The organism is Pseudomonas sp. Marseille-Q5117 (assembly GCF_946901175.1).
Taxonomy (GTDB): Bacteria; Pseudomonadota; Gammaproteobacteria; order Pseudomonadales; family Pseudomonadaceae; genus Aquipseudomonas; species Aquipseudomonas iranensis.
The window spans coordinates 115,344-199,036 of record NZ_CAMPPP010000012.1; the positions used below are offsets into that span (position 1 = coordinate 115,344).

Below are 83,693 nucleotides of genomic sequence, written 5' to 3' on the forward strand. Positions count from 1 at the left end.
TTTCAGGTGCCGCAATACAATGCGCACGGCCAGCATGTCAGCAACACCAGCAAGAGCCTGAACGTGAAGATTCCGGCCGGCGTCACCGACGGCGAGCGGATTCGCCTGAAGGGCCAGGGCGCACCGGGTATCGGTGGCGGGGCGAATGGCGACCTGTACCTGACCATCCGGTTTGCGCCGCACCCGAAATTCGATGTCGAAGGCGAAAACCTGATCATCACCTTGCCCCTGGCTCCGTGGGAATTGGCATTGGGCACTGAAGTGGCCGTGCCGACCCTGACCGGCAAGATCAACCTCAAGGTCCCGGCCGGCAGCCAGAATGGCCAGCGCATGCGCGCCAAGGGCCATGGCCTGCTGAACAAGGCCGGCGAGCGCGGTTACCTGTTCGTGCAGCTCAAGGCCGTGATGCCGAAAGCCTCCGACGAGGAGGTCAAGGCGCTGTGGCAGGAGCTGGCGAAGAAAGCCGCGTTCAACCCGCGAGAGAACTTCTGAACCCGACGACGGAGTAGCCCATCATGAGCAGCCCCCTGATCGTTCAACTGGACCTGGCAGAATTCTGTGAGGCGGCCGATTTGTCGGACGTCTACGTGATCGAAATCGTCGAGCACGGCATCCTCGAACCTGAGGGCGCGCAGCCGCGGGAATGGCGCTTCACCGATTACGAATTGGCCTTGGCCAAGCGCGCGGCGAAGCTGCGCCGTGATCTGGAACTGGAGTGGGAAGGCGTGGCGCTGGCGCTGGATCTGCTGGATGAGGTTAAGCAGTTGCGCGCCGAGAATCGCATGTTGCGCCAGCGGTTGGGGCGGTTGGTGGTCGAATAAATTGTTTGAGGCGATGAGGTCTGATCCGGCCCCATCGCGAGTCGGCCCGCTTGTGCCGGGTTAGTGTTTGCGAGTGTTTCACCCGGTATGAACCGGCAGGATGGTCTGATAGTTTTCCGGGCACATGTTGGCAATGGATGCCGACGGTCGCAGCGCCAGCCAGACTGGCCAGCGCTGCGCAATCTTTGCAAGGAAGCCTGTCAATGCCAGTCAGACCCAAGCCGCCCAAACCGGGCGCAGTCGATATCACCATCCCTGGGCGCACATCCCGGGATTCCGCCACGCACGGTATCGAGTCGCCGCACCTGACCCCCGGTCCGTTCATTCGCAAGACCCCGCCCGATACCAGCGACCCCGGCAGTAGCACGCAGCAAATGGAAACTGCGGCCGCGCCGCACAGAGTGCAAGTCCACCCGACGCCGTCTACGTCGGGTTCCGTCCCAACGGTTGCAGCCTCCGCGCTGGAGCGTTACCTGATTGCCTCGACAGCCCCTCTACCGCAAGCGAACGTTGAAGGGTTTCGCCTATTCAAGGGTCGCCAGTACGCGGACTTGCAGGGCGGCGGTACGGTGCTGATCGGCGTCGATGCCGAGACCGGTCTGCATCGGGCCCGGTTGTCCAGCGAGCTGCAGCCGTCCGGCCCTGTGCTTGCCTACGACGGGTTGAACAAGCACTGGTACGCACTTGAAGAGTCCAGCGCATCGCCGGGCGCCGCCGCTGTCCCGGGTAAAAGCCGCAGGGTGGCGCGCCAGAGCGATGACGACTATGAGTCTGCCGTTGAGGATCTGCCCGACGATGGCGGTGCAACGCAGGAACATTTTTATCTGGCGTCCGAGTCGATGCCCGTCAAACCCTTCACCGCTGACGAATTGCGTGCAATGCGCAGCGAAACGCGCTTTTCGTTTCTCACCAATCGGCCCGGGGTCTACGACCGTGCCAATAACGGCAAATACCCATTCCGTGACATGGCCGGCCGGCCTGTCAGGATAAAGAAGCTCCAGAGCCTGGTGCGTTTTGAAGACGGCGGCCGATACACCTCCGAGCAGATCAAGCCATACATCAAGTTTGGCGCCTACGAGCATGTCGCGCGGTTGTATGAAGAAAAGCTGCAATGGCGACTGTTCACCGAGGCCGACATGACGGTGCCTGGAGAGCGTGCCCTGGTCGGCCAGTCAATGGTGGTCGCCAACCGGCGCATCAACCGAGGCGAGGTGGTCGGCGTCTATGCTGGCGCGATCATGCCCGGACGTCTCGTGCCGCTCCCCCAGCAGTCATACACCATGAAGGTCGGCGTCCGTTATCAACCAGGGCCTGGATATTTGATCCCCGACGAATTCGCGCTGGTCGGTGACACGATTATCTCGCGGATCAACACGCGCTTTTGGTATGACGCGGCGGGCAAGCCGGTTCGTCAGGCTACGGATGGTTATAACGTCGAATTCGTACCGTTCGATGTCGAAGCGCAACAGTGGATAGGCAAGGAACTGGTCACCCGGGACTTCATTCTCAACGCCATCTTCGCTACCGAAGACATTCCGGCAGGAACCGAGCTACGCATCGATTACAACTACAGCGATGCGGACATCGCGAAGTTGTTCCCGTGACTGCCTGAGCGGTCGCGACTGAATACGGACCTGCGCGTCCGTATTCAGCGCACGCCTTCATCAAAACAGAAAATAGCGCTGCGCCATCGGCAGCGTTTCCGCCGGTTCGCACCACAGCAACACGCCATCGGCCTTGACCTGATAGGTCTGCGGATCGACGTCGATGTTCGGCAGATAGTCATTGTGGATCAGGTCGGTTTTCTGCACGTCGCGGCAGCCCTTCACCACAGCGATCTGCTTCTTCAATCCCAAGGCTTCTGGCAATCCGGCCTCCTGCGCCGCCTGGCTGATAAAGGTCAGGCTGGTGGCGTGCAGCGAGCCGCCGTAGCTGGCAAACATCGGGCGGTAATGCACCGGTTGCGGTGTTGGAATCGAGGCGTTGGCATCGCCCATCAGGCTGGCGGCAATCGCGCCACCCTTGAGGATCAGCGTCGGTTTCACACCGAAAAACGCCGGGCGCCACAGCACCAGATCGGCCCACTTGCCGACTTCGATCGAGCCGACTTCATGGCTGATGCCGTGGGTAATCGCCGGGTTGATCGTGTACTTGGCGATGTAACGCTTGGCGCGGAAGTTGTCGTTGCCCTCACCGTCCTGCGGCAGTGGGCCGCGCTGTTTTTTCATCTTGTCGGCGGTCTGCCAGGTGCGCGTGATGACTTCACCGACGCGGCCCATGGCCTGACTGTCGGAGCTGATCATTGAGAACGCGCCGAGGTCGTGGAGGATGTCTTCAGCGGCAATGGTTTCGCGGCGGATACGGCTTTCGGCGAAGGCGACGTCTTCGGCAATGCTCGGGTCGAGGTGATGGCAGACCATCAGCATGTCGAGGTGTTCGTCGATGGTGTTGCGGGTGAACGGCCGGGTCGGATTGGTCGAGCTCGGCAGCACGTTGGGGAAGCCGCAGGCCTTGATGATGTCCGGCGCGTGGCCGCCACCGGCACCTTCGGTGTGATAGGTGTGGATGGTGCGGCCCTTGAATGCGCCAAGGGTGGTTTCGACGAAGCCGGATTCGTTGAGGGTGTCGGTGTGGATCGCCACCTGCACGTCGTACTGGTCGGCGACGTTGAGGCAGTTGTCGATGCTCGCCGGGGTGGTGCCCCAGTCTTCGTGCAGCTTGAGGCCGATAGCGCCGGCCTTGACCTGTTCGATCAACGGCTCCGGCAGGCTGGCGTTGCCTTTGCCGGTGAGGCCGATGTTCATCGGGAAGGCATCGGCAGCCTGGAGCATGCGCGCCAGATGCCACGGGCCGGAGGTGCAGGTGGTGGCGTTGGTGCCGGTGGCCGGCCCGGTGCCGCCGCCGATCATGGTGGTGACGCCGCTCATCAGCGCTTCTTCGATCTGCTGCGGGCAGATGAAGTGGATATGCGTGTCGATGCCGCCAGCGGTGAGGATCATGCCTTCGCCGGCGATCACTTCGGTGCCGGCGCCGATGGCGATGGTCACGTTGGGCTGCACATCGGGGTTGCCGGCCTTGCCGATTGCGGCGATGCGCCCGTCCTTGAGGCCGACGTCGGCCTTGACGATGCCCCAGTGGTCGATGATCAGCGCGTTGGTGATCAGCGTGTCGACCACTTCGGCGGCGAGCAACTGGCTCTGGCCCTGGCCGTCGCGGATGACTTTGCCACCACCGAACTTCACTTCCTCGCCGTAGGTGGTGAAGTCCTTTTCGACTTCGATCCACAGCTCGGTATCGGCCAGGCGCACCTTGTCGCCGACGGTGGGGCCGAACATGTCGGCGTAGGCGCTTCTAGAAATCTTCATGTGCTTGCCTTGGGATTCAATTGTTTTTGAGATCGCTCGCATAGCTCGCTATCGCAGCCTCGCTGCGCTCGACAGCTCCTACAGTCAGTGATCGGCTTGAGATCGAGTGACATTTGTAGGAGCTGCCGAAGGCTGCGATCTTTTCGGGGCGCCCCGGATCAGTCCAGTTCGCCCATGATGCGGCCGGCAAAGCCGAACACCCGGCGATGCCCGGCGTAATCGACCAGCTCGACTTCACGGCTCTGGCCTGGCTCGAAGCGCACGGCGGTGCCGGCGGGGATGTTCAGGCGCATGCCGCGACTGGCGGCACGGTCGAAGGTCAGCGCGTCGTTGGTTTCGAAAAAGTGAAAGTGCGAACCGACCTGGATCGGCCGGTCACCACTGTTGGCGACTTTCAGGCTCACTGTGCGGCGGCCGACGTTGAGTTCGATGTCGCCGGGCTGGATCTGGTATTGGCCAGGAATCATCGCTGGGCTCCTTGCAGGACTTTGTAATAGAGAGCGGTCGGGCGATAGGTGCCGTTGGGGTCGCAGGCGTAATCGGGTATTTCGCCGGCGCGCACGTAGCCCAGCGCCTTGTAGAAATCTTCTGCCGGCGAGCCGGCCTCGGTGTCGAGATAGAGCATGCCGCGCTTGTGCTTGGGCGCTTCGAGTTCCAGCGCCTGCATCAGTTGCTGGCCGAGACCACGGCGGCGCGCGTGTTCGCGCACCAGCAGTTTCTGCACTTCGGCGCGGTTCAGACCATTGGCCTTCTGGCACAGGCCCAGTTGCACGCTGGCCAGTACCTGCTCGTCCTTCACCACCACCCAGAGCAGCGTGCTGCCCTTGTTGATGTTGTCCTGCACCTCATCGAAATACGCGCGCGCCTGGGCGGCATCGAGGTCGGCCATGAAGCCGACGCTGGCGCCGTAACCGACGGCGTCGAGCAGCAGATCGATCAGGCCCTGGCGATAGTGGGCAAAGCTCTCAGCATTGACGCGGCGCAACTGGGCGGCGTTCATCGACATCACTCCTTGTGGGCATCCGGTGGCTGTGCGCCGGGATTGAGGGTCAACTGCATGAAGGTCAGATCGAGCCAGCGGCCGAACTTGGTGCCCACTTGCGGCATCTGCCCGGTGATGCTGAAACCGGCACGCTCGTGCAGGCGGATCGAGGCAGCGTTGCCGCTTTCGATAGCGGCGACCATGACGTGTTTGCCGCAAGCGCGGGCGCGTTCGATCAACGCGGTCATCAGTTGCGGGCCGAGGCCGTTGCCGCGTTGATCGCTGCGCACGTACACCGAGTGCTCGACGGTGTGGCGGAAACCGTCGAACGGCCGCCAGTCGCCGAACGAGGCATAACCCAGCACCGCGTTGTGGCTGTCGACGATCACCAGAATCGGGTACGCCTGCAACTGACGCGCGTCGAACCATGCCTGGCGATTGCCGAGGTCGACCGCTTGTTCGTTCCAGATCGCCGTGGTGTTGAGCACGGCGTCGTTGTAGATGTCGCGGATCGCCGGCAGGTCGGCCCGGCTCGCATCGCGAATGCTGTAAGTCATGGCGCGGCCTCAGACGATCGGCTGGTGAACGGTGACCAGTTTGGTGCCGTCGGGGAACGTCGCCTCGACCTGGATCTCCGGGATCATTTCCGGGATGCCTTCCATCACTTGTTCGCGGCTGAGCAGGGTGGTGCCGTAATGCATCAGCTCGGCCACGGTCTGGCCGTCGCGGGCGCCTTCGAGCAGCGCGGCGGAGATGTAGGCCATGGCTTCCGGGTAGTTGAGTTTCACGCCACGGGCCAGCCGCCGCTCGGCGACGAGGCCGGCGGTGAAGATCAGCAGCTTGTCTTTTTCGCGTGGGGTCAGGTCCATGGTTCGGGTTCCATCAGGGCAGATTCGGGTGGCTCTCGAGAAGTGTGGGGTGCCAGTTGGAGCAGCCCCTCACCCTAGCCCTCTCCCGAGGGAGAGGGGACTGATCTTGGTTGTTTTCAATGGCCAATTCAGTCAGCAATATTCGTTCAGGCAGATAAATTCATTTCAGACGACTCGGTCAGGCTCCCTCTCCCTCCGGGAGAGGGCGGGGTGAGGGTCGGGGTTTCAGGTGCTCCATATTCTTGGCGCGATAGCTTCGCGGCCCAGCAGCGCAGGCCTTAGCAGTCGCCATAAATCAATCAGCCAGGCGCGGGCGAGTAACGCCTCACTGGCCAGACACCGCGCCACCAGCAACCCTGGCAACTGCGTCAAGTCTCCACGCACTTCGTGCCCCAGCGAGCGGCAGCGCTCCAGCAACTCGGCGTCTATCTCACCGGTCACCAGCATCGTTGCGAACACCGGATTGCCATCCAGGCCGATCGGCGAGTCGAGTAAACCGTCCGCACCGACAATGCGCTGCCGTTCGTGCCAGAGCAACCGACCGTCGTGGCGGATGTCCAGGTGCGCCTGAAAATGCCCGAGGTCAAAACGCTCGCCGCTGGCCGGCCGACCGAGCGCCACCACGTCCCAATAGAACAGCCGCGCATCGCCTTCAAGCTCGATCGTTGTGGCCAACTCGGCCTGCGCGGCGCTGTAGACGATGGTTTCCTGCGGCAGCCATTCCAGGGTCGCGCCGGCAGCGACTTGCAAGTCGAGCTGCTGATAAGCCGGCCCGCCCGCGCGATACCACTTGGCGGCGCCGGGGCTGGTGATCTGTGCCCAGGCGTTGTGTTCGACACGCGCGCTGATGTCCAGTCGATCGCCGCCGGCAATTCCGCCCGGTGGATGGACGATGATGTGCTGGCAGACCTCGGGGCCTTCGGCGTACAGATGCTTTTGCACGCGCAGCGGGCCGAGGTGACGGCGCATGACCGGGCGCGTGCAATCGCCGAAGCGCGCGTAAGCCAGTTCCAGCTCGGCGTGCCAGCTCGGGGTAAACAGGGCAGGTGCAACAATCGAATTCATGGTTTTGTGATTATCGTTAGGAAGCTACAGATTAGACCGGCGCGTTAGATCGTGACCAGCCCGCGTACACCTTCGGCCTCCATATTTTCACCGCGACCCTGCTGGACGATCTCGCCCCGCGACATCACCAGGTATTGATCGGCCAGTTCTGCAGCAAAGTCGTAGAACTGCTCGACCAGCAGAATCGCCATGTCACCGCGCGCCGCGAGCTGCTTGATCACCGCGCCGATTTCCTTGATCACCGACGGTTGAATGCCTTCGGTCGGCTCATCAAGAATCAGCAGGCGCGGGCGGCTGGCCAATGCGCGGCCGATCGCCAGTTGCTGTTGCTGACCACCGGACAGATCGCCGCCACGGCGCTGCTTCATTTGTAGCAGCACCGGGAACAGTTCGTAGATGAAACCTGGAACTTCTTTGGCTTCTGAGCCTGGAAAGCGCGACAGGCCCATCAGCAGATTTTCTTCTACCGTCAGGCGCCCGAAGATCTCACGGCCCTGCGGCACGTAGGCGATACCGGCATGCACACGCTGGTGCGGTTTGAACGTGGTGATCGGTTTGCCTTCCCAGTTCACCACGCCTTCCTTGGCCGGCAGCAGGCCCATCAGGCATTTGAGCAGGGTGGTCTTGCCCACGCCGTTACGGCCGAGCAGGCAGGTCACTTCGCCGACCTTCACGTCAAAGCTCAGGCCGCGCAGGATGTGGCTACCGCCGTAGTACTGATGAAGTTGTTGGACTTGTAGCATCGGAACTCCGTTAGTTGGGCTTCAAGCCGCAAGCTGCAAGCAAGAGCAGTGCTGTTTATGACTTTGCTTTTACTTGCTGCTTGAAGCTTGTCGCTTGCAGCTGGCCGATTCATCGGCCGAGGTAGACCTCGATCACCCGCTCGTTTTCCTGCACCTGTTCCAGCGAGCCCTCGGCCAGCACGCTGCCCTGATGCAGCACCGTGACGTGGTCGGCAATCGAGCCGACAAAGCCCATGTCGTGCTCGACCACCATCAGCGAATGCTTGCCCGCCAGCGATTTGAACAGCTCGGCGGTGAACTCGGTTTCGGCGTCGGTCATGCCCGCCACCGGTTCGTCGAGCAGGAGCAGTTGTGGGTCCTGCATCAGCAACATGCCGATCTCGAGAAACTGCTTCTGGCCGTGGGACAACAGCCCGGCCTGGCGATTGACCGAGGTAGTCAGTCGAATCGTCTCGAGCACTTCGCTGATGCGATCCTTCTGCTCGCCACTCAAGCGCGCACGCAAACTGGCCCACACCGACTTGTCGGTCTTCTGCGCCAGCTCCAGGTTTTCAAACACGCTCAAGGCTTCGAATACCGTCGGTTTCTGGAATTTGCGGCCGATGCCGGACTGGGCAATCTGCACTTCGCTCATCTGCGTCAGATCCAGGGTTTCGCCGAACCAGGCCTTGCCGTGGCTGGGCCGGGTCTTGCCGGTGATCACGTCCATCAGCGTGGTCTTGCCCGCGCCGTTGGGGCCGATGATGCAGCGCAGTTCGCCGACGCCGATGTACAGGTTGAGATTGTTCAGCGCACGGAAGCCGTCGAAGCTGACGCTGATGTCTTCCAAAGTCAGGATCGTGCCGTGACGCGTATCGAGGCCGGGGCCGACGCGCTGGCCGAGGCCGATCGAGTCGCGGCTGGTGCCTTCGTCCTTGTTCGGTTCCACGGGGAAAAACGCCGGCTCCAGCATGAATTCAGCACTCGCTGTGACTCTCATTGTTCACCTCGTTTCTTCAGCAAACCGATCACGCCCTTGGGCAGGTACAACGTCACGACGATGAACAGCGCACCGAGGAAGAACAGCCAGTATTCCGGGAAGGCCACGGTGAACCAGCTCTTCATGCCGTTGACCACGCCGGCGCCGAGCAGCGGCCCGATCAGCGTGCCGCGCCCGCCAAGGGCGACCCACACCGCCGCTTCGATCGAGTTGGTCGGCGACATTTCGCTGGGGTTGATGATGCCGACCTGCGGGACATAAAGCGCTCCGGCGAGACCGCACAACACCGCACTCAGCACCCAGACGAACAGCTTGAAACCGCGCGGGTCGTAGCCGCAGAACATCAAACGGTTTTCCGCATCACGCAACGCCGTCAGCACCCGACCGAACTTGCTCTGCGCCAGGCGCCAGCCGATGAACAGGCTCGCCACCAGCAGCAACACCGTGGCCAGAAACAGCACCGCGCGGGTGCCCGGTTCGGTAATGCCGAAGCCGAGGATCGTGCGGAAATTGGTGAAGCCGTTGTTGCCACCGAAACCGGTCTCGTTGCGGAAAAACAGGAGCATGCCGGCGAAGGTCAGGGCCTGAGTCATGATCGAGAAATACACGCCCTTGATCCGCGAACGGAAGGCGAAAAAGCCGAACACCAGCGCCAGCAGACCCGGCGCCAGCACCACCAGACACATGGCCCAGATAAAGCTGCTGGTGCCGGTCCAGTACCAGGGCAATTCGCTCCACGACAGGAAAGTCATGAACGCTGGCAAGCCATCGCCGGCCGCCTGCCGCATCAGGTACATGCCCATCGCGTACCCGCCGAGGGCGAAGAACAGACCGTGGCCCAGCGACAGCAGGCCGGCATAGCCCCAGACCAGATCCAGCGCCAGGGCGACGATGGCGTAGCAGAGGATTTTGCCGACCAGGGTCAGCGTGTAGGCCGAGACGTGCAGGGCATTGTCTGGCGCGAGCAGTGACAGCAACGGCAGAACGATCAGCAGCGCGAGAATCACTCCGCCGACGACGAGCGTGACTTTCGGCCCGGCCTTTTGTGTGGCCGTGACTAACAGAGGCTGGTTCATCAGTCGATCACCCGTCCTTTCAGTGCGAAGAGGCCTTGCGGACGTTTCTGAATGAACAGAATGATCAGCGCGAGGATCAGGATCTTGCCGAGCACCGCACCGATCTGCGGTTCGAGAATCTTGTTGGCGATGCCCAGGCCAAATGCCGCCAGCACGCTACCGGCCAGTTGGCCGACGCCGCCGAGCACCACCACCAGGAACGAGTCGATGATGTAGCTCTGGCCAAGGTCGGGACCGACGTTGCCGATCTGGCTCAGCGCCACGCCGCCCAATCCGGCGATGCCCGAGCCGAGGCCGAAGGCGAGCATGTCGACGCGCCCGGTCGGCACGCCGCAGCAGGCGGCCATGTTGCGGTTCTGAGTGACGGCGCGGACGTTGAGGCCGAGCCGGGTTTTATTCAGCAGCAGCCAGGTCAGCACCACCACGAACAATGCGAAAGCGATGATGACGATGCGGTTGTACGGCAGCACTAGATTGGGCAGCACTTGGATGCCGCCGGACAGCCACGCCGGGTTGGCCACTTCAACGTTCTGCGCACCGAACACCAGCCGCACCAGTTGGATCAGCATCAGGCTGATGCCCCAGGTCGCGAGCAGCGTTTCCAGTGGTCGACCGTAAAGGTGGCGGATGACCGTGCGCTCCAGCGCCATGCCAATGGCGGCGGTGACGAAAAACGCCACCGGTAGCGCGATCAGCGGATAGAACTCGATTGCCTGCGGCGCGTAACGCTGGAACATCAACTGCACGACATAGGTCGAGTAGGCGCCGAGCATCAGCATCTCGCCGTGGGCCATGTTGATCACCCCGAGCAGTCCGAAGGTGATCGCCAGACCGAGGGCGGCGAGCAGCAGAATCGAGCCCAGCGACATGCCGCTGAAGGCCTGGCCGAGCACTTCGCCGATCAGCAGTTTGCGCTTGACCTGAGCGAGGCTGGTTTCAGCGGCGGTGCGCACGCCGGCATCGCTTTCCACGCCCGGTTCGAGCAGGCCTTCAAGGCGCGTGCGTGCCAACGGGTCGCCGGTTTCACCGAGCAACCGCACCGCTGCAAGGCGCACCGCCGGGTCGCTGTCGACCAGTTGCAGATTGGCCAGCGCCAGGCTCAGGGCCGCGTGGACGCTTGGGTCTTTTTCCCCGGCGAGTTGCCGGTCGAGAAATTTCAGCTGCGCGGGTTTCGCGCTTTTCTGCAATTGCTGCGCGGCGCTCAGACGGATTTTGCCGTCAGCGGCGAGCAATTGGTGGCTGGCCATCGCGGTGTCGATCAGACCCCGCAGGCGATTGTTCAAGCGCAGGGTTTTCGCTTGGCCGTCGATCGAAAGCTCGCCTTGTTGCAGGGCGTTGAGCAATTCGATACGCGCCGGATCGGGCTGCGCGGCCCAGGCTTCCAGCAGTTTGGCCTGTTGCATCGGATTGGCCGCGACAAAGTCTTCGGCATCGCCGGCGTGGGCCAGGAGTGGCAGCAACAGTGCGATGGCGAGAAGTACGCGGTGTATGGCAGTGGGCATTAGTGGTGTCCTGTTCAACCGCCCCCTCACCCTAACCCTCTCCCGGAGGGAGAGGGGACTGACCGAGGTGTCTGGACGATGTGCTGCAACCTGCGAACTTGAGTCGAACTCAGGGTTTGAAGAGCATGAAGATCGGCTCCCTTTCCCCCTCTCCCGGAGGGAGAGGGCTGGGGTGAGGGGGAAGTCTCATGCTCGCCTCAAAAACTGAATTCGCCTCAGTTGCTCTTCACCGCATAATCCGGCTTCTTGTCGTTGCCCTGAATGAACGGGCTCCACGGTTGCGCGCGGATCGGGCCTTCGGTCTGCCACACGACGTTGAACTGACCGTCGCTCTGGATTTCGCCGATCATCACTGGCTTGTGCAGGTGGTGATTGGTCTTGTCCATGGTCAGGGTGTACCCCGATGGCGCAGCAAACGTCTGCCCGGCCAGCGCTTCGCGAACCTTGTCGACGTCTGTGGATTTGGCTTTCTCGACCGCTTGCGCCCACATGTGGATGCCGACGTAGGTGGCTTCCATCGGGTCGTTGGTCACCGCTTTGTCCGCGCCTGGCAGATTGTGTTTCTTCGCATAGGCTTTCCAGTCCGCGACGAATTTCTTGTTCGCAGGATTCTCCACCGACTCGAAGTAGTTCCACGCCGCGAGGTTGCCCACCAGCGGTTTGGTGTCGATGCCGCGCAGTTCTTCTTCGCCGACCGAGAACGCCACCACCGGCACGTCGGTGGCTTTCAGGCCCTGGTTGGCCAGCTCTTTATAGAACGGCACGTTGGAGTCGCCATTGACAGTCGAGATGACGGCAGTCTTGCCACCGGCGGAGAACTTTTTGATGTTGGCAACGATGGTCTGGTAATCGCTGTGACCGAACGGCGTGTAGACCTCTTCGATGTCCTTGTCGGCCACGCCTTTGGAGTGCAGGAACGCACGCAGGATCTTGTTGGTGGTGCGCGGGTAGACGTAGTCGGTGCCGAGCAGGAAGTAGCGCTTGGCGCTGCCGCCTTCTTCGCTCATCAGGTATTCAACGGCGGGGATCGCTTGCTGGTTCGGCGCGGCGCCGGTGTAGAAGACGTTCGGCGACATCTCTTCGCCTTCGTACTGCACCGGGTAGAACAGCAGACCGTTGAGTTCTTCGAACACCGGCAATACCGATTTACGCGATACCGAGGTCCAGCAGCCGAACACCACCGCGACCTTGTCCTGGGTCAGCAACTGCCGGCCCTTTTCGGCGAACAGCGGCCAGTTGGAAGCGGGATCGACCACCACCGGCTCGAGCATCTTGCCGTTCACGCCGCCCTTGGCATTGATCTCGTCGATGGTCATCAGCGCCATGTCCTTGAGCGACGTTTCGGAGATCGCCATGGTCCCGGACAACGAATGCAGAATCCCGACCTTGATGGTCTCGGCGGCCTGGACAGTCCAGGTCATGCCCATCGCGGCAATGGATGCCGTGAGTGTGAAAGCCTTGATCAAACTGCGACGCTTCATTGTGCGATCTCCATGAACATTCTGATTTTTCTGGTTGGCAGATGCGGACGACTGAAGGTGTGTTTTGCAAAGGCTGTGCCCGGTCGCGTTCAGGCAAGGAAATGTCGTGTTAGAGGGGTTATACGCAGTGATGGCGCACCAGGAAGGAACGCGCAGTGGGGCGTGGTGCGATCAGGTGCTTCATTGTGGTGCTACCGCAACGCGGCAGCGGCTTTAAGCAGGACTCAGTCCACGCCGGGGAAGGAGTCGACATACTTGATAGTGAAATCGGGGAAGGAGTCAACGATCTGGATTTTGTAATCCGGGAAGCTGTCGACGGTTTTCCACTTGCCTGCGGAATCCGGGAATGAGTCGACTTTCTTCACCTTCAGGTCGGGAAACGAATCCACCACTTTCACTTTGTAATCAGGAAAGCTGTCGACGAACTTGATCTTGCCGTAAATCCGCGAGACATCGACCGTCGTATCGGCTTGCACTGAACCACAAGCCAACACCAACAACGACAGGGCAACTGTTTTGCGCATGACACTTATCCCGAGACTTGAAAAGGCACGTAGTCTAGATCAGCACTCGGGACGGGATACATCAACTTCTGCAGGAGCTGCCGCAGGCTGCCCCTGCAGAAGTTGATTCATGATGAAGCCGAGGCGGATTCGGTTTGCTTACGCAGCCGCGACAGCAGCAGTCGATCCAGTAACCACACCATCACCAGCGAAGACCCCACCAGTGGAAACACCACCGCCAGCACCAGCATGATCGCCACGCCGGTTTTCCACTTCGGCAGGTCATGGCGCAGCGGCGGCACACCGAATTTGCCTTCAGGCCGACGCTTCCACCAGATCACCACGCCGCTGACGGCGCTGAGCAGAATCATCAGGCAGATCAGCAGCACGACGATCTGGTTGAAGGTGCCGAACATCTTGCCTTCGTGCAGCATCACGCCGATTTCGGTAGCGCGAGCAACGGTGCCGTAGTGCTCGAAACGCACATCGGCGAGAACCTTGCCGGTGTACTGATCGACGTGCAGGGTGGCGTCGTTGCGCGGGTCATCGGCGAATACGGCAATGGTGAACACGCCGGTGGCGGTGGTCGGCAGGGTGATGCTGTAGCCGGGCTCGACCTTGCGCTCACTGGCGATGTCCTGCACATCCTGCAGGCTGACTTCGGGTGCAGCGGGGCCGGCATGGGCATTGCCGTGATTCATGTGTTCGGCGTGGTCGCCGGACATCGGCATCGGTGTGTTCTCCATCGCCCATGGCACGGTCTGGCGGGTCGCGCTGTTGAGGCTGCGTGCCTCGATGTCGGAGGTCGGCACGTTGTCCCACATTGCGGCTGGAAACACGTTCCACACTTGCGCGTATTGCTTGCCCCAGAAACCGGTCCAGGTCATGCCGCTGAGCAACATCACCAACAGCAATGTCGCGCCCCAGAAACCGGTGACCGCATGCAGATCGCGCCACAACACTCGACCGCGGCTGTTCAAACGCGGCCACAGGATGCCCGCCGCCTGACCGCGCGGCCACCACAGAAACAGCCCCGAGACCACCAGCACCACGCCCCAGCCAGCGGCCATTTCGATCAGGCGATCGCCGACCGTGCCGATCATCAATTCACCGTGGATCGCGCGGGCGATGGCTTGCAGGTTCTGCTTGGCATCCTGCTCGCCGAGGATGTCGCCGTGATACGGATCGACGAATACGTTGAGTTCGTGACCAGCGTTTTTCACCACGAATTGTGCGCTGCGCTCGGCATTCACCGGCGGCAGGTACTGAGTGACCTGGCCTTGCGGATAGGCAGCTTTCACCCGTTGCAGCAAGTCATCGGCCGGTACCGTGTGGTGCCCGACCGGTACTTCGAGCAGGCTGCTGTACATCAGCGAATCGAGCTGCGGTTTGAACAGATAAATGATCCCGGTCAGGGCCAGCATCACCATGAACGGCGCGACGAACAGCCCGGCATAGAAATGCCAGCGCCAGGCCAGGTTGTAGAAATTGGGTTGAGGCTTTTGCATCACGTGTGCTCCGCTTGGCTTGGTTCTTTTCGTTGTCTGTTTACCCGTGGGAGCGAGCCTGCTCGCGAAGGCGTCATGCCAGACGACATCAATGTTGAATGCGCCGGCCTCTTCGCGAGCAGGCTCGCTCCCACATGGGTAGGTGTTGGTGTCAGAAACTCATATCCACTTTGGTCCAGAGCGTGCGCCCCGGTTCATTAATTGCCTGTGGGTCATTGGCCGGGTAACCGAACCCGGCGTTGCCAGCCAGATTCAAATGCTCGGCGTAGGCTTTGCCGAACAGGTTGTCGACGCCGCTGCTGACCTTCCAGTGCTGGTTGATGCGGTACGCGCCGTTGAGCGAGAACACGCCGAAGCCCGAGCTCTGGGCGTAATCCTTGCCGACCACGTTGCCCTTGTTCGCGTCGATGCGGTGCTGCGCGGCGACCACTCGCCAGAGTGCGCCGGCGCTCCAGTTGTCTTGGCTGTAGGTCAGTCCGAAACGCGCATCCAGCGGCGGCATCTGCGGTAATGCCGAGCCGTCACTGCTGTTCTTGCCCCAGGCATAGGCCAGGGTCGCATCGGCTTTCCAGTTGTCGGTGAGGTTGTAGGCAGCACCGAGTTCGCCCCCCATGATCCGCGCGTCGATGTTTTCGGCGCGCGAAGTGCTCATGCCCATCATTCCCGGCGGGTAGTCGAACAGGATGTAATCGCGTACCACGCCGATGTAACCCGAGGCCCAGGCTTCGAGGTCGGCGCTCCTGTAGTTCACGCCAAAGTCGAACTGCGTGGTCTTTTCCGGTTTGATCGAGTCGAACGCATTGACCGATCCTGCCGGGCCGGACTTGGGTGAAAACAACTCCCAGTAATCCGGAAAGCGTTGCGCGTGGCCGAGGCCTGCATAGAGCGTGGTCGGGCTGTCGGCGAGGTCATGCTCGTAACGGATGAAGCCGCTGGGCAGGGTGTCGGCGCGGGTGTCGTCGGCGGTCGGGTTGGGGCGGGACATCATCCCCGACCCGGTGGTCTGCCGGTAATCCTTGGCCGAGGCGCGATCCACCCGTGCGCCAGTGATCAAGCGATCACGCTCGGCGGCGTACCAGGTCATTTCGCTGAACACGCCGTAGTTGTGGAAATCGGCGTCCTTGCTGTACGGCAGGTCCTTGTAGGTATCGATGCCCATTGAGCTGCGCTGACGGTGCTCGTTGGTCTGTGCGTCGAGGCCGGTGATCAGCTGAACATCAGCCCAACGCCAGGTCGCCTTGAGCCGCGCGCCGAGGGTCCGACGGTCGACGTTGGACGCCATGGGCCCTGCCATCATCCCGGTGCCGGACGGGGTGCGCAGGGTGTAGTTATCCATCACATGGTCGGCGTAGTTGTAGTAGACCTGCGCCTCGAGTTTTTCCAGCACCTCGCTGATGTTGGATTTTTCCAGGCGCAGGCCAAGGCTTTCGCGCAGGAATTGCGAACCGTCCATGCCGCGCCCGGCATACCGCGCCTCGCCGTCGCCCTTGCCGGCGGTGAGTTCGATCAGGGTGTCGGCATCCGGCGTCCAGCCCAGTGCGACATCGCCGTTCCACTTGTCGTAGCGCGAGGCGACGATGTCGTTGTTGCCGTCGCGATAGTCATCGGAATGCGCGGTGTTGCCGATCACCCGCATGTAACCCTGAGGGCCGCCGGCAGCGGCATCGATGACCTTGTCGAAACGGCCGTGCGAGCCAGCCAGGATGCTGGCGTTGACGCGAGTGCCGAGTTCGCCGAAGTTCTCCGGCTCACGGTCGAACAGCACCGTACCGGCCGATGCGCCCGGACCCCAGAGGACGGTCTGCGGGCCTTTGATCACCGTGAGTTTGTCGTAGGTTTCCGGCGAGATGTACGAGGTCGGCGCGTCCATCCGGCCAGGGCAGGCGCCGAGCATCATGCTGCCGTTGGTGAGGATATTCAGGCGCGAGCCGAACATGCCGCGCAGCACCGGATCGCCGTTGGTGCCGCCATTGCGCACCAGAGCGAAGCCGGGAATGGTCTTCAGGTAATCGCCACCGTCACTGGCCGGCACCGGTTGGCGCGGATCCTTGGGGTTGGTGACGATCGTCAGTGGTGAGCTCGGGGCGATGGCAGTGATCACCGTCGGGCTCAATTCACTTTCGTGGCTCGCGTGATCATCAGCCAACGCCAGCGGTGTCAGCAGCAGGCCGCAAAGGACGGCAATAGCGTGCCTGCAACGAATCCGCGATTCATTCAGGGCAAAGTGCGCGCGGGCAGATTCCGCGCAGGGGACAGCAGTAAACCTGGACATGACAATTTCCATCGAACAGTCGTAAACACCACGGCCGGCAGCCTGGAGCTGTCTTCTCAACCGTGTGCAATCAGAGGTGCGTGTTTACGTGGCGATGGGCGGGGCGCGGGTGCGGGCGCCGGGGAAGAAGGGGTGGCGGGCATGGCCCAGACGCGGGGAGGGTGGGGTGAAGGTGTTCGGTGGCGGGATGTTGAAAGCGACGAAATCGCCGCCGCCGGCCAGTGCCGGGCAATTGAACAGCAGGCTGCAATAGCCGCATTTTTCCCACAGCACGTGGTGCGAAGATTGCGGCGGGCAATGCTCGGCCGCAGGCTGGGCTGCATGGCCGCTGTGATCCATGCCGGGCATGTCCATCGACATGTCCATGCTCATTGGCATCGACGTCGAGGCGTGTTGATCCATCGGCATCGACTGAGAAATCAGTGGACCGATGAAAATCATCAGCATGGCGAACAGGGCGATCCAGCTGCCACGCGTCAGCGCTTGAGTCTGACGGTGATGCGGGACGGGCCTGGCGCGCAACGAGCGCATGGGCGAAGTCAGCCGGGGCGGTTACTGAGCGTGGACGTGGCCCTGGGCGGATTCCGGCGCTTTCTTCTGCACGGCAACTTCAACGCTGACGTCACCGGCCTTTTCGAAATGCAGGGTCATCGGGAAACGCTTGCCGTCGCTGAGCAGGCTGCGATCGCTCGGGTTGAGCAGCATCACGTGGTAAGCCATCGGCGCGAAGGTCACGGTGCCGCCGGCGGGGATTTCCACGCTTGGCACTTGCTGCATCTTCATCAGATCGCCCTGCATCACGTGCTCGTGCAACTGCGCTTGTGCAGCGATGGGCGAGTCGACGCTGAGCAGGCGATCGGCGCTTTTGCCGGTGTTGTGGATGATGAAGTAGGCGGCGACGGTCGGCGCATTCGGCGGCAGTTCCTGCGACCACGGGTGGGCGATTTCCAGCGCACCCGCCTTGTATTCATGGGCATGGGCGAAGCACGCCGGCAACAACAGCGCAGCGAGGACGAAGAGTTTCTTCAACATGGCAGTTCTCCAGAACGATTTGAAACGCGGATTCAGGGCGCGAACCAATCAGACCAGAGGGGATGCACGGGGATTGAGACTCGGCCATTGCTGGCGCGGCGTCGGGGCTTGCAAGGACACGGGCGCAACGCTGCGGTTGCTTTCAAATTGCGCGAAATACAGTTGCGGCGAATGCCCCGGCAGCGCCAGCAATGGCGCCCCACCTGAGCAACACCAGCAGTGCTGCATGTTTGAATGGCTGTCGTTCTGCGGGGCCTGCTGATCCGTGGCACCGATGTTGATCGCCACCATCTTCATGCCGCTGCCGGTGCAGAAACTGCTCCAGAGTATCTGTTCGCCCGATGAACTGGCCGCCTGCGCCATCGCACCGCTCAGCGGCATGGCGAGCATGTTGAACAGCACTGCAAAGCAGGCGATCCAGGCAAATGCTAACCGGCGTCGGTTCATGGGGCAGGTCCGTTGGGTGGGCGATCAGGCGCGGCCCATTTAGCCTGATCAGGGCCGATAAGTAAAAAAGCGTCGTGCGGTTTGGTGTCGCAGTTCATTCACAGCGTTACGGCATGCAATCTCAAACCCAGAGCCTTCATGACTTTCATGATAGTTGCGAATTCGGGATTGCCAGTGCTACTCAGGGCTTTATAAAGACTTTCGCGGCCCAAACCTGCATCCCGCGCCACTTGTGTCATGCCTTGAGCCCGGGCGATGTCATTGAGCGCTGCACGGATAAGGACGCCGTCGCCTTCGTCATCGTCAAAACAGGCATCTAGATATGCCGCCATGTCCTCGGGAGTTTTGAGGTACTCGGCGGCGTCAAAACGGGCGAATTCTTCGGTCATGATTTACTCCTCATTTCCGATGCTATGAGCCATCTGCACGGCGCGTTTGATATCTCTTTTTTGTGTCGATTTATCGCCCCCGATCAGCAGCAGATAAATCACTTCGCCTTTGCGTGTGAAGTACATCCTGTAACCAGGGCCGTAATGAACACGCATTTCATAAACAGTGTCACCGACGAACCCGCAATCGCCGAAGTTGCCATTTTCGGCTGTTTTAATTCTGGAGATGATTCGGCCTTTCCCTTTGATGTCTTTCAAGGAGTCGAGCCATTCGGAAAATATGCGGGATCGTTCAAAAGCGATCATGTTGGGATCGTATTCCTTGGGATACAAGCTGGCAAGCCGCTTTTCTGGCTGTCTACTTGTTTTGATTAAAGGAACCGAAGTATTGGATTCAGGAGGTAGGGAGGAACAGTCGGCTGCGTCTGTAAAATATGCAGGCCAATTCGCACATAAATTCAATTTTAGGAAATGTCTGACGTCGTCAGGGCTTCAAGGACTTCAGACGCTGATCCAAACTCCCGATCAACCCCCGGCAAACCAGGTCGCTTCAACACCAGCACCGGCACGCCACGCTCACGCGCCGCTTCGAGCTTCGGCTCAGTCGCGCTGCTGCCGCTGTTCTTACTGATCAGCACATCGATCTGCCGGCGCTCGAACAGCGCTCGCTCGTCTTCCAGCAGAAACGGCCCACGGGCGCCGATCACTTCGCAGCGTGGGTTGCCGGGATAGACGTCGAGGGCGCGCAGGGTCCAGAACTGGTGGGCGGGGATTTTGTCGAGGTGTTGCAGCGGTTCACGGCCGAGGGTGAACAGCGGGCGGTTGAACGGTTCCAGCGCTGTGATCAGTTCGGCCCAGTCAGCCACCTCACGCCAGTCATCGGCCGCTTGCGGTTGCCACGCCGGGCGACGCAAGGCCCAGCAGGGGATGCAAGCGAGCTGTGCTGCGCGGGCGGCGTTGGCGCTGATTTGTGCGGCGTACGGGTGTGTAGCGTCGAGCAGCAGATCGACGCCTTCATCGGCTATGAACTGCGCCAGACCTTCAGCGCCGCCATAGCCGCCGACCCGAACCTGGCAGCGCAAATCGCTCGGCACCCGGCCAACGCCGGCGAGGCTGTAGATATGTTGCGGGCCGAGCGTGCGGGCAATCGCCAGCGCTTCAGTCACACCGCCGAGCAGCAGGATCCGTTTCATGCAAAACCTCCGGCGTGGCCGACAATCCCGCCTTGACGATCAATGGCAAACACCTCGACCTGGACCTGCGCCGGCACTACGCTGCGAGCGAAATTCAGCGCATGGCGACAAACCTCATCTCCCAAAGCAATGCCCGCCGCACTGGCCATGGCCAAGGCTTGCTGGCTGGTATTGGCTTCGCGAATGCCTTGCTGCAACGCCGGCTCCGCGCCAATCGCCGCCGCCCATTCGGCCAGTTGCGGCAAATCGATGCTCGAATGCCGCGAATGCAGATCCATATGCCCGGCGGCGAGTTTGCTGATCTTGCCGAAGCCGCCGCACAGGCTGAGTTTATCCACAGGCACTTTGCGCAGATGCTTGAGCACCGCACCGACGAAATCACCCATCTCGATCAGGGCGATTTCCGGCAGGTCATAGACCCGGCGCATGGTGTCTTCGCTGGCGTTGCCGGTGCACGCGGCGATGTGCAGATAACCATTGGTTTTCGCTACGTCGATGCCCTGATGAATCGAGGCGATGTAAGCGGCGCAGGAAAATGGCCGGACGATGCCGCTGGTGCCGAGGATCGACAGGCCGCCAAGAATGCCCAGCCGTGGGTTCATGGTTTTCAGCGCCAGTTCTGCGCCGCCCTCGACATTGACTGTGACTTCGAAGCCGCCGTCGTAACCGGTTTCGGCGGCGAGCAAGGCCAGGTGATCGCTGATCATTTTGCGCGGCACCGGATTGATCGCCGGTTCGCCGACGGCCAATACCAGACCGGGTCGGGTCACCGTGCCGACGCCGACACCGGCGTTGAAGCGAATTCCCGGTTCGGCGCACAGTCGCACCTGTGAATAGAGCAGGGCGCCGTGGGTGACATCAGGGTCATCGCCGGCATCCTTGATCGTACCGGCTTCGGCGCCGTCCTCGCTCAGTCGGCAGAACTCCAGGCGCATCTGCACCTGTTTGCCCTTGGGCAAAGTGATGTGCACTGCGTCGGCAGCGATGTCGGTGAGCAACAGGCGCGCGGCGGCGAGGCTGGTGGCGGTGGCGCAGCTGCCGGTGGTGAGGCCGCTGCGCAGGGGCGCGGGTTGTTCGGCGGTTTCGTCACGCATCGAGGGGCTTGACCAGTTCCAGCAGGGTGATCGGCAATGCCTGACGCCACGTGTCGAACTCGCCGAGCGGTTGCGCCTGGGCGACATGAATGCGCGTCAGTTCGCCGCCGTATTGTTCGCGCCAATGCATCAGGGTGACTTCGCTTTGCAGGGTCACGGCGTTGGCCACCAGACGGCCGCCGGGCTTGAGCCGGTCCCAGCAGGTTTCGAATACACCCTCACGGGTGACGCCGCCGCCGATGAAAACAGCGTCGGGCCGTTCAAGGTCATTGAGCGCTTGCGGCGCCTTGCCGCGAATCAGCTGCAAGCCGGGTACGCCCAGCGCATCGCGGTTGTGTTCGATCAATTGCTGACGACCCTCGTCGGCCTCTATCGCGATGGCGCGGCAACTCGGATGGGTGCGCATCCACTCGATGCCGATCGAGCCGCTGCCGGCGCCGACATCCCAGAGCAGTTCACCGGGCGTCGGTGCCAGGCGGGCGAGGGTGATGGCGCGCACGTCGCGTTTGGTCAACTGGCCGTCGTGACGGAACGCCGAATCGGGTAAACCGGCGAGGCGTGACAGGCCGGCAACACCGGGGTCGGCCAGACACTCGACAGCGATTACATTGAGGTCGGCAACGGGAGCGTCGTGCCATTCACTGGCGCGGCAGTCGATACGTCGCTCGGCGTCGCCGCCCAAGTGCTCTAGAACACTCATGCGACTGGCGCCGAAACCACGCTCGCGCAGCAATTGCGCAACGGCCGCCGGGCTGGTGCCGTCATTGCTCAGCAGCAACAGACGCACACCGCTGAACACATGCACATTGAGCGCCGCCAGCGGACGCGCCACCAGCGACACAATCATCACCTCCTGCAACGGCCAGCCCAGGCGCGCCGCCGCGAGTGCGCAGGACGAAGGCGCGGGAATGATCGACATTTCGGCGCTCGGCACCTGACGCGCCAGACTGGCACCGACGCCGTAAAACATCGGATCACCACTGGCCAGCACGCAGACCGGCGCGCCACGCGACTCGAGCACTGGCGCGAGGGAAAACGGACTCGGCCACAATTGCCGCTCGCCGCCAATGCACGGCGGCAGCAGATCCAGCTGACGCTGGCCGCCGACGATCCGCGAAGCGCCCAGCAGAGCACGCCGGGCGTTCTTGCCCAGGCCCTTGAAGCCGTCTTCACCGATTCCCACGATCGTCAGCCAGGGTGACATCTATATTCCTCAAAACGTGGCGTTCCGACGGGCAGACTTTTCATGCCGCCGGACAAAGCAGGCATAATACCGCGCCTTCGCCCGCGAAGCGCCTCTGCAACGCAACCGGTCAGCCCCTTGAACGAACGCCCGATGTCCACCGCTTTACGCCCCTCGGCCTGCCCGGGGTTGCTGCGTATCGTCCAGGCACTGGACGGCGGTATCTGTCGGATCAAGCTCGATGGCGGTTCGATCAGCGCTGATCAGGCCGATGCGGTGGCCGCTGCCGCCGAAGCGTTTGCGAGCGGTGCGATCGAAGCGACCAATCGCGGCAACCTGCAGATTCGTGGTATCGGTGCGCAATCGGCGGCGCTGATCGATCGCTTGCTGGCCGCTGGCCTCGGGCCAAAGAACGCTGCCGGCGACGATGTGCGCAATCTGATGCTCAGCCCGGCCGCCGGCATTGATCGGCAGATGCTGATCGACACGCGCCCGCTCGCAGGGCAAATCCTCGACACCTTGCAAAGCCATCCGCGTTTCCATGAGTTGAGCGCCAAGTTCGCCGTGCAGCTCGACGGCGGCGAAGCGCTGGCGATGCTCGAGCATCCGCATGATCTGTGGTTGTCGGCAGTCGAGCGTGACGGCGAAATCCTCTGGGCATTCGGTCTGGCCGGTTGCCCGACCGATCGCCCTCTCGGCGCTGTGACTCAGGACAACGCTCACGCGCTGGTGGTCGCCGTGCTGGAACTGTTCCTCGACCTGGCCCGGCCAGAGCAAACACGGATGCGCCATCTGCTCGATGAGTTGCCCAGGCTCGCGTTTCTGGAATCGTTGCGCGAGCGCGTATCGCTCAAGGCAATCAGCAATTGGCAGCGCCCGGCGTCGGCAGACGCGCTGCACATCGGCGCTCATCAGCAGAACACGCAAGGCCGCTGCTACGTCGTCGCGGTGCCGCCACTGGGCCGTCTCGATCCGGCGATGCTGCGTGGCGCGGCGCAACTGGCCCGACAGTCTGGCGATGGCAGTCTGCGCTTCACGCCGTGGCAGAGCCTGCTGCTGCCGAACGTGAAAGCCACGGATACCGACAACGTGCTTGAGCAGTTGCGGGCGTTGGGCCTGCTGACGACCGACGCCGAACCGCTGACAAGGCTGATCGCCTGCACCGGCGCCGATGGCTGCGGCAAAGGCCTTGCCGACACCAAGCAGGATGCCCGGCAACTGGCACCTTTGCTGCCCGCAGGGCTCAGCGTGCACCTGTCGGGCTGCTCGCGCTCCTGCGCCGCCGCCCATTGCGCGCCAGCCACGCTGCTGGCCGTCGCCCCCGGTCATTACGACCTCTATTTTCGCGATGCAGCACAGCCCGGATTCGGCACGCTGCACGCCTGCAACCTTACTATTGAAGCGGCCGCGACCCTGCTCGACGCCCGCTCCCGGAGCCCCCTTGATGCTTGATTACATCCGCGACGGTCAGGAGATCTATCGCAACTCCTTCGCGATCATTCGCCGCGAGGCCAATCTGGCGCGCATTCCCGCCGATCTGGAGAAACTCGCGGTGCGGGTGATCCACGCCTGCGGCATGGTCGAGGCCGTTGACGGTCTGCAATTTTCCGCGGGCGCGGGCAAGGCCGGGCGCGATGCACTGGCGGCCGGTGCGCCGATTCTCTGCGACGCGCGGATGGTCTCCGAAGGCGTGACCCGCACGCGCCTGCCGGCCAATAACCAAGTGATCTGCACTTTGCGCGACGACAGCGTGCCGGAACTCGCCCGCGAGTTGGGCAACACCCGCTCGGCCGCCGCGCTGGAGCTGTGGCGCCCGCACCTCGAAGGCAGTGTGGTGGTGATCGGCAACGCACCGACCGCGCTGTTCTACTTGCTGGAAATGCTCGACGCCGGCGCGCCAAAACCGGCACTGATCCTCGGCTTCCCGGTCGGCTTCGTCGGCGCTGCCGAGTCGAAAGCGGCACTGGCCGCCGACAGTCGCGGCGTGCCGTTCGTGATCATGCAAGGCCGCTTGGGCGGCAGCGCCATGGCCGCCGCCGCCGTCAATGCCCTCGCCACGGAGATCGAATGATGCAGGCCAAAGGACGTCTGATCGGCCTCGGTGTCGGCCCCGGTGATCCGGAACTGATCACCGTCAAAGCCTTGCGCCTGCTGCGCGAATCGCCGGTGGTCGCGTATTTCGTGGCCAAGGGCAAGAAGGGCAATGCGTTCGGCATCATTGAGGCGCATCTGGTCGAGGCGCAGAATCTGCTGCCGCTGGTCTATCCGGTGACCACCGAGGCGTTGCCGGCACCGTTGTCGTACGAGCAGGTCATCAGCGATTTCTACGACGAAGCTGCTGTGGCGGTCGCCGAACATCTGGATGCCGGCCGCGACGTGGCGGTGATCTGCGAAGGCGACCCGTTCTTCTACGGTTCCTACATGTACCTGCACGACCGCCTCGCCAGCCGTTATGAGGCCGAAGTCGTGCCGGGCGTGTGCTCGATGCTCGGCGGCGCTTCGGTGCTCGGCGCGCCGCTGGTGTATCGCAATCAGAGCCTGTCGGTGCTTTCCGGCGTGCTGCCCCAGGAAGAATTGAAGCGGCGTCTGGCCGATGCCGATGCGGCGGTGATCATGAAACTGGGGCGCAACTTTCCCAAGGTGCGTCAGGTGCTGGAAGAACTCGGTCTCGCCGAGCGCGCGCTGTATGTCGAGCGCGCGACTATGGCCAACCAGAAAATCGTGCCAATGGATCAGGTCGAGCCGATGTCCTCGCCGTACTTCTCGCTGATCATCGTCCCGGGCGAACGGTGGCAAGGTTGATGAGCCAAGCGACTCCCGCCATCGTCATTCTCGGCCAGGGCAGCCTCGCAACGGCGCGGCGCATTCAGCAGGTCTATCCGGCGGCGCAGATCCACGGCCTCGCCGGACGGGTTGAAGGCGCCGACAGCCGCTATGAGGAATTCGGCGCGACCCTGCGCGCGTTGTATCAACAGGACACGCCGATCATTGCCCTGTGCGCAGCGGGCATTGTCATTCGCACGCTGGCGCCGCTGTTGCTGGAGAAAGGCGCCGAACCCGCCGTGCTGGCGGTGGCCGAAGACGGCAGCGCGGTGGTGCCGTTGCTCGGTGGCCTCGGCGGGGTCAACGTCATGGCCCGGGAGATTGCGGCGGCGCTGCAAGTGGCGCCGGCGATCACCACCAGCGGCGAATTGCGCTTTGGCACCTGCCTGCTCAATCCGCCGAGCGGCTATGCACTGGCGGATCTGGAATCGGGCAAACGCTTCGTTTCCGATCTCCTCGCCGGGCACAGCGTGCGCATCGAAGGCGCGGCGCCATGGCTGGATCAGGCGCAGTTGCCGCAGGATCCGCAGGCGCAGCGTTCGATTCATGTGAGCAGTGCGCAGCGAGAAGTGCGCGCTGATGAGTTGCTGATTTATCCGTGCAGTGTGGCGGTGGCGGTCAGTACCGAAGTGGCCGACCTGCCGGACGCCGTTCGCGCGGCGTTGCAGCAGGCGAATGTTGCCGTGCAAGCGTTGGCTTGTCTGATGGCAGCCGACTCTGAAATGGCCTCTGCGAATCTGCGCGAGGCCGCACTTGAATTAGGCGTGCCGCTGCGCTTCGTCGCAGCGCAAAGCGATCTTCAGGCGCTTGCTCGCGTCGCATTGCCTGAGGCGAACGTGATCAGCGCTGAAAAACTTGCGGTGGCGATTGCCGAGCAACCGCTGGATATTGAAAACATCGGCCGTCCACGCGGTCGTCTCGCGGTCATCGGCCTAGGCCCCGGCGCCGCCGAACTGATGGTACCTGCGGTGAAAGCCGAACTGGCCCGCGCCACCGATGTACTGGGCTACGAAACCTACGTGCGCATGGCCGGCCCGTTCCGCGATGATCAGGTGCAGCACTGCACCGACAATCGCGAAGAAATGCAGCGTGCCCGCCATGCCTTCAGGCTCGCCGCCGAAGGCCGCTCGGTGATCGTGGTTTCCTCGGGCGACCCGGGGGTATTCGCCATGGCCGCTGCGGTGCTCGAAGCCCTGCACGAATCGGACGATCCGGCATGGCACAGCGTCGATCTGGAAATCCTCCCGGGCGTTTCCGCCTCGCTGGCCACTGCGGCTCAGGCCGGTGCGCCGCTGGGCCACGACTTCTGCGTGATGTCGCTGTCGGACAACCTCAAGCCGTGGTCGATCATCGAAAAGCGTCTGGATCTGGCCGCCGAAGCGGATCTGGCCCTGGCGTTCTATAACCCGATTTCCCGTGCGCGCCCGTGGCAGTTGGGCCGGGCGCTGGAGATCGTTGCGCAGCACCGCTCGCCTGAAACACCGGTGGTGCTCGGTCGAGACATTGGCCGGCCGGGGCAGACGCTGCGGACCACGACCCTGAGCGCATTGACACCGGAACAGGTGGACATGCGCACCATGGTGTTGATCGGCTCTTCGACCACCTGCACCTTCGCCCGTGCCGGGGGCGGTGAATGGGTATACACGCCGCGTTGGTATGGTGAGAAACCGCTTTCCTGACAGGAGCGCCAGGCAAGTTGTAAGCAAGTTAACGTGATGGAATATCCGGTCGAATTTTTGTTTCAACGGTTTAATTAATATCGGTGCCGCGATCCCGTCCGGGACGCGGCTTCTGCGTTTTTCCGGTAAGCCTGCCGGCGCTGATGAGTTGCAGGATCATACATAGAATCAGAGCAGTTGTTTTAACATATTTCCCGTGTAATCAAATGCGGTGTTTACTGTTTGAAGTGTCATCTTAGGCGCAATAACTTCGCCCGGATTAAGTTTTTAATCAAGGGCTAAGTTTATGCGTGTGGATAAAGTGAATATTCAAGCAGACCCGTTTATTTCGAGAAAGGATTACGCGACCCTGAAAGAAACATTCAAGGAGTTTTCCAAGACTCGTGAATACGCGGCGCTGACCGCGCTGTATGAAAGTTCGTTGGCGTCATTAACCGTGTCGGATGAACTCCAGGTGATCAGCCTGTTGCGCGAAAATATCGAGGCACTTGCAACGCGCAAAACGTCGCCGTTGCCGGCAGCAATCGAAACAGTGCGAAGCGAACTGCAGGACACCGCTGCCCGGTTGTCCGCGACGCTGGACATCCTTGGCGGCACGGCGCGGCCGGTGCCGAAAATCATGCATTTTGTTTGGGTCGGCGGCAGTCAGGTGGGGGCAAACCAGCGCGATTACATGAACATCTGGCGCCAAGTGCTTGAACCTCAGGGTTACCGGTTCAACCTCTGGTATGACAGCGATGCATTGTTGGCTTTCGAGATGAACAGGGTTATTCATGACAGCGCGCGCGCTCATGCGATGGAGTCGGGTGGCGATAAGGTCACCAAGGCCTCCCGGCTTTCGCAAATGATCGAAGACCGTGCGCGTGTACTGAAGCAGCAAATGTTCGCTTATCTGGCGCAGCCGCGTTGGCAGGGCAAAGAGGATGCCGCGCGGATTGACTTGATGGTGCGCGCGTATGGCAAAGATCGGGCGACCCTCGATGCCCTCCTCAAGCAATGCATGCTGACCCACGAGGCAATGGTCGGCAGCGACTTGCAGTTGCGCGATGTTCGCCACGAGTTTTCCGGGCACTTTTTGCGGGACGTTTATCAACGCGAAGTAGCCATGCGCGGTAACTTCGCAGCCGCAAGTGATGTCGTGCGATTACAGGCCGAGCACCTGGAGGGCGGTCGTTACAGCGACATGGACTATTTGCCGCCGCTCGCAGAGAAACCGGGCGGTGTTGATATCAGTCAATATGACGACCAACAGCGGCTGGGGTTGTTGCAGCTTTTCCTCAATCATGATGAAGCGTTGATGCCGGGTCGTGATCGTTTGCGCTATGCAGACTCCACCGAAACCTTGCCTGCTGGGGACAAAACTGCGTTGCTTGCGTTTGCAGAGAGTAGGCCAGGCATCGAACGTATATTTACCGCGCCAGTCGACTTCTTTAGTTCTGCACACGGTTTGCGCATGGGCACGCAAATTGGCAGAGAGATGAACGCTCATATGTTGGCGCAGCCACAAAGCGGTATGACGCTCGCAGTCATGCAACTGATTCGGTTCAACTATGACTTTCTCTACTCTGTGGAGAGTCGGGCTATGGCGTCAGGAATTGATTGGTCGCAGCCGAGCAGATTGCTGGATGTCATAGAGAACGCGTGGCGCGAAAAATTTGGCGACGCGCAACTTACGCATACATTTCGGGACTTCCTCGGCAAATTGAGCGAGGCGGTTAACGGATATTACAGCGACGGGATTCGTGTCGCCGCCCGCGGCACTATTAATCTAACGGGACCGGGCGCTGCGATTACCGGCGTAAAAAACTATATAGAAACCCATCTTCTACAGCGCGATCAAAACGCGATTCAAGAGCACTTGAAGCTGGCCGAGGGATATAACTTTCACACTGAAGAGGAGACGATTTCTGGCTGGACCGTCAATGACGACGAAGATCTTTGGCTGGCCCGGGAGCAGGACAAGTGGCGAACCGGCAAGCTCAAGTCGCGCTATGCCGGTGAGTTGAACGACTTGCTGAAACCACAGACCCTGACCTTCAAACAAGGCTGGCCCGTTATCGAGGGAAAACCGGTTCTGCTGACGTCGGTCCTGCAGCAGTTGATGGATGATCTGGGTGAGCCGTTCATTCAGGCCATGCGCGACAAGAGTGATGACATTGCCTTCGACAAGGCGTTTACCATCGACTTCGACAGCCGCCAGCGCATCATCGCGCAACCGGAGACCCAGTTGCCGACATCCCTCGGCGCCGACTCTACCGGGCACCTCAACGAACTGTTCAGCCGCATCGCCCACGGCTCGCTGCTGCTGGAGCAACTGAGCCCTTCGACGCGGGTCATGCTCGGTGGCATTTTCGGCGCGACGAGTCTGGACGATGCCGGGTTCGCCGATACCTGGCAGAACGTGCGCAAACTCGCCATTGAAACGGACAACGACGGCACGTTCGCCCGCTACGATGCGATCGAAAAAGCCGTGCGCCAACGTCTGTCGCTGGTATCCGAGAGCGGGCCTGCGCGCCATCTGCCGTCGTCGACGCAGGCGGCGCGCGAGCTCAAGGTTCGAGCGCTGGCCGAACCATTGACGTTGCGCCAGTGGGGTGAACGTATCGAACAGATCAACCGCACCGCGCAACTGGAATTTCGCACGCAGATTCTCCAGCGCAGCGGGCAGGTGCGTGATGCGTTCTTCAAGGCCGGTGCGGTCTCGGCCCGGCAGTTGCCGCAGGACCTGCTGATGCGCAACGCGGGCGAGCCGGGCCGGCGTTGCTATCCGCTGGCGCTCCTGATGGGCGCGGCGCTGGCTGCTGGCGAAACGGCCGAGCGAGCGTTGGTGGGACATGTCGCTACCGCCAACGCGAGTCCGGAAGACGTCAGCTCGCGGGCATTACTCAGCGCATTGGATGAACTGCGCGCCTTGCCCTCCCGCGATGTCGGCACCGCTCGAGGCGCGCACGATTTTGACGGCGCACTGCGTGTGCTCGACGCTAGCGCGGTGCCCGCGGTCCTGCTGCTCGATACCGGTGATCATGCGTTGCTGTTGGCTAAAGTGCAGGTGGCGGAACAAACCGTCTATCGCTTTTACGATCCAAACTTTGCGCTCTACGGGTTCGCCGATGGTGAGCACATGAAGCAGGGCGTGGAGCATTATCTGAGTGCGGGCGACAATGCGCTGGCCAGGCTTTACGGCTTGGGCGATATGGCCACGGCGCGATTCAATGTAGTCGAACTGGATACCGCGATGATCGCCGCACGCATGCTGTCGTCGGATTTACGCGTGGATGGTTTCTGGCACAAAGCGGCGGGGGCGGATCACCACGTTGCGGCGATCTGGGCGAAGCAAGCGGTGGCTCGCTCGCGTTCGCTGACGGAAAACGCGCGGATGGGCGCCGGCCTGGCTCAATTGGATGCGCGCTTCTGGGCCGGGGAACTCGAGCAGGCGAGCCAGCGGTTACGCAGCGAACACAAGCTCGGGCGCGAGTATTCGCCGGTACTCGATAGCCTCAGCGACAGCGCCGATGACGGCTACCGCATGACCTTGGTCGATTCGCGCCATCCGCAAAGAACCGTGGAGGTCATTACCCAGGACTCTCGTTTCGCCAAGGTTAAAAAATACGTCGATCAACTGGTCCGTGCCGGGGCCGGCAAGCCAGGCCCGGCCGCTGAATCCGATGGCGGCAGTCGTCTGAGTTTCGCCTTTGCGATCCAGACGCTCATCAGCGAAATGCGCCGGCGCGATTACCAGGCCGACGAGCAACTTCCGGGGCTGACCATCGCCCTGCAGGTGCAGGTCTATGTCAGCTATGCACAGTTGGGTTTTGGTGTTGTCAGCGATGTCGTACAGATCGCCCGTCTGGTCAGACAGGTAGCAGCGAGCGAACAGGCAATTCGTCAGGCATCGCTGTCCGGTCGCCTTGCAGGTCAAGCCGCAACCGGGCTCGGCATCGCCTTTTCCGTGGCCAATATCGGCTTTGATATCTACAACCTGTCGCTGGCGGAAAACGCTGAACAGCGTTCGCGGTTTTCCACGTCACTGGCGTTCAACGTCGCAGCGCTGGGTCTGGATCTGGTTGCCCTGACCGTGGGCGGCGGGGTCGGCGTCGTGGCAGCAGCGCTGTCTGTGCCACTGCTGGGGATCGGCATAGGTGTTACCGCAATTGCCAGCAATCTGGGGCAGATCATGGACAAGGCTGCGGCGGTCGGGATGCATCTGTCCGAGCTGCATGATGCCTATCAGAACACTTATGAGGCCAAAGCTGGAGTACTGCAGTTTCCGCCGATGGCGGTGATTACCGAAGTGAATTTGCAGAGCAGAAGGATCGGGTTCGAGGGGCAGAAATTCTACCCCTGGACGGGCAGTGATCTGGAGTTGCCGCAGTACGATGATGATCCGCGTAATCGACACAAATCGATCAACATCCCGAGAGCATTCGAGCGTCCTGCCGCCGCCAGTGTCTGGGGTTCTCTGCCCGAGACTGTCGTGTTGCCGTGTTCGCCAATCTGCCATTACGGCTACGAATATCAGTTGGGCAGTGCCGGGGCCGTGCCGTTTTCCACCACCCGCTATCCGCAGTTGCATGATCGCCTGGCGCATGGGTTGGAATATGACGCTGACGGCAATCGGACCTTCTATCTGTTCAGCACGCCTTTTCTGCCGCACATCCTGTTCAAACTTCACCCGGTCTATACCGCCACATCGGTCAAGGTGCAATTGACCGTGCAAGTGCGCCAGTTGGTCGTCCCGGATCTACCCCAGGCGTGGCAGAAGAAAATCAGTTACCGGATCACGGCGCCCCAGGGGCAGTATCAGATTCGGCTCGCGCCAGGTCTGTTGGCAGTGAACTTCGAACAAGCGAAGGGCTGGGAAAAGGTCGTCTGGACGGTGCATGCGGCGTGGGCAGATTTTGCCCAAGTGAGCTTTCGCGAAAGCATCGACAGCGCGCCTGAAATGCTCGTCGATGGCATCACCTTGAACAAGTTCGACGGTGTTATCGAGCTGGCCGAAGGGCTGTTCCGGATTGACTGGTCGAGCCGCAGTCTGCATTTGGTGGCTATCACCCTCGATTATGAAAAGGATGCCGGCGCGCAGAGCAGTGCGATCCCGTCGCGGGTTCTGAGCTACCTGCGCAAAGAGGTCAAAGACAAGCAATTAACGGCGGCCTTTGTGCCGTTGCGCAAGTTCCGTGTGCCGTTCAGCTCAGGGAGCGAGCCGGTCTTTACCACAGGCTATTACGATACCGCGCGCGATCGCGTTCTATATGCGCGCAATGTTCCGCATGAGGTCAACGACGGCCTGATACTCGGTGGCGTCAGTGCTCGCCACGCATGGTTCTACCACCCCGATCATGCAACGCTGTGGCGGGTCGATATCCTCACCGGCAGCGTTATGCATCGCTACCGTTTGAAGAATCCCCGGATCGGTTCAACCATCATCGAATGCCGGCAACAAAGCGATGGCTCTCTGCGCGTATCGCAGAGGCTGGCTGAGGAGCAGTCCTTTGGCGTGACCACCATCGAATACCGGATCACCGATCAGACCGTGGAACTGACCCGCTGCAGAATCACCTTTTCCGCTGAGGATTACCGGTTTCAGCCGGATGAAGCCTTGCGACAAATCGATATCCCTTTTCAGGACGACACGCCGGCCATGGCCGCCGGTATCAGCGAGTTCGCCTTTGCTCCGTTCATCGTCGTCGAAGGTTATGCGGGGCTGCGCTTGCAAGATCGCGCCTGGATCAACAAGAAGACGGGCAAACGCTGCCAGGCAGCGCAGAATCTGTCCTGGCCTGAGGACCTGTTGCTGCTGATGCCGCCCGCTGCTGACAACAATGCGGTGCTGTTCTACAGCCAGCAGGAGCAGACCATCAGTCGCGGCATCGAGCCGAGCATCGGTCATTTTGAAAATATAGTGATCGAGCGCGACGTGGTTGACGTTACCCAGACCGACAAGCAGTGCATTGCGACCAAAAGTGATGGTCGACTGTATGAAGTCGCGATCATCGACGTGCCTCCCCTGACTAACAGAAGCGATGAGCAATGGCGTAATCAGAAGGACAAACCCGGGATTCTCGGTTTTGCCGGCCTCGGTGAGCACTGGCTACGGCAAAACCCTGATTGGCTCAGTGCTTTGCCTGCGCTGGCGAAAGATTCCAAAGGATTGCCGTTCCCGATCATTGGTCTGCGCGGTCTGGCCGGTCATGCATTGATGGCAGCGTGGTGCGTGGATGAGAAAGTCGTGCTGACCGATATCGGTCCCGGGAAAGAGCTGGCGCTGCTCGGGCTGACCCCTGACAAGCAAGCCGTCTGGTTGCTCGATGTCGCAGCGGGGCAGCTTTATCGTCAGCCGCTCATTGAGCTCGATACGCTGCGCGGGGCCTTTGCATCGGGGCATCGGTTAATCAGCCCTGAGCCGTTGGCCAGTACCGAAAAGGTCTGGTCGCAATGGGCCTTCGCTCAAGTGCATCGGCAAGGCGAAGCGCTGGTGGGGCAAACTCGCGAAGGTGTGAATATGCTGCTGGAGGATCGCCAGCCGGCAAAGATAATGGGTGTGGAAAACCGCTGGTCTTATCTTTATGGTCAGACTGAGGAGCAACTACGGACACGCTTGAAAACGCTGTTGAGCGGGCAGGCCCATGCCCCGGTTCTGCATGTCGAAAGCCTCCCGAATCGCTACAAATATTACCTGCCGGAGCTGGATCGGCTGTTTGATCTGTCAGGGCGCAGCGATGGTCAGTGGGCGGTCTTTCTTGGCACTCGCGAGGCAAGCCAACCGCTGCTGTTCGATCCGGTTGATCAATTGATTTTCAGTGCCGGGCCGATTAACGGCGTCTGGCTGCCCGCAAGCTACGCCAGCCGCGACGAGGAAGTCATGGCGCTGGAGGTGCGCGATGACATGACTGATATCTCGGCATTGTTGCCCGATGGCGTCGCTAGGCTGCTGCTGACCTACGGGCCGCAAACCTCGGGATATCGCGTATCGCAAGAAGCCTGGCAGCGCCTGGATTGCATTGTGGTCGATGTGCGTCGCAGCTTTGATACTGAGGCAGCCGAACCCTGGCTGCTTGATCTGGACGTCGATGAATGTGGACACTGGTTGATGTCGCAGGTCGCTGCAGATGTGGTGCTGAGCGATTCGGATACAGGTCGCAGTCTGGTCGTGCGCAATTTTAACGAGCAATGTTTGCTGGAGCTGACGGTTGGCATTGCAAGTGGGAAATCCACCTTCGCACTTGCTGCCGGACTGCACGCTTTTGCCAGAGTGCGGGATGGCGAATCGATTGTCAGCCTTGCCGCCGTGATTGAAGCGCTGCGCTGAATTCTAACTTTCTGCACAACAAAACGCCGCGGACGTTGCCGTCCGCGGCGTTTTTTGCGCTGGCTTTCACTATCGTTCAGGGCACCAGGTATCCTTTCACGCCGGTAAAGATAATCTGCGCCGCGAGCGCGCAGACAAACAATCCCATCAAGCGGCTGACAATCTGCAAGCCCTGATCGCCAAGAATCCGCTCGATGCGATTCGACAGATACAACACCACGCCGACAGTGAAACTGGCGAGCGCAATACTCATGATTGCGGTGAGCTTGTCGTCCCAGTGCGGCTGGCTGACGCCCATTACCAGCAAGGCGCCGATGGTGCCGGGGCCGACCGTCAGCGGGATGGTCAGCGGCACGATGGTCACGTCCTGCTGCACGTTATCGGCCTGCACCGCCGGTTTGCCCTGAGCCATGCCCAGCGCGGAAATGAACAACACGCTGCCGGCACCGATACGGAAGGCGTCCACGGTGATGCCGAAGACATCGAAAATCACCCGCCCGAACAAATACAGCAGAACACTGGAAATCAGTGTGGCGAGGGCGACCTTCCACGCCAGACGCCGCTGTTCCTTGCGCGAATAGCCACGGGTCAGGCTGATAAAGCAGGACAACACGAAGAACGGGCTGTAGAGCACCAGCATCTTCAGATAAACGCTGAACAACACATGGAGCATGATGCAAGCTCACTGGCGATGGAGTCGGGGGGAGTCTATCAGGCACCGGACAATCTGTCGGTTTACGACGGCTGGGTCGTGGCCCGGTTCTGCTGATCGCGTTCGGCGACCCAATGCTCGATCAGTTCACGCAGTTGCGACAGCTCCACCGGTTTGGACATGTGCCCGTCCATGCCGGCCTGGCGGGCGCGTTCTTTATGTTCAGCGAGAATGTGCGCGGTGAGGGCGACGATCGGTGTGCGGATGCGCTGATTGCTGACTTCCCAGGCGCGCAGTTGCTGCGTCGCGGAGAAGCCATCGAGGATCGGCATTTCGCAGTCCATCAGCACCAGGTCGTAACGCTGGGCCTTCATCGCTTGCAGCGCTTCTTCGCCATTGCTCGCGGTGTCCGGTTGCAGATTGAGCTTGCCGAGCATGCCACGGATCACTTTGGTCGAGATGGTGTTGTCTTCGGCGACGAGGATGCGGAAGTCGCTCGGCACTTTCGCAGCAGTGGCTGCCGTAACGACTTGCGGCTGGAACACCACCTGGCCCTTGTTGCGCTGATTGAGTTCGTCCGCCAGCGTGGTCTTGAGCGTATAACCGGCCACCGGTTTGGCCAGAATCCGTTTGATCCCCGAATTGCGCGCAATGATCTTGCTCGGCGCGTTGCTGATGCCGGTGAGCATGATCAGCAGAATGTCGTGGTTCAGGCTCGGGTCTTCCTTGATCTTCGCGGCCAGTTGCATGCCGGTCATGCCGGGCATGTTCTGGTCGAGCAGAACCACGTCGAAGTAATCGCGCAGGTGCGCCTTGGTGCGCAGCAGCGCCAGCGCTTCCTTGCCCGACGGCACGGCGCTGACATTCAGGCCCCAGGCGCTGCATTGCTGTACCAGCACTTTGCGACAGGTGTCGTTATCGTCGACTACCAGTACCCGTGCGCCTTGCAGCGGACTGTCCAGATCGGAGGTCGGATGTTCGAGGCGATCCGGGTCCAGCGGCAAGGTCAGCCACAAAGTGCTGCCCTGAGTGGCACCGCTCTTGATGCCGAACTCGCCTTGCATCAGACGAATCAGTTGGCGCGCGATCACCAGGCCGAGATTGCCGCCCAGGCGATTGGCCGAGAGGAAGTGCTTGCTGTGCAATTCGGCGTGCAGCAGCGCCTCGCGTTCTTCCGGCTCCATCGGCACGCCGCTGTCCTGCACGGCAATGCGCAGGCGCGGTTTGCTGCTGCGCTCGTCCAGTGCAACGACGATCAGCACTTCGCCTTCTTCGGTTTTCTTCAGGGCATTTTCCAGCAGGCTCAGCAAGGTCTGGCGCAGGCGCGTCGGATCGCCGCTGATCACCCGTGGCACTTGCGGCTGGATGAAGCTGATCAGCTCGACGTTCTGTTGCTCGGCCTTGGCCCGGTAGATGCTCAGACAATCATCGATCAGCGCGTTGAGGTCGAACTGCACGTCATCGAGTTCGATCTGCCCGGATTCGAGCTTGGAGATGTCGAGGATCTCGTTGATCAGCGTCAGCAGTTCGTTGCCGGCGCTGTGGATGGTCTGCACGTAATCGCGTTGCTTGACCGACAGCGGCGTGCCCAGCAGCAGCTCGGTCATGCCCAGTACACCGTTCATCGGTGTGCGGATTTCGTGGCTGATCTTGGCGAGGAATTCGGCTTTGGCGTTGATTTCGGCGTTGCTTGCCGCCAGGTCGCGGCTGATGCTGAAACGGCTTTCGGTGATGCTGCGCTGTCGCTCGCCCAAGGCAATGCTCATCAGCAGGCCGCTGATGCAGATGAACACCATCAGCGTCATGATCAGGCCTTGCGGCGTGACCAGTGTCAGCCCCAGCAGCGCCGGCAGGATAACCAGCGTGCCGATGTTGAACACGACCATGGCGGCGACGAACAGACGCGCCGGGCGATAGCCCTTCTGCCAGTGATAGAAGCCCACCAGCAACATGCTCAGGCCGGCCAGTGCGACCAGTGCGTAGGTGATGATGTTCAGCGGCAAGGTGTTGACGAACAGCAGCAACAGGCTGCACGTGACGATCAACAGAATGTCGCCCCACAGCAGTTTGTTCAGCGCGTGCTGGCCCAGTGGCGCAAAGAAGCGCAGGGCGAACATCAACCCGGCTGGGGCGGTCAGCAGCAGTGCCAGATAAGCGCCCGGCGTCTGAATGGCTTGCCAGTTCGGCAGCCACGGACCGGCGAGATTGAGCAACAGGAACAGACTCAGCCCCAGCAGGCCTTCACAGATCGCCAGCCACAGACTGCTGCGCGAGCGCGAGTAAGCGTAGCGCACCAGGTTGTGCAGCAGGAGCATGGCGAGGCAGCCGAACAGCAGGCCGAAAATCAGCGTCTGCTTCTGATCGGCGGCGCCTTCGATTGCCGCTTGCAGGGTGATGTGCGGGCGCAGCTGATGGCCGGAAACCATGCGTACGTAGACGTCCAGCGGCTTGTCAGCCTGGGGCAGCGGCAGCATGAAATCGCTGCTCGGCAACGGATGTTCGGCCTGCGGCCGTTCGTTGCCGGTATTGCGTTGCTCGATCAGCCGGTCGCCGTCGAGCACGTAGAGATTGAGTTGTGACAGGTCGGGGGCAAAGATGCGCAGCACTTGTTCGTGCTTGCCCGGCGCCAGTTTGAAGCGCAGCCACAGGGCGCCTTCGGGTTCGGCCGCGGTCAGGCGGTCAAGCTCGATGGGACTGAATTGATTGGTGTAGCGAGCGGAGCGGATGTCGCTCAGTTGCAGGATGCCCTGATCGTCAAGCAATACCGACCAGCCACTGCCTTGCGCGGCCTGGGCCGGGAGCATGCAGAGCAAGGTCATCAGCGTGACGGTGAAGCTTATGGCAATCCTGAGCCAGCGCACGGCGAAATCCCTTCGTAGGTTGATGCCAGAATATAACGATGCGCGACGACCGAACAGCCCGGCGAGGAATGGCATCCCGCGCCGGGCCTGATGGATCGCTTACTCCTGGGTTTCGCCGCGTTCACGGGCAATGGCGCGGTAGCCGATGTCCTTGCGATAGAAGCGGCCTTCCCAGTCGATGGCAGCGGCCAGTTTGTAGGCTTGCTGCTGAGCTTCACCGACGGTGGCGCCCATGGCCGTTGCACACAGTACACGACCACCGGCAGTAACGACCTGTCCGTCTTTCAGCGCGGTGCCGGCGTGGAAGACTTTACCTTCCAGAGATGCCGCCGCGTCCAGACCGTTGATCGCTGCGCCTTTGGCGTAGTCGCCCGGGTAGCCGCCAGCGGCCAGCACGATGCCAACGCTCGGACGCGGATCCCATTGCGCTTCAATCTTGTCCAGCGCTTGCGCCAATGCGGCTTCAACCAGCAGCACCAGGCTCGATTGCAGACGCAGCATCACCGGTTGGGTTTCCGGATCGCCGAAGCGGCAGTTGAACTCGATGACTTTCGGGTTACCGGCCTTGTCGATCATCAGACCGGCATAGAGGAAACCAGTGTAGACGTTGCCTTCGTCGGCCATGCCGCGCACGGTTGGCCAGATCACCTGGTCCATCACGCGCTGATGCACCTCGGCGGTGACCACCGGGGCAGGGGAGTAGGCGCCCATGCCGCCGGTGTTCGGGCCACTGTCGCCGTCGCCGACGCGTTTGTGGTCCTGGCTGGTAGCCATCGGCAGCACGTTCTTGCCGTCGACCATGACGATGAACGAAGCTTCTTCGCCGTCGAGGAACTCTTCGATCACCACGCGCGAACCGGCGTCGCCAAACGAGTTGCCGGCGAGCATGTCACGCACGGCGTCTTCGGCTTCGGCCAGGGTCATGGCGACGATCACGCCTTTGCCGGCAGCGAGGCCATCGGCCTTGATCACGATCGGCGCGCCTTTTTCATGCAGATAAGCCACGGCCGGCTCGATCTCGGTGAAGTTCTGGTAATCGGCGGTCGGGATCTTGTGGCGGGCGAGGAAGTCCTTGGTGAAGGCTTTCGAGCCTTCCAGTTGCGCAGCACCGGCAGTCGGACCGAAGCAATCCAGGCCACGGGAGCGGAACAGATCGACCACGCCAGCCACCAGCGGCACTTCCGGGCCGACGATGGTCAGGGAAACGTTTTTCTCGGCGAAGTCAGCCAGTTGCTCCAGCGCCAGCACGTCGATGGCGACGTTCTCGCACTTGGCTTCAATAGCGGTGCCAGCGTTGCCCGGTGCAACGAAAACCTTCTGCACACGCGGATCCTGAGCCACTTTCCAGGCCAGAGCATGTTCACGGCCACCGCTGCCAATGATCAAAACATTCATTTCAAAAACCTCAAATTCTGTAGACGCCGCAAAAGCGTTTCATGTGGGAGCGAGCCTGCTCGCGAAGACGGTGTCTCAGTCAACATCAATGTCGCTGACAGATCGCATTCGCGAGCAGGCTCGCTCCCACATTCCGATCGGGTTGGATCAGTGACGGAAGTGGCGCATGCCGGTGAATACCATTGCGATGCCGGCTTCATCAGCAGCAGCAATCACTTCGTTGTCACGCATCGAGCCGCCCGGCTGGATCACCGCAGTGATGCCGACCTTGGCCGCATTGTCCAGACCGTCGCGGAACGGGAAGAATGCATCGGACGCCATGACCGAACCGGCCACCTGCAAACCGGCGTGCTCAGCCTTGATCGCAGCGATACGCGCCGAGTTGACTCGGCTCATCTGGCCGGCGCCGACACCGATGGTCTGGCGGTTCTTGGCGTAGACGATGGCGTTGGATTTGACGTACTTGGCGACTTTCCAGGCGAAGATCAGGTCGTGGATTTCCTGTTCGGTCGGCGCGCGTTTGGTCACCACTTTCAGGTCATCGGCGCTGATCATGCCGATATCGCGGCTCTGCACCAGCAGGCCACCGTTGACGCGTTTGTAGTCCCAGGCAGCGGCGCGCTCAGCCGACCACTCGCCGCAGGCCAGCAGGCGTACGTTGGCTTTCGCGGCAACAATGGCGCGGGCTTCTTCGCTGACCGATGGGGCAATGATCACTTCAACGAACTGGCGCTCGACGATCGCCTTGGCGGTCTCGGCATCCAGTTCACGGTTGAAGGCGATGATGCCGCCGAACGCCGATTCGGTGTCGGTGGCGTAGGCCAGTTCGTAAGCCTGACGAATGCCGCCCTCAGCGTCCGGGCTGACCGCCACGCCGCACGGGTTGGCGTGCTTGACGATCACGCAGGCTGGCTTGACGAAGCTCTTCACGCATTCCAGCGCAGCGTCGGTGTCGGCGACGTTGTTGTACGACAGTTCTTTGCCTTGCAGCTGGGTCGCGGTGGCGATGCCGACTTCGGCGGGCTTGGCTTCCACGTAGAACGCCGCGCTCTGGTGCGGGTTCTCGCCGTAGCGCATTTCCTGAGCCTTGATGAACTGGCTGTTGAAGGTGCGCGGGAAATCGCTGCGACCTTCAGTGCTCAAGGTTTCAGCGGCCTGGTTCACGGTGCCCATGTAGTTGGCGATCATGCCGTCGTAGGCGGCGGTGTGTTCGAAGGCCTTGAGCATCAGGTCGAAACGCTGAGCGGAGGTCAGGCCGCCGGCCTTGAGGTTTTCCAGGACGTTGGCGTAATCGCTGGCATTTACCACGATGGCTACGTCTTTGTGGTTTTTCGCTGCGGAACGGACCATGGTCGGCCCGCCGATATCGATGTTCTCGATGGCGGTCGGCAGGTCGCAGCCTGGCTTGTTGATGGTCGCTTCGAACGGGTACAGGTTGACCGCTACCAGATCGATCGGCTTGATGCCGTGCTCGTTCATGATCGCGTCGTCGATACCGCGACGACCGAGGATGCCGCCATGGATTTTCGGGTGCAGGGTTTTCACCCGACCGTCCATCATCTCGGCGAAACCGGTGTAATCCGCGACTTCCACTGCGGCAACGCCGTTGTCACGCAGCAGCTTGAACGTTCCGCCGGTGGAGAGGATCTCGACGCCCAGAGCTTCAAGCTCCTTGGCGAATTCGAGGATCCCGGTCTTGTCGGAAACGCTGATCAAGGCGCGGCGGATCGGCAGGCGGGTAGTCTGGTCGGTCATCTCAATTTCCATCAAAAGCAAAGGAAGTCAGCAAAAAAGGCGACCGTTTTTTACGCGGGCGCCTTTCTGGTTTGATTGAATGCTTACAGCAGATCGTACTGCTTGAGTTTCTTGCGCAGCGTGCCGCGGTTCAGTCCCAGCAGCTCACTGGCCTTGGTCTGGTTGCCCTTGACGTAGTTCATCACGCTTTCGAGCAGGGGCGCCTCGACTTCGGACAGCACCAGGTTGTACACATCCGTGACGGACGCGCCCTCAAGGTGGGCGAAATAATTGTGCAGCGCCTTCTCGACACTCCCGCGAAGGGTCTGGCCTTCTTCGCTCGGCGTGTTGAGGTGCTGTTTCAAATTCACGTTGTCGCTCACGGGTGTTGTTCCACTCACTAAAGTCTCGGTCATCATCGTCATGCGGCCACCCCTTCTTCGTCCCCTGTCAGGCTCTTGTAACGCTCGGCGAAGAACTCCCGAACGTCGGCGCATTGTGTTTCCGTACCATCCAAACGATTGAAACGGGCGCGAAACTCCCTGGCGCCCGGCAAGGTTGCGAGATACCAGCCCACATGCTTGCGGGCAATGCGCACGCCCATCACGTCGCCATAGAAGGCGTGAAGGGCAGCCAGATGCTCCAGCAGGATGCGTTCCACTTCGCTCAGTTCCGGCGCGGGCAATTTCTCGCCGGTACGCAGGAAATGATCGATCTCGCGAAAAATCCATGGCCGCCCTTGAGCGGCACGGCCTATCAGCAGGCCATCGGCACCGGTCGCATCAAGCACGTATCGGGCCTTTTCCGGCGAATCGATATCGCCATTGGCAAACACCGGGATCGACACTGCCTGCTTGATCGCGGCAATCGTGTCGTACTCGGCTTCCCCTGTGTACAGATCGGCGCGCGTACGGCCATGCACGGCCAGCGCAGTGATCCCGGCCTGTTCGGCGATCTTCGCCACGTTCAGGCCATTCTTGTTTTCGCGATCCCAGCCGGTGCGGATCTTCAGGGTGACCGGCACATCAACCGCGCCCACAACGGCCTGCAGGATCTCGGTCACCAGTGCTTCGTCTTTCAGCAACGCGGAGCCGGCGGCCTTGTTGCAGACCTTCTTGGCCGGGCAACCCATGTTGATATCGATAATCTGTGCGCCCAGTTCGACGTTGGCCCGTGCCGCATCGGCCAGCATCTGCGCATCGCCACCGGCAATCTGCACCGAGCGCGGCTCGGGATCGCCTTCGTGGATCATGCGCATGCGCGACTTGCGGGTATTCCACAGGCTCATGTCGCTGGTGACCATTTCCGAGACTACAAGCCCTGCGCCCAGACGCTTGCACAGCTGACGAAAGGGCTGGTCGGTGACGCCCGCCATCGGGGCGAGAATCAAACCGTTCTGCAATGTATATGGGCCGATGCGTACCGCCGACATAGGACTTCCCTGAAGTGGGGCCGGATCATGAGAGTTCGAAAAAGGGTGGGCATGATACCCGCTCTCGATGACTGGTTAAAGGCTGAATTGAACAAAATCTGAACAGTTATTCTGTTATCGCCAACGGTTTGGTCGGCCGTGATCAGTCAGAAAAATGCCGTCAATCGGGAAACGCTGAAGCGGTTCATTCCGGCGAGTGGAAGTTCAGGCTGTAATTCACCGCTTTCGGCCCCGGATCGAGAATATCCAGGGCGATGTGGATCGGCGTCTGCGGCGGCATTTCCGCCAGGCCCTCGAGATCGCCGCTCAGGTACTCGCCGGGTTTGAAGCGACGACTGGCGATCAGATGACCGTTGAGGTCGGCAAAACGCAGCTCGAGCAAGGGGAACGGCTGGGAAAACGTCGCCCGGTTGTAAATGATCGCATCGACCACCAGTGCCCCGCTGAAATCGGGATGGCTGCGCACCACCAGGTTGCTGCTCTTGATTTTGCCGATATCGACCTTGGACGGCACGGTGCAGCCGATCTGCGGGCAGATCTGCTGGAACCACGGTCGGTATTGATCCTGCCGCGCCAGTTCCTCGAAGTGATAGGCAACGTACTGAGCGGCAAGACCGCCGGCCGCCAACACCACCAGCGCCAGCCACAGCAGGCGCCGGCCCCAGGGCGAACGGCGTTGCTGCCAGTCCAGTTGCAGCGGGTCGTCGGTCAGATCCTGCAGGACCTCGGCGCGCACGCCGGGCTCGGCCCGTTCGCGTTTTTTGCGCGGCGAAGTGATCAATGGCAGATCGTCGTCATCGCTGTCGTCGCTGGCCGAGAAGCGTTCGCGGCGGGCGGCCGGGTCAATCGGATCGTGCAGGCGCAGTTGCGGGATCGGCGGCTCGTCATCCAGATCCACCGGTTCCAGTGATAACGAGGGTTCGGTGCGCTCGGGTTCGAGGGTTTCGACGCCCTCGATATACGGTTCGATATCTGGTTCGACATTCGGCGCTGCGCTGCGCTCATCGGCAGGTTCGCTGAACAGGCTGTCGGGCCATGTGCCTTCGTCCGGTTCCGGGCTGTCGCGCCGGGCGCTCAAGGATTCTTCGCGGGTACGGCCGAATTCGGCGGCCGGCTGGATTTCGCGCTGTTCGAGGCGGGCGAGTTCTTCGTCCAGATCGAGGCTGTCCAGATCCAGTTCCGACGCGCTCCATTGCTTCTGGCTGATGGCGCGCGGTGCGGGGATCTGTTCGACGACCGCAGAATCGCTGACAGGCGCAGGCGTCTCAGGCAGCGCTGGTGCGAGCGGCGTCACCGTGTCCTTGCCAGAATGTTGCTCGAGCAGCTGCTTGGCGGCATTGAACACTTGCAGGCAGGAGCCGCAACGAACCACGCCGCGCGCCACGCTCAACTGAGCATGGTTGACGCGGAAACTGGTCTGGCAATGCGGGCATTGGGTGACGAAACTGTCGGTCATGCGGCGATCCGGTTCAGGCAAGCGGTCATTTTAGCGCCGACGCCCGGTGATGCGCACCCAGCCGTCGCGATTGGCGATCGGGTCGAGCTCGAAGTCCTGCGCATAAGCTGCCGCTACTTCTTCGCCCTGCTCGGCGAGGATGCCCGACAGCGCCAGGCGCCCACCGCTCTTGACCAGGCTGGACAGTTGCGGTGCCAGCGACACCAGCGGGCCGGCGAGAATGTTGGCCACCAGTACGTCGGCCGGAACCTGCGGCAGATCCTCGGGCAGGTACAGCGGGAACAGCTCATCGGCAATGTTGTTGCGCCCGGCGTTGTCGCGCGAGGCTTCCAGTGCCTGTACGTCGATGTCGGTGCCCACGGCTTCCTTGGCGCCGAGCAGCAGGGCGGCAATCGCCAGAATCCCCGAGCCACAGCCGAAGTCGAGCACGTGGCAGTCTTTCAGATCCTGACCGTCGAGCCACTCCAGGCACAGTGCGGTGGTCGGGTGGGTGCCGGTGCCAAACGCCAGGCCCGGGTCCAGCAGCAGATTGACCGCCTCAGGCTCGGGTGCGGCGTGCCAGCTCGGCACGATCCACAGGCGCTGGCCGAAACGCATCGGCTCGAAACCGTCCATCCAGCTGCGTTCCCAGTCCTGGTCCTCGATCACTTCGCTGTGATGTTCGGGCAACGGGCTGCCGGTCAGCAGCTCCAGATGAGCCAGCACCGGTTCCGGTTCGGTACCGCCCTCGAACAGGGCCAGCAAATGAGTGTGCGACCACAGCGGCGTGGTGTTGAGTTCCGGTTCGAAGATCGGCTGGTCTTCGGCGTCCATGAAAGTCACCGACACGGCGCCGACTTCGAGGAATGCGTCCTCGTAGGTTTCGGCTTGTTCCGGGGTGATGGCGAGACGGACTTGCAGCCAAGGCATGGCGGGCACCTTTGAAAATCTGTGGGGCAGCCCGAAGCTGCAAAAACGCGCAGTTTACGCCAGGTCGCCGGCAAAGTGGACACGCCGCTTTGCTGTTACACATTCGAGCCCGCGATATACATATGTATGGCCTGAGCACTTTTGTCGGCAAATAGAGTGAGCGCTCATCTCTACGCAACAAAAGGCTGGACGACATGGCGGATCAACAAGGAACTGTAGAAGAAAAACCACCGATAGCCGCTGCGTCTACGGGGTCGGTGCAGGAAATCCTCCTGCGCATCACGCGCTGGCAGGTGATGATCGACAAGCGCTTGAACAGCCAGATGACGTTGCTCGAGGCGCTGGAGCACTTCGCATTGACTGAACTGCGCAGGCATTACCCGGACGGCCATTTCGCCCCGGGCTTTGTGGTTGCCCTGCTTGACGCCATTCTGCAAAAGCTTCTCGACGGCAGGCCCGTCATGTTCCTGGCGATCCAGGACGCTCCATTTCGCTGGCCTGGGGGGGCCGACCCCGGATTGCCTTCCAGCCGTCATGAGCATGTTATCCGGACGGTGGATACCGTTTCGCTGCACTTCCTTGACCAGTACCAAAAATACCTGCGAGAGCACTGGGCGACAAAAGGACAGGAGGCGTTGTTCGATCGCCTGATCAAACGCAAGCTGCGGCGCTATATCAAGGACATCGAGTTGCTGTTGCGCCGTGACCAACTGGCGGGCCTGACACTGAATCAATTGCGCAGAAAAATCGACAGAGTTCAGGCCCGAAGCACTCGTCGGTACCGGTTGACCGCATTGGCGACCGGTGCAGAGAAAAAGATTCTCGAGGCGCATTCCTTCGCGCAACTGCCGTCATGGATGAAAGCGCTGAAGGAGCCGGATCGCGCCTTGTTGCGTCATTATCAGGAGCAGACGTCACTGGCCCAGACAGCGCTCGATGATCTGCTGCAGGGCTACGGCTCATTGCGCGACTTTGCCCGCCAGCAGGCCATCGAATACATTCAGCTCAAGCTCGACATGACGGTTGAACCGGACAGGATCGACGTGCGGCTCAGATGGCGCTCGGCGGTCGGAGAGCCGACACAAAGTCGACGCCTGAGCGACCTGCTCGCATGCGGGCCGATCGGTCAGGACTTCGCAGCGGTACTGGAGATCACCAGTACGGCGCCATTGCGCAACCAGTCACTCAAGCCGACATTCGTTGCCGATATGTTGGCGGGACAGGATTATCCGGCAGATTACCTGCGAGTCCTCGCCGAGCAATACGAGCGCACAGAAGTGCAAGAGGCGCTCATCGACTGGTTCACCGCGCGGCTCAGGCAGAGTGCATTCGTCGCGCGCTGCGCAGCTCATCTGTCGGATTCCGACCATGCGCGTCTCGAGCAGACGTGGTCTGGGCAAGTCACAAAGAAACCGTTGCAAGTGGCCGCACTGACGCTGCCCAACGGCATGCAATGCGCCGATCTTCTGGTGTTCTACCATGCAGAGACTGAGCAGGCGGTGAATAACCTGGTCCTGTACGCACCGAACAAGCCGGACGGTCAGGAGTGGGTCCGGTTGACTTCGATTGCGGCGTTGACCGGCGAAGTATGGAGCTGGACGCAAAACGAATCCGGTCGCGAGTATCTGTTGCAACAGCTTTCACCCACTGCACATCACGCTGCACGTGACTATCTTTTGGCCGCGGCGGCCAGCCCCGCTCTCTGGGGCATGAAAAGCGACATTCGACGTGCGGCCCTGCCGTTCGCCGAGTGCGTCGAAGCAGCTGTGATGATGGGCCTGGCAAAAAACCTGCAGCGGGTCGAGCTGGATAACTCGCTGCGCTGGTACACGACGCTCGGTCTGGATGCCCGCCGGCGCATCAGCAGTCTGAATCAGGAACTGATGGTTCATCAGCAGGTTTTCAACGAGCAGATGGGCGGTTTCGAGGTTTTTGTCGATTTCGCCCGGCGCACGGTTGCCGCAGCGATCACGCCCTACATGCGCAGCAAGAACGTGCTGGAACCGGTCGATCCGGCCACTGTGTTGATCGATTACAACCCCGGCGTTGCCGACCGCAGGAAGCAGCAGGTAGCCACACTGCTTGACTTGGCGATTCACGGCTACGATGACAACTCCGGCATCGAGCACCCGAAAAAAGGCGTGCGCTCGTCGGTCGGGCAGGATTTGAGCCTTGTGCGCAGCGCGGATCTGGCGCTGTATCTGCGCCGGGCCTGGCTGGGTGAAAAATACGCCAGCGAGATCCGTGGCAAATATCTCGACCCGCGTGATGCTGCCTACGAACCGCGTCGCTTTGCCTACCGCAACGTGCTGCTGTCAAAGATGGACCGTGATTTACGCGTGGCCAGAATTCAGGCGCGATTGAGCGACGCGGTGTATTCAGCGCTGGTCCGTCAGGTTTCTCTGTTGAGCCAGGTGCCAGCGCCGGATACGCATTTTCCCGGCGCGAGCATGGTTGAAAGTGACGGCGTGTTCAGGTTCGCCGTGCGCCATCACGTCGTGCTCGGGGTTTATGTCCTGACCTCGTTCAACCCCGAGCCGTCCTGGTGGCTGTACACGCCTGATGCGCCCGACGGCATTGTGGTGCGTGCTTATCAGTCACTGTTCGGCGACATCGCCGGCGCTTTGCATGACTACTTGATGGCGCGTACGCCGGTCGCCGCGCGCAGCATCGTGTCGCGCACCCTGTATGCGATTGCGGCAAAAAAACAACGCGTCGATACGCTGTACGAAGCGCAGCGCCTGATTGACGCGCGCAGCGAGTTCAATGCGTACATTGAGCGCGCGGTCACGGATGTGCAGGACATCACCACCAGCCGCGCGCAAATGATCGAACGCCAAGTGGTCAAGGGGCTGATGTTTGCAGCTGCACCGTTCTGCATGGTGGTCCCTCCGTTTGCCTTGCTGCTCGATGTCGTGTTCATCGCCGTCAGCGCCGGTCAGGCGGTCGCTGCGCATCTGGAGGGTGACGTCGATGGCGCGCTCGGCCACTGGCTGGAGGCGTCGTGGGGCGCGTTGTTCGCTATGGTCGGCGCCGGCAGTGCGATCAAGTGGCTGGGCGGTGCGGCCAGAAGTCTGAAGCACACCATGCGGCCGGCCTCGTTGTTGTCAGAGCGTCTGAACACCGTGGCTCCGCTGCGCAAGGAAGCGCTGCCGGCGATCCGGGAAGTCCGCTTCCATGTCAGGCAGGCGGTCAGCAAGGCGCCCGAGCGTTTGCAAAGGGTGACCGAAGAAGGCGTCTTTTTCGGCACATGGCGCAGTCCGCCCAGCACCGCACAGCCGCAACCGGCCTATTACATTCGCGACAAGGGCAAGTATTACCTGGTCAGGGAAAATCCGCATTTCGGTGGGCTGAGCCTGGTCGATGCCCGTCGCCCGACCGCCATCTATCAGCAACCGATACGCCTTGCTCCGAACGGTAAGTGGACACACGACAGGGTCGGGCTCAGAGGTGGCAACGTGCGCAACCTTGGGCGCGTGAACAATCTGAATGATGCTTTTCCCAGAGGTGTCGAACCAGTGTTGAACCGCGGCGCGATGCAGGGCGAAGCGGTGGTGGCGGCTTTCCGTCCCGGATCGCCAGATAATTACCTGTTTTCGTTGAATGCGCAGAGTTGCGTCATCGCCTCGCTTTATAACCCGACGACGAGAATGGGGGCGGTCATTCATTTTGATCACAATATTCGCCCGTTGATCGAACGAAGTGTCACGCAGGTACTGGAGCGTCTGGGGGGAGCACCGCAGAACATTCGCGCCACGCTGGTGGGTGGCGACTGGCTGTCAGCGGGCGCTGACATCGGCGGTCCGGTCAGGCGCGTTTTGCGCGAACAGGGCCTGCAGCCGACCTGGGATTACTGGTCATTCTCGTCGTGCCTGGGCAACAGCTATGGCGTGGTGCTGAATCTGAACAATGGAGTCTCGAGAGTGTTCAAGCATTCCTCTCGTCAGCTTGGCGGGTTGTACAACCCACTTTTCGACGGATCGGGCAACGTCTCCGCCGCGCTGTTGACACGTGCCGAAACCTTCAAGAGGCGTTTCCGCAGCCCGCCGCTACATGAAAACGCAGCAGGCGTGGTGGTCAATGCTGATGGTGTGTGGGCATCTGCCGAAAAGATCGCGCAGCAGGCTCTCTCCACCATCCTGGTCTGATGTGTCTGTTGCAGACATAAAAAAACCCGATCCGCAGGGATCGGGTTTTCCATGCCGCTTCAGCCTTACGACTGTTTGGCCAGCTTGTGCTCGAGGTAGTGAATGTTCACACCGCCCTTGCAGAAGCCTTCGTCACGAACCAGGTCACGGTGCAGCGGGATGTTGGTCTTGATCCCGTCGACCACGATTTCGTCCAGGGCATTGCGCATGCGTGCCATGGCTTCGTCGCGGGTTGCGCCGTAAGTGATCAGCTTGCCGATCAGCGAGTCGTAGTTCGGTGGCACGGCATAACCGCTGTACAGGTGCGAATCGACGCGAACGCCGTTGCCGCCTGGAGCGTGGAAATGCTTGACCGTGCCCGGGCTCGGCATGAAGGTCTTCGGATCTTCAGCGTTGATCCGGCACTCCAGCGAGTGACCGCGGATGACCACGTCATCCTGAGTGAACGACAGCTTGTTGCCAGCGGCGATGCTGAGCATCTCCTTGACGATGTCGATACCGGTGACCATCTCCGAAACCGGGTGCTCCACCTGAACACGGGTGTTCATTTCGATGAAGTAGAAACGGCCGTTCTCGTAGAGGAACTCGAAAGTACCGGCGCCACGGTAGCCGATGTCGATGCATGCCTTGACGCAGCGAGCCAATACTTCCTGGCGCGCCTTCTCGTCGATGCCCGGTGCCGGTGCTTCTTCGAGAACCTTCTGGTGCCGACGCTGCAGCGAGCAGTCGCGGTCGCCCAGGTGGATGGCGTGGCCCTGGCCGTCGGACAGTACCTGCACTTCGACGTGGCGCGGGTTGGTGAGGAATTTTTCCAGATAGACCATCGGGTTGCCGAACGCCGCACCTGCTTCGGAGCGGGTCAGTTTCGCCGAGGCGATCAGGTCTTCTTCCTTGTGCACCACACGCATGCCGCGACCACCACCGCCGCCGGCGGCCTTGATGATCACCGGGTAGCCGACTTCACGACCGATGCGCAGCGCCGTTTCTTCGTCTTCCGGCAGCGGGCCGTCAGAACCTGGAACGGTCGGTACGCCTGCTTCGATCATCGCGTGCTTGGCCGATACCTTGTCGCCCATCAGGCGAATGGTGTCGGCTTTCGGGCCGATGAAGGCGAAGCCGGAGTTCTCGACCTGCTCGGCAAAATCGGCGTTTTCCGCGAGGAAACCGTAGCCTGGGTGAATGGCGGTAGCGCCGGTCACTTCTGCGGCAGCGATGATGGCCGGAATGTGCAGGTAAGACTGAGCGGCGGACGCCGGGCCGATGCAGACGGATTCGTCTGCCAGACCCAGGTGCATCAGCTCTTTGTCGGCCTTGGAGTAAACGGCGACGGTCTTGATGCCCATCTCTTTGCAGGCACGCAGAATCCGCAGGGCGATCTCACCGCGGTTAGCGATCAGAACTTTTTCCAACTTCGCAGTCATCAAAGGCTCTCCGCGGTTCAAACGATGGTGAACAGCGGTTGGTCGTACTCAACCGGCTGGCCGTCTTCGACGAGGATGGATTCGATCACACCGCTGGTTTCAGCTTCGATGTGGTTCATCATCTTCATGGCTTCGACGATGCACAGGGTGTCGCCTTTCTTCACGGTCTGGCCGACTTCAACGAAGGCTGGCGAGGTTGGCGAAGATTTACGGTAGAAGGTGCCGACCATCGGCGAACGGGCAACGGTGCCGTTCAGCGCGGGTGCAGCAGCGGCAGCCGGAGCAGCGGCAGCGACTGGCGCGGCAGCAGGGGCAGCGGCCGGAGCCTGCATCGGGGCTGGCGCGTAGTACTGCTGCGCCGGGGTCTTGCTGTGACGGCTGATGCGTACGGACTCTTCGCCTTCCTTGATCTCGAGCTCGTCGATGCCGGACTCTTCCAGCAATTCGATCAGTTTCTTAACTTTACGGATATCCATGAATCATCAACTCCCAAGGGTCGGTCAGGGGCGTATAGCTTGGTGTTCAAGCTGCTCTAGTGCGGCCTCCAGGGCCAGTCGGTAACCGCTGGCGCCAAGGCCGCAGATCACTCCTACCGCTACATCGGAGAAGTAGGAGTGATGGCGGAAAGGTTCGCGCTTGTGCACGTTGGACAAATGCACTTCGATGAATGGGATGCTCACTCCCAGCAGCGCGTCACGTAATGCGACACTTGTGTGCGTAAAAGCCGCCGGATTGATCAGAATGAAGTCCACGCCTTCACCGCGCGCAGCGTGGATGCGATCGATCAATTCGTACTCGGCGTTGCTTTGCAGATGCAGCAGATGATGGCCGGCTTCGCGGGCTCGCCGCTCCAGATCCTGATTGATCTGCGCCAGGGTCGTCGACCCGTAGGTCCCCGGTTCCCGGGTGCCGAGCAGGTTCAGGTTGGGGCCGTGCAGCACCAATAGCGTTGCCATCTGCGTTGTCCTTGTTATCAATGAGCAGTCGTCAGAACCCGGCGACTATGCCGCAAAGCCTTTGTGACTGTCCAGTTCCATGCAATAGGCGGCACGATGGGCGATGTTTGCGCGAAATTTGTGACCGAGTGAGCTGATCCGGTCATTCGCGGTGTTGGCAAGGGCCTCATCGCGAGGCTCGCTCCCACAGGGGTATGCATTCCAATGTGGTAGCGAGCCTGCTCGCGAAGGCGGTGTGTCAGACGCGAAAGGCCTGAACGGCCGTATGCAATTGGCCGCCGAGAATCAACAGGTTCTCGCCCTGTTCGCGCCCTTGGCCTATGCGCAGCAGGTTATCCCCACCCAATTGATGAATGCGCTCGCTGTGATCGCGGATCTCGCTGACCGCGCCACTTTGCTGCGCAGTGACATCGGCGATGCGCACGGCGGTGTCGGCGATGGTCTGGATCGCGCCGACGATTTTGTCCAGTGCACCGTCCGCCGCTTGCGCCTGACTGGCCGTGGCTTCGGCGTGTTCGACCTGCGCGCGCATGCCTTCGACCGATTGCCGCGCGGCGGTCTGCAGGCCGGCGATCAGCGTCTGGATTTCTGCCGTGGCCCCGGCGGTGCGTTGTGCCAGCGAGCGCACTTCCTCGGCGACCACGGCGAAACCACGGCCCATCTCCCCGGCGCGGGCCGCCTCGATCGCTGCATTCAGGGCGAGCAGATTGGTCTGATCCGCAATCGAACGAATCACCGTCAGCACGCCGCCGATGGTTGCTGATTCTTCTGCCAGATGTTCGATCATCTGCGCATTGCCTTGAACCTCACCGACCAGCGCATGCAGCCCGGTAAGGCTCTGGCCGATCACCGTCTGGCCATGTTCGACGGCCAGACCGGCATGACGGCTGGCGTCCGCAGCCTGACGGGCATCGCCGGCCACTTGCTGAATGGTTGCCTCGAGTTCACCCAGCGAGTCGCGAATCAGTGCGGTATCGCCCGCCTGATGCTCTGCGCCGCTGTGCAGGTCATTGCTCAGTTCGGCGAGGGTGCGGCTGCTGCCGGCGACTTGCTCGGCGTTGCCGCGAATCGTGCCGACCAGGTCCACCAGATAGGCGCGCAAGCGATTGAGCGACGCTTCTATGTCGCGCAGTTCACGATTGGTCTTGCCCAGTTGGATGTCGCGACTGAAATCGCCCTCGGCCCAGGTCGACAGCGCCGGGGCGAGGTTGGTCAGGGTGCGGGCGAGGCGCCGCTGCAAGGTGTCGATGAGCAGGGCGATCAGCAGAATCAAGCCGATCATCACGCCTTGCATCAGGCGCACTTCGCCCTGGATCTGCCCGTGTTGCGCGCGCACCACCGGTTCGAGGCCGGCAATGGCGAGTTGCACGCTGGTGATTTTTTCGTGGGTGGCGGCGCTGAGATCGGCGCGTTTCTGGATCTGTTCGCGGGTGCGCGCCAGTTCCGCCGGATAGCGGCCAAGCAAGCTGTTCAGTTCGCGCTTAAGGGCGATACCGGCATCTTCAGCGGCGGCTTTGTCGGTGTTTTCGATGCCCATCAACGCGGCGAAATCGTCACTGCTCGATTCGTTGCTGGCGACCACACCGAGCAAGGGCAGGGCATCAATGGCTTCGGCCTGGGCGCGCATGTTGCTCACTTCGCGCTCGACATCGGCAGCCAGTTCACTGCGCCCGCTGCTGACCAGTTTGTCCCGCGCCAGCGACAGTTTGCCCAGATGCTGCGATGCGGCAAGCAGTGGCGCGAGGTAGGCGGCGTTGCCATTGGCGTAGGTGTTGAGCTGGTCGAGGCTGGCGCTGAGTTCGCGTTCGGCCTGCACCAGCAGCGCCTGCGGATCGCCGGCCAGTTTGCCGGCGGCGAGCAGGTCGGTTTTGCTGAACTCATCAAGGCTCGACAGGCTTGGCTGCACGGCGTCGGCCAGCGTCGGGGGCAGCTCACCCAGTTGCTTGTGCACGCTGTCGATAGCCTGGGCGGCGCTGCTCAGGCGCAGCGCGTCACCGCTGGCCAGATAATCCTCGACGTTGCGCGCCACTTCATTCTGAAATTGTTGCGACAGCCCCAGGTAACGCTCCATCAACAGATAGGGGCGTTCGAGGGCTTTTTGCGACCACCACAGCGTGGCGCCAAGGGCCACGCAGACGGCGACCAGCAGCAGAGTGTTGAGATTGGTGAGCAACTTCAGGCGCATGACGGCTACCAACGGCAGGAATGGTAAGCGCCTGAATTTATTGCGGTTCCATTACAAGGTTATGACCGAATCAGTGGATTCCGATGAAAAAGTGGCACTTTGCTTTGACTGCCGCGCGGTCTGCACCCGATTGCGTCCGGCACCTTTGGCGCGGTACAGCGCTTCGTCGGCCTGGCTGGCCATCATCAGGCTGTCGGAGTCATCGCACATTTCCACCACGCCGGCGCTGAACGTGCACCAGAGATCCTGCGGCTGCGCCGGGTAATGAATCTCGGCGAAGCGCTGACGAATTTCGTCGAGGACTTTATGCGCCGCGTCGATATCGGTGTCGGGCATGACGATGGCGAACTCTTCGCCGCCGTAACGACCGATGAAGTCGGTCTTGCGCAACCGCTGCTTGAGAAACAGCGCCAGGCTCTTGATCACACGGTCGCCCATCGGGTGGCCGTGGCTGTCGTTGACCCGTTTGAAGTGATCGATGTCGAGCATGGCAAAGCTCAGCGGCTTGTTCTCGCGGCGGGCGCGGAACGAGCAGTCTTCGAGCAATTGCAGGATGTGCGTGTGGTTGTACAGGCCGGTGAGGCTGTCGCGAACCATCCGCGCCTTGAGATTGCGCGCCCGCGCGGCGCGGTTGCGCACGGTAGTGATCAGGTGTCGCGGTTTGATCGGCTTGGTCAGGAAGTCATCGCCGCCCTCGCTCATGGCGTCGAGCTGCTTGTCCAGATCATCCTCGGCCGACAGGTAAATGATCGGCACGCTGACGTAGCGGTCGTTGTGACGGATGACTTTCGCCAGCTCGGTGCCGGTGCAGGCCGGCATGTACATGTCGAGGATGATCAGGTCCGGCTGGAAATCCGCCAGTTCGGCCATTGCCTGAATCGGTTCGATCAGGGTGCGGGTGACAATCCCGGCGCTGTTGAGCAGGCGCTCGGTGTGCAGGGCCTGGGCGCGCGAGTCGTCGATGACTAGCACTTTATAAGGTTCGTACTGGGCGACGCAGGTCAGCACTTCGATTTTTTCCAGCAGGCTCGAGGCTTCAAGGGTGCCGGTGAGGAATTCCTGGCCACCGGCGCGCACGGCGGCGAGGCGGGTCGGAGTGTCGGTTTCGTGCAGGCTGAAGAACAGCAGCGGCAGCGGTTCTTCGAGGCCGACCTGAGCTTCGGCGGCGAGTTTCAGGCCGATGCCGGGGCCACTGAAATCCACGTCCATGACAATCGCCGCGGGCAAGCGCTCGACCATCGACGAGCGAAACGCCGCGACACTGTCCAGTGCCTGCGCGCTCAAGCCGAAAAACTCCAGTTGCTTTGCCAGTCGTTCAGCGCGGTCGTGATCCTGCAACATTACGTAGATCGGCTTGCGCAGCGGCGGCAGGAACGTCTGGTCGAGCTGGTCGCCATGGCGCAGGCCGGTGCGCGACAGGCGCTGCATCAAGCGATTCAGATCAGTGATCAGGCCGCTGCTGAGGCGCCCACGGTTGGCATCCACCGCTTGCAACGACTGGCTGATGTGGTGCGCCAACTGAGTGTGTTCAGGCTGTTCGAAACGCTCGGCAAAACGCAGCAGACGCAGATTCGCCTCGCTCAGTTCGGCGAGATCGACGGTGGACCACTCACTGCGTTGCAGGCGCTGCCATATCTCAAGAATCTGACGTGCCTGATGAATTACCCGCTGGGCAAAGTGGTGCTTGAGACGCTCACGGCTGGGGTCTTCTGGCTCGGTCATATCCTGACTACTAGTTAGGGTGCATGCTGAGATCGACTGGTGGCTCTATGCTAGCACCTCTTTTCCCTTAGACGAGTGTCGTACGTCAATAATCTGCTGGACGACACGATTCAGTTTCTGACCGGGTGGTTTTCTCATGCACTTGCAGGTCAGTCAGATGCCCGAAATCCGGACGCTTGCCTTGAAGGGCAGGGCAGAACAGTCGGGAATTTGTACATCGCTGCTCGGGCCGAATCCAGATCAGAGTTCACTGCGTTGCTGGCGTTGCCCTATCAGGGAATCCCTTAGTGTGTCGCGAAGCGTCATCGGGCCGCACCATTTGCGGCTTATCGTTAGCGACGGGTGCCCGGCCTTGGCACGTTGTTGTATGGTTGTGGTCGAACCGTTGAACCCAAGTGATTGAAAGGATATCGCCATGCTGGACTGGAAAAACCGCGCGGGCAGCGCGCCTGAACGTGCCGCCGAGCCCAAGTCGGCCACCCGCAGCTATGTCGGCGGGCTGCTGTTCAGCCGGGCGCTGGCCACAGTGGTCGGTCTGTATTTGCTGGTCACCATCGCGCTGGGCTGGTACTGGAGCCAGGAACCGGAGCTGTTTCCGGTGGCGCAGAACGCCCAGGTCGCTGCCGAGAAAGAGGGCAAGCAAATGGTGGTCGGCTACACCACGGTCGAGACCCTGAAGACCGTTGCCGGCACCTTGCTCAACAAGCCGGGCGGTTACATTTCCAACGATCGTTTCCCGCCGGGGCTGTGGATGGACAACACGCCGAGCTGGGAATACGGCGTGCTGGTGCAGGTGCGTGACCTGACCCGCGCCCTGCGCAAGGATTTTGCCCGTTCGCAATCACAGTCCGCCGAAGACGCCGATCTGGCCAAGGCCGAACCACGCTTCAACTTCGACAACAAGAGCTGGGTGCTGCCGTCCAGCGAGTCGGAATACCAGGAAGGCATCAACTCCCTGAGCCGCTATCAGTCGCGCTTGTCGGATCCGAATCAGAAAAACGCGCTGTTCTACGCCCGCGCGGACAACCTCAACAACTGGCTGGGCGATGTCGGTACCCGTCTCGGCTCGTTGTCGCAACGCCTGTCGGCCAGTGTCGGTCGGGTCAAGCTCAATACTGCGCTGAAGACCGAAGTTCCGGCAGTCGGCGAAGTGCCGCAGGTTGACGAAGAAGTCGTGGAAACCCCATGGATGCAGATCGACAACGTGTTCTACGAAGCACGCGGTCAGGCCTGGGCACTGTCCCATCTGCTGCGCGCCATCGAAGTCGACTTCGCCGATGTGCTGGCGAAGAAGAACGCCACCGTCAGCGTGCGCCAGATCATCCGTGAGCTGGAGGCTTCGCAAGAGCCGGTGTGGAGTCCGATGATCCTCAATGGCAGCGGTTTCGGCGTATTGGCCAACCACTCGCTGGTCATGGCCAACTACATTTCCCGGGCCAACGCTGCGGTGATCGACTTGCGTCAACTGCTCAATCAGGGCTGATAGGTGAGCCAGAGCACAAGAGAGGCGGCCCACCGCGCCGCCTCGGACGCCGAACAGATCGCCTGGGTCGACGAGCAGGACAATTTGCTCGGCGCGCTGGTGCGCTCCGATTTGCGCGAGCGCGGGCTGATTGGCCGTGGCACCTACATCATGCTGTTCAATTCCGCCGGTGAGCTGTGCGTGCACCGGCGCACGTTGAGCAAGGCGATTTACCCCGGTTACTGGGATGTTGCCGCAGGCGGCATGGTCCAGGCTGACGAAAGCTACGCCGAGTCGGCGGCGCGCGAGCTTGCGGAAGAGCTGGGCGTCAGCGGCGTCGAACTCACCGCTCACGATCACTTCTACTTCGAAGACACCGGCAACCGTCTGTGGTGTTCGGCGTTTTCCGCCGTGTGGGACGGGCCGCTGAAATTGCAGCCGGAAGAAGTCCTCGAAGCGCGATTCATCCCCATCGAACAGGTCATGCGCGAAATCAGCGAAAAGCCTTATTGCCCGGACTCTCTGGCCGCGCTGAAGCGCTATCTCAAGGCGCAGCAAAGCAACGTCGCAAAGAACACATGAATTGGCGCCGATTGGCACTTAGCAATCGCGATTTTTGCCGTTACACTGCGCGACCTTTTCAAACTGCACCGAACGCTTCCCAAAAAGCGCCGATGCAGTAGCGCTGCCCCTGCCTGAGTGGGGCTTCGCGGTCGCTGACCTTGCCCAAGGTTGCGATCAGTCTTTGTCCTCCCGAGAGGATTGCCGGTGGCCAAGAAAGCCGCATCCTTCGCCGCCCTGGGCGGCCTGGTATTTTCCACCGACGCAGGTCGTCATTGCCCGGAATGCAGCAAGCCGGTGGACGCCTGTATCTGCAAACAAACCGTGATCCCGGCCGGTGACGGCATTGCCCGCGTGCGTCGCGAAAGCAAAGGGCGTGGCGGCAAGACGGTGACCACCATCACCGGCGTGCCCCTGGCCGAAGACGCGCTCAAGGAGCTGGCGACGACGTTGAAGAAACGTTGTGGCACCGGCGGGGCGCTGAAGGACGGCATCATCGAAATCCAGGGCGATCACGTCGAGCTACTCTTGGCAGAGCTGATCAAGCACGGTTTCAAAGCGAAGAAGTCCGGCGGCTAGCAGCCTCTGTGAAACCCTCCGGCGGCTTGATCCGGCTTCGAGTGTTCTCGGATCCGGCGTCGTCGCCATGGTTTTCACAGAGCCTGTTCATGACCGGTTTCTAAACTCCACGCAGTCAGTGCGGTCTACCGCCGCACTGACGAACCGTCATTTTCATTCTTTAGACTGCGCCGGCCTGAACGTCAGGCGACGCACTCTGACTTCTTTATAGGGGACTTCGATGTCCGTACGACGCACACGTAAAGACGATGGCAGCCAATGGACAGTTGCGGACAGCCGCAGCGTTTACGGGATTCGCCATTGGGGGGCCGGGTATTTCGCGATCAATGAAGCCGGTCGCGTCGAAGTACGTCCGAACGGCCCGAGCAGCTCGCCTATCGACCTGTTCGAACAAGTCGACCAACTGCGCAAGAGCGGTTTGTCCTTGCCGCTGCTGGTGCGGTTCCCCGACATCCTGCAAGACCGTGTCCGTCAGTTGACCGGCGCTTTCGATTCGAACATCGAGCGCCTGGAATACCAGAGCAAATACACCGCGCTGTACCCGATCAAGGTCAACCAGCAGGAAGCGGTGATCGAGAACATCATCGCCACCCAGAACGTCTCCATCGGTCTGGAAGCCGGCTCCAAGCCTGAGCTGCTGGCCGTGCTGGCGCTGGCGCCGAAGGGCGGCACCATCGTCTGCAACGGTTACAAGGACCGCGAGTTCATCCGGCTGGCGCTGATGGGCCAGAAGCTCGGCCATAACGTGTTCATCGTCATCGAGAAAGAATCCGAAGTCGGCCTGGTGATCGAAGAAGCCGCCTCGCTCAAGGTCAAGCCGCAGGTGGGTCTGCGCGTGCGCCTGTCGTCGCTGGCCTCGTCGAAATGGGCGGACACCGGTGGCGAGAAATCCAAATTCGGTCTGTCGGCGGCACAGCTGCTGTCGGTGGTCGAGCGTTTCCGTGGCGCCGGCCTGGATCAGGGCATCCGCCTGCTGCACTTCCACATGGGTTCGCAGATCGCCAACCTCGCTGACTACCAGCACGGCTTCAAGGAAGCGATCCGTTACTACGGCGAATTGCGCAACCTCGGTCTGCCGGTCGATCACATCGACGTCGGCGGCGGCCTCGGTGTCGACTACGACGGTACCCACTCGCGCAACGCCAGTTCGATCAACTACGACATGGACGACTACGCCGGTGTCGTGGTCGGCATGCTCAAGGAATTCTGCGACGCGCAGAGCCTGCCGCATCCGCACATTTTCTCCGAGAGTGGTCGTTCGCTGACGGCGCACCACGCAATGCTGGTGGTGCAGGTCACCGACGTCGAGAAACACAACGACGAAATCCCGCTGATCGAGAACAAGGAAAGCCTGCCGGAAACCGTGCAGTGGCTGGTCGATCTGCTCGGCCCGACCGACATCGAAATGGTCACCGAAACCTACTGGCGCGCCACCCACTACATGAGCGACGTCGCCGCGCAGTACGCCGACGGCAAGCTGACCCTGGCGGAAAAGGCCCTGGCCGAGCAATGCTACTTCGCTGTTTGCCGGCGCCTGCACAACTCGTTGAAGGCGCGTCAGCGTTCGCACCGCCAGGTGCTCGACGAACTCAACGACAAGCTGGCCGACAAGTACATCTGCAACTTCTCGGTGTTCCAGAGCCTGCCGGACACCTGGGCGATCGATCAGGTGTTGCCGATCATCCCGCTGCATCGCCTCGACGAAGAGCCGCTGCGCCGCGCGGTGCTGCAGGATCTGACCTGCGACTCCGATGGCAAGATCAACCAGTACGTCGACGAGCAGAGCATCGAAACCAGCCTGCCGGTGCACGCGTTGAATGAAGGCGAAGATTACCTGCTGGGCGTGTTCCTGGTCGGCGCCTACCAGGAAATCCTCGGCGACATGCACAACCTGTTCGGTGACACCGATTCGGTGAACATCTACCAGAACGCCGACGGCAGCGTGTACCACGCCGGTATCGAGACCCACGACACCATCGAAGACATGCTGCGTTACGTGCACTTGTCGCCGGAAGAACTGATGACCCATTACCGCGACAAGTGCGCCAGTGCCCGCATCAGTGCCAGCGAGCGCACGCAGTTCCTCGATGCCTTGCGTCTGGGCCTGACCCGCTCCTCCTATCTGTCTTCCTGAGACCCGATAGCGTTCCGCCCGGGTTGTCCGATTTTTTTCCGCAAGCTGTGGAAAAGTCGGACAACCCGGTGGGACATCTCCTGATTTTTTCTCGAAAACCTGTGCTATCACGGTCAGCAAACTCATCTGGTCTGCTTTTCGCGTAGGTCATTTCCTAAGTTGTACTTCGCCTCTCTACTCGGCCATGCCTCTCGGCGAGAATCCCCGGCCGCCCCTCCTGTAGAGATCCGCCCATGTTCGATCCAGTCAACGAGCCGTCGTTTCGTCTCGATGTAGCGGGCCTGTCCGACCCCTTCGAAGTTCTCGCCTTTACCGGAAGGGAAGCGCTCAGCGAACCCTTCGCCTTCGAGATCGATGTGGTGATCGACGATCCGCATCTGGATCTCGCCGGCCTGCTGCACCGTTCCGCGTTCCTGTGTTTCGGCGCGCCCGACCAGGGTGTGCACGGGCAATTGCACAGCCTTGTCCAGCACGAGCACGGCCATGGCTTGCGTTTGTGCCGAGTACGTCTCGGGCCGAGGCTCGACTGCCTCGACCTGCGTTTGAGCCAGCGCATCTTCAGCGGCCGCTGCGTGCCGCAGATCATCGAACAGGTGCTGCGCGAACATGGCATCGTCGGCCTGCAACGACGTTACGAGTTGCACCGCGACTACCCGGCCCGCACCTTCTGCACGCAATACCGCGAATCCGATCTGCAACTGCTTCAGCGTCTGTGCGCAGAGGCGCGCATTCACTACTACTTCGAACATCACCGCGACAGGCACTGCCTGGTGTTCGGCGATGATCCGACGCGGATGCCCCATGCAGACGTCGCGCACTATCAGGGCGAGCATGACCAGCATGGCGTCGCTCCAGCCGTCCGCCAATGGCGACTGCGGGAAGACTCGCAGGCCAGCCAGCGAGGCCCCGATGCCGAAGGCCACAGTGATCTGCCAGCCTTGCGCAGTGGTCAGTGGTTGCCGCTGGACGGCCATCCTTTCCTCGAATGCAACCGCCCATGGTTGCTGACCCGCATCGAGCATCGGGCCGATCAGTCTCTCGAATCGCCCTATTGCAATCGCCTGTTCGCGGCCGCGCGGGTACCCGTCTGTGTGCCCGCCGCTGCGCAGTCCAAGCAGCGCATGCACAGCTTGCAGCGAGCCTGGGTGGTCAGCGTCGATGAGCCGCAGCCGGATCGCGCGCGGCCGGTGGCGGTGCAATTCGACTGGCTCTACCAGGGCGAAGGCGCAGCGCCGAGCCATTGCTGGCTGCCCCTCGCGCCTGACCTGAACGAGCTGCCCTCGGCGGCACTCGCCGATGGCGTGGAAGTGGTGGTGAGTTTTCTTGAGGGCGATCCCGATCAGCCGGTGGTCAGTGGCGTGCTCCAGCCCTCGGTGTTGCCAGAGGCTGCGGTCGAGGACGATGAACCGGTATCGCTCCCAGAACTGCTGGTGAGCGATGGGTTGCAGCAATCGTTGCAGTCTGGCGAGCCGTTGCTGTTGCTGTGCCTGATGCCGGGCGGTGGCAGCTTCAACCACTGCGCCGAGTCCGTGTGCAGTTGCCGGCTGCTCACCGCGCTCGATCAGAGCAGCGCACGATGAGCGGCGCGGCGCTTGAGCCGATGGCGCAATGGCTGTTGCTCGATACCCCGGACGCGGCACGCGCCCTGCTGACCTTGCGCCAGGGCTTCGCCGATGTGCAGCGTCACCGGTTGTTCGACGGCACCGAATTTCAACCGGTCAGTGAGCACGGACCGGTTCTCGTCGATTTGCGCGAGAGCCCGGCATTGACCGCCCTGTGTCTGCGCGATCCGGACACCTGGCGCGGCCTGTTGCTGAGCTGCGAGATACCGGCGCAGCAGCTGCTCAGCCACTTGCAGCGCATGCTTACCGTCTCGTTCGGTTTGAATCACCGGGCCTTGCTCAGCTATTACAACCGCCAGACCGCCAGCTACTTCTTCGATGCCTGTGACGCCACGCAACTGAGCCGCTGGCTCGGGCCGATCCGTCAGTTGCGCTGGTTTGGCGGCACCTGGGCCGACCGCGCCATCGGCAGTCAGGGCTGGCAACAGCTGCGCAATCCCGGCCTGCTCGTCGAACCGCTGGGCATCGAAGAAAGCCTGACCCGGCGCCAGCGCGAACGCCTGCAAACCTGTCTGCTGGAACAACATATCTGGCGCTGGTGCCAGTCCCTGAGCGTCGATTACCAGACGATTTCTGTGCATGTGCAACAAGGCCTGGCACTGGGTTTCAGTGATCGCGCCGTGCTGGATGGCTGGCTGTGGCTGCGCCTGCTCAATCCGCGCGCGGTGCTGGTCGTGCCGCCGGCCGGTCTGACCCAGCCGGAACGGCTCGACTTTCTGCGTCGGCAGTGGGGCGCGGCGGAGTGATTGACGCCGTCAGTGAGCCTTGCCGCTGAACCAGCCATCGCTGCGTTTCAGCCACAGGGCTTGCGCGCCTAGGGTCACGCTGCGCAAGACCATGAACAGCAGAAAAGATATCCACAGGCCGTGATTACCCAAGGCCTGCAAGAACCAGGCGAATGGCAGCAACAGCAGCACCGTCAGCAGCATGCCGTTGCGCATTTCCCGCGCGCGGGTGGCGCCGATGAACAAACCGTCGAGCAGGTAGCTCCAGACCGCAATCAACGGCAGCACGGCGAGGTAGGGCAGATAGACGAACGCCGTGTCGCGCACGCTCTGGATATCGGTCTGCATCTCGATGAACAGGTGCCCCGCGAGCAGAAACAGCACGGCGAACCCGAGGCTGGCGATCAGCGACCAGCCGCCCGCCACCACCAGCGATCGACGCAAGGCCAGGCGATCCCGCGCGCCGATGGCATGCCCGCACAACGCTTCAACGGCGTGTGCCAGGCCATCGAGGGCATGGGCCGTCAGCAGCAGGCCGTTGAGCAGCAGCGCATTCGCTGCAACGGTCGCATCGCCGAGCCGCGCGCCTTGCACGGTGATCAGGAAAAACACCGATTGCAGGGCGAGGCTGCGGATGAAGATGTCACGGTTGACCGCCAGCAGCGGGCGCCAGCTCTGCCAGATTTTCAGCGCCGACCAGATGATCTGCCCCGGATAGGCGCGTAACGCCGTGCGCGTCAGCCACAGGCCGAGCAGGGCGCCGCTCCATTCGGCGATTACCGAAGCGCGTGCCGAGCCGACCACGCCCCAGTCCAGGCCGATGACAAACCACAGATTGAGCACAATGTTGATCAGGTTGGTGCTCAGCAGAATCGCCAGCGGCGCTCGGGCGTTCTGCGTGCCGAGGAACCAGCCGACCAGCGCATACGTCGCCAGCGCGGCGGGCAGCCCGAACAGGCGCGTGTGGAAAAACTCCCGGGTCAGTAGCTCCAGCTCCGTCGACGGCTGCATGAAGTGCAGGGCAACGCCGCTGAGCGGCACGCCAAGAGTGCCGAGCACGACGGCCAGCCCCATCGCCAGCAGCAGGCCCTGCAAGAGAATCTGCCGCAACGCCGCGCCATCGCTGCGCCCGGCAGCCTGGGCGGCGAAACCGGTGGTACCCATGCGCAGAAAACCCATCGCCCAGGCCAGGAAGGTGTACAGACTCGCGCCGACCGCCACCGCGCCCAACTGATGGGCATGCGGCAAGTGGCCAATGACAGTGCTGTCGACCAGCGCCACCAGCGGCACGGAAATATTGGAAAGAATCATCGGCGCGGCGAGTGCCCAGACCTTGCGGTGAGTCGGGCGGTCGCGCCAGTCGGTAATCAGAGAGGACATGCAGGCTCCTTGGGGGAGCGGGGATTGTAGCGGCAGAAACACCCTCATCGGAACGCCGCCCGCCCAGCCCTCTCCCAGAGGGAGAGGGGGCCGATCTTCGTCGCTCTCAAGCGTGAGTTCGACTCGATATTCCAGGTCGGTGGAGAATTTCAAAGCAACGCGGTCAGCTCCCTCTCCCTCCGGGAGAGGGCTGGGGTGAGGGGCTTTTGAAGCGCTAGTGAATAATCCAGCTCAACAACCACAACCCCAGCAGCAACCAGATGATCCCGGCAATGATCGACGCGTTCATGAACGCCCGGATCGCCGACCACAGCAGCATCAGGCCAACGATCAGGGCGATGATGCTGATGATCGAAGTATCCATCCCCAGCGTTTGCGCCAGGCCGTCGACAAAGTTGCTGCCGGCATTGCTGAGCATATTGAACAGGCCGCTGAGGCCATCGACGATAAAGCGGATGACCGAACCGAGTGCCTGGCCGAGCCATTCGAAAAAGCTTTCTACGCGCATGTGTGCATCCCGATGAAAGAGCTGAGCCTTGGGCCACGCCGAGGGCGGCCGAGTTCCCTGCATGATAGAAGGTTTGCCCGGATCATGTGTGGGAGCGAGCCTGCTCGCGAAGGGGGCGTGTCAGGCAAATCCGGTCTGGATGATCCACCGCCTTCGCGAGCAGGCTCGCTCCACAATTGATCATCTGCGCTGCTTGCCTTCAGCCCGCATCCCCCCGAAGCTATGCGTCTTCAGGAGAGCCCGATGAACCTTGTAGAACTGACCGAACGCCTGCACGCCATTCGCGACCGCAATGACTGGCGGCAATTTCACAGCCCGAAAAACCTCGCCATGGCCGCCAGCGTGGAAATGGCCGAGCTGGTGGAAATCTTCCAGTGGCTGACAGAAGACCAGTCGCGCCAGTTGTCGGCTGAAAAACTCGCGCATGCCGGGCAGGAAGTCGGCGATATCGTCTTGTACTTGTTGCTGCTGTGCAGCGAACTGGGTCTGGACATGAATGAAGTGGTGCGCGCCAAGCTCGCCGACAGCGAACGGCGGTTCAGCTGATGAGCGACCGTCATTTCGATCAGTTGGCCACGCGCTTCGCGGAAAAAATCTACGGCGGCGCCAAAGGCGCGATTCGCCTCGCGGTATTGCAGGCCGATCTGACCGAGGCTTTGCCGGATCGTCCGCTGCGCGTGCTGGATATCGGCGGGGGCCTTGGGCACATGTCGCTGTGGCTGGCCGAGCGCGGCCATGACGTCACCTTCACCGAGCCGGCCGAACCGATGCTCGAGGGTGCGCGCCAGCGTTTTGCCGAAGCCGGACACACCGCTACGTTCATTCAGGCGCCGTGGCAGGAACTGCCCGGTCAGCTCACCGAGCCCTACGATCTGGTGATCTGCCACGCCGTGCTGGAATGGCTCGCCGAGCCCCACGCGATCCTGCCGGTGCTGCACCAGTTGACCAAGCCCGGCGGCTGGCTGTCGCTGGCGTTCTACAACCGTGATGCGCTGATTTATCGCAATCTGCTCAAGGGCCATTTCAAGAAAATGCGCAAGAACGTCATGGCCGGCGAGAAGCAGAGCCTGACCCCGCAGCAGCCTCTCGACCCTCGGGAATTGGCAACGCAACTCGCTGGAATGTGGCAGGTCGAAAGTCAGAGCGGCGTACGGGTATTTCACGATTACATGCCGGTGGAATTCCAGGCCCGCGCCGAACTGGCGGACTTGCTGGAAATGGAGCTCGCGCACCGTCGTCACCCAGGCTTCGCCGGGCTTGGGCGTTACTTGCACTGGATCTGCCGGCCGATCTGAGCGGAGCGCGACATGAAAGCTCGATGCGGGTTATTGCTGATAAGTCTGGGGTTGGCCGCTTGCCAAGGCAGCAACCCCTACGTGGCCCAGTCACGGCCGTTGCCGCCGGCACCGCCGCAAGCCGCCACCACCTTCGACCGCAGCGCCTACCCGGCGCCGCCGCGGGATTACGGACGCTACCGCAATTGGGCCTGGCGCGACGGGCAGTTGCCGCCGGGCACGGCGTGGGCTGACTCGGCGCAAGTGGCCGAGGCGGTCAGCAACGCCCTCGACCAACGCGGCTTGCGGCCGATGCGCGACAACCGCCCGGCCGACCTGCTGGTCAGCGCCGACCTGCGTCTGGAAACCCGTTTGCGTCAGGTGCGCGATGATTACGGCTACTACGGCGGATACGGCGGCTATGATCGTTATGGTCGCGGTTACGGCATGTACAACAGCGTGCCGGTCACGCGCACTTATCAGGAGCAGGTCGTGGTGGTGCGGGTCGATCTGTTCGATGCCGGCAATGGTCAGCCAGTGTGGAGCGCCAGCGCCGAGACCGGCACCCAGGGCAATCAGATCGAACGCGCCGATGCGATCCGCGAGGCTGTGGAAAAAGCCATGGCGGCGTATCCTCCCAGCTGACGTCGTGTCAGCAGGTTCATGTCTTCACCCGGAGAAAAATCATGTTCCGCCGTCTCGCTCTACTCGCTGTTGCCGCGCTGCTCAGTGCCTGCGCCGCCAATCAGGTCAATCACGATTTCGACGCCAGCCGCGACTTTGCCGCTTATCGCAGCTGGAGCTGGAAAGACCCGGCCCTGCAATATCGCCCCGATGATCCGCGCATCAAAAGCGACCTCACCGAACAGCGCATCCGCCAGGCGGTGTCCGATCAACTCGATCAGCGCGGTTTGCGCCCGGCTGCCGGCGGCGGCAAAGGTGATCTGAGCGTGCAGACCTACCTGATCGTCGAGGACCGGCAGCAGCAGGTGACGACCAATTACGGCGGCGGTTGGGGTGGCCCGTGGAACGGCTACTGGGGCGCGCCGATGTACAACGAAACGCGCAACATCACCTACAAGGTCGCGACCATTCAGATCGACCTGCTCGACGGCAAGGACGGCAAACTGGTCTGGCGTGGCAGCGATGAGCAAATGCTCAGCAACCACCCGAATCCGGCTGACCGCAGCAATGCCATTCGCGAGACCGTCGTACGGATTCTGGCCAACTATCCACCGCGCTGAACCGCTCTGAAGCGGGCACCGTCCCTGTGGGAGCGAGCCTGCTCGCGAAGGCGGTATGTCATTCAGCATTGAATCCTCTGGCACGACGCTTTCGCGAGCAGGCTCGCTCCCACAGTGGCGGTGGTGACAGGAATGGCGCGACGCCGGCACTCTCGACCGACCGCGTCTACACTCTTTTTCATTAACGGAGGTAGCGCTCGGCACTGCGCCGGCAAAGGAGTGCGCCATGTCGCCAGGATCGCAAGGCAACGGCCCGGCCCGGCAACGCGGGGCGATCGGCTTGATGGCAGCCGCCACCCTGAGTCTGGCGCTGGTGATGATGTTGCTGGTGGTCGACAGCGGTCGCCTGTACATGGAACAGCGCAAATTACAGCGGGTGGTGGATACCGCCGCCCTCGAAGCGGTCAGTCGCGGTGGCAATTGCCTGCCCGGGCTGACCGCCGCCAGTTATGCCGGGCAAAGTGCGCTGCGCAATGGCTACGTGGTGGATGCCGCCAATACGCTCGCGACCACCTGCGGCACCCTGGCCACCGCTGCCAGCGGTGTGCGCAGTTTCACTGTCGATGCCACGCAATCAAGCGCAGTCAAAGTCGCTGCCAGTCGTACGGTCACCAGCAGTTTTGCTGGTGGTGTGCAGGCGCTGTTCAGTGCCACGCCGGTCAGCCTCAATACCACACTCAATGCGTCGGCAGTTGCCGCGAAACCGCAGCCGACCGTCGCCCAACTGAATATTCGCAGCACCCTCGCCAGCATCGACACGGCGCAGTCGAACATCCTCAATCCGCTGTTTTCCGGGGTGCTCGGCGGCAACGTCAACCTCTCGGCGGTGGGCTGGGACGGCTTGCTGCACACCGATATCAACCTGCTCAAATACCTCGATCAACTGGCCATCGACCTCAACGTCGGCGCCGGCAACTACACGCAATTGCTCAACACCCAGGCGACGGTGACGCAGTTGATCCAGGCCGCCGCGACAGTGGTGCAACTCAACGGCGCGACCGCGCAAGTGGTCACCGCGCTGGGCCAGTTGCAGGCCGCCGCCATCAATGCGGCGCCGGTCAGACTCGGCGAGATCCTGCAGCTGCAAACCGGCACCACGGCGGCGGGGCTGGATGCCAATCTGCAATTGCTGCAACTGGTGCAGGGCGTGGTGCAACTGGCCAACAGCAAGAGCGCGGTGGCGGCGACCTTGCCGGTCAACGTGCTGGGGCTGGCCGGTGTCACGGTGCGGGTGAAGGTGATCGAGCCGCCGCAGTTCTCGGCGATTGGTGATCCGGCGCGGGCCAAGGCCGATCCGTTGGGACCGGACCGGATTTATGTGCGCACTGCGCAGGTGCGCACGCTGCTGTCGGTGAATCTGCCGGTGCTCTCGGGGGTGACGGGTCTGACCAATGCGGTGCTGGGCCTGGTCGGTACGCTGACGCCGACGCTCAACGCGCTGTTGAGCCTGAATCTGGTGGACACAATCAATTCAGTGTTCTGCCTGTTGGGTGCCGGTTGCCAACAGCTCGATCCGAAGCTGCTGCCCTCACCGCAGATCGACATCGCGCTGGATGCCGGCGGGGCGAAAAGCTATGTCACCGATTACCGCTGCCCGACCGGCGACAGCGGCAGCAAAAGCCTGACCGCCACCACCACGACCTCTCTCGCTGATCTCAAGCTCGGCAAGATCGATCCCGTCGCGGCGTTTTCCTCAGTCGCCGAACCAACGGTGGCGCCGTTGCCGCTGGTCGATCTCGGCATCATCACCTGCCACAGGATTCTCGGCATCGGCAGTTGCGATGCCGCCTCCCACGTGCAATACGGCGCGGGCGGCATCGCCCTCAAACTCGACACCAGCGTCGCGCAGACCACGCAGAATCTGCTGTTCTCCAGCACCACACCCTTCGCCACCCCGGCCAATCTGAAACTGCCGCCGAGCCTGCTGCCGGCCGCGCCGACCAGCAACATCGTCGGCAGCCTGGCGAACACCCTGTCGGGCATCAACCTGATCGTCTACAAACCCGTGGGCAGCAATCCGCTGGGCGCTATCGTCACCGGGGTGGCTTCGTTGATCAGCGACGTCAGCAACCGCTTGTTGCCAGTGGTCACCGGTTTGATCAGCCCATTGCTCGACCCGTTGTTGAATAATCTGCTCAAAGGCCTGGGCATCAATCTGATGAACACCGAGGTGGGCGCCAATATGACCTGCGGGCAGACCGGCAAGGCCTATCTGGTGATCTGATCATCCGTGGCAATCGGCAATTCGATGCAGAACCGTGCGCCCTCCGTGGAGTTGCGCACGCTCAATTGCCCGCCCATGTTGGCGATGATGCCGTAGCTCACCGACAGGCCCAGGCCGGTGCCGACGCCGATCGGCTTGGTGGTGAAGAACGGCTCGAAGATCCGCTCCAGCAAACGCGGATCGATACCGCCGCCATTGTCCTCGACCCACAGCCGCACGCTTTCCTCGTCGCGCTCGGCGTAGATCGAAATCCACGGTTTGAACGCTGTGTCGTTATCGCGTTTGCCAAGCAGGGCGTCGCGGGCGTTGACCATCAGGTTGATCAGCACCTGCTCCAACTGATCGACGTAGCCGCGCACCTGCGCCTCGAAACCGGTCTCGCTGATGCGCAGATCGACACCTTTGCCGCGCATGCCTTCGGCCAGTAGCGACAGGGTGCCTTCGATGGCCTGGGCCGGATTGAACAACTGTTGTTCGATTTCCGAGCGCCGGCCGAACACACGCATGTGGTCGACCACCTTAGCCGCGCGTTGAACCTGAGCGTCGATGCGGTTGAGTTTGTCGGTCAGGTAATCGACCTGCACATCACCGTTGCCGAGGCGCTTGAGCACGTTGACGATGGCCATGCGCATGACGTTCAGCGGTTGATTGATCTCGTGGGCAAGGCCGGTGGCCATTTCGCCGAGGGTGGCCATTTTCGCGCTTTGGGTGAGTTGCTGTTGCGAGCGGCGCACCTCGGTGTTGTCGCGGCCCACCGCTTGCACTTCGATCAACTGTCCCTGCTCATCGAACACGCCGCGATCCGACCAGACCCACCAGGCGTGTTCGCGTCCGGGCAATTGCAGGCTGATTTCCGCTGTACTCACTGGCTGTTGCGGTGTCAGTTGGCTCAGGCGCTGCACAAAAGCGCCGCGCTGTTCTTCGGACATCCAGCCACCCAGATCAACCCCGGGCAGTTGTTCCGGGGTGCATTCCAGATAAGTCGCCAACGGTCGGTTGCCAAAGATCAGTGTCAGGTCCGGGCGATAACGGCAGATCATCGCCGGCGAGTCCTCGACCAGAATCCGGTAGCGCTCCTCGCTCTGCCGCACCTGCTCGGCGGCAAGCGTCGCTTCGGTGACGTCCAGCCACAGGCCCACCGCCTCGACCGGCAGGCCGAGATCATTGCGCAGCAGTTTTGCCTCATCGAGCAGCCAGTGATAGTCGCCACGGCTGTCGCGCAGGCGATAACGCGCACGCACCGAACCTTCGCGCAGCAACTGGCGGTTGCGCTGGAAATACAGTTCACGGTCGTCGGGATGGACGTGCTCGACCAGTGTTGCTGCATCGCAATCTTCCAGCGTCCAGCCCAGCAAGGGTTGCAGGCTGGCGCTGAAAAAATCCGGAACCAGTGCGCCTTCTGCATAGCGCTGCACGTAGATCACCGCCGGTGAACTGGCAATCAGATTATCCAGCCGCGCATGGGCGGCGGCGGCGCGCTGTTGTTGATTCTGGATGTCGCTGATGTCGAGCATGAACCCGACCAGACGCCGATGCTCACCGGTGCCGCTGACCTGGCCCTGAATCCGGTACCACGTCGCTGCTGCGCCGACCTCCGCGCGGTGCAGACGCACGCTCAGGGTCAGCGCTTCTCCTTGCAGTTGCAGGGCGCGCAAACGGCTGCGCAACTCGTCGCGGTCGGCGGGATGAAACAGCGACAGCCAGTCTTCTACCGGCAGCAGGCGATCGCTGAGATTCAGTGCCAAGGCCAGCGTCGGCGCCAGCGCAATCTGCTCTTCGGCAGTGATTTCCCACCAGCCAGTGCCGAGCAGGTTTTGCAGCGAGTCCAGGCGCTCCATCGATTGCACATGGCGCTGCTCGCGCAAGCGGCTGAGCAGCGGCCCGGCCAGCGCGCCGGCCAGGGTCAGCCAGTCACGATCGGTCAGCCATGGCGCCACGTTGTCCACCGTATAAAACCCGCAGAGCAGCCAGGCGACCACGCCCTGGTCATTGCTGTAGGGCACGGCGAAACCGTTGGCGTTGCCGAACGTGGCCTGCAATCGCGAATGTTCATAGCGGCCCTGCGGGCCGGCGAGACGTTGCGGCGCGCTGCCGTTGAGGCTGTCCAGCGGCGTGCCCAGCAGCTGGCCTTCCTCCCACAGTTGCGGGGCATCGTGGCCGCGAAACTGTTGATGAATCTGCCAGCCCTGGGCCTGTTCATCGAGCAGCGCCACTGCCAGACAGGGGATGTGCCAGCGCTGGGCGATGGCCTGCAATTGTTCACCAAGCACCGTCGGCAGACGCGTCAGACTGCACGTGCGCAGACGATCGCTGACCTGCGCGGCGAGGGTCTGGCAGGCGTCGCGATCGCGCGCTTGCTGACGTTCGAGCAACAGGTCGGCGATGTCGAGCATCTGCAGTTGCCAGCCATCGTTTAGTGGCTGCACCCAGCCGCGAAGGTGCAGGGGCTGACCATTGAGCCCGGAAAAGTCGAGATCGAGGAGTTGCCCCTGCCAGTCCCTCGGCTGACCTTCGATGGTCAGCAGACTGTGCGGCAGCAGATAGGCGCTGAGCGGCAGCGGCTGACCCTGGGGTTTGTGCTGGGCGAGCAAATGCCGCAGCGGGCCGGCGATCTGCAACACATCGCCGTTGCCGTCCAGATAAAAATGCAGGCCGATCGGCGGCGCGCCGAGATGGTCCGGCAAGTCGTGGGCTGCGGTGGGGGCGCGCATGAGCAAGCGCCCGAAAAACTTATCGCCGGCGGTCAAAATTGCAGGCTCGAGCGAGCGGTGAGGTGCGTGGGCAGATTGGGCACCGTGCCGATCCCGGGCAGCACCAGAAACGGCATGATCTGATTGAGCTTGCTCACCGGGTAATTGACGCTGACGGTCAGGGTGCCAGTCCCCGCGTCGTACGCTGCACTGGTGTCGGTGCCGACCACCAGATTCAAGGCCGAGGGCAGCCATTGCAGTTGTTGGGTCAGCGCGGCATTGGCGGTGTTGACCACCACCGTCGAATAGTTCGGCGTGGTCGGGTCCACCGCAACGCTGCGGCGCACCGCCTCGGCAGTGGCCTGGTTGAACGATTGCATCATCACGAAGGGCAGGCCGTAGCTGACCAGCCCGTAAAACACTGCGAAAAAGATGATGAACACCAAGGCGAATTCGATCGCCACCGCACCTTTTTGCGACCTGCGAAAGCCGTTTTTCATGCGTGCGTCTACCCTGACAGTCACTGCGTAGTATCAGCATAGAATCAATCAGGCAAAACGGACGGCTTTCAGCGGATGCAGATTTCCCTTGTTCTGATCTGGCTGGCGATCTGCGCCGCGCAAGATGCCGGGCAGCGGCGAATTTCCAATGCTTTGACGTTAGGCGTCGGCGCGCTGGCGTTGGTCTGGTTGTTGGCGACTGGCACTACTTGGCTGGGCGCCGACGCGGGGCAGGGCGGCTGGGCCTGCCTGATCGCTCTGCTGCTGACGCTGCCGGGTTATTTCTTGGGCCGCATGGGCGCCGGCGATGTGAAATTAATGACAGCCCTGGGTCTTGCGACGAACGGCATATTCGTTCTTGGCGCGTTTATCGGCGCGGGCGTGGCCAGCGTGCTGTGGCTGCTGCTCGCGCCAAAAGTCTGGCCTTATATGGCTCAAGGGGTTAGAGAGCATGTGCGTCATCTGGCCCCGGACAAGTCAAAAAAGCTGCCATTTGCGCCGTTCGTGTGGGTAGGGGTAGTGCTTTCGCTGTACTGGATCACCTGATCGCGGGGTGCCACTAGTCCTATGTACATAGTCGGAAAGTGGGTCTACTTTCAATTCAGGCGAATACGCCACCAAAGTGCAGGAATCGTCAGCGTTGGCCGAGCAAATGGAGTGGTTCGTGAACAAGCCTAATCCGGTAAAAATCCTCGTGGTCGATGATCAGCCGCTGATCGTCGAAGAACTCTGTGAGTTTCTCGAGAGCAGTGGCTACCGTTGCGTGCCGTGCGACTCGAGTCTTGAAGCCATCGAGCTGTTCAGGGCGGACCCGGGCATCGGTCTGGTGCTGAGTGATTTGCACATGCCGGACATGGACGGCATCGAGTTGATCCAGGCGTTGCAGCGGCTGGCCGGCAAGCAGCGGGTGTTCGAAGCGATCATGCTCACCGGGCGCGCCGACAAGCAGGATGTGATCAAGGCGTTGCGCGCGGGGATTGCCGATTACTATCAGAAGCCGATCGATCTGGCAGAGTTGCTTGAGGGTGTGCAGCGCCAGGAACTGGCTTTGCAGGAGCGGCAGAAGAATCTGCATCTGGGGCATTTGAATCAGAAGTTGCAGTTTTTGTCCGAGTCGATTGATGACCTTTATCAGGATCTGGACAAGGTGCGGCGCTCGCCCGTGCCGGTGCTGGCCGATGGTGAGCCTGAGTCCGTGGAGATGCCGGCGGTGTTCAGTCAGTTGTCGCCCAGGCAGTTGGACGTGGCGCGGTTGGTGGGCAAGGGGCAGACCAATTATCAGATTGCCTGTGAGTTGGGGATTACCGAGAACACGGTGAAGTTGTATGTGTCGCAGGTGTTGCGGTTGACGCATATGCATAATCGGACGCAGTTGGCTTTGGCTTTGTCGCCCAGTGGGTCTGCTGGGCGGCAGCGGGTTACGGCGCATTAATCGGTGAATATCCGTTGCTGCGGTAACGGCTTCTTAGGGTTTCGCCCTTACGGCGAGTCCCTTTTGGCAAACGCCCCAAAAGGAACCAAAAGGTCTGCGCCCTGACGTTCGGCCCCTCGCTGGGGCTCGGTGTTCCTTCGCTCCGGGATCGATCCTGGCGCAGCGGCTACGGTTTGCTTCGCTGCACCTCCTTCCGCTGTGTCTGGCTGCGCCAGACGGTCGCTGCGCTCCCACTCCCGGATCAATCCCTCCACTCAGCCTGCCGACGGGCTCCCAGATCAAGATCAAAAGCTACTCGAGCTTGCGCTCATTGTTGAGTGGTGAAAAGCATGCGGTGTCTGGCTTTTGTTATGCGCTGGATTCGCCCCTCATCGGAACGCCGCCCGCCCAGCCCTCTCCCGAGGGAGAGGGAGCCGATTTGCGGGTTGTTCAAAATTTGTGTTCGACTCGGTATTTCAGGTCGGTGTACTTCGCCCAAACAACTCGGTCGGTCCCCTCGCCCCTGGGAGAAGGCTAGGGTGAGAGTGCTTTTGATCTGCTTCAAAATCTGTATTCGACTCGGTATTTCAGGTCGGTGTACTTCGCCCAAACAACTCGGTCGGTCCCCTCGCCCCTGGGAGAGGGCTAGGGTGAGGGTGCTTTTGATCTGCTTCAAAATCTGTATTCGACTCGGTATTTCAGGTCGGTGTACTTCGCCCAAACAACTCGGTCGGTCCCCTCTCCCTCTGGGAGAGGGCTAGGGTGAGGGTGCTTTTGGTTTTGATTGTTTAAATCTGTGTCTGATTTGCCAGAACCTTCCCACAAGGTTTTCAGGTTGTCCGTCGGACGTCGGGTCACTAGTCTCTGGCTGTCGTCGAATCTTCGGCGATCGGGTGTGAGAACCCTGCTACTTATGGTCATCCAGTATCTGTGCACGCATAATCGCCGCCAGCTTGTCCGCTGTCTGCAATGTGTCATGGCGGCTGTGTGCGGGCAGACTTCGGTCTGGCCGGGTGTCCATAACCGGTATTCTCACCCCGCATACAGTTGCCACCATTTGCCCCGTGAGAATGGCATTGGGTCGCACCGCAGATTTTGGAGAGCCGTTTCAATGGACAAACTGATCCCAGACCCACCCCCATCCCCCGCCACCCCGCTCGAAGACGCCATGCGCGCCGACGATCTTGTGAAAAACCGCGAAGCGATAAAACGCGCGCTCGATTTCTATCTCTGCCCCGAACCCGCAAAACCGCACCCGCCCAGCGCGCTGTTCATGGTGGTGCCCAATGTCGATACCGAAAGCTTGTTGGCGCATGCCTGTGAGTCGCTGGCGTCAGCGAGTGCGATGGCGAGTAATTTCGCTGGCGAGTTGAGCGGGTTTCAGCGCAGCACGGCGTTGGCGATTCAGCAGATTGTCATGCTGGCCGAGCTAGCCGTGAATCGAGCGCTGGATCGGGTTGATCCGCAGACCTGACCTGCGACGGCGTTATCGTTCTTCGCGAGCAGGCTCGCTCCCACAGGGGAAATGCATTGCAAACTGTGGGAGCGAGCCTGCTCGCGAAGGGGCCTTCAAGGGCTCCACCAAACTAATTCTTGCTCTCGATCTTCCCGCCCGCATCCGGATCGTAAAAATCCGGGATCTCGTATTGGTATTTTTTCAGCCAGCGCTGCATCGCCAGTTCGCGTTCGGTGGCTGTGGCGCTTTGCGGTTTGGGCGAGGCGGCTTTGTTGCGGCTTTGCAGGACCAGCCAGCCTTCGGTTTCCTGTTGTTGCGCTGAAGCAGGGCCGGTGTCGATGGCGTGGGCGGTGAGGGGCAGGGTGAGCAGGGGCAGGTAGCACAGGCCTTTGCGGATGGTCATGGCTGTCTCCTATTCGAGCGTCGGCGGTAGGGGGTCGATGAAGGCGGCGACGCGGTCGCCGGGTGCGGCTTTGGCGTGGGCCGGGGCTTTGAGCTTTTCTGCGCGTTGCTGCGCTTCGGTGAATTGTTCCGGGGTCAGTTTCGAGCGGCTGACGATTTCCGCAGCTTGCGGCCAGTCGTTCTGGTAGAGCAGCAGGGTGACCATGTTCAGCGTCGCCAGTTGATTGTTCTGGCTCAGCTCGATGGCGGTGAGGAATTCGAATTTCGCTTCGTTGAGGCGCAGTTGGTTGAGGTAGACCACGCCGAGGTCATTGCGGATTTTTTCGTCGGTGGGCGCCAGGCGCGCGGCGCGTTGCAGGTGGGCCTGGGCCTGGCCGTTGTCGCCACGGGCGGCGTAGACCTGGCCCAAGCCATGTTCGGCCTGGGCGGTGAGGCAGCCGCCGAGCAGGCTGCGGTAGAGCGGCTCGGCTTCGCTGCGACCGAGCAGGCGATAGACCTTGGCTTTGCGCAGGCGCACTTCGCTGAGGTTGTCCGGCAGGCTTTGCAGGTTGGCGAGGCTGGCGTGGAGCTTGCCGTCGCTGGCCAGATCATCGGCGAGGTTCAGCGACAGCTCCTGCTCCGACGTGAGTTTGCTGCAGCTGGACGGCGACAGCAGCGAGGTCCACGGCGCCTGGCCATCCGTGGCGCAGCCGCTGAGCAGCAACAGACTTGCCATGACTATCAGTACTTTCATCAAACGCTCTCCATGAGCCAAGGTCAGTTTGCGAACGCGCGGGCAATGGCGGTGAAGCCCGGGCCGGCCAGTACGATCAGCAGGGCGGGAAACAGAAACAGCATCATCACCACCGACATCTTCGCCGACATTTTCGAGATGTATTCCTGCAGCCGCGTCAGGCGTCGGTCGTCCAGTAATTGCTTGAGCGCCAGCAGTGATTTCATCGCGCCGCCGCCCTGATGGATCAGTTGCTGGAGGATCACGCAGGTGTCGGTGAATTCGTCCACCGCGAGCATCACCGCGGTCTTGTTCAGCTCCTGACCCAGCTCCAGACCGGAGTCGACGCGGCTGAGGATCAGGCGCAGTTCGCTGGTCAGCTCCGGCAGCAGTTTCTGCGCTTCGACGCTGAGCACGCGCAGGGCTTGTTCAACCGCCATGCCGGATTCGAAGAGGATGCGCAGCAGCGGAATGAACGTGGAGATTTCCACGGCGATGGTTCTCTGCCGGCGGGCGGCGGCGTAGGCGAGCAGGCGTTTGGGCAGCAGATAACCGCCGCCCGCAGCAAACATCGGCGCCATCCAGCGGTGGCTGGTCTGTGGAAAAAACACTTCCTGCAAAAAGATCGCCAGCCCCAGGGCGAGCAGCGGCGTGCCGATCTGGCAGGCGGCGAAGAGCGCGCGTTCGTTGGCGCGGCGCCAGCCGAGGCGGCCGAGCAGGGTCTGGGTTTCGCTGTCGATGCTCACCGAGCCCCGGCCGAAACGGCTGTTGCCCAGCGCGCGCAGCCAGTGGCCGAAGCGGTTTTCCCGGACCAATTGGCCGTGCAAGCGCTGATGCACCTGTCGCACGCGGCGGCGCTCGGTGAGCAGGTGATTGCCCAGCAATAACAGCGAACCGAGCAGCAACAGCAACGCCGCGAGCCAGACCATCTCAAACGCTCCGCAACATGCGCCACAGCGCCAGACTGCCCAGCACCTGCAACGCGGCGGCGCTGAGCAGCATGGTCTGGCCGCTTTCGTCGTGCCACATGCCGAGCATGTAGCCGGGGTTGGTCAGCATGAAGTAGCTCACCAGAATCAGCGGCAGCAAACCCAAAACCCAAGCGGTCATGCGCGTTTCCCCAGTCAGCGCGCGCAACTGCCGCGCGCCCTGGTCGCGCTCGCGGATCAGTTTGATCAGGTTCTCCAGCAGCTCACTGGCATTGCCGCCGTAGCGATGATTGACCTTCAGGCCGAGGGCGAACATGCGCAGTTCGTCCTGCTCGTAGAGTTCGGCAAAATCGTTGACCGCATCGGGGAGGTTCACCCCCAGTTGCACGTTGCGCTGCACCCGGCCCATGGCCGCTTTCAAGGGGTCTTCACTGGCCTCGATGCCGCCCAGCACCGCATCGCTCAGCGTGCGCCCGGACTTGAGACTGCGCACCGTGTAGTCGAGCAGTTGCGGCAGTTGTTCGATCATGCGGCGGATCCGTCGGCGGTAGCGGACGGCGATGAACAGCCGCAATGCAACGGGTGGTGCAATCAGCATGAGCACCAGCCCGCCCCAGCTCGCGGTTAAAAATCCTGCTGCCATCGCTGCTGCCCACAGGCTCAGCCATTGTCCGAGACGTTCGCTCAGCCAACCCAGTCCCGCACGTAGAAACATGCGTTCCAGTCCCACCCATCTGGTCTGCTCGACGACCAGTTGCGGTTGCCCGGCGGCGAGTCGGTTGAGAACCTTTTCCGTCGCGGTCTTGCGCAGGCCTTGCAGGAACAGATAGATCGACAGCCCGAGCAGCATCAGGCAGATGGCGATAAGAATGATCGGTCCCAGCATCTGCGTGCTCCTCGCCGTCAGCCCAGGTGAGCGTCGTGGCGCAGCTTGTCGCCGGCCGGGTTGACCGCTTCGCGCACAAAGCCAAAGCCCGTGCGACGGTCGAGGCGGAACAGGGTGTTGGTGACGTAGACATCCTCGCGAATGCCGACCACTTCCACCACTTCGCTGACGCAGCGCCGGCCATCGGGCATGCGTGTCAGTTGAATAATCACGTCGAGGGCGGCGCAGATCATCTGGCGCAAGGTGCGTTCGGCAATCGAGCGCCCGGTCAGGCCCACCAGCGTCTCCAGACGCAGCAGCGCATCCTGGGCATTGTTGGCGTGCACGGTGCTCATCGAACCGTCGTGGCCGGTGTTCATTGCGGTGAGCACGTCGACCACTTCGACGCCTCGGATCTCGCCAAGAATGATCCGGTCGGGACGCATGCGCAGGGCGTTGCGAATCAGGTCGCTGGCCTTGACCTCGCCATGACCCTCAGCGTTGGGGGGACGGGTTTCCAGACGCACCACATGCGGATGGCCGAGTTGCAGCTCGGCGACGTCTTCGATGGTCACCAGCCGTTCGTGCGGGTTGATCAACTGGCTGAGGATGTTCAGCAGCGTGGTCTTGCCGGTGCCGGTGCCGCCACTGATGAGGATGTTGCAGCGCCTGCCCACGGCGTTCTGCAGGAATTCGAAAATCGCCAGATCGATGGTCTGCATCGCCATCAGGTCGGTGCTCTTGAGCATGTCCTTGCGGAACTTGCGGATCGACAGGCACGGGCCGTCGAGGGCGATCGGCGGGATGATCGCGTTGACCCGGCTGCCATCGGGCAGGCGCGCATCAACCATCGGCGAGGACTCATCGAGGCGGCGCCCGAGCGGCGCAAGAATGCGCTGCATGACCCGCTCGACGTGATGCGCATCGATAAAACGCAGATCGCTCTGATGCAGTACGCCGTCGCGCTCGATGAACACCCGGTGCGGGCCGTTGACCAGAATCTCCGTCACCGACGGGTCGCGCAGCAGGACTTCCAGTGGGCCGAATCCGGTGAGTTCGTCGACGATTTCCTCGCCGAGGCGCTCCATCTCGTAGCGCGAGATCGCCAGGTGCAAGCGCGCGATGTATTCGGCGACCTTGTCGGTGACGAACTGCGCCAGTTGCTGGCGTGAACCTTCCAGCAGATTTTTTCCTGACTCCTCGATGGCGTCGATGATGTAGCGGTGCAGGACTAGTTTCAGGCCTTCGTGATCGCTGTTGCCGATCGCTCCGCGTGGCGTCGCGCCAAAGAGTTTTTCTGCGCTCATGAGTGGCCTCGCAGACGGTCGAACCAGGTGACTTTCGGTTTGCTCAGGCCTTCGGAACGCTTGGCCAGACGCTCGCCGAGGGCGCGCAGGCTCTGGGTGAGTTTTTCCCGGGGCGCCAGTTCGAAAAGGCTGACGCCCTGGTTTTTCGCGTTCAGGCGCACGTCGGGACTGAAGGCCAGCACGGCGATGACTTCCAGATTGAAGGTCTTGCCCAGGGTTTCGGCATCCGGCGCGACGTTGCTCAGGTAGCGATCGATCAGCAAGCGCCCATGCTCGAGTTTCATGCCTTTCTCGCGCCACTGGTTGAGCACGGCGAGGTTGCGTCGGCAGTTGAGGACGTTCTGGTCGGTGTACCACAGCAGTTTGTCGCAATGGCTGACGAAGGTGCGCAACGCCTCACTGTCGGCCTGCCCGGTGAGGTTCACGACAATGTGCTGGAAGTGCTGGCGCAGGGCGCTGAGGAGCATGTACAGCTCGGCGGCACTGGTGGATTCCAGCGGCTCGTCGCTGTTGGCGTAAGCAAGAATTCGCAGGCCGTGCTCGGCGCTGGTGAAAGCGCTGTCGATCAGCGTCGCGTCGAGCCGGCGCAAATGACGCAGGGCGTCGCCGAAGTGAAACGAACTCTCCAGACCCAACAGCGCCAGACTGTCGCCACGCGGCAGACCGAGGTCGAGCAGCAGGGTTTGCTGGCCGCTTTTCTGCACGACCATGGCCATGTGATTGGCGATCAAGGCGCCGTCCGACGCGCCTTGCACACCGTACAGAACGGTAAGCCCGCCGAGCTGGGTGTTGGGAGTGACGGCGGGCAGGCGTTTGCCCAAGCGCCGCACCAGCCCGGCGACTTCGCTGGAACGCGAGCCATAGGCGACAAAATCCCGCGCACCGGCGCGCATCGCATTGAGCACAAGCTGATTGTCCATGCCGTCACCGAGCGCAACAATCGCCAGCATCGGCTTGGCTTCCAGCGCACCTTCGATCAGCGCGCTCTGCGCCACGACGTGCTCGCGGTCGAGACCGACGAAGACCAGACTGGCGAACGTTACATCGACCAGTGCGAGCAATTCGTCGAGGCTGCCGGCACCGGCGCTGATGACCTGGCCGAGTGGCGCGAGGGCGCTTTGCAGCCATTCCAGATCGGTGCTGTTGCGGGTGATGGCGAGGAAGGTCTGACTGAGATTCTGGTTCATTGCGACAACCCGCTGCGCTTGTCGAAGTTGCCGTTCTCGAGGAAGAACATGCGGTAGAAATTCGGGTCGTAATTGCGCAGTTTCTCCCCCGGCAACGACGGCAGTCGCGCGTCCGCCGCCAGTGGCTGGACCAGATGCGGGGTGACGATCATCAGCAGTTCGCGCTCTTCGCGCTTGATCTGCGAGCCCTTGAAAAAAGCCCCGAGGATGGGAATGTCGCCAAGGCCCGGAAACTTGTTCACCTGCGAGCTGTTGGTGGTGCTGATCAAACCGCTGATGACGAAACTTTCGCCATCACCCAGCGACACGCTGGTGTCGGTCCGGCGGATGGTCAACGCCGGAACGGTGGTGCCGGCGATGTTCACCGCGTTGGCAAAATCCAGTTCGCTGACCTCCGGGGCGACCTTCAGCGCGATGCGATCGCGGCCGATGATGGTTGGCGTCAGGGTCAGGCGGATGCCGAATTCCTTGTACTCGATCAACACGCTGTCGCTGCCGGAACTGGGCACCGGAATCGGGATTTCCCCGCCGGCCAGGAAGCTCGCACTCTGCCCGTTCAACGCCACCAAACTCGGCCGCGCCAAGGTGTAGGCGAAGCCGCTGGTTTCCAGGGCGTTGATGATCGCCATGGTCTTGCCGCCGACCCAGGAGAAATTAAACAGCGAGTTATCCACCGGCAGGCGCGGCTGCGGCACGCCGTCGATCGGTGGCAGCGTGCCGGGCGAACCGAACAGGAAATTGCCGCGCGTGCCGATCAGCGACGCGGTGGCTTCCTTGAGTTTGGTGCGGCTGACTTCGACGAAGCGGATGTCGGTCTGCACCTGCGACGGCAGGGTCGGATCGTCCGATGGCACGCTGCTGGTCAGCGCCGTGGTCGCCGCACCCTGGACGAAGACCATGGCTTGCTGCGGCTGCGCCGAACACGCAGTCCAGACCATCAGGCTGGTCGCGCCGGGGCCGACGCCCGTGAGCAAAAAGGACGAACCGCCATTGGCATGCACGTCGGCAATTTTCGGATCGCCCACTGCCAGCCGAGTGATTGCCACCGGTGACTGCATGTCCTGCTGGAAGCCTTCACCGATTTCGATCACCGAGGGCAGGCGCGGCAGTGCCGAGCAATTGCCCACCGCCGCGAGGGCGGTATCCATCGTCAATCCCAACAACAGCAAGGCCCGGAGCGCCGGTTTCAATGTCGGTCTGAGTCGACTCTGCATGCACGTGAATCCTTGCGCAGTCATGGGGTTTGTTGGCTGATCTGGTTGCCGCGAATGATTTCCACCGCAGGCTTGGGCGCCGCGCCGGCACTGGCGGTGGCAGGTGCTCTTTGTGCGCTGCCCAGGGCGAGTTGGGTGAACTGGAAAAGCTGACTGTTGGCGCGATCCAGGTGCGCGGGTGATTGCGCTTCGCCGGCCCAATATTTGGCCAGCCGCTGTTCTTCACTGCTGCGCACCGCGAGACGCAAGGTGCCGACTTGAGTGGCGAGCATCAGGCGGCTGAGCAGTTGTTCCGGCACCGCCAGCACCGCAGTCCGCGCGGCGATGCGGCGCTGGTCCTGTTTGAGTTTTTCTTCGGCGCTGAGGTTGGGGGAAGCCGGTTGGCCGTCGTTGGTCAGGCCGTACTGATCGCCGACCCCGAGCACGCGCAGGGCGGGAACGGCGATCTGCGCCGACTGCTGCAGATTGCTCGCGTCCTCGCGCAGATACAGCAGCACATCAACGTAATCGCCCGGCAGCAACTGCCCGGCGCCACCGATCACTTCATCGACGGCCACGGTCAGCGCGCGTTCGTCGCGGCGAATCATCCGCGCCAGCGCACCGCCAGCCTGGAAGCTTTCGTCATTCAGCCAGGTGCCGGCGCTGAGGTGGCGCCAAGGTGTGCGGCCGACTGCTTGTTCAATGCTGGTCAGGCTGCCGGCCGGCGCGCTGCGCAGTTTTTCCACGGTCACATCGGCGGCGGTCAACGGCGTGAACGGCGCTACATCGTGGAGCAGCACTACTACCGGTTGGCGGGTCTGGTCTTCGGCAATCGCGACAGTCTGTTCAATGCTGACCGCTGGGGCGACGGGCGCCTCGGCGACCGGGGCCGGCTGACGACTGAGCACCAGCCCCCAGTAACCGACAAAAACCGCGCCGAGCAACAGCAACGCGGCTAGGCCCATGGTGACGCGACTGTTCATGACGGCTCTCCCTTTCCTGCTGCACAACCGATTGCATTTGCTTGCGAAAGGCGGACTGCTTCGGCAGCTATGAACATGCAACTATTTCGCTATTTCCAAGCTAGCTGATCCAAGCAAAAGCGCCATTAATGACAGGCGAAATAACCGTACCAAAGTATGACTCTGGCCAGCTGACAGCCGGAAACGGCGGAAAAACGATGGGATTAATGCTTTGTGATTAATGCGTTCTTACAGTTGTTGGGCGGGGGTTTGTTGACAATGCTCAGGTGGCACGGTGGAACCTTGCCGCGGTGGTGATGTCGGCGCCAGAGGCGCGAAGGAGTGGACCTATGTTTCGTATGACTTTTGATTGTGTGATCGCCAAGGCTCGCGCGTTTGCCCGCAGTGAAGAGGGTGCTTCGGCGATCGAGTATGCGATTGTGGTGGCGATGGTGGCGGTGGTGGTTGTGGCGTTCGTCACTCCGCTTGGAGACAGGGTCTTGGCGATCTTCAACAATATTCTGACCTCGCTCGATGGTACGGCTGTGACTCGGCCAACGCCTTGATCTTGTGAACACTGCATCTGGCTGATATCGCACTACACTGGATTTACCTTTCAGTATTCAGGTATTGCCTATGAACGCGTCTTCGTCGTCCCGCCAACAACTGCTTCTGGTTGATGATGAAGAAGACGCGTTGCTGGAGTTGGCGGAGTTGCTGGAGGGAGAGGGGTTTACCTGTCATACCGCGACGTCGGTGAAGCTGGCGTTGCATCTGTTGACCCGGCATCCGGATATTGCTTTGGTGATTACTGATCTGCGTATGCCCGAGGAGTCGGGCATGTCGCTGATCAGGCGATTACGTGAGCATACGTCGCGGGCGCATTTGCCGGTGATTGTGATGTCGGGACATGCGGATATGGAGGATGTCAGCGATATGTTGCGGTTGCAGGTGCTGGATCTTTTTCGCAAGCCGATTTATCACGTCAGGTTGTTGGAGACTCTCGATAATTTGTTTCCCAAGCCTCGGGTTGAGGCTGGGTGAACTCGGCGGCCTTTGGGCCGACCGTGTTGGTGGGGTTTCGGGTGAATATCCGTTGCTGCGGGTGTGGCGGCTGGCGGGTTTGCCCCTACGGCGACTCACTTTTTTTAAAAAAGCCTCAAAAAAGGAAGCAAAAAAA

The 83,693-nt window shown here is 61.6% G+C and carries 72 protein-coding genes (1 of these 72 only partly in view); 25 read left to right on the forward strand and 47 right to left on the reverse strand.

Annotated features, from left to right (window positions below):
- The 3 genes from OC605_RS18970 to OC605_RS18980 all read left to right on the forward strand — a co-directional run.
- Nucleotides 1-492 carry the 3' portion of a DnaJ C-terminal domain-containing protein gene (locus OC605_RS18970; RefSeq protein ID WP_110603615.1) on the forward strand. The gene continues 453 nt to the left of window position 1, outside the view, so the window shows 492 of its 945 coding nt (coding positions 454-945); the start codon falls outside the window, past its left edge; it ends in the stop codon at nt 490-492.
- A 23-nt stretch (nt 493-515) separates the two neighbouring features.
- Nucleotides 516-821 (forward strand): chaperone modulator CbpM, encoded by a 306-nt coding sequence (locus tag OC605_RS18975; RefSeq protein WP_122601498.1) that lies wholly within the window; start codon nt 516-518, stop codon nt 819-821.
- Nucleotides 822-1,024: 203 nt separating this feature from the next.
- Nucleotides 1,025-2,425 carry a hypothetical protein gene (locus tag OC605_RS18980; RefSeq protein ID WP_231507590.1) on the forward strand — a complete coding sequence of 467 codons (1,401 nt, stop codon included), beginning with the start codon at nt 1,025-1,027 and terminating at the stop codon, nt 2,423-2,425.
- A gap of 60 nt (nt 2,426-2,485) precedes the next feature.
- Here the strand turns inward: OC605_RS18980 and ureC are convergent, their stop codons facing one another.
- The 22 genes from ureC to cbiE all read right to left on the reverse strand — a co-directional run bounded on the left by ureC (nt 2,486) and on the right by cbiE (nt 22,525).
- Entirely contained in the window at nt 2,486-4,186 is a 1,701-nt protein-coding gene (gene ureC, locus OC605_RS18985; protein ID WP_071174262.1) for an urease subunit alpha, read from the reverse strand.
- Nucleotides 4,187-4,344: 158 nt separating this feature from the next.
- Nucleotides 4,345-4,653 carry an urease subunit beta gene (locus tag OC605_RS18990; protein WP_122508610.1) on the reverse strand — a complete coding sequence of 103 codons (309 nt, stop codon included), beginning with the start codon at nt 4,651-4,653 and terminating at the stop codon, nt 4,345-4,347.
- Nucleotides 4,650-5,186: a GNAT family N-acetyltransferase gene (locus tag OC605_RS18995; RefSeq protein WP_073471741.1), complete on the reverse strand. Its 537-nt coding sequence runs from the start codon at nt 5,184-5,186 to the stop codon at nt 4,650-4,652. The genes OC605_RS18990 and OC605_RS18995 overlap by 4 nt, the downstream gene beginning before the upstream one ends.
- A 5-nt stretch (nt 5,187-5,191) precedes the next feature.
- On the reverse strand, nt 5,192-5,725 hold the full coding sequence (locus tag OC605_RS19000; RefSeq protein ID WP_122508611.1) for a GNAT family N-acetyltransferase: 534 nt from the start codon (nt 5,723-5,725) through the stop codon (nt 5,192-5,194).
- Nucleotides 5,726-5,734: 9 nt separating this feature from the next.
- Nucleotides 5,735-6,037, reverse strand: coding sequence for an urease subunit gamma (gene ureA, locus OC605_RS19005; RefSeq protein WP_003221215.1), 303 nt, complete (start codon nt 6,035-6,037; stop codon nt 5,735-5,737).
- A gap of 225 nt (nt 6,038-6,262) precedes the next feature.
- Nucleotides 6,263-7,102 carry an urease accessory protein UreD gene (locus OC605_RS19010; protein WP_122601500.1) on the reverse strand — a complete coding sequence of 280 codons (840 nt, stop codon included), beginning with the start codon at nt 7,100-7,102 and terminating at the stop codon, nt 6,263-6,265.
- Between the two features lie 44 nt (nt 7,103-7,146).
- On the reverse strand, nt 7,147-7,845 hold the full coding sequence (urtE, locus tag OC605_RS19015) for an urea ABC transporter ATP-binding subunit UrtE (protein WP_122601501.1): 699 nt from the start codon (nt 7,843-7,845) through the stop codon (nt 7,147-7,149).
- A 109-nt stretch (nt 7,846-7,954) separates the two neighbouring features.
- Entirely contained in the window at nt 7,955-8,824 is an 870-nt protein-coding gene (urtD, locus tag OC605_RS19020) for an urea ABC transporter ATP-binding protein UrtD (protein WP_016771888.1), read from the reverse strand.
- Nucleotides 8,821-9,900, reverse strand: a complete 1,080-nt coding sequence (gene urtC, locus OC605_RS19025; RefSeq protein ID WP_262138791.1) for an urea ABC transporter permease subunit UrtC — start codon at nt 9,898-9,900, stop codon at nt 8,821-8,823. The genes urtD and urtC overlap by 4 nt, the downstream gene beginning before the upstream one ends.
- Nucleotides 9,900-11,402, reverse strand: coding sequence for an urea ABC transporter permease subunit UrtB (gene urtB / locus OC605_RS19030; protein ID WP_262138793.1), 1,503 nt, complete (start codon nt 11,400-11,402; stop codon nt 9,900-9,902). The genes urtC and urtB overlap by 1 nt, the downstream gene beginning before the upstream one ends.
- A 215-nt stretch (nt 11,403-11,617) precedes the next feature.
- Complete coding sequence (gene urtA, locus OC605_RS19035) at nt 11,618-12,883, reverse strand: urea ABC transporter substrate-binding protein (protein ID WP_056787644.1); 1,266 nt, start codon at nt 12,881-12,883, stop codon at nt 11,618-11,620.
- A gap of 224 nt (nt 12,884-13,107) precedes the next feature.
- A complete protein-coding gene (locus OC605_RS19040) occupies nt 13,108-13,407 on the reverse strand; it encodes a hypothetical protein (protein ID WP_186567325.1) in 300 nt (99 codons plus the stop codon).
- A 107-nt stretch (nt 13,408-13,514) separates the two neighbouring features.
- Nucleotides 13,515-14,894 (reverse strand): PepSY-associated TM helix domain-containing protein, encoded by a 1,380-nt coding sequence (locus tag OC605_RS19045; RefSeq protein ID WP_262138796.1) that lies wholly within the window; start codon nt 14,892-14,894, stop codon nt 13,515-13,517.
- A 151-nt stretch (nt 14,895-15,045) separates the two neighbouring features.
- Nucleotides 15,046-17,166, reverse strand: coding sequence for a TonB-dependent copper receptor (locus tag OC605_RS19050; protein WP_262138798.1), 2,121 nt, complete (start codon nt 17,164-17,166; stop codon nt 15,046-15,048).
- An 84-nt stretch (nt 17,167-17,250) separates the two neighbouring features.
- Nucleotides 17,251-17,697: a DUF2946 domain-containing protein gene (locus OC605_RS19055; RefSeq protein WP_133337097.1), complete on the reverse strand. Its 447-nt coding sequence runs from the start codon at nt 17,695-17,697 to the stop codon at nt 17,251-17,253.
- 21 nt (nt 17,698-17,718) lie between these two features.
- Nucleotides 17,719-18,198, reverse strand: coding sequence for a copper chaperone PCu(A)C (locus OC605_RS19060; protein ID WP_073471757.1), 480 nt, complete (start codon nt 18,196-18,198; stop codon nt 17,719-17,721).
- A 48-nt stretch (nt 18,199-18,246) separates the two neighbouring features.
- Nucleotides 18,247-18,645, reverse strand: coding sequence for a DUF2946 domain-containing protein (locus OC605_RS19065; RefSeq protein ID WP_262138800.1), 399 nt, complete (start codon nt 18,643-18,645; stop codon nt 18,247-18,249).
- A 98-nt stretch (nt 18,646-18,743) separates the two neighbouring features.
- The gene (locus OC605_RS19070; protein WP_007914567.1) at nt 18,744-19,034 is read right to left on the reverse strand and encodes an addiction module antidote protein; all 291 of its coding nucleotides are present in this window, start codon (nt 19,032-19,034) and stop codon (nt 18,744-18,746) included.
- Between the two features lie 3 nt (nt 19,035-19,037).
- Nucleotides 19,038-19,340, reverse strand: a complete 303-nt coding sequence (locus OC605_RS19075) for a type II toxin-antitoxin system RelE/ParE family toxin (RefSeq protein ID WP_186567314.1) — start codon at nt 19,338-19,340, stop codon at nt 19,038-19,040.
- Nucleotides 19,341-19,498: 158 nt separating this feature from the next.
- Nucleotides 19,499-20,227, reverse strand: a complete 729-nt coding sequence (locus tag OC605_RS19080; RefSeq protein WP_186567312.1) for a cobalt-precorrin-6A reductase — start codon at nt 20,225-20,227, stop codon at nt 19,499-19,501.
- The gene (locus OC605_RS19085) at nt 20,224-21,321 is read right to left on the reverse strand and encodes a cobalt-precorrin-5B (C(1))-methyltransferase (RefSeq protein WP_262138803.1); all 1,098 of its coding nucleotides are present in this window, start codon (nt 21,319-21,321) and stop codon (nt 20,224-20,226) included. Before OC605_RS19085 ends, OC605_RS19080 begins: the two co-directional genes overlap by 4 nt.
- Nucleotides 21,314-22,525, reverse strand: a complete 1,212-nt coding sequence (gene cbiE, locus OC605_RS19090; RefSeq protein ID WP_262138804.1) for a precorrin-6y C5,15-methyltransferase (decarboxylating) subunit CbiE — start codon at nt 22,523-22,525, stop codon at nt 21,314-21,316. The genes OC605_RS19085 and cbiE overlap by 8 nt, the downstream gene beginning before the upstream one ends.
- 132 nt (nt 22,526-22,657) lie before the next feature.
- Between cbiE and cobG the strand changes: the two genes are divergently transcribed.
- From cobG to OC605_RS19115, 5 genes are all read left to right on the forward strand, one after another.
- On the forward strand, nt 22,658-23,956 hold the full coding sequence (cobG, locus tag OC605_RS19095; RefSeq protein WP_316044676.1) for a precorrin-3B synthase: 1,299 nt from the start codon (nt 22,658-22,660) through the stop codon (nt 23,954-23,956).
- Nucleotides 23,949-24,575, forward strand: coding sequence for a precorrin-8X methylmutase (locus tag OC605_RS19100; RefSeq protein WP_262138806.1), 627 nt, complete (start codon nt 23,949-23,951; stop codon nt 24,573-24,575). The genes cobG and OC605_RS19100 overlap by 8 nt, the downstream gene beginning before the upstream one ends.
- Complete coding sequence (locus OC605_RS19105; protein ID WP_373877941.1) at nt 24,572-25,306, forward strand: precorrin-2 C(20)-methyltransferase; 735 nt, start codon at nt 24,572-24,574, stop codon at nt 25,304-25,306. Before OC605_RS19100 ends, OC605_RS19105 begins: the two co-directional genes overlap by 4 nt.
- Nucleotides 25,306-27,006: a precorrin-3B C(17)-methyltransferase gene (cobJ, locus tag OC605_RS19110; RefSeq protein ID WP_262138807.1), complete on the forward strand. Its 1,701-nt coding sequence runs from the start codon at nt 25,306-25,308 to the stop codon at nt 27,004-27,006. The genes OC605_RS19105 and cobJ overlap by 1 nt, the downstream gene beginning before the upstream one ends.
- Nucleotides 27,007-27,292: 286 nt before the next feature.
- The gene (locus OC605_RS19115; protein ID WP_262138809.1) at nt 27,293-34,315 is read left to right on the forward strand and encodes a TcdA/TcdB pore-forming domain-containing protein; all 7,023 of its coding nucleotides are present in this window, start codon (nt 27,293-27,295) and stop codon (nt 34,313-34,315) included.
- 76 nt (nt 34,316-34,391) lie between these two features.
- On the opposite strand, the gene OC605_RS19120 is transcribed toward OC605_RS19115, so the two are convergent.
- The 8 genes from OC605_RS19120 to prmA all read right to left on the reverse strand — a co-directional run bounded on the left by OC605_RS19120 (nt 34,392) and on the right by prmA (nt 44,754).
- Nucleotides 34,392-34,988, reverse strand: coding sequence for a MarC family protein (locus OC605_RS19120; protein ID WP_016771870.1), 597 nt, complete (start codon nt 34,986-34,988; stop codon nt 34,392-34,394).
- A 62-nt stretch (nt 34,989-35,050) separates the two neighbouring features.
- Nucleotides 35,051-37,828 (reverse strand): hybrid sensor histidine kinase/response regulator, encoded by a 2,778-nt coding sequence (locus OC605_RS19125; RefSeq protein WP_130928948.1) that lies wholly within the window; start codon nt 37,826-37,828, stop codon nt 35,051-35,053.
- A 99-nt stretch (nt 37,829-37,927) separates the two neighbouring features.
- A complete protein-coding gene (gene purD / locus OC605_RS19130; RefSeq protein ID WP_262138812.1) occupies nt 37,928-39,223 on the reverse strand; it encodes a phosphoribosylamine--glycine ligase in 1,296 nt (431 codons plus the stop codon).
- A gap of 147 nt (nt 39,224-39,370) precedes the next feature.
- Nucleotides 39,371-40,978 (reverse strand): bifunctional phosphoribosylaminoimidazolecarboxamide formyltransferase/IMP cyclohydrolase, encoded by a 1,608-nt coding sequence (purH, locus tag OC605_RS19135; RefSeq protein ID WP_262138814.1) that lies wholly within the window; start codon nt 40,976-40,978, stop codon nt 39,371-39,373.
- 83 nt (nt 40,979-41,061) lie between these two features.
- Nucleotides 41,062-41,382: a DNA-binding transcriptional regulator Fis gene (gene fis / locus OC605_RS19140; RefSeq protein ID WP_002555375.1), complete on the reverse strand. Its 321-nt coding sequence runs from the start codon at nt 41,380-41,382 to the stop codon at nt 41,062-41,064.
- On the reverse strand, nt 41,379-42,389 hold the full coding sequence (gene dusB, locus OC605_RS19145; protein ID WP_262138816.1) for a tRNA dihydrouridine synthase DusB: 1,011 nt from the start codon (nt 42,387-42,389) through the stop codon (nt 41,379-41,381). The genes fis and dusB overlap by 4 nt, the downstream gene beginning before the upstream one ends.
- A gap of 184 nt (nt 42,390-42,573) precedes the next feature.
- Nucleotides 42,574-43,845, reverse strand: a complete 1,272-nt coding sequence (locus OC605_RS19150) for a DUF3426 domain-containing protein (protein WP_262138818.1) — start codon at nt 43,843-43,845, stop codon at nt 42,574-42,576.
- A 30-nt stretch (nt 43,846-43,875) separates the two neighbouring features.
- Entirely contained in the window at nt 43,876-44,754 is an 879-nt protein-coding gene (gene prmA, locus OC605_RS19155; protein WP_262138819.1) for a 50S ribosomal protein L11 methyltransferase, read from the reverse strand.
- Nucleotides 44,755-44,948: 194 nt separating this feature from the next.
- Between prmA and OC605_RS19160 the strand changes: the two genes are divergently transcribed.
- Entirely contained in the window at nt 44,949-48,902 is a 3,954-nt protein-coding gene (locus OC605_RS19160; protein WP_262138821.1) for a type III effector 1, read from the forward strand.
- A 65-nt stretch (nt 48,903-48,967) separates the two neighbouring features.
- Here OC605_RS19160 and accC read toward each other — a convergent pair whose 3' ends face one another.
- The 5 genes from accC to gcbA form a co-directional block, all read right to left on the reverse strand.
- Nucleotides 48,968-50,323: an acetyl-CoA carboxylase biotin carboxylase subunit gene (gene accC / locus OC605_RS19165; RefSeq protein ID WP_024011424.1), complete on the reverse strand. Its 1,356-nt coding sequence runs from the start codon at nt 50,321-50,323 to the stop codon at nt 48,968-48,970.
- 17 nt (nt 50,324-50,340) lie between these two features.
- Complete coding sequence (gene accB / locus OC605_RS19170) at nt 50,341-50,799, reverse strand: acetyl-CoA carboxylase biotin carboxyl carrier protein (protein ID WP_016771862.1); 459 nt, start codon at nt 50,797-50,799, stop codon at nt 50,341-50,343.
- 24 nt (nt 50,800-50,823) lie between these two features.
- Nucleotides 50,824-51,279, reverse strand: a complete 456-nt coding sequence (gene aroQ / locus OC605_RS19175) for a type II 3-dehydroquinate dehydratase (protein WP_016771861.1) — start codon at nt 51,277-51,279, stop codon at nt 50,824-50,826.
- A 238-nt stretch (nt 51,280-51,517) separates the two neighbouring features.
- A complete protein-coding gene (locus OC605_RS19180; RefSeq protein WP_262138823.1) occupies nt 51,518-53,464 on the reverse strand; it encodes a methyl-accepting chemotaxis protein in 1,947 nt (648 codons plus the stop codon).
- Nucleotides 53,465-53,515: 51 nt separating this feature from the next.
- On the reverse strand, nt 53,516-55,186 hold the full coding sequence (gene gcbA / locus OC605_RS19185) for a diguanylate cyclase GcbA (protein WP_262138825.1): 1,671 nt from the start codon (nt 55,184-55,186) through the stop codon (nt 53,516-53,518).
- Between the two features lie 415 nt (nt 55,187-55,601).
- On the opposite strand from gcbA, the gene OC605_RS19190 reads away from it, so the two are divergent.
- The 6 genes from OC605_RS19190 to OC605_RS19215 all read left to right on the forward strand — a co-directional run bounded on the left by OC605_RS19190 (nt 55,602) and on the right by OC605_RS19215 (nt 62,290).
- On the forward strand, nt 55,602-56,669 hold the full coding sequence (locus OC605_RS19190; protein ID WP_016771859.1) for a DUF2333 family protein: 1,068 nt from the start codon (nt 55,602-55,604) through the stop codon (nt 56,667-56,669).
- 3 nt (nt 56,670-56,672) lie between these two features.
- Complete coding sequence (locus tag OC605_RS19195) at nt 56,673-57,230, forward strand: NUDIX hydrolase (RefSeq protein ID WP_024011427.1); 558 nt, start codon at nt 56,673-56,675, stop codon at nt 57,228-57,230.
- 186 nt (nt 57,231-57,416) lie between these two features.
- The gene (locus tag OC605_RS19200; RefSeq protein ID WP_007914613.1) at nt 57,417-57,788 is read left to right on the forward strand and encodes a translation initiation factor Sui1; all 372 of its coding nucleotides are present in this window, start codon (nt 57,417-57,419) and stop codon (nt 57,786-57,788) included.
- Between the two features lie 220 nt (nt 57,789-58,008).
- Complete coding sequence (gene speA / locus OC605_RS19205) at nt 58,009-59,922, forward strand: arginine decarboxylase (protein ID WP_016771856.1); 1,914 nt, start codon at nt 58,009-58,011, stop codon at nt 59,920-59,922.
- 233 nt (nt 59,923-60,155) lie between these two features.
- A complete protein-coding gene (locus OC605_RS19210) occupies nt 60,156-61,502 on the forward strand; it encodes a type VI secretion system Vgr family protein (RefSeq protein ID WP_262138828.1) in 1,347 nt (448 codons plus the stop codon).
- Nucleotides 61,499-62,290 carry a DUF4123 domain-containing protein gene (locus OC605_RS19215; protein WP_137215890.1) on the forward strand — a complete coding sequence of 264 codons (792 nt, stop codon included), beginning with the start codon at nt 61,499-61,501 and terminating at the stop codon, nt 62,288-62,290. The genes OC605_RS19210 and OC605_RS19215 overlap by 4 nt, the downstream gene beginning before the upstream one ends.
- Nucleotides 62,291-62,299: 9 nt before the next feature.
- On the opposite strand, the gene OC605_RS19220 is transcribed toward OC605_RS19215, so the two are convergent.
- On the reverse strand, nt 62,300-63,649 hold the full coding sequence (locus OC605_RS19220; protein WP_262138829.1) for an MATE family efflux transporter: 1,350 nt from the start codon (nt 63,647-63,649) through the stop codon (nt 62,300-62,302).
- A gap of 214 nt (nt 63,650-63,863) precedes the next feature.
- Nucleotides 63,864-64,157, reverse strand: a complete 294-nt coding sequence (locus tag OC605_RS19225; protein WP_016771853.1) for a hypothetical protein — start codon at nt 64,155-64,157, stop codon at nt 63,864-63,866.
- A gap of 243 nt (nt 64,158-64,400) precedes the next feature.
- Here OC605_RS19225 and OC605_RS19230 point away from each other — a divergent pair, with 243 nt between their 5' ends.
- The 5 genes from OC605_RS19230 (at nt 64,401) to OC605_RS19250 (ending at nt 68,899) form a co-directional block, all read left to right on the forward strand.
- Nucleotides 64,401-64,703, forward strand: a complete 303-nt coding sequence (locus OC605_RS19230; RefSeq protein ID WP_186567280.1) for a MazG-like family protein — start codon at nt 64,401-64,403, stop codon at nt 64,701-64,703.
- On the forward strand, nt 64,703-65,452 hold the full coding sequence (locus OC605_RS19235) for a methyltransferase (protein ID WP_024011431.1): 750 nt from the start codon (nt 64,703-64,705) through the stop codon (nt 65,450-65,452). Before OC605_RS19230 ends, OC605_RS19235 begins: the two co-directional genes overlap by 1 nt.
- Nucleotides 65,453-65,464: 12 nt before the next feature.
- The gene (locus tag OC605_RS19240; protein WP_122508643.1) at nt 65,465-66,076 is read left to right on the forward strand and encodes a DUF4136 domain-containing protein; all 612 of its coding nucleotides are present in this window, start codon (nt 65,465-65,467) and stop codon (nt 66,074-66,076) included.
- 41 nt (nt 66,077-66,117) lie between these two features.
- On the forward strand, nt 66,118-66,675 hold the full coding sequence (locus OC605_RS19245) for a DUF4136 domain-containing protein (RefSeq protein WP_262138831.1): 558 nt from the start codon (nt 66,118-66,120) through the stop codon (nt 66,673-66,675).
- Between the two features lie 226 nt (nt 66,676-66,901).
- The gene (locus tag OC605_RS19250; protein WP_262138833.1) at nt 66,902-68,899 is read left to right on the forward strand and encodes a pilus assembly protein TadG-related protein; all 1,998 of its coding nucleotides are present in this window, start codon (nt 66,902-66,904) and stop codon (nt 68,897-68,899) included.
- Here OC605_RS19250 and OC605_RS19255 read toward each other — a convergent pair.
- Nucleotides 68,884-71,646 carry a PAS domain-containing sensor histidine kinase gene (locus OC605_RS19255; RefSeq protein WP_262138834.1) on the reverse strand — a complete coding sequence of 921 codons (2,763 nt, stop codon included), beginning with the start codon at nt 71,644-71,646 and terminating at the stop codon, nt 68,884-68,886. The two genes, OC605_RS19250 and OC605_RS19255, sit on opposite strands and share 16 nt — an antisense overlap.
- Nucleotides 71,643-72,089 carry a TadE/TadG family type IV pilus assembly protein gene (locus OC605_RS19260; protein WP_024011435.1) on the reverse strand — a complete coding sequence of 149 codons (447 nt, stop codon included), beginning with the start codon at nt 72,087-72,089 and terminating at the stop codon, nt 71,643-71,645. The genes OC605_RS19255 and OC605_RS19260 overlap by 4 nt, the downstream gene beginning before the upstream one ends.
- Nucleotides 72,090-72,164: 75 nt before the next feature.
- Between OC605_RS19260 and OC605_RS19265 the strand changes: the two genes are divergently transcribed.
- The 3 genes from OC605_RS19265 to OC605_RS19275 all read left to right on the forward strand — a co-directional run bounded on the left by OC605_RS19265 (nt 72,165) and on the right by OC605_RS19275 (nt 74,974).
- Nucleotides 72,165-72,635, forward strand: coding sequence for a prepilin peptidase (locus OC605_RS19265; protein ID WP_262138835.1), 471 nt, complete (start codon nt 72,165-72,167; stop codon nt 72,633-72,635).
- A gap of 106 nt (nt 72,636-72,741) precedes the next feature.
- Nucleotides 72,742-73,521: a response regulator transcription factor gene (locus OC605_RS19270; protein ID WP_262138851.1), complete on the forward strand. Its 780-nt coding sequence runs from the start codon at nt 72,742-72,744 to the stop codon at nt 73,519-73,521.
- Between the two features lie 1,090 nt (nt 73,522-74,611).
- Nucleotides 74,612-74,974, forward strand: a complete 363-nt coding sequence (locus OC605_RS19275) for a DUF6124 family protein (protein ID WP_262138837.1) — start codon at nt 74,612-74,614, stop codon at nt 74,972-74,974.
- A 112-nt stretch (nt 74,975-75,086) separates the two neighbouring features.
- On the opposite strand, the gene OC605_RS19280 is transcribed toward OC605_RS19275, so the two are convergent.
- From OC605_RS19280 to cpaB, 8 genes are read right to left on the reverse strand one after another with little or no spacing between them, the layout of a single operon-like run.
- Nucleotides 75,087-75,359 (reverse strand): DUF3613 domain-containing protein, encoded by a 273-nt coding sequence (locus OC605_RS19280; RefSeq protein WP_262138838.1) that lies wholly within the window; start codon nt 75,357-75,359, stop codon nt 75,087-75,089.
- A gap of 9 nt (nt 75,360-75,368) precedes the next feature.
- Nucleotides 75,369-76,091 carry a tetratricopeptide repeat protein gene (locus tag OC605_RS19285; RefSeq protein WP_016771841.1) on the reverse strand — a complete coding sequence of 241 codons (723 nt, stop codon included), beginning with the start codon at nt 76,089-76,091 and terminating at the stop codon, nt 75,369-75,371.
- 23 nt (nt 76,092-76,114) lie between these two features.
- A complete protein-coding gene (locus tag OC605_RS19290; RefSeq protein ID WP_130909672.1) occupies nt 76,115-76,999 on the reverse strand; it encodes a type II secretion system F family protein in 885 nt (294 codons plus the stop codon).
- A gap of 1 nt (nt 77,000) precedes the next feature.
- On the reverse strand, nt 77,001-77,885 hold the full coding sequence (locus OC605_RS19295; protein ID WP_137215904.1) for a type II secretion system F family protein: 885 nt from the start codon (nt 77,883-77,885) through the stop codon (nt 77,001-77,003).
- A 17-nt stretch (nt 77,886-77,902) separates the two neighbouring features.
- Nucleotides 77,903-79,171 carry a CpaF family protein gene (locus tag OC605_RS19300; RefSeq protein WP_024011443.1) on the reverse strand — a complete coding sequence of 423 codons (1,269 nt, stop codon included), beginning with the start codon at nt 79,169-79,171 and terminating at the stop codon, nt 77,903-77,905.
- Nucleotides 79,168-80,358, reverse strand: coding sequence for a CpaE family protein (locus tag OC605_RS19305; protein ID WP_137215905.1), 1,191 nt, complete (start codon nt 80,356-80,358; stop codon nt 79,168-79,170). The genes OC605_RS19300 and OC605_RS19305 overlap by 4 nt, the downstream gene beginning before the upstream one ends.
- Nucleotides 80,355-81,572 carry a type II and III secretion system protein family protein gene (locus tag OC605_RS19310; protein ID WP_262138843.1) on the reverse strand — a complete coding sequence of 406 codons (1,218 nt, stop codon included), beginning with the start codon at nt 81,570-81,572 and terminating at the stop codon, nt 80,355-80,357. The genes OC605_RS19305 and OC605_RS19310 overlap by 4 nt, the downstream gene beginning before the upstream one ends.
- 20 nt (nt 81,573-81,592) lie before the next feature.
- The gene (gene cpaB / locus OC605_RS19315; protein ID WP_262138845.1) at nt 81,593-82,534 is read right to left on the reverse strand and encodes a Flp pilus assembly protein CpaB; all 942 of its coding nucleotides are present in this window, start codon (nt 82,532-82,534) and stop codon (nt 81,593-81,595) included.
- A 338-nt stretch (nt 82,535-82,872) separates the two neighbouring features.
- Between cpaB and OC605_RS19320 the strand changes: the two genes are divergently transcribed.
- Both OC605_RS19320 and OC605_RS19325 read left to right on the forward strand, forming a co-directional pair.
- Nucleotides 82,873-83,079, forward strand: a complete 207-nt coding sequence (locus OC605_RS19320) for a Flp family type IVb pilin (RefSeq protein WP_262138853.1) — start codon at nt 82,873-82,875, stop codon at nt 83,077-83,079.
- Nucleotides 83,080-83,149: 70 nt separating this feature from the next.
- On the forward strand, nt 83,150-83,557 hold the full coding sequence (locus OC605_RS19325) for a response regulator (protein WP_262138847.1): 408 nt from the start codon (nt 83,150-83,152) through the stop codon (nt 83,555-83,557).
- The last annotated feature ends 136 nt before the right edge of the window (nt 83,558-83,693 follow it).

Coding starts and splice junctions, on each gene's coding strand:
- OC605_RS18975 (WP_122601498.1), top strand. CDS start 516: ATGAGCAGCCCCCTGATCGTTCAACTGGACCTGGCAGAATTCTGTGAG.
- OC605_RS18980 (WP_231507590.1), top strand. CDS start 1,025: ATGCCAGTCAGACCCAAGCCGCCCAAACCGGGCGCAGTCGATATCACC.
- ureC (WP_071174262.1), bottom strand. CDS start 4,186: ATGAAGATTTCTAGAAGCGCCTACGCCGACATGTTCGGCCCCACCGTC.
- OC605_RS18990 (WP_122508610.1), bottom strand. CDS start 4,653: ATGATTCCTGGCCAATACCAGATCCAGCCCGGCGACATCGAACTCAAC.
- OC605_RS18995 (WP_073471741.1), bottom strand. CDS start 5,186: ATGAACGCCGCCCAGTTGCGCCGCGTCAATGCTGAGAGCTTTGCCCAC.
- OC605_RS19000 (WP_122508611.1), bottom strand. CDS start 5,725: ATGACTTACAGCATTCGCGATGCGAGCCGGGCCGACCTGCCGGCGATC.
- ureA (WP_003221215.1), bottom strand. CDS start 6,037: ATGGACCTGACCCCACGCGAAAAAGACAAGCTGCTGATCTTCACCGCC.
- OC605_RS19010 (WP_122601500.1), bottom strand. CDS start 7,102: ATGAATTCGATTGTTGCACCTGCCCTGTTTACCCCGAGCTGGCACGCC.
- urtE (WP_122601501.1), bottom strand. CDS start 7,845: ATGCTACAAGTCCAACAACTTCATCAGTACTACGGCGGTAGCCACATC.
- urtD (WP_016771888.1), bottom strand. CDS start 8,824: ATGAGAGTCACAGCGAGTGCTGAATTCATGCTGGAGCCGGCGTTTTTC.
- urtC (WP_262138791.1), bottom strand. CDS start 9,900: ATGAACCAGCCTCTGTTAGTCACGGCCACACAAAAGGCCGGGCCGAAA.
- urtB (WP_262138793.1), bottom strand. CDS start 11,402: ATGCCCACTGCCATACACCGCGTACTTCTCGCCATCGCACTGTTGCTG.
- urtA (WP_056787644.1), bottom strand. CDS start 12,883: ATGAAGCGTCGCAGTTTGATCAAGGCTTTCACACTCACGGCATCCATT.
- OC605_RS19040 (WP_186567325.1), bottom strand. CDS start 13,407: ATGCGCAAAACAGTTGCCCTGTCGTTGTTGGTGTTGGCTTGTGGTTCA.
- OC605_RS19045 (WP_262138796.1), bottom strand. CDS start 14,894: ATGCAAAAGCCTCAACCCAATTTCTACAACCTGGCCTGGCGCTGGCAT.
- OC605_RS19050 (WP_262138798.1), bottom strand. CDS start 17,166: ATGTCCAGGTTTACTGCTGTCCCCTGCGCGGAATCTGCCCGCGCGCAC.
- OC605_RS19055 (WP_133337097.1), bottom strand. CDS start 17,697: ATGCGCTCGTTGCGCGCCAGGCCCGTCCCGCATCACCGTCAGACTCAA.
- OC605_RS19060 (WP_073471757.1), bottom strand. CDS start 18,198: ATGTTGAAGAAACTCTTCGTCCTCGCTGCGCTGTTGTTGCCGGCGTGC.
- OC605_RS19065 (WP_262138800.1), bottom strand. CDS start 18,645: ATGAACCGACGCCGGTTAGCATTTGCCTGGATCGCCTGCTTTGCAGTG.
- OC605_RS19070 (WP_007914567.1), bottom strand. CDS start 19,034: ATGACCGAAGAATTCGCCCGTTTTGACGCCGCCGAGTACCTCAAAACT.
- OC605_RS19075 (WP_186567314.1), bottom strand. CDS start 19,340: ATGATCGCTTTTGAACGATCCCGCATATTTTCCGAATGGCTCGACTCC.
- OC605_RS19080 (WP_186567312.1), bottom strand. CDS start 20,227: ATGAAACGGATCCTGCTGCTCGGCGGTGTGACTGAAGCGCTGGCGATT.
- OC605_RS19085 (WP_262138803.1), bottom strand. CDS start 21,321: ATGCGTGACGAAACCGCCGAACAACCCGCGCCCCTGCGCAGCGGCCTC.
- cbiE (WP_262138804.1), bottom strand. CDS start 22,525: ATGTCACCCTGGCTGACGATCGTGGGAATCGGTGAAGACGGCTTCAAG.
- cobG (WP_316044676.1), top strand. CDS start 22,658: ATGTCCACCGCTTTACGCCCCTCGGCCTGCCCGGGGTTGCTGCGTATC.
- OC605_RS19100 (WP_262138806.1), top strand. CDS start 23,949: ATGCTTGATTACATCCGCGACGGTCAGGAGATCTATCGCAACTCCTTC.
- OC605_RS19105 (WP_373877941.1), top strand. CDS start 24,572: ATGATGCAGGCCAAAGGACGTCTGATCGGCCTCGGTGTCGGCCCCGGT.
- cobJ (WP_262138807.1), top strand. CDS start 25,306: ATGAGCCAAGCGACTCCCGCCATCGTCATTCTCGGCCAGGGCAGCCTC.
- OC605_RS19115 (WP_262138809.1), top strand. CDS start 27,293: ATGCGTGTGGATAAAGTGAATATTCAAGCAGACCCGTTTATTTCGAGA.
- OC605_RS19120 (WP_016771870.1), bottom strand. CDS start 34,988: ATGCTCCATGTGTTGTTCAGCGTTTATCTGAAGATGCTGGTGCTCTAC.
- purD (WP_262138812.1), bottom strand. CDS start 39,223: ATGAATGTTTTGATCATTGGCAGCGGTGGCCGTGAACATGCTCTGGCC.
- purH (WP_262138814.1), bottom strand. CDS start 40,978: ATGACCGACCAGACTACCCGCCTGCCGATCCGCCGCGCCTTGATCAGC.
- fis (WP_002555375.1), bottom strand. CDS start 41,382: ATGACGATGATGACCGAGACTTTAGTGAGTGGAACAACACCCGTGAGC.
- dusB (WP_262138816.1), bottom strand. CDS start 42,389: ATGTCGGCGGTACGCATCGGCCCATATACATTGCAGAACGGTTTGATT.
- OC605_RS19150 (WP_262138818.1), bottom strand. CDS start 43,845: ATGACCGACAGTTTCGTCACCCAATGCCCGCATTGCCAGACCAGTTTC.
- prmA (WP_262138819.1), bottom strand. CDS start 44,754: ATGCCTTGGCTGCAAGTCCGTCTCGCCATCACCCCGGAACAAGCCGAA.
- OC605_RS19160 (WP_262138821.1), top strand. CDS start 44,949: ATGGCGGATCAACAAGGAACTGTAGAAGAAAAACCACCGATAGCCGCT.
- accC (WP_024011424.1), bottom strand. CDS start 50,323: ATGACTGCGAAGTTGGAAAAAGTTCTGATCGCTAACCGCGGTGAGATC.
- accB (WP_016771862.1), bottom strand. CDS start 50,799: ATGGATATCCGTAAAGTTAAGAAACTGATCGAATTGCTGGAAGAGTCC.
- aroQ (WP_016771861.1), bottom strand. CDS start 51,279: ATGGCAACGCTATTGGTGCTGCACGGCCCCAACCTGAACCTGCTCGGC.
- OC605_RS19180 (WP_262138823.1), bottom strand. CDS start 53,464: ATGCGCCTGAAGTTGCTCACCAATCTCAACACTCTGCTGCTGGTCGCC.
- gcbA (WP_262138825.1), bottom strand. CDS start 55,186: ATGACCGAGCCAGAAGACCCCAGCCGTGAGCGTCTCAAGCACCACTTT.
- OC605_RS19190 (WP_016771859.1), top strand. CDS start 55,602: ATGCTGGACTGGAAAAACCGCGCGGGCAGCGCGCCTGAACGTGCCGCC.
- speA (WP_016771856.1), top strand. CDS start 58,009: ATGTCCGTACGACGCACACGTAAAGACGATGGCAGCCAATGGACAGTT.
- OC605_RS19210 (WP_262138828.1), top strand. CDS start 60,156: ATGTTCGATCCAGTCAACGAGCCGTCGTTTCGTCTCGATGTAGCGGGC.
- OC605_RS19215 (WP_137215890.1), top strand. CDS start 61,499: ATGAGCGGCGCGGCGCTTGAGCCGATGGCGCAATGGCTGTTGCTCGAT.
- OC605_RS19220 (WP_262138829.1), bottom strand. CDS start 63,649: ATGTCCTCTCTGATTACCGACTGGCGCGACCGCCCGACTCACCGCAAG.
- OC605_RS19225 (WP_016771853.1), bottom strand. CDS start 64,157: ATGCGCGTAGAAAGCTTTTTCGAATGGCTCGGCCAGGCACTCGGTTCG.
- OC605_RS19230 (WP_186567280.1), top strand. CDS start 64,401: ATGAACCTTGTAGAACTGACCGAACGCCTGCACGCCATTCGCGACCGC.
- OC605_RS19235 (WP_024011431.1), top strand. CDS start 64,703: ATGAGCGACCGTCATTTCGATCAGTTGGCCACGCGCTTCGCGGAAAAA.
- OC605_RS19240 (WP_122508643.1), top strand. CDS start 65,465: ATGAAAGCTCGATGCGGGTTATTGCTGATAAGTCTGGGGTTGGCCGCT.
- OC605_RS19245 (WP_262138831.1), top strand. CDS start 66,118: ATGTTCCGCCGTCTCGCTCTACTCGCTGTTGCCGCGCTGCTCAGTGCC.
- OC605_RS19250 (WP_262138833.1), top strand. CDS start 66,902: ATGTCGCCAGGATCGCAAGGCAACGGCCCGGCCCGGCAACGCGGGGCG.
- OC605_RS19260 (WP_024011435.1), bottom strand. CDS start 72,089: ATGAAAAACGGCTTTCGCAGGTCGCAAAAAGGTGCGGTGGCGATCGAA.
- OC605_RS19265 (WP_262138835.1), top strand. CDS start 72,165: ATGCAGATTTCCCTTGTTCTGATCTGGCTGGCGATCTGCGCCGCGCAA.
- OC605_RS19270 (WP_262138851.1), top strand. CDS start 72,742: ATGGAGTGGTTCGTGAACAAGCCTAATCCGGTAAAAATCCTCGTGGTC.
- OC605_RS19275 (WP_262138837.1), top strand. CDS start 74,612: ATGGACAAACTGATCCCAGACCCACCCCCATCCCCCGCCACCCCGCTC.
- OC605_RS19280 (WP_262138838.1), bottom strand. CDS start 75,359: ATGACCATCCGCAAAGGCCTGTGCTACCTGCCCCTGCTCACCCTGCCC.
- OC605_RS19285 (WP_016771841.1), bottom strand. CDS start 76,091: ATGAAAGTACTGATAGTCATGGCAAGTCTGTTGCTGCTCAGCGGCTGC.
- OC605_RS19290 (WP_130909672.1), bottom strand. CDS start 76,999: ATGGTCTGGCTCGCGGCGTTGCTGTTGCTGCTCGGTTCGCTGTTATTG.
- OC605_RS19295 (WP_137215904.1), bottom strand. CDS start 77,885: ATGCTGGGACCGATCATTCTTATCGCCATCTGCCTGATGCTGCTCGGG.
- OC605_RS19300 (WP_024011443.1), bottom strand. CDS start 79,171: ATGAGCGCAGAAAAACTCTTTGGCGCGACGCCACGCGGAGCGATCGGC.
- OC605_RS19305 (WP_137215905.1), bottom strand. CDS start 80,358: ATGAACCAGAATCTCAGTCAGACCTTCCTCGCCATCACCCGCAACAGC.
- OC605_RS19310 (WP_262138843.1), bottom strand. CDS start 81,572: ATGCAGAGTCGACTCAGACCGACATTGAAACCGGCGCTCCGGGCCTTG.
- cpaB (WP_262138845.1), bottom strand. CDS start 82,534: ATGAACAGTCGCGTCACCATGGGCCTAGCCGCGTTGCTGTTGCTCGGC.
- OC605_RS19320 (WP_262138853.1), top strand. CDS start 82,873: ATGACTTTTGATTGTGTGATCGCCAAGGCTCGCGCGTTTGCCCGCAGT.
- OC605_RS19325 (WP_262138847.1), top strand. CDS start 83,150: ATGAACGCGTCTTCGTCGTCCCGCCAACAACTGCTTCTGGTTGATGAT.